General features: G+C 60.0%; 108 protein-coding genes, 1 tRNA gene and 2 pseudogenes (2 of these 111 running past the window's edge). 51 read left to right on the top strand and 60 right to left on the bottom strand.

Annotated features, from left to right (window positions below; translation table 11 throughout):
• The 6 genes from Q7V03_RS11665 to Q7V03_RS11640 form a co-directional block, all read right to left on the bottom strand.
• A protein-coding gene (locus Q7V03_RS11665) for a Mu-like prophage major head subunit gpT family protein (protein WP_304925767.1) crosses the window boundary here: on the bottom strand, window positions 1–861 show its 5' portion. The gene continues 648 nt to the left of window position 1, outside the view; the window shows 861 of its 1,509 coding nt (coding positions 1–861); the start codon lies at window positions 859–861; the stop codon falls past the left edge of the window.
• Window positions 858–1,478, bottom strand: coding sequence for a head maturation protease, ClpP-related (locus Q7V03_RS11660; RefSeq protein WP_304925766.1), 621 nt, complete (start codon window positions 1,476–1,478; stop codon window positions 858–860). Before Q7V03_RS11660 ends, Q7V03_RS11665 begins: the two co-directional genes overlap by 4 nt.
• Window positions 1,475–1,729 carry a hypothetical protein gene (locus Q7V03_RS11655; protein ID WP_304925765.1) on the bottom strand — a complete coding sequence of 85 codons (255 nt, stop codon included), beginning with the start codon at window positions 1,727–1,729 and terminating at the stop codon, window positions 1,475–1,477. The genes Q7V03_RS11660 and Q7V03_RS11655 overlap by 4 nt, the downstream gene beginning before the upstream one ends.
• A gap of 305 nt (window positions 1,730–2,034) precedes the next feature.
• Window positions 2,035–2,478, bottom strand: a complete 444-nt coding sequence (locus tag Q7V03_RS11650; RefSeq protein ID WP_304925764.1) for a hypothetical protein — start codon at window positions 2,476–2,478, stop codon at window positions 2,035–2,037.
• Window positions 2,479–2,828: 350 nt separating this feature from the next.
• Window positions 2,829–4,019 (bottom strand): helicase RepA family protein, encoded by a 1,191-nt coding sequence (locus tag Q7V03_RS11645; RefSeq protein WP_304925763.1) that lies wholly within the window; start codon window positions 4,017–4,019, stop codon window positions 2,829–2,831.
• A complete protein-coding gene (locus tag Q7V03_RS11640) occupies window positions 4,016–4,465 on the bottom strand; it encodes a hypothetical protein (protein ID WP_304925762.1) in 450 nt (149 codons plus the stop codon). The genes Q7V03_RS11645 and Q7V03_RS11640 overlap by 4 nt, the downstream gene beginning before the upstream one ends.
• Before the next feature lie 238 nt (window positions 4,466–4,703).
• Between Q7V03_RS11640 and Q7V03_RS11635 the strand changes: the two genes are divergently transcribed.
• From Q7V03_RS11635 to Q7V03_RS11625, 3 genes are all read left to right on the top strand, one after another.
• Window positions 4,704–5,696: a sugar phosphate isomerase/epimerase gene (locus Q7V03_RS11635; protein ID WP_304925761.1), complete on the top strand. Its 993-nt coding sequence runs from the start codon at window positions 4,704–4,706 to the stop codon at window positions 5,694–5,696.
• 103 nt (window positions 5,697–5,799) lie between these two features.
• Entirely contained in the window at window positions 5,800–6,654 is an 855-nt protein-coding gene (locus tag Q7V03_RS11630) for a MurR/RpiR family transcriptional regulator (RefSeq protein ID WP_304925760.1), read from the top strand.
• A gap of 7 nt (window positions 6,655–6,661) precedes the next feature.
• On the top strand, window positions 6,662–7,564 hold the full coding sequence (locus tag Q7V03_RS11625; protein WP_304925759.1) for a PfkB family carbohydrate kinase: 903 nt from the start codon (window positions 6,662–6,664) through the stop codon (window positions 7,562–7,564).
• Between the two features lie 111 nt (window positions 7,565–7,675).
• Here Q7V03_RS11625 and Q7V03_RS11620 read toward each other — a convergent pair whose 3' ends face one another.
• Genes Q7V03_RS11620 through Q7V03_RS11600 form a run of 5 tightly spaced genes read right to left on the bottom strand, consistent with a single transcriptional unit; the run spans window position 7,676 to window position 12,535 of the window.
• Entirely contained in the window at window positions 7,676–9,139 is a 1,464-nt protein-coding gene (locus Q7V03_RS11620; RefSeq protein WP_304925758.1) for an aldehyde dehydrogenase, read from the bottom strand.
• Window positions 9,140–9,179: 40 nt separating this feature from the next.
• Window positions 9,180–10,217, bottom strand: a complete 1,038-nt coding sequence (locus Q7V03_RS11615; RefSeq protein ID WP_304925757.1) for an LLM class flavin-dependent oxidoreductase — start codon at window positions 10,215–10,217, stop codon at window positions 9,180–9,182.
• Window positions 10,214–11,146 (bottom strand): flavin reductase family protein, encoded by a 933-nt coding sequence (locus tag Q7V03_RS11610; protein ID WP_304925756.1) that lies wholly within the window; start codon window positions 11,144–11,146, stop codon window positions 10,214–10,216. The genes Q7V03_RS11615 and Q7V03_RS11610 overlap by 4 nt, the downstream gene beginning before the upstream one ends.
• On the bottom strand, window positions 11,143–11,961 hold the full coding sequence (locus Q7V03_RS11605; protein WP_304925755.1) for an alpha/beta fold hydrolase: 819 nt from the start codon (window positions 11,959–11,961) through the stop codon (window positions 11,143–11,145). The genes Q7V03_RS11610 and Q7V03_RS11605 overlap by 4 nt, the downstream gene beginning before the upstream one ends.
• Entirely contained in the window at window positions 11,933–12,535 is a 603-nt protein-coding gene (locus Q7V03_RS11600; protein WP_304925754.1) for an amino acid synthesis family protein, read from the bottom strand. Before Q7V03_RS11600 ends, Q7V03_RS11605 begins: the two co-directional genes overlap by 29 nt.
• Window positions 12,536–12,641: 106 nt before the next feature.
• Here Q7V03_RS11600 and Q7V03_RS11595 point away from each other — a divergent pair, with 106 nt between their 5' ends.
• Both Q7V03_RS11595 and Q7V03_RS11590 read left to right on the top strand, forming a co-directional pair.
• Window positions 12,642–13,319 (top strand): GntR family transcriptional regulator, encoded by a 678-nt coding sequence (locus Q7V03_RS11595; protein ID WP_304925753.1) that lies wholly within the window; start codon window positions 12,642–12,644, stop codon window positions 13,317–13,319.
• Window positions 13,319–13,603: a DUF1330 domain-containing protein gene (locus tag Q7V03_RS11590; RefSeq protein WP_304925752.1), complete on the top strand. Its 285-nt coding sequence runs from the start codon at window positions 13,319–13,321 to the stop codon at window positions 13,601–13,603. Before Q7V03_RS11595 ends, Q7V03_RS11590 begins: the two co-directional genes overlap by 1 nt.
• Here Q7V03_RS11590 and speB read toward each other — a convergent pair.
• A complete protein-coding gene (gene speB / locus Q7V03_RS11585; protein WP_304925751.1) occupies window positions 13,600–14,559 on the bottom strand; it encodes an agmatinase in 960 nt (319 codons plus the stop codon). The genes Q7V03_RS11590 and speB overlap by 4 nt on opposite strands.
• 227 nt (window positions 14,560–14,786) lie before the next feature.
• Here speB and Q7V03_RS11580 point away from each other — a divergent pair, with 227 nt between their 5' ends.
• Entirely contained in the window at window positions 14,787–16,130 is a 1,344-nt protein-coding gene (locus Q7V03_RS11580) for an NAD(P)-binding domain-containing protein (protein WP_304925750.1), read from the top strand.
• Window positions 16,131–16,518: 388 nt separating this feature from the next.
• Here the strand turns inward: Q7V03_RS11580 and glnT are convergent, their stop codons facing one another.
• The 4 genes from glnT to Q7V03_RS11560 all read right to left on the bottom strand — a co-directional run bounded on the left by glnT (window position 16,519) and on the right by Q7V03_RS11560 (window position 20,810).
• Window positions 16,519–17,826, bottom strand: coding sequence for a type III glutamate--ammonia ligase (gene glnT, locus Q7V03_RS11575; RefSeq protein ID WP_304925749.1), 1,308 nt, complete (start codon window positions 17,824–17,826; stop codon window positions 16,519–16,521).
• Between the two features lie 62 nt (window positions 17,827–17,888).
• Window positions 17,889–19,214, bottom strand: a complete 1,326-nt coding sequence (locus tag Q7V03_RS11570) for an FMN-binding glutamate synthase family protein (RefSeq protein ID WP_304925748.1) — start codon at window positions 19,212–19,214, stop codon at window positions 17,889–17,891.
• Window positions 19,215–19,221: 7 nt separating this feature from the next.
• Entirely contained in the window at window positions 19,222–19,911 is a 690-nt protein-coding gene (locus Q7V03_RS11565; RefSeq protein WP_304925747.1) for a GXGXG domain-containing protein, read from the bottom strand.
• A gap of 2 nt (window positions 19,912–19,913) precedes the next feature.
• Entirely contained in the window at window positions 19,914–20,810 is an 897-nt protein-coding gene (locus Q7V03_RS11560) for a glutamine amidotransferase family protein (RefSeq protein WP_304925746.1), read from the bottom strand.
• Between the two features lie 266 nt (window positions 20,811–21,076).
• Here Q7V03_RS11560 and Q7V03_RS11555 point away from each other — a divergent pair, with 266 nt between their 5' ends.
• The 11 genes from Q7V03_RS11555 to Q7V03_RS11505 all read left to right on the top strand — a co-directional run bounded on the left by Q7V03_RS11555 (window position 21,077) and on the right by Q7V03_RS11505 (window position 30,397).
• Complete coding sequence (locus Q7V03_RS11555) at window positions 21,077–21,367, top strand: hypothetical protein (RefSeq protein ID WP_304925745.1); 291 nt, start codon at window positions 21,077–21,079, stop codon at window positions 21,365–21,367.
• A complete protein-coding gene (locus tag Q7V03_RS11550; RefSeq protein ID WP_304925744.1) occupies window positions 21,368–21,748 on the top strand; it encodes a hypothetical protein in 381 nt (126 codons plus the stop codon).
• A gap of 9 nt (window positions 21,749–21,757) precedes the next feature.
• Complete coding sequence (locus tag Q7V03_RS11545) at window positions 21,758–21,946, top strand: hypothetical protein (protein ID WP_304925743.1); 189 nt, start codon at window positions 21,758–21,760, stop codon at window positions 21,944–21,946.
• Window positions 21,933–23,360, top strand: coding sequence for an APC family permease (locus Q7V03_RS11540; RefSeq protein ID WP_304925742.1), 1,428 nt, complete (start codon window positions 21,933–21,935; stop codon window positions 23,358–23,360). Before Q7V03_RS11545 ends, Q7V03_RS11540 begins: the two co-directional genes overlap by 14 nt.
• 52 nt (window positions 23,361–23,412) lie before the next feature.
• Window positions 23,413–24,072, top strand: a complete 660-nt coding sequence (locus Q7V03_RS11535) for a hypothetical protein (protein WP_304925741.1) — start codon at window positions 23,413–23,415, stop codon at window positions 24,070–24,072.
• The gene (locus Q7V03_RS11530) at window positions 24,069–24,341 is read left to right on the top strand and encodes a hypothetical protein (RefSeq protein WP_304925740.1); all 273 of its coding nucleotides are present in this window, start codon (window positions 24,069–24,071) and stop codon (window positions 24,339–24,341) included. Before Q7V03_RS11535 ends, Q7V03_RS11530 begins: the two co-directional genes overlap by 4 nt.
• A gap of 195 nt (window positions 24,342–24,536) precedes the next feature.
• Complete coding sequence (locus tag Q7V03_RS11525) at window positions 24,537–26,309, top strand: APC family permease (protein WP_304925739.1); 1,773 nt, start codon at window positions 24,537–24,539, stop codon at window positions 26,307–26,309.
• A 194-nt stretch (window positions 26,310–26,503) separates the two neighbouring features.
• Complete coding sequence (locus tag Q7V03_RS11520) at window positions 26,504–27,643, top strand: aminomethyltransferase family protein (protein WP_304925738.1); 1,140 nt, start codon at window positions 26,504–26,506, stop codon at window positions 27,641–27,643.
• A gap of 126 nt (window positions 27,644–27,769) precedes the next feature.
• Complete coding sequence (locus Q7V03_RS11515) at window positions 27,770–28,384, top strand: dimethylamine monooxygenase subunit DmmA family protein (protein ID WP_304925737.1); 615 nt, start codon at window positions 27,770–27,772, stop codon at window positions 28,382–28,384.
• Entirely contained in the window at window positions 28,381–29,346 is a 966-nt protein-coding gene (locus tag Q7V03_RS11510; RefSeq protein WP_304925736.1) for a PDR/VanB family oxidoreductase, read from the top strand. Before Q7V03_RS11515 ends, Q7V03_RS11510 begins: the two co-directional genes overlap by 4 nt.
• A 10-nt stretch (window positions 29,347–29,356) precedes the next feature.
• Window positions 29,357–30,397 carry a DUF3445 domain-containing protein gene (locus tag Q7V03_RS11505; protein ID WP_304925735.1) on the top strand — a complete coding sequence of 347 codons (1,041 nt, stop codon included), beginning with the start codon at window positions 29,357–29,359 and terminating at the stop codon, window positions 30,395–30,397.
• Window positions 30,398–30,402: 5 nt separating this feature from the next.
• On the opposite strand, the gene Q7V03_RS11500 is transcribed toward Q7V03_RS11505, so the two are convergent.
• Window positions 30,403–31,062, bottom strand: a complete 660-nt coding sequence (locus tag Q7V03_RS11500) for a helix-turn-helix domain-containing protein (RefSeq protein ID WP_304925734.1) — start codon at window positions 31,060–31,062, stop codon at window positions 30,403–30,405.
• 81 nt (window positions 31,063–31,143) lie between these two features.
• Between Q7V03_RS11500 and Q7V03_RS11495 the strand changes: the two genes are divergently transcribed.
• Window positions 31,144–32,154 carry a GlxA family transcriptional regulator gene (locus Q7V03_RS11495; RefSeq protein ID WP_304925733.1) on the top strand — a complete coding sequence of 337 codons (1,011 nt, stop codon included), beginning with the start codon at window positions 31,144–31,146 and terminating at the stop codon, window positions 32,152–32,154.
• A 68-nt stretch (window positions 32,155–32,222) separates the two neighbouring features.
• Here Q7V03_RS11495 and Q7V03_RS11490 read toward each other — a convergent pair whose 3' ends face one another.
• The 5 genes from Q7V03_RS11490 to Q7V03_RS11470 form a co-directional block, all read right to left on the bottom strand.
• Window positions 32,223–32,786 (bottom strand): sarcosine oxidase subunit gamma, encoded by a 564-nt coding sequence (locus Q7V03_RS11490; RefSeq protein WP_304925732.1) that lies wholly within the window; start codon window positions 32,784–32,786, stop codon window positions 32,223–32,225.
• Window positions 32,779–35,676 (bottom strand): sarcosine oxidase subunit alpha family protein, encoded by a 2,898-nt coding sequence (locus Q7V03_RS11485; protein ID WP_304925731.1) that lies wholly within the window; start codon window positions 35,674–35,676, stop codon window positions 32,779–32,781. The genes Q7V03_RS11490 and Q7V03_RS11485 overlap by 8 nt, the downstream gene beginning before the upstream one ends.
• On the bottom strand, window positions 35,673–35,960 hold the full coding sequence (locus Q7V03_RS11480; protein ID WP_304925730.1) for a sarcosine oxidase subunit delta: 288 nt from the start codon (window positions 35,958–35,960) through the stop codon (window positions 35,673–35,675). The genes Q7V03_RS11485 and Q7V03_RS11480 overlap by 4 nt, the downstream gene beginning before the upstream one ends.
• 9 nt (window positions 35,961–35,969) lie before the next feature.
• Entirely contained in the window at window positions 35,970–37,220 is a 1,251-nt protein-coding gene (locus tag Q7V03_RS11475) for a sarcosine oxidase subunit beta family protein (RefSeq protein WP_304925729.1), read from the bottom strand.
• A gap of 85 nt (window positions 37,221–37,305) precedes the next feature.
• On the bottom strand, window positions 37,306–38,148 hold the full coding sequence (locus Q7V03_RS11470) for a DMT family transporter (RefSeq protein WP_304925728.1): 843 nt from the start codon (window positions 38,146–38,148) through the stop codon (window positions 37,306–37,308).
• Between the two features lie 112 nt (window positions 38,149–38,260).
• Between Q7V03_RS11470 and Q7V03_RS11465 the strand changes: the two genes are divergently transcribed.
• Both Q7V03_RS11465 and Q7V03_RS11460 read left to right on the top strand, forming a co-directional pair.
• Window positions 38,261–40,630, top strand: coding sequence for a DUF1989 domain-containing protein (locus Q7V03_RS11465; RefSeq protein ID WP_304925727.1), 2,370 nt, complete (start codon window positions 38,261–38,263; stop codon window positions 40,628–40,630).
• 9 nt (window positions 40,631–40,639) lie between these two features.
• On the top strand, window positions 40,640–41,041 hold the full coding sequence (locus Q7V03_RS11460; protein ID WP_304925726.1) for a group II truncated hemoglobin: 402 nt from the start codon (window positions 40,640–40,642) through the stop codon (window positions 41,039–41,041).
• 96 nt (window positions 41,042–41,137) lie between these two features.
• Here the strand turns inward: Q7V03_RS11460 and scpA are convergent, their stop codons facing one another.
• From scpA to Q7V03_RS11410, 10 genes are all read right to left on the bottom strand, one after another.
• Window positions 41,138–43,264 carry a methylmalonyl-CoA mutase gene (gene scpA, locus Q7V03_RS11455; RefSeq protein WP_304925725.1) on the bottom strand — a complete coding sequence of 709 codons (2,127 nt, stop codon included), beginning with the start codon at window positions 43,262–43,264 and terminating at the stop codon, window positions 41,138–41,140.
• Between the two features lie 46 nt (window positions 43,265–43,310).
• Window positions 43,311–44,546: a hypothetical protein gene (locus tag Q7V03_RS11450; RefSeq protein WP_304925724.1), complete on the bottom strand. Its 1,236-nt coding sequence runs from the start codon at window positions 44,544–44,546 to the stop codon at window positions 43,311–43,313.
• 100 nt (window positions 44,547–44,646) lie between these two features.
• Entirely contained in the window at window positions 44,647–46,650 is a 2,004-nt protein-coding gene (locus Q7V03_RS11445; protein ID WP_304925723.1) for an acetyl/propionyl/methylcrotonyl-CoA carboxylase subunit alpha, read from the bottom strand.
• A 105-nt stretch (window positions 46,651–46,755) separates the two neighbouring features.
• On the bottom strand, window positions 46,756–46,965 hold the full coding sequence (locus Q7V03_RS11440) for a hypothetical protein (protein WP_304925722.1): 210 nt from the start codon (window positions 46,963–46,965) through the stop codon (window positions 46,756–46,758).
• Window positions 46,966–47,296: 331 nt separating this feature from the next.
• Complete coding sequence (locus tag Q7V03_RS11435) at window positions 47,297–47,698, bottom strand: hypothetical protein (RefSeq protein WP_304925721.1); 402 nt, start codon at window positions 47,696–47,698, stop codon at window positions 47,297–47,299.
• Between the two features lie 72 nt (window positions 47,699–47,770).
• Entirely contained in the window at window positions 47,771–47,902 is a 132-nt protein-coding gene (locus Q7V03_RS11430; protein WP_304925720.1) for a hypothetical protein, read from the bottom strand.
• Between the two features lie 174 nt (window positions 47,903–48,076).
• Window positions 48,077–48,217 carry a hypothetical protein gene (locus Q7V03_RS11425; RefSeq protein ID WP_304925719.1) on the bottom strand — a complete coding sequence of 47 codons (141 nt, stop codon included), beginning with the start codon at window positions 48,215–48,217 and terminating at the stop codon, window positions 48,077–48,079.
• A 202-nt stretch (window positions 48,218–48,419) separates the two neighbouring features.
• Window positions 48,420–48,794, bottom strand: coding sequence for a DUF6497 family protein (locus Q7V03_RS11420; RefSeq protein ID WP_304925718.1), 375 nt, complete (start codon window positions 48,792–48,794; stop codon window positions 48,420–48,422).
• A gap of 63 nt (window positions 48,795–48,857) precedes the next feature.
• Window positions 48,858–50,384 carry an acyl-CoA carboxylase subunit beta gene (locus Q7V03_RS11415; RefSeq protein ID WP_304925717.1) on the bottom strand — a complete coding sequence of 509 codons (1,527 nt, stop codon included), beginning with the start codon at window positions 50,382–50,384 and terminating at the stop codon, window positions 48,858–48,860.
• A 123-nt stretch (window positions 50,385–50,507) separates the two neighbouring features.
• Window positions 50,508–50,999 carry a cell wall hydrolase gene (locus Q7V03_RS11410; protein WP_370651110.1) on the bottom strand — a complete coding sequence of 164 codons (492 nt, stop codon included), beginning with the start codon at window positions 50,997–50,999 and terminating at the stop codon, window positions 50,508–50,510.
• A 333-nt stretch (window positions 51,000–51,332) separates the two neighbouring features.
• Between Q7V03_RS11410 and Q7V03_RS11405 the strand changes: the two genes are divergently transcribed.
• The 3 genes from Q7V03_RS11405 (at window position 51,333) to Q7V03_RS11395 (ending at window position 54,448) form a co-directional block, all read left to right on the top strand.
• Window positions 51,333–51,686 (top strand): DMT family protein, encoded by a 354-nt coding sequence (locus Q7V03_RS11405; protein WP_304925716.1) that lies wholly within the window; start codon window positions 51,333–51,335, stop codon window positions 51,684–51,686.
• Between the two features lie 86 nt (window positions 51,687–51,772).
• Window positions 51,773–52,990: a multidrug effflux MFS transporter gene (locus tag Q7V03_RS11400; RefSeq protein WP_304925715.1), complete on the top strand. Its 1,218-nt coding sequence runs from the start codon at window positions 51,773–51,775 to the stop codon at window positions 52,988–52,990.
• A gap of 48 nt (window positions 52,991–53,038) precedes the next feature.
• A complete protein-coding gene (locus Q7V03_RS11395; protein WP_304925714.1) occupies window positions 53,039–54,448 on the top strand; it encodes a short-chain fatty acyl-CoA regulator family protein in 1,410 nt (469 codons plus the stop codon).
• 261 nt (window positions 54,449–54,709) lie between these two features.
• Here the strand turns inward: Q7V03_RS11395 and Q7V03_RS11390 are convergent, their stop codons facing one another.
• From Q7V03_RS11390 to betI, 4 genes are all read right to left on the bottom strand, one after another.
• Window positions 54,710–54,946, bottom strand: a complete 237-nt coding sequence (locus Q7V03_RS11390; protein ID WP_304925713.1) for a YdcH family protein — start codon at window positions 54,944–54,946, stop codon at window positions 54,710–54,712.
• A 151-nt stretch (window positions 54,947–55,097) separates the two neighbouring features.
• Window positions 55,098–56,762 (bottom strand): choline dehydrogenase, encoded by a 1,665-nt coding sequence (betA, locus tag Q7V03_RS11385; protein ID WP_304925712.1) that lies wholly within the window; start codon window positions 56,760–56,762, stop codon window positions 55,098–55,100.
• Window positions 56,763–56,848: 86 nt separating this feature from the next.
• Entirely contained in the window at window positions 56,849–58,300 is a 1,452-nt protein-coding gene (gene betB / locus Q7V03_RS11380) for a betaine-aldehyde dehydrogenase (RefSeq protein WP_304925711.1), read from the bottom strand.
• Window positions 58,297–58,881, bottom strand: a complete 585-nt coding sequence (gene betI, locus Q7V03_RS11375) for a transcriptional regulator BetI (protein WP_304925710.1) — start codon at window positions 58,879–58,881, stop codon at window positions 58,297–58,299. Before betI ends, betB begins: the two co-directional genes overlap by 4 nt.
• An 87-nt stretch (window positions 58,882–58,968) precedes the next feature.
• On the opposite strand from betI, the gene choX reads away from it, so the two are divergent.
• The 3 genes from choX to choV are packed head-to-tail and all read left to right on the top strand — an operon-like array spanning window position 58,969 to window position 61,821.
• Window positions 58,969–59,904, top strand: a complete 936-nt coding sequence (choX, locus tag Q7V03_RS11370) for a choline ABC transporter substrate-binding protein (RefSeq protein WP_304925709.1) — start codon at window positions 58,969–58,971, stop codon at window positions 59,902–59,904.
• A 60-nt stretch (window positions 59,905–59,964) separates the two neighbouring features.
• Window positions 59,965–60,795 carry a choline ABC transporter permease subunit gene (gene choW / locus Q7V03_RS11365; RefSeq protein ID WP_304925708.1) on the top strand — a complete coding sequence of 277 codons (831 nt, stop codon included), beginning with the start codon at window positions 59,965–59,967 and terminating at the stop codon, window positions 60,793–60,795.
• A 3-nt stretch (window positions 60,796–60,798) separates the two neighbouring features.
• The gene (gene choV, locus Q7V03_RS11360) at window positions 60,799–61,821 is read left to right on the top strand and encodes a choline ABC transporter ATP-binding protein (RefSeq protein ID WP_304925707.1); all 1,023 of its coding nucleotides are present in this window, start codon (window positions 60,799–60,801) and stop codon (window positions 61,819–61,821) included.
• A 2-nt stretch (window positions 61,822–61,823) separates the two neighbouring features.
• On the opposite strand, the gene topA is transcribed toward choV, so the two are convergent.
• Both topA and dprA read right to left on the bottom strand, forming a co-directional pair.
• Entirely contained in the window at window positions 61,824–64,589 is a 2,766-nt protein-coding gene (gene topA, locus Q7V03_RS11355) for a type I DNA topoisomerase (RefSeq protein WP_304925706.1), read from the bottom strand.
• A 244-nt stretch (window positions 64,590–64,833) separates the two neighbouring features.
• Window positions 64,834–65,997, bottom strand: coding sequence for a DNA-processing protein DprA (gene dprA, locus Q7V03_RS11350; protein WP_304925705.1), 1,164 nt, complete (start codon window positions 65,995–65,997; stop codon window positions 64,834–64,836).
• A gap of 248 nt (window positions 65,998–66,245) precedes the next feature.
• Between dprA and Q7V03_RS11345 the strand changes: the two genes are divergently transcribed.
• The gene (locus Q7V03_RS11345) at window positions 66,246–67,523 is read left to right on the top strand and encodes a 4-aminobutyrate--2-oxoglutarate transaminase (RefSeq protein WP_304925704.1); all 1,278 of its coding nucleotides are present in this window, start codon (window positions 66,246–66,248) and stop codon (window positions 67,521–67,523) included.
• Window positions 67,524–67,894: 371 nt separating this feature from the next.
• On the opposite strand, the pseudogene Q7V03_RS11340 reads toward Q7V03_RS11345, so the two are convergent.
• Window positions 67,895–68,185 (bottom strand): annotated as a pseudogene (locus tag Q7V03_RS11340) (GNAT family N-acetyltransferase); the annotation flags it as partial.
• Window positions 68,186–68,410: 225 nt separating this feature from the next.
• On the opposite strand from Q7V03_RS11340, the gene Q7V03_RS11335 reads away from it, so the two are divergent.
• From Q7V03_RS11335 to Q7V03_RS11325, 3 genes are all read left to right on the top strand, one after another.
• The gene (locus Q7V03_RS11335; protein ID WP_304925702.1) at window positions 68,411–69,136 is read left to right on the top strand and encodes an energy-coupling factor ABC transporter ATP-binding protein; all 726 of its coding nucleotides are present in this window, start codon (window positions 68,411–68,413) and stop codon (window positions 69,134–69,136) included.
• A complete protein-coding gene (locus Q7V03_RS11330; RefSeq protein ID WP_304925701.1) occupies window positions 69,111–69,695 on the top strand; it encodes an energy-coupling factor transporter transmembrane component T in 585 nt (194 codons plus the stop codon). Before Q7V03_RS11335 ends, Q7V03_RS11330 begins: the two co-directional genes overlap by 26 nt.
• Before the next feature lie 130 nt (window positions 69,696–69,825).
• A complete protein-coding gene (locus Q7V03_RS11325) occupies window positions 69,826–70,365 on the top strand; it encodes a biotin transporter BioY (RefSeq protein ID WP_304925700.1) in 540 nt (179 codons plus the stop codon).
• Between the two features lie 424 nt (window positions 70,366–70,789).
• Here Q7V03_RS11325 and Q7V03_RS11320 read toward each other — a convergent pair.
• Window positions 70,790–71,187, bottom strand: a pseudogene (locus tag Q7V03_RS11320) (transposase); the annotation flags it as partial.
• Between Q7V03_RS11320 and Q7V03_RS11315 the strand changes: the two are divergent.
• Both Q7V03_RS11315 and Q7V03_RS11310 read left to right on the top strand, forming a co-directional pair.
• Window positions 71,153–71,539 carry a hypothetical protein gene (locus Q7V03_RS11315; protein ID WP_304925893.1) on the top strand — a complete coding sequence of 129 codons (387 nt, stop codon included), beginning with the start codon at window positions 71,153–71,155 and terminating at the stop codon, window positions 71,537–71,539. The pseudogene Q7V03_RS11320 and the gene Q7V03_RS11315 overlap by 35 nt on opposite strands.
• Before the next feature lie 134 nt (window positions 71,540–71,673).
• Window positions 71,674–72,873: a UbiH/UbiF family hydroxylase gene (locus tag Q7V03_RS11310; protein WP_304925699.1), complete on the top strand. Its 1,200-nt coding sequence runs from the start codon at window positions 71,674–71,676 to the stop codon at window positions 72,871–72,873.
• Here Q7V03_RS11310 and Q7V03_RS11305 read toward each other — a convergent pair.
• Window positions 72,870–75,188 (bottom strand): Tex family protein, encoded by a 2,319-nt coding sequence (locus tag Q7V03_RS11305; RefSeq protein ID WP_304925698.1) that lies wholly within the window; start codon window positions 75,186–75,188, stop codon window positions 72,870–72,872. The genes Q7V03_RS11310 and Q7V03_RS11305 overlap by 4 nt on opposite strands.
• Window positions 75,189–75,292: 104 nt before the next feature.
• Window positions 75,293–75,369, bottom strand: a tRNA-His gene (locus tag Q7V03_RS11300).
• A 101-nt stretch (window positions 75,370–75,470) separates the two neighbouring features.
• Between Q7V03_RS11300 and Q7V03_RS11295 the strand changes: the two genes are divergently transcribed.
• The gene (locus Q7V03_RS11295) at window positions 75,471–75,686 is read left to right on the top strand and encodes a DUF6324 family protein (protein ID WP_304925697.1); all 216 of its coding nucleotides are present in this window, start codon (window positions 75,471–75,473) and stop codon (window positions 75,684–75,686) included.
• Here the strand turns inward: Q7V03_RS11295 and Q7V03_RS11290 are convergent.
• The 6 genes from Q7V03_RS11290 to Q7V03_RS11265 all read right to left on the bottom strand — a co-directional run bounded on the left by Q7V03_RS11290 (window position 75,664) and on the right by Q7V03_RS11265 (window position 80,442).
• On the bottom strand, window positions 75,664–76,125 hold the full coding sequence (locus tag Q7V03_RS11290) for an MmcB family DNA repair protein (RefSeq protein ID WP_304925887.1): 462 nt from the start codon (window positions 76,123–76,125) through the stop codon (window positions 75,664–75,666). The two genes, Q7V03_RS11295 and Q7V03_RS11290, sit on opposite strands and share 23 nt — an antisense overlap.
• Before the next feature lie 329 nt (window positions 76,126–76,454).
• Window positions 76,455–77,300 (bottom strand): YdiY family protein, encoded by an 846-nt coding sequence (locus Q7V03_RS11285; protein WP_304925696.1) that lies wholly within the window; start codon window positions 77,298–77,300, stop codon window positions 76,455–76,457.
• A gap of 374 nt (window positions 77,301–77,674) precedes the next feature.
• The gene (gene nusB / locus Q7V03_RS11280) at window positions 77,675–78,112 is read right to left on the bottom strand and encodes a transcription antitermination factor NusB (protein WP_304925695.1); all 438 of its coding nucleotides are present in this window, start codon (window positions 78,110–78,112) and stop codon (window positions 77,675–77,677) included.
• A gap of 32 nt (window positions 78,113–78,144) precedes the next feature.
• Window positions 78,145–78,645, bottom strand: a complete 501-nt coding sequence (locus Q7V03_RS11275) for a 6,7-dimethyl-8-ribityllumazine synthase (protein ID WP_304925694.1) — start codon at window positions 78,643–78,645, stop codon at window positions 78,145–78,147.
• Window positions 78,646–78,648: 3 nt separating this feature from the next.
• Window positions 78,649–79,743, bottom strand: coding sequence for a 3,4-dihydroxy-2-butanone-4-phosphate synthase (ribB, locus tag Q7V03_RS11270; RefSeq protein ID WP_304925693.1), 1,095 nt, complete (start codon window positions 79,741–79,743; stop codon window positions 78,649–78,651).
• Between the two features lie 102 nt (window positions 79,744–79,845).
• A complete protein-coding gene (locus Q7V03_RS11265) occupies window positions 79,846–80,442 on the bottom strand; it encodes a riboflavin synthase (RefSeq protein ID WP_304925692.1) in 597 nt (198 codons plus the stop codon).
• A gap of 158 nt (window positions 80,443–80,600) precedes the next feature.
• Here Q7V03_RS11265 and Q7V03_RS11260 point away from each other — a divergent pair, with 158 nt between their 5' ends.
• The 3 genes from Q7V03_RS11260 to Q7V03_RS11250 all read left to right on the top strand — a co-directional run bounded on the left by Q7V03_RS11260 (window position 80,601) and on the right by Q7V03_RS11250 (window position 85,184).
• Entirely contained in the window at window positions 80,601–81,890 is a 1,290-nt protein-coding gene (locus tag Q7V03_RS11260) for a capsule biosynthesis protein (RefSeq protein ID WP_304925691.1), read from the top strand.
• Window positions 81,891–81,979: 89 nt separating this feature from the next.
• Window positions 81,980–83,113, top strand: coding sequence for a polysaccharide biosynthesis/export family protein (locus Q7V03_RS11255; RefSeq protein WP_304925690.1), 1,134 nt, complete (start codon window positions 81,980–81,982; stop codon window positions 83,111–83,113).
• 7 nt (window positions 83,114–83,120) lie between these two features.
• Window positions 83,121–85,184, top strand: coding sequence for a capsular polysaccharide biosynthesis protein (locus tag Q7V03_RS11250; RefSeq protein ID WP_304925689.1), 2,064 nt, complete (start codon window positions 83,121–83,123; stop codon window positions 85,182–85,184).
• A gap of 14 nt (window positions 85,185–85,198) precedes the next feature.
• On the opposite strand, the gene Q7V03_RS11245 is transcribed toward Q7V03_RS11250, so the two are convergent.
• The 3 genes from Q7V03_RS11245 to Q7V03_RS11235 form a co-directional block, all read right to left on the bottom strand.
• On the bottom strand, window positions 85,199–85,696 hold the full coding sequence (locus Q7V03_RS11245) for a MarR family winged helix-turn-helix transcriptional regulator (protein ID WP_304925688.1): 498 nt from the start codon (window positions 85,694–85,696) through the stop codon (window positions 85,199–85,201).
• Window positions 85,697–85,783: 87 nt separating this feature from the next.
• The gene (locus tag Q7V03_RS11240; protein ID WP_304925687.1) at window positions 85,784–86,056 is read right to left on the bottom strand and encodes a succinate dehydrogenase assembly factor 2; all 273 of its coding nucleotides are present in this window, start codon (window positions 86,054–86,056) and stop codon (window positions 85,784–85,786) included.
• On the bottom strand, window positions 86,053–86,454 hold the full coding sequence (locus Q7V03_RS11235; RefSeq protein WP_304925686.1) for a helix-turn-helix domain-containing protein: 402 nt from the start codon (window positions 86,452–86,454) through the stop codon (window positions 86,053–86,055). Before Q7V03_RS11235 ends, Q7V03_RS11240 begins: the two co-directional genes overlap by 4 nt.
• A 97-nt stretch (window positions 86,455–86,551) precedes the next feature.
• On the opposite strand from Q7V03_RS11235, the gene Q7V03_RS11230 reads away from it, so the two are divergent.
• Genes Q7V03_RS11230 through Q7V03_RS11220 form a run of 3 tightly spaced genes read left to right on the top strand, consistent with a single transcriptional unit; the run spans window position 86,552 to window position 89,000 of the window.
• The gene (locus tag Q7V03_RS11230) at window positions 86,552–87,754 is read left to right on the top strand and encodes a pyridoxal phosphate-dependent aminotransferase (protein ID WP_304925685.1); all 1,203 of its coding nucleotides are present in this window, start codon (window positions 86,552–86,554) and stop codon (window positions 87,752–87,754) included.
• A gap of 8 nt (window positions 87,755–87,762) precedes the next feature.
• The gene (locus tag Q7V03_RS11225) at window positions 87,763–88,176 is read left to right on the top strand and encodes a hypothetical protein (protein ID WP_304925684.1); all 414 of its coding nucleotides are present in this window, start codon (window positions 87,763–87,765) and stop codon (window positions 88,174–88,176) included.
• Window positions 88,177–88,205: 29 nt separating this feature from the next.
• The gene (locus tag Q7V03_RS11220; protein WP_304925683.1) at window positions 88,206–89,000 is read left to right on the top strand and encodes a capsular polysaccharide synthesis protein; all 795 of its coding nucleotides are present in this window, start codon (window positions 88,206–88,208) and stop codon (window positions 88,998–89,000) included.
• A 45-nt stretch (window positions 89,001–89,045) separates the two neighbouring features.
• Here the strand turns inward: Q7V03_RS11220 and Q7V03_RS11215 are convergent, their stop codons facing one another.
• On the bottom strand, window positions 89,046–90,383 hold the full coding sequence (locus Q7V03_RS11215) for an MATE family efflux transporter (RefSeq protein WP_370651109.1): 1,338 nt from the start codon (window positions 90,381–90,383) through the stop codon (window positions 89,046–89,048).
• Between the two features lie 315 nt (window positions 90,384–90,698).
• Between Q7V03_RS11215 and Q7V03_RS11210 the strand changes: the two genes are divergently transcribed.
• Complete coding sequence (locus Q7V03_RS11210) at window positions 90,699–91,364, top strand: 5-formyltetrahydrofolate cyclo-ligase (RefSeq protein WP_304925681.1); 666 nt, start codon at window positions 90,699–90,701, stop codon at window positions 91,362–91,364.
• A 113-nt stretch (window positions 91,365–91,477) separates the two neighbouring features.
• Here the strand turns inward: Q7V03_RS11210 and Q7V03_RS11205 are convergent, their stop codons facing one another.
• A complete protein-coding gene (locus Q7V03_RS11205) occupies window positions 91,478–91,963 on the bottom strand; it encodes a diacylglycerol kinase (protein WP_304925680.1) in 486 nt (161 codons plus the stop codon).
• Between the two features lie 54 nt (window positions 91,964–92,017).
• On the bottom strand, window positions 92,018–92,377 hold the full coding sequence (locus Q7V03_RS11200; protein WP_304925679.1) for a YigZ family protein: 360 nt from the start codon (window positions 92,375–92,377) through the stop codon (window positions 92,018–92,020).
• A gap of 147 nt (window positions 92,378–92,524) precedes the next feature.
• Here Q7V03_RS11200 and aspS point away from each other — a divergent pair, with 147 nt between their 5' ends.
• The 3 genes from aspS (at window position 92,525) to Q7V03_RS11185 (ending at window position 97,111) form a co-directional block, all read left to right on the top strand.
• On the top strand, window positions 92,525–94,318 hold the full coding sequence (aspS, locus tag Q7V03_RS11195; RefSeq protein ID WP_304925678.1) for an aspartate--tRNA ligase: 1,794 nt from the start codon (window positions 92,525–92,527) through the stop codon (window positions 94,316–94,318).
• 205 nt (window positions 94,319–94,523) lie between these two features.
• Entirely contained in the window at window positions 94,524–95,879 is a 1,356-nt protein-coding gene (locus tag Q7V03_RS11190) for a DUF1800 family protein (RefSeq protein WP_304925677.1), read from the top strand.
• A gap of 8 nt (window positions 95,880–95,887) precedes the next feature.
• A complete protein-coding gene (locus tag Q7V03_RS11185) occupies window positions 95,888–97,111 on the top strand; it encodes a DUF1501 domain-containing protein (protein WP_304925676.1) in 1,224 nt (407 codons plus the stop codon).
• A gap of 273 nt (window positions 97,112–97,384) precedes the next feature.
• Here Q7V03_RS11185 and Q7V03_RS11180 read toward each other — a convergent pair whose 3' ends face one another.
• On the bottom strand, window positions 97,385–98,116 hold the full coding sequence (locus Q7V03_RS11180; protein ID WP_304925675.1) for a response regulator: 732 nt from the start codon (window positions 98,114–98,116) through the stop codon (window positions 97,385–97,387).
• 186 nt (window positions 98,117–98,302) lie between these two features.
• On the opposite strand from Q7V03_RS11180, the gene mce reads away from it, so the two are divergent.
• Window positions 98,303–98,707 (top strand): methylmalonyl-CoA epimerase, encoded by a 405-nt coding sequence (mce, locus tag Q7V03_RS11175; protein ID WP_054006910.1) that lies wholly within the window; start codon window positions 98,303–98,305, stop codon window positions 98,705–98,707.
• Window positions 98,704–98,979, top strand: a complete 276-nt coding sequence (locus Q7V03_RS11170) for a DUF1467 family protein (protein WP_304925674.1) — start codon at window positions 98,704–98,706, stop codon at window positions 98,977–98,979. The genes mce and Q7V03_RS11170 overlap by 4 nt, the downstream gene beginning before the upstream one ends.
• On the opposite strand, the gene Q7V03_RS11165 is transcribed toward Q7V03_RS11170, so the two are convergent.
• Window positions 98,973–99,662, bottom strand: a complete 690-nt coding sequence (locus Q7V03_RS11165; RefSeq protein WP_304925673.1) for an EI24 domain-containing protein — start codon at window positions 99,660–99,662, stop codon at window positions 98,973–98,975. The two genes, Q7V03_RS11170 and Q7V03_RS11165, sit on opposite strands and share 7 nt — an antisense overlap.
• A gap of 33 nt (window positions 99,663–99,695) precedes the next feature.
• A complete protein-coding gene (locus Q7V03_RS11160; protein ID WP_370651108.1) occupies window positions 99,696–100,280 on the bottom strand; it encodes a nitroreductase in 585 nt (194 codons plus the stop codon).
• 90 nt (window positions 100,281–100,370) lie between these two features.
• Here Q7V03_RS11160 and Q7V03_RS11155 point away from each other — a divergent pair, with 90 nt between their 5' ends.
• Complete coding sequence (locus tag Q7V03_RS11155; RefSeq protein ID WP_304925672.1) at window positions 100,371–100,625, top strand: DUF167 domain-containing protein; 255 nt, start codon at window positions 100,371–100,373, stop codon at window positions 100,623–100,625.
• Window positions 100,626–100,713: 88 nt separating this feature from the next.
• Here Q7V03_RS11155 and Q7V03_RS11150 read toward each other — a convergent pair whose 3' ends face one another.
• Window positions 100,714–100,959 (bottom strand): hypothetical protein, encoded by a 246-nt coding sequence (locus tag Q7V03_RS11150; protein ID WP_304925671.1) that lies wholly within the window; start codon window positions 100,957–100,959, stop codon window positions 100,714–100,716.
• 174 nt (window positions 100,960–101,133) lie between these two features.
• Between Q7V03_RS11150 and Q7V03_RS11145 the strand changes: the two genes are divergently transcribed.
• Entirely contained in the window at window positions 101,134–101,871 is a 738-nt protein-coding gene (locus Q7V03_RS11145; protein WP_304925670.1) for a M48 family metalloprotease, read from the top strand.
• Window positions 101,872–102,289: 418 nt separating this feature from the next.
• A complete protein-coding gene (locus tag Q7V03_RS11140) occupies window positions 102,290–103,555 on the top strand; it encodes a cyclopropane-fatty-acyl-phospholipid synthase family protein (protein WP_304925669.1) in 1,266 nt (421 codons plus the stop codon).
• Here the strand turns inward: Q7V03_RS11140 and Q7V03_RS11135 are convergent.
• A complete protein-coding gene (locus Q7V03_RS11135; RefSeq protein WP_370651107.1) occupies window positions 103,490–104,155 on the bottom strand; it encodes an aminotransferase class IV family protein in 666 nt (221 codons plus the stop codon). The genes Q7V03_RS11140 and Q7V03_RS11135 overlap by 66 nt on opposite strands.
• Complete coding sequence (locus Q7V03_RS11130; RefSeq protein WP_304925667.1) at window positions 104,113–105,270, bottom strand: aminodeoxychorismate synthase component I; 1,158 nt, start codon at window positions 105,268–105,270, stop codon at window positions 104,113–104,115. The genes Q7V03_RS11135 and Q7V03_RS11130 overlap by 43 nt, the downstream gene beginning before the upstream one ends.
• A 252-nt stretch (window positions 105,271–105,522) precedes the next feature.
• On the opposite strand from Q7V03_RS11130, the gene Q7V03_RS11125 reads away from it, so the two are divergent.
• The 3 genes from Q7V03_RS11125 to Q7V03_RS11115 all read left to right on the top strand — a co-directional run.
• Window positions 105,523–107,082 (top strand): amino acid permease, encoded by a 1,560-nt coding sequence (locus Q7V03_RS11125; RefSeq protein WP_304925666.1) that lies wholly within the window; start codon window positions 105,523–105,525, stop codon window positions 107,080–107,082.
• A gap of 168 nt (window positions 107,083–107,250) precedes the next feature.
• Window positions 107,251–110,592, top strand: coding sequence for a carbamoyl-phosphate synthase large subunit (gene carB / locus Q7V03_RS11120; protein ID WP_304925665.1), 3,342 nt, complete (start codon window positions 107,251–107,253; stop codon window positions 110,590–110,592).
• A gap of 862 nt (window positions 110,593–111,454) precedes the next feature.
• On the top strand, window positions 111,455–111,620 hold the start of the coding sequence (locus Q7V03_RS11115; protein ID WP_304925664.1) for a DEAD/DEAH box helicase. Its footprint extends 1,196 nt past the window's final position; 166 of the gene's 1,362 nt are visible here — the first part of the coding sequence; its start codon is at window positions 111,455–111,457; its stop codon lies off the right edge, out of view.

The raw sequence follows: 111,620 nt of genomic DNA, 5'->3' as shown, positions 1-111,620 counted from the left end.
CACCGCTTCGCCACTGGTGTCAATCGTGCGGAACTTCACCTCGCCGGCCTCGCCAACCTTTGTCAACGAGCTTGCAGCCGATGCGTTGGGCATCTTACGGGCGCGCCAATCGCTTGCCGTGATCTTGCTGGCACAAAGCGCCAGACCAACCGGAGTCTGCTCGAGGGCGCGGCCAATCAAGATCTGGACAGAACCACCCGCGATGGTGGGAAAGTCCGAAGTCGTATGCGATCCGGACATGTATGCAATCTTGCCGGTGACTCGGCCCGTGACGAATGCTTCCATCATATCGGCTTCGCTGCGCATCTGCGCGCCGCTTTGCTTTGCCCACTGGCGCGCATGGTCCAGCGTGTTGGGGCCAAGCTCCCGGCCCACGGTAGGCTCATGCTTGAGGCCCATCATCGGGGCAATGGCAGCAGCGCGGGCGTCTGCAATTTTGTGGGCCATTGCGGCGGGGCTGTCCCAAGACTGACCAACATGCGCCGTGTGATTTCGCGGAACCGGCTGTTTCGCATCTTCGGCGGCGAGGTATGCCATCAAGACTTCCCCTGCCAATGCGGTCGGCTCGACTGGCGTCTCGACCTTAGTGCCGGTCGTGTCGCCTTTGACCTTCGCAAGAAATTCATCGGTCAATTTGATCAGTGTGGCGTCGTCGACGTTCCGAGCAAGTGGGTTCGTTGCCATGAAAATGACACCGGCAATCGCCGCTTGAGCCTGCACGGCCGTCAAACCACGCGCCGCCGCGCCCTCGGCGAAAGCTTCCATCAGCGCCGGTTTCAGATCGGCCTTCGACGCCACCAGCCGCATTTGGGCCAAAGTTCGTGCCGGAACTTGCCCGGTAGTGTTGAGAATCGCGTTCATGCGTTCAATCCATTCTTGGGTTCGGGCGATACGGTCGCCCAGCCGTTTTTCAATGCCTGCGCAACTAGGTGTGGCGGCGCAGCTTTGAATTTCCGATAGTCGAAAGCCGCGGCTATAACCGCCACGTCTTTGCCTGCCGGTGCAATCGCATCGGCGAAGTTGAGCGCCACCGCTTCCTCGGCGGTAAGCCAGGTTTCTTCGGCCATCCAGGCCGCGACCCGCGCCACGGGATTGCCGGTCGCGCGGGAATAAATGGCGGCGTAAACCGCCGTCATCTTTTCCAGAGTTGCGGCCATCGCGCGCATGTCGACAGACGTGCCGAAGGCAAGCGCGCCGGGTTCGTGGATCATCACTAGGGCCGAGTCCGCGATCAGCACCTGCTTTGCGCCCAGCATCGCCAGAGAGGCCGCACTGGCCGCAACACCCTGCACAAGCGCCGTGGCGTTCCCGTGCCGCTCGAGCGCCGCAAATATCGCCGCGCCTTCGGTCGCGATGCCACCAAAGCTGTTTATGAAGACGTCGATCGGGCCTGGGTTCGCATCGCAGAACGCGCCGATCGAGGCACCGGTTGCGGCGTCGATGCCAATTTCGCCGGTAAGGTCAAAGCGCGGATTCACTGCATCACCGCGCCGCTGATATCTGCCGCGAAATCGGCCTTGGGCGGCATTTCAGCCACCCGCTTCGCAGCAGCTTCGCAACACTCCGCTGCAACGCGCCCGCCAAAGACCGATGTTATTTGCGTGACAATTTCCGCGTGCATGACGGAAAGTATTTCAGTCACCGACAAGCCGTTAACGCCCATCAGGTGCCGCATCGCATGGTGAAGTTCTGCCACTACCGTAGCGCACACTCTTTCGTCAGAGGTCATCCCAGGATCCATTGTTCTCTCCAATTTGTTGGGGGTCGGAAGGTAAGATTGATTAAATTCAGCGCCACGCCACCCACGGAGGCAAAGGCCGCGCTGTTTCGGGGTTTTCCCACTCACCGAATAACGGGGGTGATTTTGTGCCCGACACATGGCCCACCCAGCCAATTCGCTTGATTTTTCACCAATGATATCAAGGCCAACAACAGCAACATCGACAGTAAGGTGGTAAAATAATACCCCACTTCGATGTAACGGGGTGCGAATTACCCGTGTGCAGAGTTTGCCTAGGAAGGACCCGAGCGCCATTATCTGCGCCCCGCCGTTGTCCCGACAGGAAAGCCGGGAACATTTAGCTCGCGCGCCAGTTCGCCCAGCATGGCGACTTCGGCAATGTCACGCTCTTGCGCCTCTGTGCCGCCTGCGATCACCAGCCGCCGCATGGCGTAGGTTCCCCTGCCTGCGCGGTCGATGCCAACGGCAAGCCATGCTTTTGCCAGAGAGGCGAAAATCACATCAGGCACCGACTGGAAGGGAAAGGCGTTCGCCACCTCATTGCCGATCTGGATCACCACCGGCTCGCCCCCTTGGCGCAGCATCGAGGCGAAGGCACCCTCGAGCGCCTTGGTGGCAGCAGCGTCCTTGATCCGCCCCAATGCCCCGGCCTTGCTGTAGCCCAAGCACGATGCAGCCATCAGCACCGACAGAGCGTCGGCATTCGCGGCGAGTTTCCTTCGAGCACTTCTATTCATCGCTAGAACTCCCCAGCACCAGACAGACCAAACGGTTTCGGGCGTATCCCGGAGGTGGGAAGGGGAACCCCCCTAAGGGGGGTTTCCCCTTTCCCCCCAAGTGTCCGGAACACATAACGCCGTGTGCCTGTGTCCGGACATGGGATATCTGCCACATGTCCGGGGTGTTATTATTTGTTATCAATACGTTAGTTGCCGCCCGGACATGCCCGGACATTGCCGGACATGATGCAATGTCCGGACACCCGGACATGCCCGGACATGCCCGGACATGGCTGCATGTCCGGGTGCAGTCGGACGAAGCGAGGGTTGGCGATTTATTCAGCAATGCCAATTGGATAGAGGGCAAGCTATGCATGCTGCACCTTCCAGACCCGTTCGTCACGGATGAGGATAATGTGCGCTGCCTCGAGGTCTGACCTGACCCGAAGGAAGGTCTTTCCCCTTCCATCCCGGTCCTTAGCGGATGACACGGCACCTTCTAAAAGACAGGCCTCACGCCAGTCGGCTAATGGCACGCAAGGCGTGCCAGGGTAGCTGGGGTGGCGGATAACTTCGCCACCCTCAGCAACCATCTTGTCGAGGATGCCAACCGCCTTCTGCGCTGCATCCGACAATACCACCCGGCCCGCCTGTGCGGAATCCGTCGGCTCGACAAGACAGGTCGTCACCGGGTCGCCATCGCTATCCCGGCCAAGTTCAACTTGGCGAAGGCAATAGGCAAACCTGTAGCCGGTCGGCCCATCGCGTTGCTTTGTCACTTCCGCAGTGATGACCCCTGTTTCGTCATCCCGCGAAAGTTCAATTTCTGTGTCGATTGCGGCTCGCAGCGAGGAATGGCCCCGCGCGCCGCGTCCCGCATCCTTCCCAGTGTGATGCACGATCAAAACATGCGCGCCAGTGCCGCGCCGGATATGGTCGAGGTTGTGAACCAGATCGGCAATATCGGGCGCTGCGTTTTCGTCATTGCCGCCCATGACGCGGCTCAGAGTGTCGAGGATGATCAGATCAAATTTCCCGCCGCCCGTCGCGGCCAGGTGCTGCATCATTTCCGAAAGCGCCACCGCCGCGCTATCCTTGCCGGTCAAGGTCAAAGGGACCTGCAAAACCCAGAATGCAGGATCTTGCAGCGCCGCCACCCGGTTGGCAAAGGTCGTGCCACCTTCGGCCGCAAGATACAGGACCCGGCCCGCGTTGACGCGTCGGCCGCCCCATTGCAGCCCCTTGGCAATGTGGTGTGCCAGGTCGAGGGCAAGGAAGCTCTTGCCCACGTTTGACGGCCCGTAGATCACCGACACGGCGCCACGGTCGAGCCAACCTTTCACCAGATAGTCGCGATCAACCGAAGCCTCAAAGTCGCCAGACCATACCGCCGCTGCCAGCAACGCCTTGGCGCGCGGCCTCAGCTGGTCGCCACCAGCGCGCAAGGGGGTAACGCTCGCAGATGTTGCCTGGGGATTTGTGCGCTGCCGGTCCAGATCATCGGGCAAATTTACGTCCTGGGCGTGATGCAGCGCGGCCCTTACATCTTCCACACTCATGCCGCCCTCGACTGCTGGACGTAGGCGAGGAAAGCAGATTGATCGCTTGCAGGCAGGCGAGTGAAGCAGGCGAGGCAGTAGGCTTTCAACTCAGCGACTGTCGCCATGTCAGCCCAGAAATCGGCCTCATCCATCAAGCCAACAAGTGGCGCAATCGGCATCCCGATGGACAGATCAGCGTAGGCCACAGCCATGATTTCGCGGGCGTCGGCGGGGTCGCAGGCGAGGATTGCATGACACAAAGCAGTCGCAGTTTGAGTGCTGCGAAGCGCGCCTTTTTGGCACTCTTGGGAGGAGGTTTTTACATCAATGTCGCCCAAAACGGGTTTGACAAAATCCGCGTAAGGCTTTGATACTTGGGGGAAGGTTTGACGCGGTTTTGCATCGTAAGACTTTGATTTTGTGTCAATAGACCCGGCTTGAAAATCCGCGTGTCGGCGGTTCAATTCCGTCTCCGGGCACCACGATTTCCCCGTGAAACGTGTAGAGAAAATTTTCATATGGTTTGTGTTGCTTGTCGCAATGATTCCATCTGGGCTACAAACCGTCGCTGCGTCACAGTGTTCCATAATGCGGTAACGACAGCTGTGCTTGGAAATCCTAGGCAACCTGCGCGTATGTGGGCGAGGAATTTGCTTCGCACTTTACAAGAAGTATAGTATTTGTGAAGACAGGAGGAATCATATGCTCGGAAACCGTTTCGCAACCAGGATCAATTCCTTTGCCTCAGGGGCTTCGGATTACTGGCCAGATCTGGCCGAAAAGCCCTCACTGACGCAAATAATTCAACGGGCCGCGACGGTTGACGGACTGACAGAATTGGACCTCAACTACCCCGATCACATCGGCGCAGAGCCTTCGGAAATCGCAAAAGTGGTGGCGGATTGCGGGCTTTCGGTCAGTGGTCTGGCGATGCGCTATTACTCAAATCCGGCTTTCAAACGCGGCGCATTCACCAACCCCGACCGCACGGTGCGGCGCGAGGCGATTGACCTGACCAAGCGCGGCATTGATGCCGCCCGCGCCATTGGTGCGCCAATGATGACGCTGTGGTTGGGGCAGGATGGCTTTGATTATACCTTCCAGTGCGACTATGCGGCGCTGTGGCAGGATGAGATTGCAGGCATTGCCGAAGTTGCCGCACATGATGATGATTGCCTGATCTCTATCGAGTATAAGCCCAACGAACCAAGAGCTTATAGCGTTCTTCCGAATGCTGCGACCACGTTATTGGCGATCAAAGAAGTCGGCGCTGCCAACCTTGGCGTCACCATCGACTTTGCCCATGCGCTTTATGCCGACGAACAGCCTGCCTTTGCCGCAGCCCTGATCCAGCGCCACAGCCGCCTATTGGGCCTGCATCTGAACGACGGTTACGCCAAGCGCGATGATGGGCTGATGGTGGCCGCAGTACACGAACAAGCGACACTGGAACTGCTGCGCGAGGTTAAGCGCGGCGGCTTTGCGGGCGCGATCTATTTTGACACTTTCCCAGATGCCTCGGGCCTTGATCCGGTGGCGGAATGTGCCGCTAACATTCGCACCGTGCGGCGGATGCTGGCAGCGGTGGATGTGATGGCAGGCGACAATCGCTTCGCCGATGCCCAAAGCCGTCAAGACCCGATTGCAGCACAAGAAATCGCGCGGCTTGCGCTGGCGGGTAAGACAGTGGTCTAATTTCTTTACAAGTATACGTGGAATTTTGCTGAAATGTGTCGGCTTGAATACAGCCCTAGGCACGATAAGCGGATGAAACGCGTCTTGGAAATCCGAGGGAAACATGGGCGATCCAAAAGCCGTGGCGGCACAGATCCGCATGAAGCTGCCCAGCCTGACGCCGTTGGAAGGCAAGGTCGCCAGCGATATTCTGGCACGCAAGGATATTGATGCAGCAACGCCGTTGCGGGAGGTGGCCGAGAAATCCGACGTTTCCGATGCGATGGTGGTGAAGGTCGCCAAAAAACTGGGCTTTGCCGGCTTTCGTGAGTTTCGTCAGGGTCTTGTCGATTACTACAATTCCGACACCGCCGCCCTGCATTCTGAAATTTCAGAACAAGACGGCTCTGGTGAGATCGTGCAAAAGGTGTTCCGCACCGCGATGCAAGCGCTGGAGGAAACCTTTGCCATCCTTGATCTGGCGGCGTTTGATCGCGCAGTAGATTACCTGCACCGCGCCAAGCAGCGCGATTTCTATGGCCTTGGCGGCTCGGCCCAAATTGCCCGCGATGTGGCGCATAAGTTTCTGCGCATCGGCATCCGGGCGAGCGTATTTGATGACGCGCATATGATGATGATGTCGGCGGCTTTGCTGGGCCCCGATGATGTGGTGGTGGCGTTTTCGCATTCTGGCACCACGGCATCGGTGCTGGATGCGGTGGACCTGGCGCGGCGCAATGGCGCGCGGATCATCGCGGTGACGAACTATGCCGAAAGCCCGCTGGCCGGCTTGGTCGATGTGGTGTTGTGCTCGACCGCGCAGAACTCGCCGCTGCTGGGGGAGAATGCCACGGCGCGGATTGCGCAGTTGAACCTGTTGGATGCGCTGTTTGTGGCGACAGCCCAGCGCGACCGCGCCACCGCCGATCAAAATCTGGATCGCACCATGCGCGCCGTACAGTCAAAACGCAGACAATGAGGCCAAGATGACCAAGCCCGCCCGCCTGACCGGAAGCACCGTCCTTGTGGTCGGCAGCCTGCATTACGACATCGTGGTCGAGGCCGATCATTTGCCGCGCCGCGATGAGACGGCGGTGGGCAGCCGCTGGTATCCGAAATTCGGCGGTAAGGGCGGCAATCAGGCGGTCTCGGCGCAGGCGCACGGTGCAGCCGCGCGGATGCTGGGCGCGGTGGGGGCGGATGATTTCGGCGCCTTTATGCGGGCACGGTTGCAGAGTTCGGGCGTCGATCACCGCTTTGTTGCCACCTGCGACGCTGTGGCATCGGGCATGAGTGTCGCGATCATGGACGCCAGTGGCGATTATGCGGCGACGATTGTGTCGGGCGCAAACCTGCATATTGCCCCTGAGATGCTGCAAAATCCTGAGGTTTGGCAGGATGTCGGCCTGCTGGTTCTGCAAAATGAAGTGCCTGAGGCGATCAATCTGGCCGCCGCGAAAGCCGCCCGCGCGCGTGGCATCCGCACTTTGTTGAACGCCGCCCCCAGCCGCCCGCTGTCAGCGGAATTCGCCCGTTTGGTCGATGTGCTGGTGGTCAACGCGGTGGAAGCCGAGATGATGGGCACAAGCCCCATCGCCAGCCTGAAAGCCGCTTCTGCTGCTGCAAAAAAGCTGGCGGATCGCTTTGAAAGCGTGATCGTCACCGCTGGCAGCTTGGGACTGGCGGCGTGGAGCGCCGAGGATGAGCATTTCTCGATCCGCGCTGAAAAGATCGCCGTTGTCAGCTCCCACGGTGCAGGCGATGCGTTTATCGGCGCGCTGGCGGCTTGCATCGTGGGCGGTGCCAAGTTCAAACAGGCCTGTACTGCGGCCTCGCATGCCGCAGCCGCGCATGTGGCCGGGCGGCCTGCGGTAGCGATTGCAGGCTGATGGCGAGAGCTTCAGTTCTTCCCCGCGGGGATTGACTTGTGTTTTTTGGCCGAATTTTGACGGGAATCTACCATATGTGGTAGGTTTTTCACCATCGCAAAGGCCTCAGTTTTAGCGCATCACAAACGGGTCGGGAATTGGATCATCCGAGGTGCGCAGCCACACCGTCTTGACCGTGGTATAATCCAACGCCGCCGCCAAGCCGCCCTCACGGCCATGCCCTGACATGCCGTGCCCGCCAAACGGTGCAATCGGCGACACCGCGCGGTAGGTATTCACCCAAACCACCCCGGCGCGGATGCCCCGGATCATCCGATGCGCCCGGGTCAGACTGCGGGTGAACACGCCCGAGGCGAGGCCATAAACCGTGTCATTCGCCAGCGCCAAAGCCTGTGCTTCGGTCTCAAAGCTGATCACCGACAGCACCGGGCCGAAAAACTCCTGCCGCAAACCCGCCGCATCGGGCAAGCCCGAGCAATCAAGAATGGTCGGCGGATAGTAGAAACCGGGACCCTCCGGCACCACGCCGCCCGTCACCAGTTGCGCCCCCTGCCCTATGGATTGCGCCACCAGACCCGCGATCCGCACGCGTTGGCGCTGGGTGCACAGCGGGCCAACTTCGGTGGTCATCAGATCAGGCGCGGCAATCCGGATGGCTTCCGCCTTGGCCTTCAGCTTGGCGAGGAAAGCGTCTTTCACCGAAGCCTGAATGATCAGCCGAGACCCCGCCACACAGCTTTGCCCGGTCGCCGCGAAAATCCCCGATATCTGCGCATTCACTGCCGAATCGAGATCGGCATCCTCAAACACGATGAACGGCGATTTGCCGCCAAGTTCCAGCGAGGTTGAGGCGAGATTTTCCGCCGAGCCGCGCACGACATGCCGCGCGGTTTCCGGGCCGCCGGTGAAGGCGATATGGGCGACCTTGGGATGGGTGGTAAGGGCTGCGCCCGCCGCAGGGCCGCCGGTCAGGATATTGACCACGCCCGCAGGAAAGCCCGCCTCATGCACAAGGCGCGCAAATTCCATCATCGGCGCGGGACCGTCCTCGGACGCCTTCAACACCACCGTACAGCCCGCAGCCAAGGCAGGGCCAAGCTTGACCGCCGACAAAAACAACTGACTGTTCCACGGCACGATGGCCGCCACCACGCCGAGGGGTTCGCGGCGCAACCAAACCTCCATATCCGGCTTGTCTATGGGGAGATGCGCGCCTTCAATCTTATCAGCAAGGCCCGCATAATAGCGATAATATTCCGCAACATAGGCGATTTGTGCCGAGGTTTCGCGGATGATTTTTCCGGTATCGCGCGTCTCTAAAGCCGCCAGCTTAGCCGCCGCCGCCTGCACCAGATCGGCCAACTTATACAGCAACTTCCCCCGCGCCGAAGCCGTCAAACCCGCCCAAGCGGGGCTGCAAAACGCATCCCACGCGGCATCAACTGCGCGGCCCACATCGGCAGCCGAGGCCTCTGGCATCACCGCCCAAGGCTGACCCGTCGCCGGATCAAGGCTTTCAAAGCTGGCCGCGCCATCCTCAAAAACCCCACCGATATAGTGTTGGAACCGCTGCATAGAGCCTCCTTAGGCGAAATTTGGGGGCGGGAAATTTGGCTTAAGCGAACGCCGGCATTACATCCTGCACAAAGCGCGTCAGTGACGCCTTTTTGCGCGCAAAACTCATGCCAGAGTCGATCCAGAGGCTAAACTCGTCATAGCCCAAATCCTGATAGCTTTTGATCCGCGCGATCACCTCGGCGGGTTGGCCGACGATGTTGTTCTTGCGCATCGCGGCCGCTGAATAGAACGGATGGGAAGCCACGTCTTCGGGTGTCAGTGTCTCTATCAGACCCTGCGAGATCGGGCGCTTGTTCAGGAACCACGCGCCGAAGTAGTTGTAAAACAAATTTAATTCTTCCGCGCCAAGATCGGCGTCGGCCTCGCTATCCGCGACATAGGTGTGGCGCAGCACCATGATTTTCGGGCGTGGCATTTCGGGATGCGCGGCGCAGGCGGCGTTAAACCGCTCCATCAGGCTGACCACTTCTTCATCACCCATATGCAGCGGCGTCACCTGCACGTTGCAACCATTGGCCACCGCGAAATCGTGGCTGTTCGGATCGCGCGCCGCCACCCAGATCGGCGGAAACGGCTGCTGCACCGGTTTCGGGGCCGAGGTGGTTTTCGGGAACTGCCAATGTTCGCCGTTGTGCGCGTAATCGCCGGCCCACAGGCCCTTGATCGCCGGAATAAGTTCGCGCATTTTCTGCCCGGCTGTCCAGGCATCCAAACCGGGGCTCATCCGGTCATATTCAAAGCTGTAGGCCCCGCGCGCGATGCCCAGATCAAGGCGGCCGTCCATGATCAGATCAGCCATCGCGGCCTCACCCGCCAGTTTGACCGGATGCCAGAACGGGGCGACCACATTGCCGGTGCCAAGCCGCACATTCTTGGTGCGGCGGGCGAGGTCTACCAAATTCAGGAACGGGTTCGGCGCGATGGTAAAATCCATGCCGTGATGCTCGCCCGTCCAGATCGCATGCATGCCGTTTTCATCAGCAATTTGGCAAAGTTCCAGCATTTCCTGATACAATCGTTGCTGCGGCTCATCGGCACTGACCCGCTCCATATGCACGAACAACGAAAATTTCATGGCGTGTTTCCTTCGGTTTTGGTCGCCACCGAGGCGACCCGACCCACATTCTGATTGCCGAAATAGATGCCATAATCGCCGACGCGGGCCTCGTCGGCCAGCCGCTCCAGCATGATCCGCATGGCGGGGTCGGTCACGTCATCAAAGCCCTTGGGGCTAAGCTCAACAAAGCCGCCCTTGCTGGGGGTGCCGCCCGTGCTGGGACAAAGAAACGCGATATGCTGCTGGCCCGCCGCGACATCTTCATAGACCGAATAGATGAAACCCGGCACCGCCTGCACGCCCGCAGCCGCAATCAGCGCCTGCAAGGCCGCGGTGGCGCCGTGCGCCCCGACCCGCGCCGTAGGAAGGCTTAGCCCACCGCGCCCGTCGTCTTGCAACAGCACATGACCGTCCTGCTCGATCAAAGCCGAGACCACCACCGCAGGGCCGCTCGCCAATGCTGCCCCTGCCTGTGCAGGCGTAAAATAAGACCCGCGATAGTAGCCCAAACCAGCCTGCCCAGAGGCCTCAAACGCCTCTACATGACCGATCAGAATGGCGTGGTCGCCCGCATCGACCACTTGATGGGTAGAGCAATCGAACCAAGCCGAAACCCCGTGCAGAATAGGCGCGCCATGCGGGCCAAGCTGCCATTGCACGCTGGCAAAACGATCTTCCACCGGCTTGGCGAAGGTGTTGGAGACAGCCTTCTGCCCCTCAGACAAAACATTGATCGCAAAGCCTTTTGCGGCGATAAATCGGGCATAATTCCCAGAGGTTTTCGCGATGGAAACCAACAGCAGGGCGGGGTCCAGTGACACCGAGGAAAACGAATTGGCGGTGAAGCCAATCGGCGCGCCCGCCTCATCCAGCGTGGTTACAACGGTCACGCCCGTCATGAATGTGCCGAAGGCATCGCGCAGCAGACGGCGGTTTTCCAATGTCATGCGCGTATCCCCTTTTGAGCAGACAGCAGCGGCACCGCCAGCCAAGCCGCAAGTGCCGCATTGACCTGCGCCGGAGCCGTCAGATTGACCATGTGGCGGTGGCCCTCGATCACCACAGCCTGCCCCATCGGTGCTGCCTTCGCCATTGCTTTTGCCATCGCCGGGGTAGAGTTCGCATCCCCCGAAGCCGTCAAGACCAAGGTGGGGCTATGGATTTTCGGCCAAGCTTCGGCATAGGCCATATCGCCATTGGCAAAGGCGCGGTAAGCCGCTGCATAGCCTTGCAGATTGACCGTTTTCAGCCAGCCCGCCACTTGCGCCCGCACGATCTGATCGGATGTGCTATCGGAAAACCAGCGCGTCAGCGGTACGTCGATGTCATTCGCGCCATTGGCCAAAGCTGCCGCCCGCGCCTGCACCGCCGTCCGCGCCTCGGGCGTGCGGCAGTAAACGCCGTTCAAAACCGCGAGCCGCAACACCAGATCGGGATGGTCCACCGCCAACCCCGACGCAATCAGCGCCCCCATCGAATGGCCCGCAACATTGACAAAACTGCAACTCAGCTGCCGCAGGGTTTTCGCCGCCCAAGCGACATAATCGGTTAATGCAGGCTGCCCCGGCAGCAAATCCGACAGCCCGTGCCCCGGCATATCGAGTGCGATCACTCGGTTGGTTTTGGCAAAATGCGCGATCTGCGGCCCCCAAGCATCCGCGCACATGCCGACGCCGTGCAGCAGAACCAAAGGCTCGCCCTGGCCAAATTCCAGATAGCTGATCTGCTGTCCGTCAGACAGCCGCAGGGTTTGCAGCGTCATGTCCCAGATCCTTAAGGTCTTGATAGCGATCCCCAATCCGGTGGTGTGGCCGCCCACCGATGGAGGCCCCCAGTGCCACCACAATCTCATCCGCCGCTGGCGCATCCGGGATGGCAAAATGGATGGTCAGGTAATGCGAGCGGCGGCCTTCATCGTTTTTGTCCATCAGCGGGATCATCACCGGGGTATTCGCACCACCCCGGATATTGGTGAACGCCAGATAAGATTTCGCCCCGACCGCGGTGCGATAATGATTGCCAAACCGCAAGGTGTGGATCAGCGCCGAAGCGTGTTCCACCTCGCCATCCAGACCCACAATCGCCGCTTTGCCGTAGGCCTCAATCGCCTCGCCCGAGCCCGCAGCCTCTAGGATCATCGCGGTCAGCAACGCGCCCAGTTCGGGGGCAACATCGTGGATGGCGGGTTTCAGGTTCTCAACAAACCCCATCCCCGCCCATGGGTTTTTCACCACCGCCGCCGCCGCGATCAGCTTCAACGGCACCGGGGCCGCCTTACCGCCCTCGATCAGCGTGGTTTCAACGTGGAGCAGGGTTTTGCGGATAACGGCTGGCATTGGGGCCTCAGAATCGCTGGGTTTCTTTGATGGTATGTTGGTATACCATAAGACCGCATGTCAAGAACCAGTTGCGGTAATGTGGTGCTTTCGATACAGTCTGGACATGAACCCGCTTGATGACCTGAAAATCACCCATCCGCCGCAAACCCTGCGGGAAATTGTGCTGGAACGGATGCGCAGCGCGATCCTGTCGGGCCGCTTTGCCTCGGGCGAACGTTTGGTCGAACGCACGCTTTGTGATCAGCTTGGCGTCAGCAGGTCCGTGGTGCGCGAGGCGATCCGCTATCTTGAGGCCGAAGGTCTCGTCGAAATCATGCCAAACAAAGGCCCGATGGTGGCCCGGATGGATTGGGCGCAGGCCGCGCAAATCTATGAAATCAGGCTCCTTTTAGAACAAAACGCCGCCGCCGCCTGCGCGCAAACCGCTGACGCCACGGTGAAAGCCAAACTGCAAGCGGCTACCCATGCGATTGAGACCACCTCTGCAGCCAACGATAACCCAGCCTTGATTGCGGCCACGACAGGATTTTACGAGATCATCTTCACCGCCGCAGGCCATCAGATCGCATGGGAGGTTGTGCAGCGCCTGAACGGCAGGATCAGCCGCCTGCGCGCGATGACTTTGGCCACCACCGACCGCCGCGTTTCTGGCCCGGTGCGGATGGCGCGGATTTGTGCGGCGATCTGCGCCAATGACCCTGATGCGGCCGCGCAAGCCGTCTGCGATCACCTCGATGAAGCCGCCAAAATCGCCCACCGTCTGCTGAAAGAGGCCAAGTAATGCCCGCCTATTGGATCGCCCACGTCACCGTCACCGACGCCGCGCGGTACAAGGGCTACCAAGCCCTCGCCCCACAGGCTTTTGCGAAGTTTGGCGGGAAATTTTTGGCGCGCGGCGGGGTGTCTGACAACCCCGAAGGCGCGGGATTTGAACGCCATGTTGTGATCGAATTTCCCGACCTGGCAACCGCCCGTGCCTGCTACGCCTCGCCCGAATACAGCGCCGCTAAAGCCGAGCGAGACGGTGCGGCCCGCGTGATGATCACCATGGTCGAAGGGCTTTAGCCAATGTGTTTGCCCTGCGGCACACCCGGCAAAACACAGAGCATTTCATAGAGCAAATTCGCCCCGATCAGCGCGGTATTGCCCGACGGATCATAGGGCGGTGACACTTCTACCAGATCGCCGCCAATGATGTTCAAACCCGCACATCCGCGCACGATTTCAAGGCCTTGCCAGATCGTCAGCCCGCCCGGTTCAACCGTGCCAGTGCCCGGTGCGAAGGCGGGATCAAGGCTGTCAATATCATAGGACAGATAGACCGGCGCGTCGCCGATTTTGGCACGAATTTCCGCCATTAGCGGCTTTAGCGACTTATACCAACATTCCTCGGCCTGCACCACGGTCCAGCCGTTTTTGCGGCCCCAGTCGAAGTCTTCAAGGCTGTAGCCGGTGCCGCGCAAACCGATCTGAAAAACCTTATCATTTTGCAAGCAGCCGTCTTCCCAAGCCCGCCGAAACGGGCAACCGTGGGCGACTTTCTCGCCAAACATCGTGTCATTCACATCGGCATGGGCATCGACATGGATCAGCGCCACTGGGCCATGTTTGGCTTTGATCGCCCGCAAAATCGGCCAAGTCAGGGTGTGATCGCCGCCCAAAGTCAGCGGCAAAGCGCCATGCGCCAGCACGCCGTTGTAATAGTCAGTGATGATATCGACCGATTTTTTCAGATCAAAGGTGTTGATCGGCACATCGCCGATATCAGCGACTTGCAGATGCTCAAACGGCGCCGCCCCGGTCGCCATATTGAAGGGGCGCAGCATGCGGGATTCGTCGCGGATTTGCCGCGGCCCGTGCCTTGTGCCCGAACGGTTCGAGGTGCCAATATCCATCGGAATGCCGATAAAGGCGACATCCAGCCCCGCCGCTGTGTCTTGTGTCGGCAGCCGCATCATCGTGGCTGGCCCGCCAAAGCGCGCCATCTCATTGCCGCCAAGCGGTTGATTGAATTTGGACATTTCTACGATCTCTCCCAAAGCTTGCACCCAGCTTAGCCGCAAGCCGCGATCCGTGGAAAGGGCTTTGTCGGCGATGGCTTTGCCAATTTTTGAGGCAGGCCGAAAGATTCACCCCCTTCATCTTTTTCCCAACAGGAAAATAATTTGACAGTAGCGCGCCTGTATCGCTAGCCTGTTTTCCAACAGGAATGCAGCCCGAACCGGGCGCGGACAACTCGGAGGAAGACATGGCAAAACGTGTGGCAGTGATCGGCGCAGGGCCGTCTGGTCTGGCGCAACTGCGGGCTTTTCAATCGGCCAAGATGAAGGGTGCGGAAATCCCCGAGGTGGTGTGCTTTGAAAAGCAGTCCAACTGGGGTGGCTTGTGGAATTACACTTGGCGCACGGGTCTGGACGAGAATGGCGAGCCGGTTCACAGCTCGATGTACCGCTATTTGTGGTCGAACGGCCCGAAGGAAGGTCTTGAGTTTGCGGATTATTCCTTTGAGGAACATTTCGGCAAACAAATCGCATCCTATCCGCCCCGCGCCGTGTTGTTCGACTATATCCAAGGCCGGGTGCTGAAGGCGGGCGTGCGCGATTGGATCCGGTTTTCGACCCCGGTGCGGTTTGTGAAATACAATGAAGACAAGGGTAATTTCACCGTCACCGCGCATGATATGAAAACCGACCGGATGTATGAGGAGGAATTTGACAACGTCATCGTCGCCTCTGGCCATTTCTCAACCCCCAACGTGCCGGAATATCCGGGGTTTGACAAATTCGGCGGACGGGTGCTGCACGCGCATGATTTCCGTGATGCGATGGAGTTCAATGGCAAGGATATTCTGCTGCTGGGGTCAAGCTATTCGGCGGAAGATATCGGCTCGCAATGCTGGAAATATGGCGCGAAGTCGATCACCGTGGCCTATCGGAATGCGCCGTTGGGCTATGATTGGCCGGAGAATTTCGTTGAGGTGCCGGCACTGGTGCGGGTGGATGAGACCACCGCCTATTTCAAGGATGGCACCAGCAAGCGGGTGGATGCGATCATTCTGTGCACCGGGTATAAGCATCACTTCCCGTTCCTGCCCGATGATCTGCGGCTGAAAACGGCGAACCGCTTGGCGGCTGCGGATCTGTATAAAGGTGTGGTTTGGGTGAATAACCCGAAGCTGTTCTATGTGGGGATGCAAGATCAGTGGTTCACCTTCAACATGTTTGACGCCCAAGCCTGGTGGGTGCGCGATGTGATCTTGGGGCGGATTGCGGTGCCGGGCGATAAGGCGGTGCTGCTGGCCGATGTGGTGGACCGGGTGGCGCGCGAGGATGCGGGGCAGGACGCGCATGATGCGATCCATTATCAGGGCGACTATGTGAAGGAATTGAACGCCGAGACCGACTATCCCAGCTTTGACGTCGATGGGGCCTGTGAAGCGTTCTTTGAGTGGAAGGAACACAAGAAAGCCGGGATCATGACCTTCCGCAACCATGCCTATAAATCGGTGATCACCGGGACGATGGCGCCGGTGCATCACACGCCGTGGAAGGACGCGTTGGAAGACAGTTTGGAAGCTTACCTGCGGAACTGAATTTGAGAAGGCCTCGGACATTTTCCGGGGCCTTTTTGTTGGTCCCAACGCGGGACCTTTTTAATTTCATTTATACTCAGTATGTTACGCGGCCAAGTTTAGAAAAAATTAACGAACCTGCACTTCTGGCCATTCGCTGCGCTTAACTATCCCCGCCGGTGGCACTTGTTTTCAACCACCGCGCCGCCTGATGTTTAGCCGGCCAGCGCTGATGCGTCGCTGCCTTGGCTTCGGGACCGGGGCGGCGCGCGTTATGACGCTTGACGCTGTTCATTTACGACAAGCGCCTGTGCTGTATCCGGCCGAGCAAGCCTCCGGCGGGAGTATTTTTGCCAATGTGAAACGGATTAGGGAGCGCCGGGATTAATGGCGCTCCCTAAGGTTCAGCTTAGATGTCGAGGGTGTTTTCGTGTTCCCATTTCGAGAAATGGCTGACGTAGCTGTCCCACTCTTTGGCCTTGAGCTTCAGGTAGGCGGCGGAGAATTCTTGGCCCATCGCGGCCTTCAAGGTGGTGTCTTTGTCGTAGTCGCGCAAAGCATCCAGCAGGTTCAGCGGCAACTTGGGTGCACCCGTCACCGTCTGACCTTGGGTATACATATCAATGTCATAGCGCGGGCCGGGGTCGGCTTTGGTGCGCACGCCGTCAAGGCCTGCCGCAAGGATCACGGCTTGCATGAGGTAAGGGTTCGCCGCGCCATCGGGCAGGCGCAACTCGAACCGACCGGGGCCGGGAACGCGGACCATATGGGTGCGGTTGTTGCCTGTCCACGTCACAGTGTTGGGGGCCCAAGTCGCCCCCGACGAGGTACGCGGCGCGTTGATGCGTTTGTAGCTGTTGACGGTCGGGTTGCAGATCGCGGCCAAAGCAGAGGCGTGTTTCATGATGCCGCCGAGAAAGTTACGGCCGCGGTCGGAGAGGCCCAACTCTTTGCTATCATCAGAGAATACGTTGTTTTTGCCTGCCAGATCCCAGACCGAGATATGGGCGTGGCAACCGGAACCCGTCAGGCCCTTGAACGGTTTGGGCATGAAAGTGGCGCGCAGCCCGTGCTTTTCGGCCACGGATTTCATCATGAATTTGAAGAAGCTGTGCTTGTCGGCAGTTTGCAGCACGTCGTCGTACTTCCAGTTCATCTCATACTGGCCAGTCGCGTCTTCGTGGTCGTTTTGGTAGGCTTCCCAACCCAGTTCAAGCATGTAATCGCAAACCTCGGCGATCACGTCGTATTGCCGCATCATGGCTTGCTGGTCGTAGCAGGGCTTTTCAGCGTTGTCATAGGGATCGGCGATTTTGTCGCCTTCGGGAGTCAGCAGGAAGAATTCCGGCTCCACCCCGGTTTTGACGCGCAGGCCCTCTTTCGCGGCCTCATCGACCAGTTTGCGCAGCACGTTGCGCGGGGCTTGGGCGACGGGTTTGCCCTCCATCACGCAGTTGGAGGCGAGCCATGCCACCTCTTTTTTCCACGGCAGTTGAGTGACAGACGAGGCATCTGGGACGGCCATCATGTCGGGGTGGGCGGCGGTGAGATCAAGCCAAGTGGCAAAGCCTGCAAAGCCCGCACCATCGACGGCCATATCGTTGATTGCCTGCGCTGGCACCAGTTTGGCGCGCTGTGCGCCGAACAGATCGGTGTAGCTGATCATAAAGTACTTAACGCCTTTTTCTTTGGCGTAGGCGGCTAGATCTTGGACCATTTGGTCTCTCCCTGTCGTCTTTAATTATGGTGCTGGCCTGATTGTTCAGGCCAGCCAATTCGTTAGAAGCCGTTCTTGCCGGGAATCCAGTTGGTGCCCGCCAAAGGAACGCCCGCCATGGCGGCACCTTCGATCGTGAGCGCGCAAAGGTCTTCGGGTTCCAGATTGTGCAGATGGTTCTTGCCACAGGCCCGCGCGATGGTTTGCGCCTCCAGCGTCATCACCTTGAGGTAGTTTTTCAGGCGACGGCCACCGAGGATCGGATCAAAACGGTTGAAAAGCTCGGGGTCTTGGGTGGTGATGCCTGCGGGGTCTTTGCCCTCGTGCCAGTCGTCATACGCGCCTGCGGTGGTGCCGAGTTTGTTGTATTCGGATTCCCATTTCGGATCGTTATCGCCCAAAGCGATCAGGGCAGCGGTGCCGATGGCAACGGCATCCGCACCCAAAGCCATCGCCTTTGCCACATCCGCGCCGGTGCGGATGCCGCCCGAGACGATCAGTTGCACTTTGCGGTGCATGCCAAGGTCTTGCAGCGCCTTCACCGCGAGGGGGATGCAAGCAAGGATTGGCATGCCGACGTTTTCGATGAACACGTCTTGGGTGGCCGCGGTGCCGCCTTGCATCCCGTCGAGCACCACCACGTCAGCGCCGGCTTTGACGGCGAGGGCGGTGTCGTAATAGGGGCGCGCGCCGCCGATCTTGACGTAGATCGGCTTTTCCCAATCGGTGATCTCGCGGATCTCCATGATCTTGATTTCAAGATCATCTGGGCCGGTCCAATCGGGGTGGCGGCAGGCAGAGCGTTGGTCGATACCTTTGGGAAGGTTGCGCATTTTGGCGACGCGGTCAGAGATTTTCTGGCCCAGCAGCATGCCACCGCCGCCGGGTTTGGCGCCTTGGCCGACGACGACTTCGATGGCGTCAGCGCGGCGGAGGTCATCGGGGTTCATGCCGTAGCGCGAGGGCAGGTATTGGTAAACGAGGGTGTTGGAATGGCCGCGTTCTTCTTCGGTCATGCCGCCATCGCCTGTGGTGGTCGATGTGCCTGCGGCGGATGCACCCCGGCCCAAGGCTTCTTTGGCGGGGCCAGAGAGGGCGCCAAACGACATGCCTGCGATGGTTACGGGAATGTCGAGGTGGATCGGTTTTTTGGCAAAGCGGGTGCCGAGCCAAACGTCAGTGGCGCATTTCTCGCGGTAGCCTTCGAGGGGATAGCGCGAGATTGACGCACCAAGAAACAGCAGGTCATCGAAATGCGGCAGTTTGCGTTTGGAACCACCGCCACGAATGTCGTAAATCCCGGTGGCTGCGGCGCGGCGGATTTCGGCGTTCACATCGTTGGAAAAGGTCCAGCTTTGCTTCGGCGGGGTATGGGGAAAATCGCTCATATATGCCTCAGTACGACGACGCGTTGTCGATGTTGAATGTGTAGAGTTTGCGGGCGGAGCCGTAGCGTTTGAAATCCGAAGGCTTGGCGAGGTGTTCGGCTTCGCCGCGCTTCAAGAGGTCAGCGATGATGGCAAGGTGTTCAGGGCGCATTTCTTTCTCGATACAGTCGGTGCCGAGGGATTTCACAGAACCGCGCACGAACAGGTGGGCTTCATACAGACTGTCGCCCAGCGCGTCGCCTGCATCCCCCAGCACAAGGATGTTGCCGGATTGCGCCATGAAGCACGACATGTGGCCGATGTTGCCATGCACGACGATGTCGATGCCTTTCATCGAGATGCCGCAGCGCGACGAGGCATTGCCTTTGATCACCAAGAGGCCGCCGCGCCCGGTAGCACCTGCATATTGGCTGGCATCGCCATCGATGATCACGGTGCCGCTCATCATGTTTTCGGCGACGCCGGGGCCAGCCGAGCCTTTGACGCGGATCGTCGCTTGCTTGTTCATCCCGGCGCAGTAATAGCCGGTCGATCCGCGCACGGTGATGTCGATGGGGGCATCTACGCCGACGGCAATCGCGTGGCTGCCTTTGGGGTTCACCACCTCCCATGCGGTTTGATTGGTCTGGCCTTTGAGGTTGTGGAGCGCTTGGTTCAGCGCGCGCAGGCCCTGCGCTTCAAGGTCGAAAGTCTGCATGTTCAGCGTTCCCAGAAGTAAACGGTGGCGGGCTCTGGCTCCCAGACGCGGGCGGATTCGATGCCCGGCAGGTTGACGAGGGCGCGGTATTCAGAGCCAAAGGCGACGTATTGGTCGGTTTCGGCCATCACGGCGGGCTTGCAGGCGATCGGATCACGCACCACGCCGAAGCCGTCTTTGGTCCCCACCACGAAGGTGAAGAAACCGTCAAGATCGGTGAGGGTGGCTTCCAAAGCTTGGCCCAAGGTTTCACCCTGTTGCAGTTTGTGGCTGACGAAGGCCGCGCCGACTTCGGTGTCGTTTTCAGTCTCGAACGTCATGCCAAGGCGTTTCAGCTCGCGCCGCACGCCGTTGTGGTTCGAAAGCGAGCCGTTGTGGACCAAGCACTGATCCGGGCCGGTCGAAAACGGATGCGCGCCCATCGTGGTCACCGCGGATTCTGTGGCCATGCGGGTGTGGCCGATGCCATGGGTGCCGTGCATTTTGGCGATTTCAAAACGGGCCGCCACGTCTTTCGGCAGACCAACTTCTTTATAAATCTCAATGCCTTCGCCCGAGGACATGATCTTCATGCCGGGGCGTATTTTTGCCAAGGCCGAACGCGCCGCATCCAGCTGATCTGCGGGGACTTCCAGCACCGCATGGGTGGATTTCACCAGCATCAGCACCGGGGTGCCCAGCGCATCTTTCAGATCAGCGTCGAGGTTTTTGAAATCAATTTCAGGCGTGGCCGACTGCACGGTCAGCTTGCCATGGCCAACCTTGCCTTGGGAATAGATCGCGATTCCGGCGCTGTCGGGGCCGCGGTCGGTCATGGTGATCAGCATATCAGTCAGCATCGCGCCCAACTGAGGCTGTAATTTGGGGTCTTTCAAGAAAAGCCCGACGATTCCGCACATGGCGACGACTCCTTGTCGTGTGGATATGGCGATACGCTATCACGGCAAAATATTCCGTCAACTGTGAAGAAACTTTTTTTCACCGTGGGTAATGATTTTCATTTTGCCTAATTTCTCATCAAACCCTTTGACAGAATGTCGCAGGCAGTGTTTCCTCTCAGAAAATAAAATTCACACAGAGAAATCATGTGGGGAGCAAACCCCGCTGCGACTGCCGCGCTATGGCCCTAAGCGCGGTCAGGTGGAGGGGGCCTAGGGAGGAAATCTTGTCTGATCTGAACACACGGATCGAGGCGATGCATCGAAGCGACACGCGGATTGCGTGGGCTTTTGTCATCGGCCTTTGGCTGGCGATTGGTTTTGTGGCCTACGGCACTTGGGATCTGGCGCCCTCGGGGGGGGCGCGGGTGATGCTGCTGATCGGCGGCGCGTTGGTGCTGATTTATAACACTGCGGCGATCATGGCGATGTTGCGGCATTACCGCGAAGACCGCGATTTCATGTATGGGCTCGACATCCAGTTCATGGATGCCGCCCGCGCGGCGAAGGGGAAATAGATGGCACGCTATATCCCCCCCGTTCAAAGTAAGCTTGGTCAGGTGATTGACGTGATCGTGCTGGTGGTGCTGTCGGTTGGCGCGCTGTTCGTGCCGCTGTGGCTGGGGCTGGCGGGTTCGGCCAAGCTGCCGGTGCCGGTGGAAAACCCAACTTGGGAGAGTTTGGGGCAAAACCCGGTGATGGTGGCGCAATGGAACAAGCTGGGCTTTCCCGACGCGGCCTCGGCGCATGATATGATCACGGCGCGGTATGATTACAGTTTCAGCTGGATCAGTCTGGCGGTGATGGTGATCGTGATCGTTGGCTATTTCGTGATGATGATCCGGTTTTCCGACATCGAATACCGCGAAGTGATCGCTGAGAAATTCGGTGAGAAATAGGGGGCGATGATGGATACCTGGAATTACATCGAATACGGCGCTTGGGGGTTGTCGGCGCTGTTCGGGCTGTTGATCGTGATCGACTGGATCAAGATCGACACCACTTATTCAGAGGAAATGCTGACCTCGTCGCGCGAAGGCGTGTTGGAAGCGATGACCGAGAAACATAAGCTGGAGGGCGGAGATGGCACATTCTGATATGGACGTGGACCATACCGCGCATGGCCAGTCGATGGGGCTGTTGCGGGTGCTTGGCCCGGCGCATGTCTGGGCGCTTGGCGTCGGCATCGTGTTGGTCGGCGAGTATATGGGCTGGAACTTTGCGGTGGGTAAGGGTGGGGCCTATGCAGCCCTGATCGCCTGCTGGTTCGCCGGGGTGTTGTATTCCTGCGTCGCGATGATTGACAGTGAGGTGACCTCGACGGTGGCCGCCGCGGGCGGGCAGTATACGCAGGCCAAGCATATCATCGGGCCGCTGATGGCGTTCAACGTCGGGCTTTATCTGGTGTTCGCCTATACGATGCTGGAGGCTGGCAACGCGATCACTTTGGGGTTCTTGGTGGATACCGTGGCGGGGATGACGGGGCATGAGGGTGGCTTGGATCAACGGCCGTTCATCGTGCTTGCGATCATGTTTCTGGCCTGGCTGAACTATCGCGGCGTGCTGGCGACGCTGACGTTTAACCTTGTGATCACCGCGATTGCCTTTGTGGCGATCATCACGATTTTCCTCGCCACCTCGCCTTTGCTTGGGGCCGGAGAGATGCTGCACAAGGATCTGATGAGCGGTCAGGCATCATTGCCGTATGGCTGGTTGGGGATCTTGGCGGCGATGCACTTCGGGCTGTGGTATTATCTCGGCATTGAGGGGACGACGCAGGCGGCAGAGGAAGTGCGCTCGCCCGCGCGGTCGCTGCCGTTTGGCACTTTGGCCGGGATCATGACGCTGCTGATTGCGGCGACGCTGACGTGGTATGTCTGTGCGGGGCTGATGCCGTGGGAATACTTGGGGGACGGGGTGAATGGGGCTGTGGCACCGTTGTTCTCGGCTGCGCAGATCACGGGGTCTTCGGCACTGGTGTGGTTGCTGGGGATTGGCACGCTGTTTGCGACGTTGGCAAGCGCGAATGGCTGTATCAATGATGCGTCGCGTGCGTGGTTCTCGATGGGGCGCGATCATTACCTGCCCGCGTGGTTTGGCGCGGTGCATCCGGTGTATCGCACGCCCTACCGCGCGATCATCTTTCTGGTGCCGATTGCGCTGATCTTCGCACTGGGCGCGCCTTTGGATCAGGTGATCACGTTCTCGATCCTGTCGGGGCTTTTGGGCTATACGTTCATGCCGATCAACATGATCATGTTCCGCAAGAAATGGCCGTTGGATACGATCAAACGCGGCTATGAGCATCCGCTGCACCCGCTGCCGGCGATCTCGCTGATGGCTTTGTGTTCGGTGACGTATTTCGCGGTGTTTCTGGGCTATGGCACCCAGCTGATTGCGATGATTGGGTTCTATATCGTGGTCAGCCTGTGGTTCCACTTCTGGCGCTACCGCTTTGTGAAGCGCGCCGATCAGTTCACCATGCCGTGGCCGCGTCCGCGCGGGTATTGAGATCGCTTCCCGGCCCGCGTTGTTCGCGGGCCGGTTTGTTTTGGGATAGAGCATGAAATTTCTGATCTGGGCTTTGGTGATTGCAATCGGCTGCGGCATCGCTGTGCGGTTGCGCGGGCAGAGCGCCAAGCGGTTTGCCGTGCGCGGGCGGTATTTCGCAGCGGTTGAGACGCTGTTTGAGGCACCGATTGTTGCGCTTGCGCCGACCGGGTTTCCGCGGATTTCCGGGCGCTATCAGGGCGCGCTGTTTGATCTGCAGGTGGTGCCGGATACGCTGACCTACCGCAAACTGCCAGCGCTGTGGTTGCTGGTGACGCTGGCGGAACCGACCCCGGCCCGCGCGACGTTGGATGTGATGTTGCGCCCGCGCGGGGTGGAGCCGTTCAGCAACTTCCGCGATTTGGCGGTGCAGATTGCGACGCCAGCCGGATTTCCCGAGGATTGCGCCATTCGCAGCGATGCGCCCGAGGCTGCTGTGCCTGCCGCATTCGTGCTGAAGCATCTGGAGGGTCTGGATGCGGATTTGCTGAAAGAGTTGGTGATCTCGCCCAAGGGCTTGCGGCTGGTCTGGCTGGCCGAGGAAGCCGACCGCACCCGCTATCTGGCGTTTCGCGATGCAGAGATGGGGAAAGCGCCGTTGGCCGCTGCCCGGCTGGAACCGCTGCTGAACGCCCTGCTGGCTTTGCGCGATGATTTGAAGGACTTGCCATGAGCCAACCGTTAAATCCCCGTCTGGTCTTGCTGGCCGCGACGATCCTGCCGGGGTCTGGTCAAGTGCTGAACCGTCAGCCGATCCGGGGGCTGACCTTTGTGTTTTTCATCATCCTGCTTGGCGCGTTCACCCTGAAAACGGCCGCCCACGAGGTGTCATTGGTGGGCAAGCTGGCGGGTGGTTTGTTCGTTTGGGCGCTGGCGATGATGGATGCGTACAAAACCGCGCGGGTGCGATTCGAGGTTTGGCGGCACGGCAAAGGCCGTTGATCGCCCGATTTTGCGGCAGAACCTGGGTGGGAGACTCGGAAAATCAAATCCACATCGGAACAAAAGTTAAAAATTATTCCTCGCAGGTGAAAAATCGCTTTGAGCTTGGCCTGCTCCGCTTCAATATGTCGCAATCTCAACCAAACGATCCGGCCACAGCAAGGCCGGACAGCAACAGGGACAAAGGAACACTTGATGTCTACAGAAAGTAAAGCGGGCGATCTGCATCGCACGCTGAATTGGAAAGGCGCCTTCTGGGTCGCCGCAGGGGTGCCGCCCCTTGTGCTGTTTTCCATCGGCGGTATCGCGGGGGTGGCTGGGCAAGCTGCCTTCGTGGTGTGGATGCTGTCGATGATCATGGGCTTTTCGCAAAGCTTCACCTATGCCGAAATGGCGGGCATGTTCGGCAACAAGTCGGGCGGAACATCGGTCTATGGTGCGACCGCATGGCTGCGCTATTCCAAGCTGATCGCGCCTTTGTCGGTGTGGTGCAACTGGTTCGCATGGTCGCCCGTGCTGTCGCTGGGTTGTGCCATCGCGGCGGGCTATATCCTGAATGCCTTGTTCCCGATCCCGTTGGACACTGCCCCGCAAGTGGTGGCATGGGTCACAGCCAACATCGCCAACTACAGCGAAACCACGGCGAGCGTGGCGGCCTATATTGCCGCCAATGCGGGCACCACGCCTGCGGATGCGATCACCGCCGTGGCAAGTGCGGATGGCGTGGCAGCCCTGACCCCGGCGTTCCGGGTGTGGGAGGCTTATGCGCTGAACGTCCCCGGTCTGGGCACGCTGCATTTCAACTCGACCTTCGTGATTGGCGTTGTGCTGATGCTGATCATGCTGGCGATCCAGCATCGCGGCATCGCCACCACGGCATCTGCGCAAAAGGTGCTGGCGGTGGTGGTGCTGGTGCCGCTGCTGTTGGTGGGTTTGATCCCGATCCTGACCGGCGAGATCAACACGATGAACGTCACCGGCATTGTGCCGCCAACCTCTAGCTATTCCGGTGTGAATGGTGAGTGGAATGTCGGCGGTTGGACGCTGTTCTTGGGCGGCATGTATATCGCCGCTTGGTCGACCTACGGGTTCGAGACTGCGGTTTGCTATACGGCCGAGTTGAAAGACCCCAAGCGCGATACGTTCCGCGCGATCTTCTATTCGGGCCTTCTGTGCATCGTGTTCTTCTTTCTGATCCCGTTCTCGTTCCAAGGCGTTTACGGCCTGAGCGGCATGTTGACCCCCGGCGTGATCGACGGCACCGGGGTGGCCGAGGCTTTGGGCGCGATGGTGGGGTCCAACCCGATCTTCATCCAGATCTTCGTGATCCTGATGATCCTCGCGCTGTTCCTGGCGATTATGACGGCAATGGCGGGGTCTTCGCGGACCCTGTATCAAGGCTCGCGTGATGGCTGGCTGCCGAAGTACCTGAGCAAAACCAACAGCCACGGTGCGCCTGTCGGAGCGATGTGGACGGATTTCGGCTTTAACGTCATTCTGCTGGCTTTGGCTTCGGATATCGGCGGCTATTTCTATGTGCTGGCGATTTCCAACGTTGGCTACATCATCTTCAACTTCCTCAACCTGAATGCAGGTTGGATTCATCGGATTGACTCGGGCCATTTGAACCGTCCGTGGAAAGCGCCGAACTGGCTGATCGGGGTCAACACCGTGCTGGCCTTTGTAAACGCGCTGTTTCTTGGGGCTGGGGCGAAGGTCTGGGGCTATGAGAACGCGTTGTGGTCGGGGTTGGTGTTTGCCGCCTTCATCCTGCCGGTGTTCTGGTTCCGGCATTATGTGCAGGACAAGGGCCATTTCCCAAAGGAGGCGATGGAGGATCTGGGTCTGACCGATCACGGCGATCTGGGGCCAAGGAAGGCCGGGATGCTGCCCTACCTTGCGCTGGTCGCAGGCGCTGCGGTGGTGCTGTGGTCGAACTGGTTCTTCGTGCTGCCCGTAGCCGCCTGAACTGTGGCCGCCTAAACTGCTGGTAAATTGTGCAAACGGGCGGTCTTCGGGCCGCCCGTTTGTATTTCTGGCCCCTGCGCAAGAAAAGGTCGAAAACCTCCCTGACAGGAAATAATTTTGCACAAGAAGGTTGATTTTGCTTTGGGCTAATCGCAGACTGTTGCCAGAAAAACTAACCGCTCTTGGGGGGCTATATGACAAATTCCTGGCGATTCTCGACGCTCGCTGACCGTCACCGCGCTTTGGGGTCAAATCTGGAAGACTGGTCGGGCATGGGCACGGCTTGGTCTTACGAGAAGGGCGACCCGGATGCCGAATATATGGCGATCCGCACCAAGGCCGGGCTGATGGACGTGTCGGGGCTGAAGAAGGTGCATATCGTAGGGCATGGTGCCAGCCATGTGATTGAACGCGCGACGACGCGGAATATGGAAAAGCTGATGCCGGGGCGCTCGGTTTATGCAGCCATGCTGAACGACGCGGGCAAGTTCGTCGATGATTGCGTGATTTACCGCACCGGGCCGAATGCGTTCATGGTGGTGCATGGCTCGGGGGCTGGCTTTGAGCAACTGACGATGGCGGCGGCGGGGCGCGATGTCTCGGTACGGTTTGACGACAACCTGCATGATCTGTCGCTGCAAGGGCCGCTGGCGGTGGATTATCTGGCGCAGCATGTGCCGGGGATCCGGGATCTGGCGTATTTCAGCCAGATGCAGACCAGCCTGTTCGGCAAGCCGGTGATGATCTCGCGCACCGGCTATACCGGCGAGCGGGGGTATGAGATTTTCTGCCGGGGCCAAGACGCGCCGGTGATCTGGGACCGGATTCTGGAGGAAGGGGCGGCGATGGGGATCATTCCCTGCCGTTTCACCACCTTGGATATGCTGCGCACTGAGTCGTATCTGCTGTTCTTCCCATTCGATAACTCGGAAATGTACCCGTTCGACACCGAAGGCCCCGGCGATACGCTGTGGGAATTGGGTCTGGATTTCACCGTGTCGCCCGGCAAAACCGGGTTCCGGGGTGCAGAGGAGCATTACCGCCTAAAGGGGCGCGAGCGCTTCAAAATCTGGGGGCTGAAGCTGGAAGGCAAGAATGCGCCCGGCAATGGTGCCCCGGTGTTCAAGGGCGGCGAACAGGTTGGCCTGGTGACGCAGGCGATGTATTCGCCGCTGAACGACTGGACCATCGCCATCGCCCGCCTGCCCGTCGATTGCGCCAACAATGGCACCAAACTGGTGGTGAACTGCGCCACGCATGGCGAAATCGCGGCAACCACCCACGCGATGCCGTTTTTTGACGTGGATAAAAAGCGCCGGACGGCGAAGGGTTAGAGCTTTCAGACTGGCTTAAGTATTCCCGCCGGAGGCATCCGAAGCTGGCCGAAGGAGCCTTCGGCGGGGATGTTTAGACCAATGTGAGATTGCGCAGAGGCAGATCGTTCAGGGATTGACGGAACTATGACGAAGACGATGTTCGAGCCTTCCATCACCAGCCGCCCGGTTTACGGCGTGCTTTCGCCCGGCGTGGGATCGGCGCATTTATTTGTCGCTGATGGTGAGGGGGCAGATGCGGTGTGCGATCTGTTTGCCAAGGCTGAGGCAGCCGAGATGAAAGCGGCCAGCCACATCATCTATATGCCGGGGGCGAATGGCTGTGACAAGACCGCCGACCTGCAGGCCTTGGGCGTGGCGCAATTTTATCGTGCGCCGAGTTTTGCCTCCGCCCAATCACGATTGGCCAAAGTGTTGGCGGATGCGCATATGGGATTACAGATTTATGCGGCAGGCACCGAAGGGTTGATGGCGCAGGTGGCAGCCCTCGCGCAGGCGGCAGGTTTGCCCTATGAGGCGGTGCAGATGGAGCATCGCGGCAGCCTAGCGCGCCGGGTGCAGTGCGTGCATTGCAAGGGTGTGACCGAAAATGTCCGTCTTGATCCGTTCCATTGCAGCCATTGCGGCTTGAGCCTGTTCGTGCGTGACCATTTCTCGCGCCGTCTGGCGGCGTTTCAGGGCGTGAATATTGATGCGGAAGATCCCGGGCAGGTTCCGGCATCGGTGGAGCGGTTCAAATGAGTGTGGGTGCGCCGAAAATTCCGGTTGTTGTGGCCGAGGTGGTTGAAGTCAACGCACTGATCAAACGCTTCCGCTTTCAACGCCGCGATGGCGCTGCGATGCCGGTGTTCTCGGGTGGCTCGCATGTGGTCGTCGAGATGGACGATCACGGCACCCGCCGGATGAACCCCTATTCGCTGATGAGCCATCCGGCCGACACGCTGGGCTATGAGATCTCGGTGCGCCGGGATGAGGTGGGGCGTGGCGGCTCGCTGTATATGCACACGCACGTCCGCCCCGGCATGGAGATGGTGCTGAGCCAGCCCGTCAATCTGTTCCCGTTGGATGCGCGGGCCAAGAAGCATCTGATGATCGCGGGCGGCATTGGCATCACGCCGTTCCTTGCGCAAATGGCGCAGGTCGAGGCGATGGGCGGGCGGTTCGAGCTGCATTATTCGGTGCGCTCACCCGCCTTGGGGGCCTATGTCGAGCATCTGCAAGAGCAGTACGGCAGCCGCGTGCACGTCTATTATGACGAGCTTAAACAGCAGATTGATCTGAAAACTCTGCTGAAATCGCAACCGCTTGGCACCCATATCTATGTCTGCGGTCCGAAGGGGATGATTGCCTGGGTCAAAGCCACGGCGGCGGCGATGGGTTGGCCTGCGCTGGCGGTTCATTCCGAGGAATTCTTGGCACCCCCTGTGGGTCTGGCGTTTGAGGTGCAACTGGCGGCCTCGGGCAAATCATTCACCGTGCAGCCGAACCAATCGCTGCTGGAAGCGATTGAGGCGGCGGGGGTCGAGGCACCTTATCTTTGCCGCGGCGGTGCGTGCGGGCAGTGTGAGACCGACGTTTTGCGCTGTGACGGCCATATTGAACATAACGACCACTGGCTGACCGACGCGCAAAAAGCCAGCCATACCAAGATCATGCCATGCGTGTCGCGGTTTCGGGGCGCGGCCCTGATCCTCGACCGATAGGGGGGAGCCTATGTCACTGGATTTCAATGTTGAGACCTTTCGGGGCGACTATACGTTCAAGAACTCGGCAAAGGCGATCAAGCGCTTTCCGTTCCCGTTCCCCGAAGACAGCTATATGTATTCGGTGAATATGGAGCCGCATGTGCCGGGGGCGGTGGGCTCGGTGTTCGAGCATTTGTTCGACGTGGACGAGCATTATGTGGCCGAGATGCGAGATCGTGCGCAGGTGCTGGCGGAAGATCCTTTGCGTTGCCAGACGCTGCCGCATATGGAACTGGCGGGCTGGGACTTGCTGGAACTGATCATGGAGAGCAAGGCGCGGGACTATCCGCAGTGGTTTGAGTTGCACAAGGACGGCGACAACTGGCACTGGATCAACAAGCCGTTGCAGATTGAGCAAAAGTTCACCTTCATGGATGCCTCCACCCTGCCCTACGGGCCGATGGAGTATATCACCCGGCAGACACAGGGCGATTTTACTCTGCAAGATCAGCGCGATGATGATCTGTGGATCGAGGCTGGCATGGTGACAACACAGGCTGACTGGTCGCTGGATTTCGATATCGGCATGAGTTTCAAGCAATGGCACGCCCCGGTGCCGCTGGCGCATCAGATGAATATCTTTGACCGCGCGTTGAAATTTTTGCTGAAGCTGCAACATGGCGCGCCAGTGCGGCGGTTCAACTGGACGATGACGGTTGATGCCCTGCTGGATACCTCGCCGGAGAATTATCCAAAATGGGGGCCGTCGAAGACTACGATGACGCCGGAGACCATTGGCCACCGCCAGCACCTGCGAGTCGAGTTGCAGACGCTGCACCGCTTGCCGAGATCGAACGCCATCGTCTTCCCGATCCGTTGCTATCTGATCCGGTTTGAGGAATTGGTGACGGTGCCGAAATGGGCGCGCCGCTTGCACCGGGTGGTGCGGGATATCCCGGATGAATTGGCGACCTATAAGGGGTTTTTGCGCAACAAGCCGCTGATGCTGGACTATCTGGCGCAGTTTGACGACGGCCAGCCCACCTCGCCGGGGTTTGGCGCAGACTAGCCTGCCTACGCCTGTTTGTAAGAAATCACCGACAGATAGCGGGCCGGAAGTTTTACCAGAACCTCTGGCCCGTGCTGGGCGTCTGCGTCAAAGAACAGGCTATCGCCCGGTTTCAAATGGAAAAGCTGATCACCATGACGGTATTCGACCTCTCCCTCCAGCATATACAAAAGCTCGATACCATCGTGCTGGAAGGCCGGGAACACGTCGGATTCGGTGGTGAGGGTGATCATGTAGGGTTCGACCAGCACGCCGGAATCGTTCGATCCGATATGGCCGAGCAGGTGGTATTGGTGGCCCGCCCGGGTGCCGCGCCGCTCGATTTCAATGTGATCGCCAGCCTTGACGTGCTGCACCTCTCGGCGTTCCTCGAAGCCGCGAAAGAACGAGGTGACCGGGGTGGAAAACGCATGTGACAGGATTTGCAGCGTGGTCAGCGAGGGTGAAGTGATGCCGTTTTCGATCTTGGACAGCATGCCGATGGAAAGACCAGTGACGCCTGCCAAATCGGCCACGGTCATGCCTTGGGCGCGGCGGAAGGCGCGGACAGAGCGGCCAATCGCCATTTCGAGATTGCGCTCGGATAGTTCGCGCACCCGGTGCGGGTCTTGGTCGAAGGCTGGCTTCGCGCGTGGCAGGTTGTGTTCTTCAGCGTCAATGTCCATGAAACCGGCTCTGTCTGAGGTCACTGTTACTCTTGTTTACTACCGTGAAACACAATCCCACTCAACAGAAAATCCCCGAGGATGAACATCCACCGCGATACCGCTGCGACTTTGGGGTTTTTGCTGTTCCCCGGCTTTCCGATGGCCTGTTTAACCTCGGCGATCGAACCTTTACGGGCCGCCAATGAGATCACTGGGCGGAAAGAATTCGCCTGGAAGCTGATCGGAGAGGCGGCAAGCCCGATCCGGTCATCGGCCGAGGTGCGGTTTGATCCGGATGTGTGTTTGGGCGATGCGGTGGGGTTGGATTATCTGTTTTTCCTCTCGGCCCCGACATCGCAATTTCAAAACCCCAAGCGCGGCAATGCACAGGTGCGTTGGCTGGATCGCTCTGGCGTGGTCTTAGGCGGGTTTTCCGGCGGGGTTTTTCCACTGGTGCGCTCGGGCGTGATGGAGCGGCATACCGTATCGGTGCATTGGTGCTATGAGGCCGCGTTCAAGACCGAGTTCCCCGAGATGCAGGCGTCACAGGCGGTGATTTTGCGGGATCGGCGGCGCTATACCGCCTCGGGTGCGGGGGCGGTGTTCGATCTGATGCTGCGGTTGATCGAGGAACGCTTGGGGCGCGATACGATGACCGAAGTGGCCTGCTGGTTTCAGCACCCGTTCGTGCGCACCGAGGATGCGGCGCAGAAGGTGCCGGTGCAAAAGCAGGGTGGCACCGATGATCTGCTGCCCGACACCGTGCGCGCGGCGATTGCGATTTTTGGCGAGAACATCGAAGACCCATTGCAGATCGCCGACGTGGCCGAGGCTTTGGCTATGTCAGAGCGGCATCTGGAGCGTTGTTTCAAACAGGCAACCGGGCAAAGCCCGCTGAAATACTATCGCCTGATGCGGCTGCGCAAGGCGCGGCAGCGGGTGCTGTATTCAACGCAAAGCATCCGCGAGATCGCGCAATCGGTGGGCTATGCCAGCTCCACCCCGATGACCAAGCATTACGCCGAGGCGTTTGGGGTCAACCCGAACGACGAGCGGCGTAGGTTGGTGGGGCTGCGGGGGCTGGCGGGGGCGATGCCGCCGAACGATTAGGCTTGGGACGAAGGCCGGGGGTTTCACACCCCCGGACCCCCGTGGAGTATTTAAGCCAATGTGAAAGCCTAAAACGTCGCTTTGGCGGCCGTGGTCAGCGCGTGGTGCAGGCTGTGAGCAGATGAGCGCGGGCCGAGGATGGAGACTTCGGTTTCCGTGCGTGCGATGACGTAGCAGCCAAGATGGTCGATCACCGTGCGGGTGGCGGCCCCTGCCCCAGCTTTGCGCAGATCATAACTGCACAAGCGTTCGAACAGCGCTGGCAAGTCGCTCGCGGTGACATCAAAGCGCACCCAGGCATCGGTTTGCTCGGTGATCGAAGCGGTCTCGCCAAAGATCGGTTTGAGGACGGAGGCGATGTCTTCATGCGTGGCGAAGGGGGCCTCGACCATCCATTGCTCGGGGCCAAGCCAGATGGCGCCGTAAGTGGTAGCGGACTCTGCGCAGCCGGGTCCGGGCAGCGGGATGCTGGCGGTTTTTGCAGCACTTGCCACTTCGGCTTCCCGGCCAAGCCGTGAGGCGAGCGAGGCGAGGGCTGTGCCAATATTCTCGGCAATGGTGACTGCGCCGATGGTTTCGGTGATCGGCGCATCATGGCCCAACGGGGTGAGGGATTTCAACGGATTAGCCACGAAGACGCTCCCCCTCAGGATCAAAGAAATGCGGGCTGACGATTTCAACCTCGACATCGGTTTTCGCCAACAGATTAACGCTGCGCATGCGTTCGCCTTTGCGACTATCGCCGGATTTCAGATAGCCGAGGCCGATGGAATGGCCCAGATGCGGTGAATAGACCACCGAGGTCAGCCAGCCGCCATCATTCGCCGCCACGGCTTCTGCCCCTTTGGCGAGAAAATGCGCGCCTGCGGTGAGGGGTTGCGCAGGGTCTACGGGTTTAACCCCGACGAGGCGGTAGCCGTTCGGCGCAGTCATGCCTTCGCGTTGGCTGAGAACCATGCCGATGCTGTCTTTCTTGCGCGACACCATTTTGCCAAGGCCCATATTGAGGGCAGAGGATTGGCCGTTCAACTCGTTGCCCGCGACATGGCCCTTTTCAACCCGCATCACGCCCAGCGCCTCGGTGCCGTAAACCACCGCGTCAAATTCACGCCCAGCCTCGATCAGCCCCCGGATCATCGCATCGCCGTAGCGAGTCGGTACCGCGATTTCATAGGCGCGTTCACCCGAGAAACTGATGCGGAACAGTCGCGCGCGGGTGCCTTGCACGGTGATATTGCCGCAAGCCATATAGGGGAAAGCCGCGTCAGAGATATCTTGGTCAACCAGTTTTTCCAGCAATTTCCGTGCATTGGGACCTGCGACCGAATATTGCGCCCATGCCTCGGTGGTCGAGATCAGTTGCACATCGAGGTCAGGCCACAAAACCTGACGGCAGTACTCTAGATGGCGGAACACCGGAACCGCATTGGCGGTGGTGGTGGTCATCACATATTCATTTTGCCCCATCCGCGCGGTGGTGCCATCGTCCATCACCATGCCATCTTCGCGCAGCATCAACCCGTAGCGAACCTTGCCGACGGCCAGAGTGCCAAAGGTGTTGGCATAGACGCGATCCAGAAACAGGCCCGCGTCGGTGCCTTGAATATCGATTTTGCCAAGCGTGGTCACATCGCAAATCCCCGCGGATTTGCGGGTTTGCAAGACTTCGCGGTCGACCGACTGCCGCCATGTGGTCTCACCCGCGCGGGGCAGCCATTGCGTGCGCAGCCAATAGCCGACTTCGACAAAAATCGCCCCCTGCTCGGTGGCCCATTTGTGGCTGGGGGTCTGGCGGGTGGGTTTGAAATCGTGGCCGCGCGCACGGCCTCCCAGTGCGCCCATCGCAACAGGCGTGTAGGGTGGGCGGTAGATCGTGGTGCCGGTTTGCGGGATGGTTTTTCCGGTCAGTTCGGCCATCACCGCAAGGCCCAATACGTTGCCAGTTTTGCCTTGGTCGGTGGCCATTCCCAGCGTGGTGTAGCGTTTCAGATGTTCGACCGAGACGAAGCCTTCCTGCTTTGCCAGTTTCACATCCTTGACCGTGACGTCGTTCTGCTGATCGACCCAAGCGCGGCCTTTGCCGGAATGAACATACCACGCGGGGGTCAGGTTCAGCGGGGCGTCTTCGGCCTTTGGCACGTCGGCGGTGGCCGCGATGCCAAGCTCGGCGAGGGCGGCAATCGCATGTGTGGCCCCCGTCGTCAGGGCGGCATGGGTGGACATTGCACCTGCGGCAGCGCCGACGCAGGTCATGCCCGCGATGCTTTCTGGCGCGGGAAGGAAAGCGCACATCTGATCATCCCAGATCGGACGGCCGCGGTGGTTTGAGGCGATGTTGAGATTCGGGTTCCAGCCGCCCGAGACGCCGAGGGCGCTGACTTGCAGGGTTTCGGTTTGGCCGTTGCCACGCCGGACCGTGATAGATTTCAGACCCAGACGGCCTGCGGAATCAATGACTTCGTCGCCTTTACGCGCGTCGATCAAGGTGACGTTCAGGCCCTTGGCTTTCAGATCAGAAACCGTGCGCAAGCCATCATCGTTGTTGGTAAACACAGCAATCTTTTCGCCCACCGCCACGCCCCAACGGTTGGCATAAGCGCGCAGGGCTCCGGCCAGCATGATGCCGGGACGGTCGTTGTTTTCAAACGCAATCGGACGCTCTGTGGCCCCCGCGGCGAGGATGGTGCGCTTGGTGTAGATGCGCCACAGAATTTGCCGGGGTTTGCCGGGAAGCGGCGTTGCGAGGTGATCCGAGACACGCTCTACGGCGCTATAGATGCCGTGATCGAAAGCACCGAGCACGGTGGTACGGGGCATCAGGCGGACATTTTGCATTGTGCTGAGTTCCAGCACCACGTTCATCGCCCAATCCGCCCCCGCAGCGCCGCCCACGTCCAGCGTTTCGGCATTCAGACGCCCGCCCATGCGGAAATCTTCGTCCGCCAAGATCACTCGCGCGCCTGCCCTGCCAGCGGTCAAGGCGGCGGACAGGCCAGCGGGGCCCGCGCCGATGATCAGCAGATCGCAGTGCAGAAAGCCTTTGTCGTAGTCGTCGGGGTCGTCTTGTTTCGACAAGCTGCCAAGCCCTGCGGCGCGGCGGATGATGGGTTCGTAAATCTTTTCCCAGAACGCGGCGGGCCACATGAAGGTTTTGTAGTAAAAGCCCGCCGCAAAAAACGGCGACAGGCGGTCATTGATCGCCATCGCGTCGAATTTCAGGCTGGGCCAGCGGTTTTGGCTTTGGGCTTGCAAGCCGTCGAACAACTCGATCACCGTCGCCCGCGTGTTGGGTTCCTGACGCGCGCCGGTGCGCAACTCGACAATCGCGTTGGGTTCTTCCGAGCCTGCCGAGATCACCCCGCGCGGGCGGTGGTATTTGAAGCTGCGCCCCATCAGGCGGACGTTGTTGGCAAGCAGTGCCGAGGCCAAAGTGTCACCGGGATGGCCGGTATAATTTACGCCGTCAAAGCTGAAGCGCAGGGTTTTGCTGCGGTCGATCTGACCGCCAGAAATACGGCTCATTTGCTGCGGCCTTCTGTGCGGGCCACGTCGCGGGCCAAATCTACAGCGGTGATTTCATGACTGACAGTGTTGCGGGTGACGACCAGCCAAGACCGGTCGCCTTGTTCGTGATACCATAATTCGCGGTGCACCCCGGCGGGGTTGTCGCGCAAGTAGGTGTAATCAATGAACTTATCCAGCGCACCTTCAGCCATGCCATCGGGGCGGTGGATCAGGGCCGCATCGCCGAGGTAGACAAACTCTTGTGAATCGCGCGGGCCAAGCAGAGGGTGATTGATGATCATGGTCTGCTCCTAGTGCAAATTCGGCTGGGCGCCCTGGCCCTTTTCGTCGATCATCAGGCCCTTGGCAAAACGATCAAAGCGGTAGGCGGTGGCGGTGCTGTGCGGGGTATCCTTTGCCAGCAGATGCGCAAAGACAAAGCCGCTGGCGGGCGTGGCCTTGAAGCCGCCATAGCACCACCCCCCGTTGAAATAGAGGCCCTCGATATGGGTCTTGTCGATGATCGGAGAGCCGTCCATCGACATATCCATAATGCCGCCCCACATCCGCAGCAGACGCGCGCGCCCAATCATCGGCATCAGCGACATGCCCCCTTCGGCGACATCCTCGACCACCGGCAGGTTGCCGCGTTGCGCGTAGGAATTATAGCCATCAATGTCGCCGCCAAACACCAGACCGCCCTTGTCGGATTGGCTGACATAGAAATGCCCGGCACCATAGGTGATCACGCCGTCGATCAGCGGCTTTAGCCCTTCGGATACAAAGGCTTGCAGCACATGGCTTTCCATCGGCAGGCGCATGCCCGCACCCGCCATCACCTTTGACGAAGACCCTGCCACCGCCACGCCGATCTTTTTCGCGCCAATGAACCCACGCGAGGTTTCCACCCCCAGCACGCGGCCGTTTTCGATCTTCATCCCCAAAACCTCACAGTTCTGGATGATATCGACGCCCCGCTGGTCCGCGCCGCGCGCATAGCCCCAAGCCACCGCGTCATGCCGCACCGTGCCGCCACGCCGCTGCATCAACGCACCCTTGATCGGAAAGCGGGCGTTTTCAAAGTTCAGGAACGGATACATTTTGCGAACCTGATCTTTGTTTAGCAATTCGGCATCTGCGCCGTGCATGATCATCGCATTGCCGCGCCGGGTCGCCGCATCGCGCTGAGCATCTGTATGAAATAGATTGATAATGCCGCGCTGGCTGACCATGGCGTTATAGTTGAAGTCCTGCTCCAACCCCTCCCACAGCTTCATCGAGAATTCGTAAAACGGCTCGTTGCCATCGAGCAGATAGTTCGAGCGCACAATCGTGGTGTTGCGCCCGACATTGCCGCCGCCGATCCAACCCTTTTCCAGTACCGCAATCCGTGCCTGTTTAAACTCTTTCGCCAGATAATAGGCAGTCGCCAAACCATGCCCACCGCCACCGACGATGATATAGTCATAAGACGCTTGCGGAGCCGGATCGCGCCACGCCGGTTTCCAGCCTTTATGCCCGGTCAAAGCCTCGGCAATCACCCTAAAACCCGAATAGCGCATGTGGTGTTCCTATGTCTTCCTTGCCTCCAATATGGTGCAGTCGGCGTCAGTTTGTGCTTTCATTCCCGACAAGCAACCTTTCATTTCAGACAAGCCCCAACACGGCGATGCCCGCAAACACCACCCCAGCACCCAAGGCTTGCAGCCTCGTCAGCGGTTCACGCAAAAACCGCCACGCCAGCAGAATTGTCACCAATCCAAAGCAAGACGAGGCCACCGACGCAAACTCGGGGCGCGCAAAACCGCCTGCCATGGTGACCGCCACCATACCACCGACATCCAAAGCCCCCATCATCAAAAGTGTCGGCCAGATTGCCAAAGCAGGTTTTAGATCAATGCGTTGCAAGATCACCCACAGCAAGACGCCGATGAAGCCCGCACAGCGGGCAATCAGCGTAACCGGCAAATCAGCCGCCATCTCGGCGGCCTGATGCAGCAATTCAAAACTGACAGCAAAGCCAAGCGCCGCGATGATCGACCATAGGATCGCCGCACGGGCAGTGCCCTTGGTCTCGCTGTTTTCGCCCTGCGCCACCACGGCAATCCCCGCCAAAACCGCGAAAGACGCCAGCCAAACCACCGGGCCCGCCGCTTGGCCGCGCGCCACGGCGAACCCAACCGACAGCAGCGGAAAAGCCCCGCAAATCGGTGCCACCAACCGCACGGGTCCGATGATGAAAGCGCGATACAGCGCATAGACGCCCAAAGCGTAGATCAGGCCCGTGAAGGCACAAAACGCCAGCAGCGCAGGTGTGAAATCGCGCCATCCGCCCGATGAAGCGGCCAGAGGTGCCAACAAAACCGCGCCAAACCCCAGCACAACCAGATAGAGCGCTGCCGCGTCAGTGCGTGCCGCCACACGGCGGATGGTGAAATCATGCAAGCCCCACAGAACTGCCGCCAAAAGCCCCAACATCAGTGATTGCACTTTTCCCTCCGGTTTTGTGGCATGCTAGCCGTGTAAATCACTTGCGCAAATCCCGCGCAGCGATATTCTTCAAAAGAAACAAATTTGCCGTGTATGCAAAAGTGAGGCTCTGATGCTCGACACGTACCCGTTAGTTCGCCCCGGTCCACCGCGCCCCAGCCAGATTGTGACGCCAGAACCCTTGGGCACGCGCGCAGGGCTGGAAAAGTTTGAGGTGCCGGGTGGTGGCGCTTGGCTGATCGCCTTGGGCGCGGGCGACCGGGTGACAGTGGTGAACCATGAGGGCGGCCAGCGCGTTGAGTTGGTGGTTGCCGATGATCAGGGTCGGACCGATCCGGGTATTTTGGGGGTCAGCGGCAATTCCGACGCGGCGGGTCTGAAAGCCTTGCTGGCACAGGGCAAAGCGCCGGGCATGGCGGGCTTGCGGCTGGGGATCGAACGGCGCGGTATCAATCTGGCCACCGCCCAAGCCATTGCCTGTTTTGGTAAAACCTCGCCCGCAGGGGCAGAGAAGAACTTCACCGCGAGCCGTGACGGCGTGCTGATCATCGCGGCCCCCGGTGCGGCGATGCAGCCCGAAGCGCAGGACACTTTGACGCCGATTGGGGTGCGGGTGCAACGATCGACCCTGCTCGGGATCAAGAAGTTTGAACTGCCCGACCCGCTGGCCACCCCGGTGCTGGATTTGCGGGTGAAGTCGGCGACGGCGGAAAGCTATTTCGTCAAAGCGGGTGACTACATCCAGATCATCGACGTTGATGGCCGTCAATGCACGGATTTTCAATGCTTTTCTGCCCGCAAGCTGGACAAGGGGCTAGAGCATCCGCTGGACGTGACCACCTCGCGCACCCTGATGGGCCATGCCTATTCGATGCCCGGCCTGCATGCGAAATACTATGATCAGGACTGGCTGCCACTGGTTGAAGTCATTCAGGACACCGTGGGCCGCCATGATGCGTTCGCGATGGCCTGTGCGTCGAAATACTATGACGAGATCGGCTATCCCGGCCATGTGAACTGCTCGGACAATTTCAACGCGGTGCTCGCCCCGCATGGCGTTACCGCCCGCCCCGGCTGGATGGCGGTGAACCTGTTCTTCAACACCGCTATCGACGCGCATGGCGTGCTGATCACGGACGAGCCGTGGTCGCGCCCCGGCGATTACGTTCTGTTGCGCGCGCTGACCGATCTGGTTTGCGTCAATTCCGCCTGCCCAGACGACACGTCGCCCGCGAATGGCTGGTATCTGTCCGACATCCACGTGCGCACCTATGACGGTGCCGAACCCTTCCAGCGGTCCATCGCCCACCGCCCCACCCCGACATCGGAGCCTGTGATGACCAAAGAGACCGCCTTCCATGCGCGCATCGTGGAAAAAACCCGCAATCTGGTGGAATATAAGGGCTATTGGCTGCCGCAGACCTATGCCTCAAACGGGGCCATCGAAGAATACTGGGCCTGCCGCGAGAAAGCCGTGGTGCTGGATCTGTCGCCGCTGCGGAAGTTTGAGGTGACGGGGCCGGATGCCGAAGCTTTGCTGCACTATTGCCTGACGCGGGATGTGAAGAAGCTGTCGGTGGGTCAGGTGGTTTATTCGGCGATGTGCTACGAACACGGCGGGATGATCGACGACGGCACTTTGTTCCGGCTTGGCAAGGATCAGTTCCGCTGGATTGGTGGCGATGATTACTCTGGCATCTGGCTGCGCGAGCAGGCAGAAAAACTTGGGCTGAAAGTGATGGTGCGAAGTTCCACCGATCAATTGCACAACCTCGCGGTACAGGGGCCGAACTCGCGCGAAATTATGCAGCGGATGATCTGGACGGCCCCACATCAGCCGACAATTGCCGAACTTGGGTGGTTCCGCTTCACGGTGGGCCGTTTGGGCGGGCCGGAGGGCGCACCGGTGGTGGTGTCGCGCACAGGGTATACCGGCGAGTTGGGGTTTGAGGTGTTCTGTCACCCCAAGCACGGCACTGCGGTTTGGGATGCGGTTTGGGAAAACGGGGCGGATCTGGGGTTGCGGCCGATGGGGCTGGCAGCGCTGGATATGGTGCGGATTGAGGCGGGGTTGATCTTTGCGGGATATGACTTTTCCGACCAGACCGACCCGTTTGAAGCCGGGATCGGGTTTACGGTGCCGTTGAAATCGAAGGTGGATGATTTCATCGGGCGCGAGGCTTTGATCCGTCGCAAGGAAAACCCGCGCGACAAGTTTGTCGGGCTTGAGATTGATGCGGCGGTGGATGTCGGCCACGGCGATGGCGTCCATGTGGGCCGCGCGCAAGTGGGGGTGGTGACCTCGGCGGTGCGCTCGCCCTGCTTAGGCAAAAATATCGCTCTCGCCCGCGTTGATCTGGCCCATGCAGGACTGGGGACGGCGGTGGAGATTGGCAAGCTGGATGGCCAACAGAAACGGCTGCCTGCGGTTGTCACGGCAACCTCAGCCTACGATCCGAAGAAAACCCGACCGCAATCATAGGGGGCGGGCATGGCTGCGGTGATTGATCGTATCGGCGGCGAGACCACGGTGCGGGCGCTGGTCGAGCGGTTCTATGATCTGATCGAGACGGTACCCGAGGGGCGGCAGATTTTGCACCTGCATTTCCGGGGGCACGGGATTTCCCACGTTCGGGCGGCACAGTTTGAGTTTTTATGCGGCTTTCTGGGCGGGCGGCGGGATTATATGGAGCGGGTGGGGGCGCTGAGTTTGAAAGAAATGCACGCCCACGTTCCGATCCGGCCCGAGGATGCCGAGGATTGGCTGACCTGTATGGGGCGGGCTTTGCAGGACGCGGGGGTGGCCGAGCCGGTGCGGGGGCAGGTTTTTGGGGCGTTCCAGCGCGCCGCCCGGGCGCTGATCAACCGGGAGGCAGGCTCGGCTGCAGAGTAGTCTCCGGGTTTGGCCAGCGGGGTGATATTGGCGTAGCCGCCCAGATCACTGCCGCCGCGATGCCCGCCAAAACGCCGCGCGGGCTGACGCCAAATCTTATCTCCGCGCCTTGCGGATCAGATCAAGAATATCCTTCGCCGCCTCGGGGATATTCGTGCCCGGCCCGAAGATCGCCTTCACCCCAGCATCATAAAGGAACTGATAATCCTGCTGCGGAATGACCCCGCCGCAGATCACCAGAATCTCGCCCGCGCCTGCATCGCGCAACGCCTGTACCAATTTCGGCGCAAGCGTCTTATGCCCCGCCGCCTGTGACGAAATCCCCACCACATGCACATCATTGTCGATGGCATCTTGGGCGGCTTCGGCAGGCGTCTGGAACAGTGGCCCGACATCGACGTCAAAGCCAATGTCCGCAAACGCCGTGGCGATCACCTTGGCACCGCGATCATGGCCATCCTGCCCCATTTTCACCACCAACATGCGGGGGCGGCGGCCCTCTTCTTCGGCAAATGCCTCGACATCTGCCTGAATCGCGGCAAAACCCGCATCGCCCGCATAGGCCGCACCATAAACCCCGGCGAGGGTTTTCACCTCGGCGCGGTGCCGCCCGAACACCTTCTCCATCGCCATGCTGATTTCCCCCACCGTTGCCCGCGCCCGCGCCGCCTCAATCGCTGCCGCCAGCAGATTGCCGTCATGGCCCGCGATCCGGGTCAATTCGTCCAGCGCCGCCTGACACGCCGCTTCATCCCGCGCCGCCCGCGTGGCGTGCAGCCGTTCGATCTGGCTGAGCCGCACCGCGACGTTATCAATGTCGAGAATGTCGATCGCATCCTGCTTGGCGAGGCGATATTTGTTCACCCCGACCACAACCTCGTCACCGCGATCAATCGCCGCTTGCCGCCGCGCCGCCGATTCCTCGATGCGCAACTTTGGCATCCCAGAGGCCACCGCCTTGGTCATCCCGCCCATCGCCTCGACTTCCTCGATCAGCTTCCAGGCTTCTTCCGCCAAAGAATGCGTCAGGCTTTCAACGTAATAAGACCCCGCCAGCGGATCGACGACATGGGTGACACCCGTTTCTTCCTGCAAGATCAACTGGGTGTTGCGTGCGATCCGGGCGGAAAATTCCGTGGGCAATGCAATGGCTTCATCCAAAGCATTGGTGTGCAGACTTTGCGTGCCACCCAAAACCGCCGACATCGCCTCGTACGCCGTGCGGATGACGTTGTTATAGGGGTCGGCCTCTTGCAGACTGACGCCAGAGGTTTGGCAATGCGTCCGCAGCATCGAGGAGCCCAGCTTTTTTGGCGCAAACTCCGCCATAATCCGGTGCCACAACAACCGCGCCGCCCGCAGCTTGGCGGCTTCCATGAAGAAATTCATCCCGATGGCGAAGAAGAAACTCAGCCTTCCTGCGAAATCATCGACATTCATCCCGCGCGCAATCGCGGCGCGAACATATTCGCGGCCATCGGCCAAAGTATAGGCCAATTCCTGCACCAAGTTCGCCCCGGCTTCCTGCATGTGGTAGCCCGAGATCGAGATCGAATTGAATTTCGGCATATGCGCTGAAGTATACTCAATAATATCCGCGATGATCCGCATCGAAGGTTCCGGCGGATACACATAGGTATTCCGCACCATGAATTCCTTCAGAATATCGTTCTGAATGGTGCCCGACAGCAGCGAGCGATCCACGCCCTGCTCCTCGCCCGCCACGATGAAAGACGCCAAAATCGGGATCACCGCGCCATTCATCGTCATCGACACGCTGACCTTATCCAGCGGGATGCCGTCGAACAGGATTTTCATATCCTCGACGCTATCAATCGCCACCCCGGCCTTGCCGACATCGCCCTCAACGCGCGGATGGTCGGAATCGTAGCCGCGATGCGTCGCCAGATCGAAGGCCACCGAGACCCCCTGCTGCCCCGCCGCCAAATTTTTCCGGTAAAACGCGTTGCTGGCCTCAGCCGTCGAGAACCCGGCATATTGCCGAATGGTCCAAGGCCGCCCGGCATACATCGTCGCCTTCACCCCGCGGGTGAACGGCGCAAAGCCCGGCATCTCGCCCATCTGCGGCAGGCCTTCGACATCGGCGGCGGTATACAGCGGCTTCACCGCGATGCCTTCCAGCGTATCCCATACCAGGCTTTCCGGGTCGCCGCCCTTCATTTCCTTGGTGGCCAAAGCCTTCCACGCGTTCAAATCGGTCATCGTCTCTCTCCCTTGCAGCCAACGCGGGCCAGCGCGGGCAATGCGGTTATTCCAGAAAATCCTCGGCCACCGGAATGCGGCCAAAGGCGATTTTCGCGCCGGTATAGGCGACATACTGCGGCGGCAATTCGCCAAAACGCACGGTGTTCTGACCGTAGCGCAGGTTCAACCTGTCGATGGCGCGGCACAGACCCACAGGCCCGTCCTCTGGCGCAACCAAAGCATCGAACAAATCGCCCGTCGCTTGCCCCAACGGCAACAACCCGCCCAAGCTGACATTCACCGCTTTGATTCGCACCTGCGGCAGCTTTGCCCAGTAACGATCCAGCGTTTCCAGCAAGAAAAACGTGTTCTGCGTCGCACGAATTTGGCCATCCGCACCCGGATTTCCGCCATCGCGCAACCGCAGCGACAGATGCAGACTGCGCGCCACAAACCCCTCGCGCCGCAGCCGTGCCGCCGCTTTCACCAGCAACCGCCGCGCCACCAGCCGTGCGCCCTCGGGCGTGGCATTGCTGCCCGCCAACACCTGACCATGCCCGATCATGCTGCGCTGCGTCTCGGGCCAGATCACCACCTCGCCGCGCAATTCGCGCAAAAAACGCTCGCCGGTGACAGAGCCCCAGATCGCCCGCGCCCGCTTTGGGTCTAAGCCATAAAGTGCGCGCACATCCGGCACCCCCGCCGCCAGCAAACGGTCGCGCATCCGCGAGGAGATCCCCGGCAGATCGTCTAGGCCCAGATGCGCAATCCGCTGCGGTAAAATTTCCGGCATCAACCAATGCAGGCCCCCCGGTTTTTCCAGCCCGGCCGCCAGTTTCGCCAGCAACCGCGTTGGCCCCAAACCGACCGAGCAGCGCAACGCCGGGTTCACCTGTGCCAGCACCGCCGCTTGCAAGGCCCGCCCAATTTCCACAGCCTTCGGCAATTCCTGCTGCGATCCCATCAACAGACAGGAACATTCGTCGATCGAGAACACCCGATGCACCGGCAATACCGTGTCCACCGCCCGCAAAATCGCATGGTGATAGCGCACGCAGATGTCGTGCTTCACCGGGCGAAACACGATGCCGGGGCAAAGCGCGCGCGCCTCGTCCTGCCGCGTCCCCATGCCGACACCGCAGCGCTTCGCCTCGATGCTGGCGGCAATGCAGGCGGTATTCGGCCCCTCGCCCGTCAGCACCCCCACCGGCCTGCCCATCAAGGCAGGCTCCTCGGCTTGGGCGACCGAGGCGTAAAAGCTGTTCATATCGAAGAACAGGGTGGAGACGCGCGCAGACATCTGGCCTCGAGTCGGGGGTGCGGAAACAAGCCCTCAGACTAGAACAAATTGGGAACATTTGTCGAGTCTCGCCTGCCACTGATCGCCCCCGACCTGCCACCTATTCAAACTCCATGATGACTTCGTCGACCTTCAGGCTGGCCCCGGCCACGGCTTTCACCGCTTTGACCACGCCCTTGCGCTCGGCTTTCAGGATGTTTTCCATCTTCATCGCTTCAACCGTCGCCAAAGCTTGGCCTTCCTGCACCTCATCACCAACCGCGACCATGATTTTGGCGATCAGGCCGGGCATCGGGCAGAGCAGGAATTTCGACGTATCCGGCGGCAGTTTCTCGATCATCAGTTTCGCCAGTTCGGCCTGACGCGGGGTGCGGACATGCGCTTTCAGATCAGCGCCGCGCAGTCGCAACCGAAAGCCGCCGCTGATCTTGCCGACCTTCATCACCAAAGCCGCGCCATCGACCATGATGCTAGCCAAGGCCTGCCCCGGCACCCAATCCGAACTCACCCGCAAGCTGCGGCCATCTTCAAACGTCACCGTCGATCCTGCCGGATCGGCTGCGATTTTCATCACATGTTCAACGCCTTGCAGCGTCACCACCCAATCATCGCCGACCCGGCGCTCGTGGTTGTCCATCGTGCCACTGATGCGTGTCCGCCGAATTTCCGCCACCCGGTTCATCGCGGCGGCAGAGGCCGCCACCCGCGCCAAAGTATCCGCATCCAGCGTCGCGCCCTGAAAACCCTCGGGATATTCCTCGGCAATAAATGCCGTGGTGATGTTGCCCGATTGAAAGCGCGGATGCGCCATCACAGCGCCGACGAAGGGCAGATTGTGGCCGATGCCTTCAACTTCAAACGTATCCAAAGCCTGCTGCATTTCCTCGATCGCAGCCCCCCGATTCGACCCCCAAGTGCAGAGCTTGGCGATCATCGGGTCATAGAACATCGAAATCTCGCCGCCCTCAAACACCCCGGTATCGTTGCGCACGATGCCACCGCGCGGAGTCACCCCTTCAACGGGCGGGCGATAACGGGTCAGACGGCCGATGGAGGGCAAGAAATTGCGATAGGGGTCTTCGGCATACAAACGGCTTTCCATCGCCCAGCCGTTGATCTTCAGATCTTCCTGCTTGAACGGCAAAGCCTCGCCGTAAGCCACCCGGATCATCTGTTCGACCAGATCGACCCCGGTGATCAGCTCCGTCACAGGATGCTCGACCTGCAAGCGGGTGTTCATCTCAAGGAAGTAGAAGTTCCGCGCGCCGTCGACGATGAATTCCACCGTCCCCGCCGAAGTATAGCCCACCGCGCGCGCCAAGGCGCAGGCCTGTTCGCCCATCGCTTTGCGCGTGGCCTCATCCAGAAATGGCGAGGGCGCTTCCTCGATCACCTTCTGATTGCGGCGCTGGATCGAACATTCGCGCTCGTGCAGATAGACGATATTGCCATGCTTATCGCCCAGCACCTGAATCTCGATGTGGCGCGGCTGGGTGACGAATTTCTCAATGAAAATCCGGTCGTCGCCAAAGCTCGCCGCCGCTTCGTTCTTCGACGATTGAAAGCCTTCGCGCGCTTCCGCATCATCCCAAGCGATCCGCATGCCCTTGCCGCCGCCGCCCGCAGAGGCCTTGATCATCACCGGATAGCCGATCTGCCCGGCAATCGTTACCGCATGTTCGGCATCATCAATCAGCCCCATATGCCCCGGCACGGTCGAAACCCCCGCCGCCATCGCCAGTTTTTTAGAGGTGATCTTATCGCCCATCGCCTCAATCGCCGGAGACGGTGGCCCGATGAACACCACGCCTGCTGCCTCCAGCGCCGCCGCGAAATTCATGTTTTCAGACAGAAACCCATAGCCCGGATGCACCGCCTCGGCGCCCGAAGCCTTCACCGCCGCCATGATCTTTTCAATCACGATATAAGACTGCGCCGCAGGCGAGGCGCCGATATGGATCGCCTCATCCGCCATCTTCACATGCAACGCGCCGCGGTCGGCATCGGAATACACCGCCACCGTCTTGATCCCCATCCTACGGGCGGTCTTGATCACACGACAGGCGATCTCGCCCCGATTGGCGATCAGGATTTTCTTAAACATCAGCTCTCTCCCCAAGTCTGTCCGGGCCGGGACAAAATAAAACGGCCAGCCGAGGGATCACCTCGACTGGCCGTCATAGCACTTGCCGCGTAAGCGGCGATTAGATCAGTAGCAGGGCGGCAGGCCGATGTTGACGCCGCAGGTTGCAGCGCCCGCCAGGCCGCCGATGACGGCGCCGGTGACGGCGTTGTTGCCGGTAAGGTCAGCGATAGCAGCCCCCCCCGCAGCGCCAGCCAGACCGCGCGAAGCGGGGTCCTGCAAGCAGCCAGCCAGCGGCATGGTGAGAATGGCGATAAGAAGGAGAGATTTCCGCATTTTGAACTGCCTCTTTTGTTTGTTGTTCTATACGCAGATTCTACTGAATCCTGCAGCGATGCAAACTGAAAAAAGCCCGCCCGCGCGCCACTGGCAACAAGTCGCCAAAGCGATGCTGCAACTGATAGAAAAAAAGGCCTGACCCCGTCGGAGTCAGGCCAGAGGGTAGGGAAAGGGTAACAGCCTTGCCCGAGGCATTGCGGTGCAAGCAACGCCCCAAGCACACAGTGATCATCGCGCAAGCCGGCACGCGGCGCAAAGCCTACTTCGCCCCGCCCGACGGCGTGCGCGAATTGCTGCCAAGATGCCAAAGGCTTGCGCGGATTCATGCCTAATCCTGATCCTCGTCGTCATCCCAATCGCCGAAATCCATCGGTTCGGCATCGGCGGCGAAAATCTCGGGGAACGAGACCTGTGCGACTTTCAGGTTGATCTTGAGCAGCGCATCATAAGACGCAGGATCAAACGGGTCTTCAGCCGCCACCACCTCGCGGCCAAACAGCCACGACAAGCGCCCCGCATCCAAATTGCCGCGCTCGAAAACGTCTTCGCCGAACTGCGCCCACAGGGCCGCCATAAAGCCCTTGTCGGCCATCCGGTCAGCGTTTTTGCGATCTGCGAAACGTTCGCGTTTGATAATCTTGGCCGCACCCACCTTCATATTGGCGCGGCGGATCACAAACTGAAAATCAGTGCCGGTCAGGCGGCCAGGAAAACCGCGATGCTTCAGCATGATACCACCTCTTGCGCTGACTTGCAGACAAAGGTGGGGGTGAGAGCGGGGCCGAAACCCCGCCCCGAAAGATTATTTGTATTTGCCGGTCTCGGTCGGCTCAACCGAAATTGGGGCTGGCATCGGCTCGATAGGAGCTTCTTTTTTAGCACAAGCCGCGAAAGCGGAAACTGCGATGAAGGCGAGGATGGTTGCGGAACGCATGGGATACTCCAGATTGCATCATTGACGACGCCCGCACGATAGGTGCTGGCCGGATCAAGTGCAAAGCTGTTCCGAAGCGCTAGGACAGTTGTTGCCGATAGCCGTTCAGCCCTTGCAACAGATAGAAAAAGGGCGGGCCGGGCCGTCAGGCCCACAAGCGCCCGCCCCTTAGTCTTACTTGTATTTGCCGGTGTAGACAGGCTCGGTGGTGACAGCCGGTTGGTCCACGTAAACCACGTCTTCGGCTTTCTTAGCGCAACCTGCCACGAAAGCGGCCAGACACAGCGCCAGTACGGTAAACTTAGTGCTCGACATCCTCGACTCCATTTTTGTACCGGAGGCGTGCTTTGTGCCGCCCCCTTCTGCGAAGGTAAGACCGCTTGGGTTCGGTCTGCATGAACAATAGCCGATAAACTGCGGAATTGACACGCAAATTGGTCAAATGCACCAAGCTGTGGCAAGGCTACATCAGCCATCGGTTGCAGAGCGGCCGTAGCCGCTAGATTTTGTGCTTTCATCAAAAAGCCTCCCATATACAGGCGTCGCCGTCGACACGATACGCCTCAAAGAATTGAGTGGCCTCCGGAGCAGCTTCGCCAAACGGCACGTCGCGGTCGGAAAGTGAGATCACGATCTGGCTGGGTTTCGGCCCCGTTGACGCAATCCGCGGCAAAGCGAAGCTCTTGCACAGATGTTCCATATCCGCTGCCGCCAGCTCGAAATCCACCGATCCGGTTTGTTTCGCAATCGCAGGCGCTACAAAGCGAAACCGCGCGGTCAAGCCATCTGGCCCCGGCGCGTTCATCACAACATCGACAAAGCGCACCCATTGCCCCGAAGGCACCGGCACCACAACCGCCTCTGCACTTTCCGTTACATTCGGATCGGTCATCGCCGCCCCACCCTGTAACTGCCCGCTTTTCCGCTGCCCGCACGCATTGCTGTTCTCCTTAGGTCACAGCGGTATGTTATCGTGCTTTTTCCACGGGTTCGCCAGCTTCTTACCGCGCAAGCTTGCAAATGCCCGCGCGATGCGGCGGCGGGTCGAATGCGGCATGATCACTTCGTCGATAAAGCCCTTTTCGGCGGCCACGAACGGGTTGGCGAAACGGTCTTCATATTCCTTGGTCAACCGCGCGATTTCCTCGGGGGCTTTGCCGCGATGAATGATCTCGGTGGCACCTTTTGCCCCCATCACCGCAATCTCTGCCGTCGGCCAAGCGTAGTTGAAATCGCCGCGCAAATGCTTGGACGACATCACGTCGTAAGCCCCGCCGTAAGCTTTGCGGGTGATCACGGTGACTTTCGGTACCGTCGCTTCGCCATACGCAAACAACAGCTTCGCGCCATGCTTGATCACGCCACCCAATTCCTGCGCCACCCCCGGCAAGAACCCCGGCACATCGACCAGCGTCAGGATCGGAATTTCAAACGCATCGCAGAACCGCACGAACCGCGCCGCCTTGCGCGAGCTGTCAATATCCAGACACCCCGCCAGCACCATCGGCTGATTGGCCACCACCCCCACCGATTGCCCCTCCAACCGGATGAATCCCGTGATGATATTGGCGGCAAAATCGCGCTGAATTTCAAAGAAATCGCCCTCATCGGCCAGCTTTTCGATCAGCTCTTTCATATCATAGGGCTGATTGGGGTTTTCCGGGATCAGCGTATCAAGGCTGGCCTCTAACCGTGCCGGATCGTCAAAGAACGGCCGCACCGGAGCCTTCTGGCGGTTGTTCAGCGGCAGGAAATCTATCAGGCGGCGTACTTCGGCCAAAGCCTCGACATCATTCTCAAACGCACCATCGGCGACGGATGATTTCTTGGTATGGGTCGACGCCCCGCCAAGTTCCTCCGCCGTCACCACCTCATTGGTCACGGTTTTCACCACATCCGGCCCGGTGACGAACATATAGCTCGAATCCCGCACCATAAAGATAAAGTCCGTCATCGCCGGGGAATACACAGCGCCCCCCGCACACGGCCCCATGATCACCGAAATCTGTGGCACCACGCCAGAGGCCATCACATTGCGCTGAAACACCTCGGCATAGCCCGCGAGCGAGGCCACACCTTCCTGAATCCGCGCGCCGCCAGAATCGTTCAGCCCAATGACAGGCGCACCATTCTGCATCGCCATATCCATGATCTTGCAAATTTTCTGCGCATGGGTCTCTGACAAAGATCCGCCAAACACCGTGAAATCTTGGCTAAACACATAGACCATCCGCCCGTTCACCGTGCCCCAGCCGGTGACCACGCCATCCCCCGCCGGACGATCCGCCTCCATGCCGAAATCGGTGCAGCGGTGGGCGACGAACATGTCGAATTCTTCGAAACTTCCCTCGTCCAGCAACAGCTCAATGCGTTCGCGCGCGGTCAGCTTGCCCTTGGCGTGCTGCGCGTCAATCCGGCGCTGCCCTCCGCCCAAACGCGCCACATTTCGGCGGTCTTCCAACTGTTGCAGGATGTCTTTCATGGCCAGGCTCCCCCTCAAATCGTGGCCACCATAGCGCCGCAAAATGCGCCCGCCTAGCGCAACATCGAAAATATGCAAACCAAACCCTGCATCACAATTGCAAATTGCAAAGTTGCAAATTCGTCACCTCCCGGTAACGCCTTCAATCGGCGGCAGTGGCACAGGCTGCGTGACCAACGCCGGATCGATCCGTTCGTAAAACGCATTGCCACCTGTGGTCAGCACATACTGCATGTTGTTGTAGCCAGCGTGATAGGTTGCCGTGTGGAAGAACTGGGCACGGCCAACCAGCGGATGGCGCTCGCCCTGCAACACCGACTGCGCCGTGTCGTGCAACTGCGGTGCCGTGCGCGTGTTCATCCGCTTGCTCAGCACCCCCGGCGCGAATTGCTTGCGCTGCCCCACCACGCCACAGACATTGCGCGGATATTGCCCCGACTCGACGCGGTTCATCACCACGCTGCCCACCGCAACCATGCCATCCCGGCTAGAGCGGTTGGATTCGAAATACATCGCTCGCTCCATACATTCGAGGTCGCTAGGCCCGCAGCTTGCCAGCAGCACGAGTGCTAAACCGGCACCGGAAAGGCGCCGCGCGGTTCGGATCAGGGTCATTTTGTCAGTCCTGCTCGTTTTGTTTTTTTTCAATCCTAGCGCAAAACGCGGTGGAATGCAGCGATTTCCTTGCATCCGCCCCCGGCCCAGCGGCGCTTTGCGCAAGTGCAGGCAGTTTTTCGCCGCCGGATGGTCTTGCCAAAGCCCGCCTCAGCCTTGGCGCCGCACACCAGCAATAGGGTTAAAGCGGATATGCGCAGGCACCCTGGGCCCACGACCTGCATCTTAAAAACGGCTGTGGCGACCCGCTGGCTCAAATACCGTCATTGATGGCAAACTCGGTTTTTGTTCTATATACGTCCCCGACTGCCAGAATTTGCATCCGAGAACCCCATGCCCACCCTTCCCGTCCCGCTCGTCACCATCGGCCTGCTCACTTTGTCGAACGTGTTCATGACTTTCGCGTGGTATGGCCACCTCAAACACAAATCCACCGCGCTGGTCACGGTGATTTTCATCGCTTGGGGCATTGCGTTTTTTGAGTATTGCCTGATGGTCCCCGCCAACCGCATCGGCTCGAGTATCTACAACGGAGCGCAACTCAAGACGATCCAAGAGGTCATCACCCTCTCGGTTTTCGCAGTCTTCTCTGTGTTCTACCTGAAAGAGCCGCTGACCTGGAACCACGCCCTCGGCTTTGCATTCATCGCCTTGGGAGCCTTCTTCATCTTCCACAAATGGTCCTGACCGCCGCTTAAGGTCATCCTCTCTGCTCAAATATCCCCGCCGCAGGCTTCCCCTCAAAGCCTGCGCGCCGCATCAAGGCGATCTGAATGCCCCATCCCAAGGCGATCTTCCTCAACCGCCAAACCCCACCGAAAATTGTCACCCTGACCCTGCTTGCGGGCCTCTCGGCGCTGACGATGAACATCTTCCTGCCCTCGCTGCCCGGCATGGCCGCCTATTTCGACGCCCCCTACGCGCTGATGCAACTCTCGGTGGCACTTTACCTCGCGCTGTCCGCCGTGCTGCAAATCCTGATCGGCCCAATTTCCGACCGCTACGGCCGCCGCAACACCATCCTGATCGCATTGGTGCTGTTCCTGATCGCCACCGTCGGCACGCTCACCGCTGCCGATGCCACCACCTTCCTGATCTTCCGCATGGCGCAAGCCGTGATCGCCGCAGGCATGGTGCTCAGCCGCGCGGTCGTGCGTGACATGGTGTCAGACGCCGAGGCCGCCTCGATGATCGGCTATGTCACCATGGGGATGTCTCTGGTGCCGATGATTGGCCCGGTTGTCGGCGGTATCCTCGACGAGGCTTTCGGCTGGCAAGCCAACTTCGGCCTGCTGCTCGGCCTCGGCCTGATCGTCTTGGCGCTCTGCTGGGCCGATCTAGGCGAAACCGCCACCCTGCAACGCCTCTCCTTCAAAGACCAAATGCGCAGCTACCCCGCCCTGCTGAAATCCCGCCGCTTCTGGGGCTACTGTGGTGCCGCTGCGTTCTCTTCAGGCTGCTTTTATGCCTTCCTCGGCGGCGCACCTTATGTCGGAACCGAGGTCTACCACCTCACCTCGTCCCGTATCGGCCTGCTGTTTGCCATCACCGCCGTCGGCTACATGGCCGGAAACTTCTTCGCAGGCCGCTATTCGGTGCGGCTTGGCATGAACAAAATGGTGCTGATCGGCACCACCATCACCACATTGGGCATGGCGATGCTGGCCTTGGTTGCAGCGCTGAACCTGTCCAGCGCCGTGGTTTTCTTCAGCATGACCATCACCATGGGGATCGGGAATGGCGTGGCGCTGCCTTCTGCCAACGCAGGCATCCTCTCGGTGCGCCCCGACCTTGCAGGCACCGCCTCGGGCCTTGGCGGCGCGATCATGGTGGGCGGCGGTGCCGCCCTTGCCGCCTTGGCCGGCGCGGCACTCCCCCCCGGCTCTACCGAGATGCCGCTGATTCTGTTGATGCTGGCCTCCTCGCTGCTCTCCACCCTGTGCATCCTTGCGGTCATTCGCCGCGCCCGCAGCTTAGGCATTGCCGCTTGACCGCCTGACTTTGCAAAGTCTACCTTGGGCTTTGCAAAGGAGTGCGCAATGGCCATCCAAAAACTCTACGCAGGTGCCAAACTCCGCGAACTCCGTGGCCGCCTCAGCCTGACCCAACGCGCCTTCTCGGATAAACTCGGCGTCTCGCTGCCCTACCTCAACCAGATGGAGAACAACCACCGCCCGGTCTCTGCCACCGTGGTGCTGGCGCTGGCACAAGAATTCGGCCTCGATGTCACCGAGCTCAACGCAGGCGAAGGCGAACGCCTTGTCTCCGACATGCGCGAGGCCCTCGCCGACCCGGTTTTCGCCAAAACCGCCCCGCCCTTGGCCGACCTGCGCCTCGCCGCCTCCAACGCCCCCGCCTTCGCCCGCGCCTTTCTCGACCTGCACCGCGCCTACCGCCAAAGCCACGAGCGCCTCGCCTCCTTGGATGAGGCTTTGGGCCGCGAAGACACCGCCCTGCGCGCGTCGCCGTGGGAGGAAGTCCGCGACTTCTTTCACTATTGCGACAATTACGTCGATGCCGTTGATCGCGCCGCCGAACATTTTATGACGGGTGCAGGTACCCGATCTGAAACACAAAAAGATGCCCTTATCATTGCCACAGATGCCCTCAATAAACGCGGCATCAATGTTCAATTTTCCAATACTGGCCCTTTGCGGCAGTTCGACCCCGCCACCCGTACCCTAGCGCTCTCCGCTCGCGCCGCAAGCCCCACCCAACGCTTCCAACTGCTGTATCAAGTCGCCCTGCAAACCCAGAACGAGTTGATCGAAGCCACCCTCGATCTCGCGCAATTTCAAACCCCCGAGGCCCGCGACATCGCCAAAATCGGCATGGCGAACTATTTCGCCGGCGCCGCCCTGATGCCCTACCGCGCATTTCTGGAGGCCGCCCAAACCACCCGCCACGACCTTGAACGCCTCGCCGATCTGTTCGGTGCCAGCATCGAACAAGTCGCCCATCGTCTGTCGACCCTGCAACGCCCCGGTGCCAAAGGTGTGCCGTTCTTCTTTGTTCGCGTCGATCAGGCCGGAACCATCACCAAACGCCATTCCGCCACCCGGCTGCAATTCGCCCGCTTCGGCGGCGCCTGCCCGCTCTGGAATGTCCACCGCGCCTTCGAGACCCCCGGCCATTTCCTGCGCCAACTGGCCGAAACCCCCGACGGTGTGCGCTACCTCTGCCTCGCGCGCGATGTCTCCAAACCCGGTGGGGCCTTCCTCGCCCCCGTGCGCCGCTATGCCATTGGTCTGGGATGTGAGATCAGCCACGCCTCCAGCCTCGTCTACTCTGACGGTTTAGATCTGAAAGGCCACTTCGAGCCGATCGGCATCTCCTGCCGGATCTGCGAGCGTCAGAATTGCCACCAGCGCTCGGTCCCCCCTTTGGAACGCCGTCTGAAGGTCGATCCCGATAAACGCGGCTTACTGCCCTACGACATCGCCGACTAACGCCAAACCGCAGCGCGGCCAGAGATGTTGAACGCTCCGCAGGGAGTATTTTGGCCAAGATGAAACTCCAACAATTTCACATTGGCTCAAATACTCCCGCCGGAGGCTTCAACACGTCAACGCAAGCGCCAGGTCAAACCCACCCCGCGGCAGCAGCGGTCGCGTGCCGCCTCGATGGTGGCCAAGACCGCCCCGCCGTATCTGGGGGGCCCAAACGAAAAGACGGGCCAAAGCCCGCCTTTGCTAAACCTAAAAGCCCGCTCACCGCTTCAGATGCATCCAGACATGATCTTTCAGCGCCGCCCTTTGCTTGCGCAGCACTTCTTCCTCCGCTTCGGTCAACAGATCAAGCCGCGTCTCCGCACGATGCACCTTGCCATTCACTGCGTCGTATTCGGCCACCAGATTGGCAAAATGCGCGTCTTTTTCCTTCATCGCGGAAATCTTCACAGCGAAGTCCGGGAACTCGGCAGCCAAGCCATGCGGGGTATGCGTCATCGGGTCTCTCCTGTTATTGCTGGCCCCAGCTTAGGCTTAACGCAACGCCACAGCTTTGACCTTGATCAAGCCCGAACAGTTAAGAAAGGCTTAAGCCAAAAATCTAACCCTTTGATAAATAAACACCGTCAAGTCGGTCCGCGCGGGGACCTCAGCGCTGAGACACCCGCCAGTTCTCATTGATCACCGGCTGCAAATTCGACCGCGCCAGACGCTTACCCAAGATATGATCCGCCGCCTTTTCGCCCGTCATGATCGACGGCCCATTCAAATTCCCATTCGTCACCTGTGGGAAGATCGAGCTGTCCGCCACCCGCAATCCCTCGACCCCAATCACCCGACATTCCTCATCGACCACAGCAAGCGGATCATCCCGCCGCCCCATCCGACAGGTGCCGCAAGGATGATAGGCGCTCTCGACATGTTCTTTCAGGAAGGCGTCCAGTTCCGCGTCCGTCTGCACCCCCGCCCCCGGCTTAATTTCGGCCTTCACATGCTCGGCCATCGCAGGCTGCTCGAAAATCTCACGGGTCAGACGCACACAAGCCCGGAAATCCTCCCAATCCGATGGGTCCGACATATAGTTGAACAGGATCTTCGGCGCATCCTTCGGATCGCCTGACCGCAACGTCACCACCCCGCGCGATTTCGACCGCATCGGCCCGACATGCACCTGAAAGCCATGCCCCTCGGCAGCGGCTTTGCCATCATAGCGCACCGCAATCGGCAGGAAATGATACTCGATATCCGGGTAATCCACCCCGGCTTTCGAGCGGATAAACGCGCAGGATTCAAACTGATTCGACGCGCCCAGCCCCTTGCCGGTGAACAACCACTGCGCCCCGATCAGCGCCTTGCCCCATAGGTTCCAGTATTTATACAGCGTGATCGGCTTGGCCGCCTGAAACTGCATGTAAATTTCCAAATGATCCTGCAAATTCGCCCCCACACCGGGCCGATCCGCCACCACATCGATGCCGTGCCCGCGCAGCGCTGCCGCATCGCCGATCCCCGACAGCATCAATAACTTCGGGCTGTTGATCGACGAGGCCGAGACGATCACCTCAGCCGAAGCGCGAATAACCTCCACTACACCGCCACGCTCAATCTCGACCCCAACCGCGCGGCCATCTTCGATCACCACGCGGCGCGCAAAGCCGCGCACCAGCTTGACGAGGCCGGTTTTCAGGGCGGGCCGCAGGTAAGCATTCGCCGACGACCAGCGCACACCCTTAAAGATCGTCGCCTCCATCGCGCCGAAACCTTCCTGCGCCTGACCGTTGTAATCTTGCGTCACCGGATATCCCGCCTGCCGCCCCGCCTCGATAAAGGCGTTGAACAACGGGTTCTTACGCGGCCCCCGAGAGATATGCAGTGGCCCCGAAGTGCCACGATAGGCCGGATCACCCGAGGCCGATCCATCCGCCTCGCCGTGCCACGTCTCCATCCGCTGAAAATATGGCAGCACATCGGCATAAGACCAGCCCTGCGCGCCCATCTCCTCCCAAGTGTCATAATCCCGCGCATGGCCACGCACATAGACCATGCCGTTGATTGAAGATGAGCCGCCAATCACCTTGCCGCGCGGTGTCGCCAGCCGCCGACCGTCGAGGTATGGCTCGGGTTCCGACTGAAACCCCCAGTCGTAAATCCCCATATTCATTGGATAAGACAAAGCTGCAGGCATCTGGATGAACGGCCCGATATCACTGCCGCCCTGCTCGATCACCACCACGGTTTTGCCTGCTTCGGCCAAACGATACGCAATCGCCGCCCCCGCCGACCCCGACCCAATGATCACATATTCCGCCGTCATATCTCTCTCCTACCCGACCGAACCGGGCGCATCTTTCATTTCAACCCGCACCGCCGACGCGCCGGGATGGCCGCGTCGGGGAAGGCTTAGTACGGCGCGTCTACCGGCCCCATGCCGACGTAAACGCTTTTGACTTGGCTATAATGCTCCACCGCTGCATGGCCGTTTTCACGCCCCACGCCCGACAGCTTCGATCCGCCAAATGGCATCTCTACCGGCGTTAAATTGTAAGCGTTGATCCAGCAGGTGCCCGCTTGCAACGCGGCAATCACCCGATGCGCGCGCGTGATATCGGCGGTAAACACCCCCGCCGCGAGGCCGAATTCGGTCGCATTCGCCCGCGCCACGGCCTCATCTTCACTGTCGAAATCCAGCACCGCCATCACCGGACCAAAGACTTCTTCCCGCGCAATCGTCATAGCGTCGGTCACATCCGCGAACACCGTGGGCTGCACAAACGCCCCCTCGGTCCCCGCCTGCCCGCCGCCACACACCAGCGTGGCACCCTCGGCCTTCGCCGTCTCGATATAGCCGAGCACCTTTGCCAACTGCGCCCCAGACACCAGCGGGCCCATCTGCGTCGCCTCATCCAGCGGATCGCCCAACCGGATCGCCGCCGTGCGTTCGGCCAAGCGCTTCAAGAACTTAGCCTTGATGCCCTTTTGCACAAACACCCGCGTGCCATTGCTGCACACTTGGCCTGCGGAATAGAAATTCCCCAGCATCGCCGCCCCAACCGCATCTTCCACCGAAGCATCGTCGAACACCAGAATCGGCGATTTGCCACCCAATTCCATCGTCACGTGCCGCACACCCGCCGCTGCCAACGCATAAACCTTCTGCCCCGTCGGCACTGAACCCGTCAGCGACACTTTCGCCACGCGGGCATCCGACACCAAAGCCGAGCCCACCGCGCCGCGCCCTTGCACCACGTTGAACAGGCCCGCAGGCAACCCGGCCTCGATAAATATTTCCGCCAGCTTCAGCGCCCCCAAGGGGGTTACTTCCGATGGCTTGAAAATCATCGCATTGCCCAAAGCCAAGGCAGGCGCCGATTTCCAACAGGCAATCTGGCTTGGGTAATTCCACGCGCCGATGCCGACGCAAACCCCCAAAGCCTCGCGGATCGTATAGGCAAAATCGCGGCCCAGAGGGATCGTCTCGCCGCCCACCGTCGGGGCCAAGCCCGCAAAATACTCCAACGCATCGGCCCCCGAGGGCCAATCTGCGACCAAAGTTTCCTGTATCGGCTTGCCGGTATCCAACGTCTCCAATCGCGCGAGTTCGGGGTTGCGTTCCCGGATCAAATCCGCCGCTTTCCGTAAAATCCGCGCGCGGTCTATGGGCCGCATCGCAGCCCACGCACCTTGCGCCCGCGCCGCACTCGCCAAAGCCGCCTCGATCACCGCCGCAGTGGCCTCATGCAGCACCGCGATCACCGCCCCGGTGGCCGGATAGATCACCTCAATCACCGCACCGGCTTTGTCTTCGATATACTGGCCGTCAACGAAATGACTGGCCTTTGGCTGCGCCATCATGGCCTTGCCCCTTCCAACTGAGAATTTAAGTAATTCAACGCGGTAGCAATCGCCGCCGCCCCGTCCGGTGGCCCCGATTTCAACACTTCGCGCAAGTATAGCCCGTCGATCAGCGCGCCCAGACCGTCCGCCAAAGCCTCGGCCCGATCCCCCGCCAAAGGCCGCAGCCCTGCCAAAAGGTTCGAGCGCAGCCGCCCCTGATACACCTTCAGCAACCGCTTCGCTTCCGGCACCGTCTGCGCCAGCACCCAGAAGTTCAGCCAAGCCCCCACCGCCTCGCGCCGGAAATTCGCGGCACTGAACGAGGCCGCCAACACCGCCCGCAACCGACTTTCCGGCCCTTCCACCAGCACCAAAGCCCCGCGCACCTCGGCACCATACAGCGTCAGAATGTGCCGCATCGCCGCCAGAAACATCTCCTCTTTCGATCCGAAATAATGATGCGCCAGCGCCGAGGACATCCCCGCGCGTTTGGCGATCTGACTGACCGTCACGTCCAAAGACCCCACCCGCCCGATCTCAACAATCGTGGCTTTGACGAGCGCCGCCTTTCGGATAGGCTCCATTCCAAGCTTCGGCATGTTGCAGCCCTTGATAATAATGCTTGCCAAGGGCAGCTAGCTTGAAGTTTATTGACTCGTCAATCAACAAAAAAACGGGAGCCCAACATGACCCTCAAATCGACGCTGCTCGCGTCCGCCGTCACCTTCGCCTTTGCCGGGTCCGCTTTTGCAGCGGGCTGCGACAAAGTCACCTTCTCGGATGTCGGCTGGACCGACATCACCGCCACCACTGCCGCGACATCGCTGGTGCTAGAGGCTTTGGGATATGAAACTGAAACCAAAGTGCTGTCGGTTCCGGTAACCTACGAAGGCCTCGCCTCTGGCGACGTTGACGTTTTCCTCGGCAACTGGATGCCGACGATGGAGAGCAACATCGCCCCCTACCGCGATGCCAAAACCGTCGACACCGTGCGCAGCAACCTTGAAGGCGCAAAATACACGCTTGCCACCAACGCCAAAGGTGCCGAGCTTGGCATCAAGGATTTCAAAGACATCGCCGCCCATGCCGCTGATCTCGATGGCAAAATCTACGGCATTGAGGCCGGCAATGACGGCAACAAGCTGATCCTTGATATGATCGACAAGGATGCTTTCGGTCTGAAAGCCGCCGGGATCGACATCGTTGAAAGCTCGGAACAAGGCATGTTGGCGCAAGTCGCCCGCGCCGACAACGAAGGCAAAGCGGTGATCTTCCTCGGTTGGGAACCCCATCCGATGAACGCCAATTTTAAGATGACGTACCTGACGGGGGGCGATGATTTCTTCGGCCCGAACCTTGGCGGTGCCATTGTCGCCACCAACACCCGCGCCGGCTATGTCGCCGAATGCCCGAACACCGGAAAATTGCTGTCGAATCTGTCGTTCAGCTTGGCGATGGAGAACGAAATCATGGGCGCGATCCTGAATGATGGCACCGACCCGCGTGAAGCCGCCAAAACCTGGCTTGCTGCCCATCCCGATGTGATCGGCCCTTGGCTCGATGGCGTCACCACCAAAGACGGTGGCGATGCGCAAGCGGCCGTCACGGCAGCACTGCAATAACACCAACCAAGGCCCCGGCGAAAGATCGGGGCCTTTTTCTATCCAACGCGGGGACATTGAATGGACTGGTTGACGGCATATAAGATCCCGATCGGGGCATGGGCGAACACAATCTTCGTCTGGATGAAGACAAACCTCAGCGCGGTGTTCAACGTGATCGCCGATGCGCTGGAAGGCATGATCGACGGCTTTCTGTGGCTGTTGCAAGCGCCTAACCCTCTGGTGATCATCGCGATTTTTGTGGCCCTCGCATGGATCTTGCAGCGCAACTGGAAAATCTGTGTTGGTGTCGCCCTTGGCTTTATCTTCGTCGTCAACCAAGGCTATTGGAAAGAAACCACCGAAAGCCTGACGCTGATCCTGTCGTCCTGCGCCGTCTGCATGGCCATCGGCGTGCCCATCGGCATCGCCTGCGCGCACAACGCCAAACTGAACGCCGCTTTGTCGCCGATCATGGACCTGATGCAGACGCTGCCAACCTTTGTCTACCTGATCCCCGCGATCATTTTCTTCGGCATCGGAATGGTCCCCGGCCTGATCGCCACCGTCATTTTCGTCCTGCCGGCCCCAATCCGGCTGACTCAACTCGGCGTCGCCTCCACCCCCACCGCTTTGCTAGAGGCCGCAACCGCCTTCGGTGCCACCCCCAGCCAGCGGTTGTGGAAGGTCGAACTTCCTTGGGCGCTGCCGCAAATCATGGTCGGGCTTAATCAAACCATCATGCTGTCGCTGTCGATGGTGGTGATCGCCTCGATGGTCGGCGCGAATGGTTTGGGCGTGCCGGTGATGCGCGCCTTGGCTTCGGTCAATGCCGCCAAGGGCTTTGAGTCCGGTTTCGTCATCGTCGTGGTCGCCATCGCTTTGCGCGCCACCTTCCAGCGCAAGGTGTAAACCATGGTAAATGCAGTAGAATTTGATCGCGTCTCGATCGTGTTCGGCGACCACCCCGACCGCGCTTTGCCCTTGATGGATCAAGGTATGTCGCGCAGTGATATTCAGACCAAGACCGGACAAATCTTGGGCGTGCATGACTGCTCGCTAACCGTGGCAGAGGGCGAAATCCTTGTTTTGATGGGCCTGTCCGGTTCGGGCAAATCCACCCTGCTGCGGGGCGTCAATGCCCTGAACCCCGTGGTGCGTGGCGAAATCCGGGTCTGGGACGGCGCGAAAATGGTCTCGGTCACCAAGGCCAAAGGCGAATCCCTGCGCGGCTTACGGCTGTCGAAAATCGCCATGGTGTTCCAGCAATTCGGCCTGCTGCCGTGGCGCTCGGTGCACGATAATGTCGGCTTAGGCCTTGAACTCGCAGGACAATCTGTTGAGAAGCGCCGCGCAAAGGTGGATCAACAACTGGCGCTGGTGAACCTGTCGCAATGGGCCGAGCGTAAAGTCGGCGAACTTTCCGGCGGCATGCAGCAGCGCGTCGGCTTGGCGCGCGCCTTCGCCACCGAAGCCCCGATTCTTTTGATGGACGAGCCCTTCTCAGCCCTCGACCCGCTGATCCGCGCCCGCCTGCAAGACGAACTCCTTGATCTGCAAGCCAAGCTGAAACGCACCATCATCTTCGTCTCCCACGATCTGGACGAAGCCTTCAAACTCGGCAACCGCATCGCCTTGATGGATGGCGGCCGCATCGTGCAAATTGGCACCGCGCGTGAGATTATTGCCAATCCGGTCAGCGACTATGTGGCTGATTTTGTGGCCCATATGAATCCGCTTGGCGTGCTGACCGCGCGCGATGTCATGCAAGCTGGCTCGTGTGACGGCGCGTCGATTGACTGCGAAATGCCCGTCAAAACCGTTATGACCCGGCTCTGCAATAACGAGCCGGAACTCAACGTCACCGAAAACGGTGCCCATATCGGCGTGATCCGCGCCGCCGGGTTGATGGCCAAACTCATCAACCCGCGCGCCTGAAATCAATCGTCCAGCACGTCCTCAGAAACGGCGGCTTTTGCCGCCGTTTTCTTAGCCACAGGCTTTTTAGCAGCAGTCGCTTTCGCCGGGGCCTTCGCCGCAGCATTCTTCACCGCAGGCTTTTTAGCAGCCGCAGCCTTCGCCGGAGCCTTCGCAGCCGCCTTCTTCGCAGGGGTTTTCTTGCCCGACTTCCCAGCCTTTTCTGCAATCAAAGCAAGCGCTTCCTCCAGCGTCACCGCCTCGGGGGTCAATTCCTTCGGCAAGGTCGCGTTGACCTTGGCCCATTTGACGTAAGGGCCATATTTCCCCGGCATCACCTGCACCGGTCCGCCATCAGGATGCTCGCCCAAAGCCCGCAATGGCTCCGCCACCGCAGCCCCGCGCCGTCCCGCCGCCTTCAAAGCCAGCACTTCCACCGCGCGGTTCATCCCGATGGTAAAGACTTCCTCAACATCCGGGATATTGGCGTAAACCGTGCCATGTTTGACATAAGGCCCAAACCGCCCAATCGCCGATTCGACCATCACGCCATCTTCCGGGTGCGGCCCGATCTGGCGCGGCAGCGACAGCAATTCAATCGCCCGCTCCAGCGTCAAGCTGGCCGATTCCCAACCCTTCGGCAGACTAGACCGCGGTGGTTTCGGCGCTTCCTCGGTCGCCTCGCCCTTCTGCACATAGGGGCCAAATCGCCCCGCGCGCAGGCTGATTTCCACGCCATCGGGATCCAGCCCCAGCACCCGGCCATCGACCGAGCCGCCCTCCTCGCCCGAGATCGGACGGGTATAACGACACTCCGGATAATTGCCGCAACCGATAAATGCCCCGCCAGAGCGCGAGGTTTTCAGATGCAGACGCCCGGTGCCGCAACTGGTACAAATCCGCGGGTCCGATCCATCCTCGCGCAAAGGATACAGATGCGGGCTGAGGAAATCATCAATCTTATCCAGCACTTCACCGATGCGCAGATCCGCTGTCTCGGCAATCGCTGCCGAGAAGTCCCGCCAGAACCGCGCCAGCACTTCCTTATAATCCCGCTCGCCCGCCGAGACGTCATCCAGTTGCGACTCAAGATCTGCGGTGAAATCATACTCGACATAGCGGCGGAAAAAGTTGGTCAGAAACGCCGTCACCAAGCGCCCCTTATCCTCAGGGAACAGTCGGTTCTTATCCTTGCGGACATATTCGCGATCCACAATCGTGGTCAGCACAGATGCATAGGTCGAGGGCCGCCCGATCCCCAACTCCTCCATCCGCTTCACCAAAGTTGCCTCGGTATAGCGCGGCGGCGGCTGGGTGTGGCTTTGGCTGGCGAGAATCGCGCCATCCGGGCTGATCACCGCCGAAGGCACGCGACGCAAAGCGGATTTCGCCTCAATCAGATCAAAGTCATCCTTACCCGCCGCGTCGGCCTGCTTTTTGAATGCGGTCTCAAAACCACCCTTCTTAGGGGCGGCGGCCTCGCCTTGCATAATCTGCGGCAGACGGCCTTCGTCTTCATCCTCGTCGTCACGGCCTTCTTCATAGACCTTCAAAAACCCATCAAACAGAACCACTTGACCATTGGCGCGCAGGCCCACCTGACCATCGGCGCTACCAATCTCAACAACAGTACGCTCCATCCGCGCCCCGGCCATTTGGCTGGCAATCGTGCGCTTCCAGATCAGTTCATACAGATTCTGCTGATCGCGTTCCGATAATCGCAACTCCACCGGAGCCACCGCCATATCGGTCGGACGGATACATTCATGCGCTTCCTGCGCGTTTTTCGCTTTGTTTTTATAAATACGTGGCGCGTCTGGCACATAAGCCGCGCCAAAGCGTTTGCCAATTTCCGCGCGCGCTGCGGTCACCGCTTCCGGCGCCATATCAATACCGTCGGTCCGCATATAGGTGATGTGGCCCGCCTCATACAGCCGTTGCGCCGCCGACATACAGGCCTTCGCGCCCATGCCATATTTTCGGCTGGCTTCCTGTTGTAGGGTCGAGGTCATGAACGGCGGATAGGGGTTGCGCGAGGCAGGCTTGGCTTCCACCGACAAAACGCTCAATGTTCGAGAAGTAACAGCCTGCACCGCCAGCTCTGCCGCTTCCACCGTCGGAATGTCGAATTTGTCCAGTTTTCGGCCACCCAAAACCGTCAGCCGCGCTTCAAATTCCTGCCCTCGCGGCGTGTTCAACACCGCCGATACCGACCAGAACTCTCGCGCCCGAAACGCCTCAACCTCCATCTCACGCTCAACGATCAGGCGCAGGCATACCGATTGCACCCGGCCGGCCGAACGCGCCCCCGGCAGCTTGCGCCACAGCACGGGCGACAGCGTGAAGCCCACCAGATAATCCAACGCCCGCCGCGCCAGATACGCATCAACCAACGGCTGGTCGACCTGACGCGGATGCTTCATCGCCTCAGTCACGGCCTCTTTGGTGATGGCGTTAAACGTCACCCGAGACACCTTCTTGCCCTTCTTCAGCGTGCTTGCCAAAGCCTCCTGCAAATGCCAGGAAATCGCCTCGCCCTCGCGGTCAGGGTCGGTCGCAAGGATTAGCGTGTCGTCGGTCTTCAGCGCTTCAACAATCGCACGAATGTGCTTTTTGCTATCCGCCGCCACCTCCCACAGCATGTCGAATCCGTTCTCGGTATCGACAGAACCATCCTTGGCGGGCAGGTCCCGCACATGCCCGTAAGAGGCCAGAACCACATAGTCCGAACCAAGATATTTGTTAATTGTCTTGGCCTTAGCAGGCGATTCTACAACGACAACGGGCATGAAATTCCCTTGAAAACAGGCATATGTGCGGCGTAGCACCATGTGGGGGTTTGTGCGGGGATGTCAACCGGGCCGATTGGGAAAGCCCGCGCGCGTTGCTTCCTGCCGGCAGTGATCGCTTTCACATTGGCTTAAAATACTCCCGCCGGAGGCATCCGGCGCAGACGAAGCAAGCCTCCGGCGGGAGTATTTGTGCCAAGATGAAATCCGCAGCGCAAAGCGACCACGAGGGGGCGATAAGCGATCAGTCCACCCGGCTCAGCAGTCCACCCGATTGCCGTAAAATCCGCCCTTCTAACTCCAGCAAGATCAGCGCGGGCGACAGCATCCCTGGCGGCAGGGCCAGATCGCGGATCAGTTGATCTTCGGCCAAGGGGCTGGGGCCGAGCCGTGCCAGAATTTGACTGTGGACGGCGGCGATATCAGCCAGCGCCCGCCGCTGCGGCACCGGGCCGGGCAAAGGATCGGGCATGTCAACCGCTTCAACGGGCAGCGGCGCCTGCGCCACAAAATGCCCCTGCACCCCAATCGCTTCCAGCACATCCTGCGCCGATCGCACCAACACAGCGCCATCGCGCAGCAGCATATTGCAGCCCGCAGCCCTTGCGTCAAACGGATGGCCGGGCACCGCCAACACCTCACGCCCCTGATCTAGCGCGTTTTTCGCGGTGATCAGGCTGCCAGAACGTGCCGCCGCCTCAACCACCACCACAGCGCGCGCCAGCCCCGACACGATGCGATTGCGCTGCGGGAAATGCCGGGCTTGCGGCACAAGCCCCATGGGCTGTTCGGAAATCCGGCAGCCTAGCGCCGCAATCTGCGCGGCAAGTTCTGTATTCTCGACCGGATAAATCACATCCACCCCGCCCGCCTGCACCGCCACTGTGCCGGTCGCCAGCGCCGCCTGATGCGCCTCGGCGTCGATGCCGCGTGCAAGGCCCGAGACCACCACCTGCCCCGCCTGCGCCAACCCTTCGACCAACCGCCGCGTCATCCTTAGCCCCAAGCTTGACGCATTCCGCGCGCCCACCAGCGCCACCATCGGCCGCGCCAATAGGCCACTTTCGCCCTGCGCCCAGAGCACCGGCGGTGCGTCGGGCAAATCCATCAGCGCCTGTGGATAGCCATCCTGCCCCCATAACAAAAGCCGCGCCCGCGCCAACCGCGCCTGCGCCATCTCACCCCGCACCACCTCCAGCGGACATAGGCTATAGTCCTCTACCCCCGCCGCCCGGGCGATCCCCGGCAAAGCCGCCAGCGCGCCCGCGACACCGCCATGATCCGCCACCAGTCGATGAAACGTCACGGCGCCAACCCTGCGCGAGCGAATGAGGCGAAGCCAAAGCACCGGGTCCGCGTCCGGGGATGCGGAACTGGGGATCTGGGGTATCTGCAAACCCGTTGCCATCTGCGCCTCGCCTCACTCACGATTCGCAGTCTGCAACGGGATCGGTTAACAACTGATGAATCCTGTTCAACCGCTGCCCCTGCCTTGGTGTCGACCCACTCTTAGACTGGACTGACCCACCCCCAAATCTGGACTTATCGAATCCCCCTCTGGGTCGATTGCCCGCCGCCCATTCTTTGATCAAACATGTGTCAACAACAGTCGCCCCAAATCGTCGCAATCGGGCGACCCCACCCAAGGAAAACGCCATGAAAAATGCCGCAATCGCCCGCCGCCGCACCGACAGCATCTCGCGTGGGGTGGGGGTGCAAACCGAGATCTACGTCGATCGCGCGTTGAACTCCGAGGTTTGGGATATCGAGGGCAACCGCTATATCGACTTCGCCGCTGGCATCGCCGTGGTCAACACCGGGCATTGCCACCCAAAAGTTATGGCCGCGGTCACCGCTCAGCTCACGAAATTCACCCATACCTGCCACCAAGTTTTGCCCTATGAAAACTATGTCCGTCTGGCAGAACGCTTGAACGCCCTTGTCCCAGGTGATTTCCCGAAGAAAACCGTCTTCGTGACCACTGGCGCAGAAGCCGTTGAAAACGCCGTAAAAGTCGCCCGCATCGCCACAGGGCGCAACGCCGTCATCGCCTTTGGTGGTGCCTTCCACGGTCGCACCCTGCTCGGCATGTCGCTGACCGGCAAGGTCGATCCCTACAAAAAAGGCTTCGGTGCGATGATGCCCGATGTCTATCATGTGCCCTTCCCGCAAGAGGTTCACAACATCACCACCGATGACGCGATGGCCGGCATCACCAAGCTGTTCAAAGCCGATCTTGACCCCACCCGCGTTGCTGCGATCATTCTGGAACCTGTGCAAGGCGAAGGCGGCTTCTACCCCGCGCCGAAAGAGCTGCTCCGCGCCGTGCGCAAACTCTGTGATGACAACGGCATCGTGATGATCGCCGATGAAGTGCAAACTGGCTTCGCCCGCACCGGCACCATGTTCGCGATGGAGCAATCCGGTGTGGCCGCCGACATCACCACCATGGCTAAGGGCCTCGCTGGCGGTCTGCCTTTGGCCGCGCTGACGGGAAAAGCCAGCCTGATGGACGCCGCCCACCCCGGCGGTCTGGGCGGCACCTATGGCGGCAACCCGCTTGGTATTGCCGCGGCCAATGCCGTGCTGGATGTGATCGAGGAAGAACAACTTTGTGCGCGCGCCAATGAACTTGGGGGCCGCCTGAAGCAACGCTTAGAGGCCATCCGCTCCGTCACGCCCGAAATCGTCGACATCCGCGGCCCCGGCTTCATGGTCGCCATCGAATTCGCCAACCCCGCCAACCACGAACCCGACGCAGGCTTCACCACCCGCGTCCGCGTCGAGGCGCAAAAACGTGGCCTGATCCTGCTGACCTGCGGCGTCTACGGCAACGTCGTGCGGTTCTTGGCCCCGATCACCATCCCGGATGCACATTTCGCCGAGGCGATGGATATTCTGGAAGCAGCGGTGGCTGCGGCACGGTTGGGGTGAATTTTAGCTTTGGTTTGAGATTGTAGGCCGGAGCGCGCAAGCGTTTCGGCCTGTTCATTTGATACAATACCCTTACCTCATGTTCACTGTGCCAGACAGGTCTGGAAACACGGCAAGCGCTTGCAAGGGTGCCCATCAGCGAGTTACCGTAGTAGTTGTGTGACATTGAACTGTTGATGAAGGTGTATGGTGTTTATGCTCGCGAAAAAAAGAAGTTCTCCGGGTTTCGTCCTGCGTTGATCCCGTTTAAATTGTCAGGGCTGCGATAACATGATCGCACTCAGATGGCTTTCCTCAACTTTACGACACATCTCGGATGCTTGGATGCAATAGGTCCCTAAAGTCGCGAATTGTGCTCCCCCTCACCACCCCTAGCACACAAACCGCTGTTCCAGAGCCCCCTTCCCCCATTGCCGCCCAGGTCGTTCCTCAACCAGCACGAACCCGTGCGTCTCGTACAAATGCCGCGCAGCCGACAGCCGGCTAAAGGTCCACAGATGCGTCGCCTCGAACCCACCCGCGTCGACAAAGCCCAGCGCCGCCGGCAGCAGCAGGCGGCCCGCCCCGCTGCCCTGAACCGCCACATCGGTGATGAACCAGCGCAGATGCGCAAGGTTTCCGCCCACATCTTCCCCGTCAATCACGATAGAGCCGACAATCTCACCGCCCGACTGCGCTCAAAGCCAAGTTTTTGACGCGGCCATTCCCGGCGGATTGTTCCACCACACCGCCGCCTGCGACCAATTTGCGCAGCATCCCGCTGACGCTGAATTTCTCCAGATGCAGCATCAGCCCCAGAGTGCGGGCCGTCCCCCCCCGTTCAAGCCCTCACCCCCTTCCCCCCTCTCCCGCCCCGCGCTATCACCCTCCCGAAGCAGGGAGCATCCATGACCACCACCCAAGGCATCACCCTCACCCAAGCCGCCGTTACCCTCGGCGGCAAACCGATCCTGTCCAACCTCTCCCTGACCCTGACGGAAGCACGCATCGGCATCATCGGCCGCAACGGCTCCGGCAAAACCACCCTCTTGCGCCTGATCGCAGGCCTGATCCCCCCCACCACCGGCAGCGTCCGCATCGACGGCTTCGATCCCAGTGACCGCAAAGCCATCCTGCCCCGCCTCGGCATCCTGTTTCAAAACCCCGACCACCAAATTCTTTTCCCCACCGTGGCCGAAGAGCTCGCCTTCGGCTTGCGCCAACAAGGCCAAACCGAACCCCAAGCCGCCGCCGCCGTCATCGACCTGCTGCAACAAGAGTCCCGCGCCCATTGGGTCAAAGCCCTCACCCACACCCTCAGCCAAGGCCAGCGCCACTACCTGTGCCTGCTCTCGATCCTGCTTATGCAGCCCAGCACGATCCTGCTGGATGAGCCCTTCGCGGGCCTTGATCTGCCCACCCAAATCCGCCTCGCCCGCCGCTTGGCTGCCCTGCCGCAACGCCTGATCACCATCACCCACGACCCCGCTGCCGTGGCCCTTTGCGACCGCGTGCTTTGGCTTGATGCCGGAGAAATCCGCGCCGACGGCCCGCCCACCGACACCCTGCAAGCCTTCACCGTCGAGATGGCCCAACTCGGAGAGCAAGATGCTGACACTGACCTCGCCGATTGAAACCTACGCCCACCGCATCCGGGCAAGCGTCAAAATGGCCATCTTCGTGGCGCTCACCGTGCTGCTGTTCGCCACCCCACAACCATGGCTGCTCGCCCCGCCCATCGCCGCCCTTATCCTGTCCTGCGGCAGCAAATTCGCCCTGCAAAGCCTGAGAAACCTCCGGCCCCTGATCCCCCTGATCCTCATCTTAGCACTCTGGCACCTCTGGCTGCGCGACCCCGCAGGCATCACCCTGATCACCCGGATGATCGTCGGGGTGGCCGCCGCCAATTTCGTCACTATGACCAGCAAACTGACCGAGATGACCCGCACCATCGAAACCCTCGCCTGCCCGCTCAGCCCGATCATCGCCCCGAAAACCCTCGCCCTTGCGATCGGCCTCACCATCCGCTTCATTCCCACCATGCTGATGCGCGCCGAGCAGATCACGGAAAGCTGGCGGGCGCGATCGCACAAACGCCCCGGCTGGCGGATCTTCCTGCCCACCACCCTCGCCGCCCTTGATGATGCGACCCACGTAGCCGAAGCCCTGCGCGCCCGTGGTGGCCTCGGCTGAACCCCAGCCTGCAGCACCCCAAACTCTACCCCCTATGTCAGACAACCCCCGAACCCGCCTGTCCAAAAATAGCAGTTGCCCTTTGCCAGACCCCCGGCCTAACTGCCGCGACGCAAGCAGGAGAGCCCGAATGGAAAAGAACCTCACCCACATCGCCCTTTTCGCCGCCTTGATCGCGGTGCTGGGGCTGGTGCCAAAAATTGATCTGGCCGCGGGTGTGCCCATCACCGCGCAAAGCATGGGCATCATGCTGTGCGGCACCATGCTCGGCGCGAAACGCGGCGCGCTGGCGGTGATTTTATTCCTTGTGGTGGGGCTGATCGTGCCGGTGTTCCCCGGCTTTATGACGACATGGCAGAAAATCCAGTCGCCCAGCATCGGCTATATCATCGGCTTCCCGATTGCCGCCTTTGTCGCGGGCCTGATCACCCAAAACACCAGACTCGCGCTGTTTCCTGCGGCCTTCGCAGGCGCGATCCTCGGCGGCATCGTCGTGATGTATGCCTTCGGCATCCCCGGCATGGCGATCATGCTTGGCAAACCCCTGCCCGAGATGGCGCTCGCCGCCGTGGCCTTCCTGCCCGGCGATCTGATCAAAACCACCCTCGCCGCCCTGATTACCAAATCCATCGCCCAAATGCGCCCCGAAGCCCTGTTGTCGCGCGGGTAAGGCAAAATGACTATGCCAGAGCGGCGGGTATAGCCCGCCGCTTGCCGCTACATAAAGAATACATGATCCACAGGCCCGCGCCGCGGTCCCTGCGATACTCATACAACTGCAGCCAATAATAGAGTTTATCTGCGACATTGCAGGTCCCGTCGCCTTCTCGTTTTTTCTTCTGTTGGCAGCCGCGCGCTCTTCAATGCCCCCCCTTATCGCGCCCATTGGGATATGCGTTGCGGTCCTTGAAGGCGCAGTCCTCCTCACCGCTCGTTTCAAAACCGTCTGATCCGCCCGCCAGCAGCGCGAACCTGTATGCATCGCGCACCCTACAAACCTCAGACAGGGCTCAGGCCCCAACCCACGCCATCGACATTCAGCCTTGGGAGGAAAAGCCGCTTGGCCTTCGAACGTCAAGTGACCTAGATGAGATTTAAGAGCGGCACGAATCCGCGACAGGATCAGGTTCGCCGGATTTGATCGCGGCGTGACTGGGGCGCACCATCTTGGCTGCGATGGCGGTATCGGGCTTGCGCAGAGGATCCGGGTTATGCCGGTTCTGCGCGATCTAGCGCTCGAATTTGTCGCGGAAGCTGTTGGCTTTCTTCAGGACTGCTGTCTGCCCTGCCAACCACAATGTCGCCGAAGGCTGGCATTGCCATATTTAGAGAAATTGCTGTGGTCATATAACATGCCCGATTGGACGATGGCCATATCCATTCCGCAGAACTTCAGGAACTGGCGGCGATGATGGAAGCATCGCAGGTCGCCCGTCTCGACCAAAAGGGTCAGTGCGTTGATCGGTTCGATCCCTGGAATGGTGCGCAGCAACAGCCGCCAGCTTCAGATCGAACCAAGCTATGCCGAGGGGATACATCAGCACACGGTCATAGTGGCTAATGGCCTCAAAGCCGATCCGGACCGGCAATCTATAGTCCCGCAAGATCACAATCAAGCGCATGAAGTCTTCGGCCGTGTTGGTAAGGGTTATGTGCCGACTGCGCGTCTTGCGGGGGGCGGCAATCAGCACCTCGTGCCTGACAGCACCGCACCCGGGCCGCTTGGCCAACCCGAAACCGACGACTATCACCAAGCCAGAATCTCGCTATCTCTGAGGGACGATCGGGGGCAGGTCAAAACTCATCATCGTCGCAATCGCACGAAAGCTGATCACAATCGCTAACGCCATCATCAAAACCTGCACACCTTGGCAGGTTCAGCCCAACGAATGGACACAGTTGCTAGACAGAACCGAGACGCTTTGTCACCTCGCTTTCCGCCGAGATCTCACTAACTTAGTCGCCAAAAGGGGCCGCCATGACACGTATTTCCACCGATATTCTGATCTCTGGCGGGGGCGTCGCGGGCCTTGCCGCCGCCGCAGCCTTTGGCAGCGCCGGTTTTTCGGTGATTTGCGCCGACCCCAGCCCCCCGGTCACAGATGCCGAGGCCGATGGCGCAGATCTGCGCACCACGGCGTTTTTGCAGCCGTCGATTCCTGTGCTGCAAGCCGCAGGTCTGTGGACGCGGCTGGCACCCAACGCCGCCGCCCTGCAGATCATGCGCATCATCGACGCGGGCGGTGTGATAGCGAATCCGCGCGTTATCAAAGACTTCAACGCCGCTGATCTTTCCGATGCCCCTTTCGGCTGGAACCTGCCAAACTGGCTGCTGCGGCGCGAGATGGTCGCCCGGTTGGTCGAGCTGCCCAATGTCAGCTTCCTGCCCGGCATCGCCACGACTGCCCTGCTGACCCGCGAATCCGAGGCTTTGGTGACTCTCTCTGATACCCGCAAAGTCAGCGCAAGACTGGTGATTGCCGCGGATGGCCGAGCCTCTACCATGCGCGAAGCGCTTGGTATTCCGGTTAAAACCACCCGTTATGGCCAAAAAGCACTGACCTTTGCCGTCACCCACCCCATCCCGCATGATAACGTTTCTACCGAAATTCACCGCTCTGGCGGCCCCTTCACCTTAGTGCCACTTCCCGACCGCAAGGGCTTGCCCTGCTCTGCCGTGGTCTGGATGGAAACCGGACCAGAAGTGCAGCGCCTCGTTGCCCTGCCCACGCCCGAATTTGAGGCCGCAATCAATGCCCGGTCGTGCCAAATTCTCGGCCCACTGACCCTCGCTTCGCGGCGTTCGGTCTGGCCGATCATCAGTCAAATCGCCGCTAGGATGGCGGGTGAGCGGGTTGCCCTGCTGGCCGAAGCCGCACATGTTGTGCCCCCTATTGGGGCGCAAGGGCTGAACATGAGCCTCGCCGATCTGGCCACCCTGCTGGAACTGGCGCAGGCCGATCCTGCCAATCTCGGCAGCGCCAAGATGCTCGTTGCCTACCACCGCCGCCGTCATTTTGACGTGCGAGCGCGGGTGACCGGCATAGACGCGTTGAACCGTGCCGCGATGATCGAAGGCCAATTCCTGCGCGATCTGCGCGCAGGCGCGCTGAATGCATTTTACTCCATAGCCCCGGTGCGCAAAACGCTGATGAAAGCCGGATTGGGCCTGCGTTAACGGCTGTTAAACTTGCCTTTGAGCGCATCGGCGAAAGCACTGCTGCCGCCCGATGACCCTGCCGACGTTGGCAGCGGCTTGCCGCGCTGCGGCTGCGGCGCGCGGTCTTGCTGACGCTCGCGCACCTGCTCGCGCGCCTCGCCGCTGTCGGATTTCATCGTCAAAGCGATACGTTTACGCGGCACGTCAACCTCGACCACCCGCACCTTCACCACATCGCCCGCCTTAACCACTTCATGCGGGTCTTTGACGAATTTATCCGCCAGTTGGCTGACATGCACCAACCCATCCTGATGCACACCAATATCCACAAAGGCACCAAAAGCCGCAACATTGGTCACGGTGCCTTCCAGCATCATGCCGGGCTTGAGGTCTTTGATATCCTCAATGCCATCGGCAAAAGTCGCGGTTTTGAAACTGGGGCGGGGATCTCGACCAGGTTTTTCCAACTCGGCCAGAATGTCTTTCACCGTTGGCAGACCGAACTTTGCATCGACAAAGCTGCGCGGATCGAGGCCCTTCAACGCCGAACCATCTGCCATCAGCGCGCGAATATCCCGGCCACAAGCCGCAATGATTTTCCGAGCTACATCATAGGCTTCCGGGTGAACTGAACTTGCGTCCAGCGGCTCTTTGCCGCCCGAGATTCGCAAAAATCCCGCCGCTTGTTCAAACGCCTTTGGTCCCAACCGTGCCACTTTCAGCAATTCGCGCCGGGTTGCGAACGGTCCATTGGCGTCACGGTGGCTGACAATCGCCTCTGCCAGCCCCGGCCCGACACCCGACACCCGTGCCAGCAACGGCGCAGATGCTGTGTTCAGATCAACGCCAACCGCGTTCACCGCGTCTTCCACCACCGCCTCTAGACTGCGGCCCAAGCGGTGCTGATCGACATCGTGCTGGTATTGGCCGACGCCAATGGCTTTGGGCTCAATTTTAACCAATTCCGCCAAGGGGTCTTGTAAACGGCGCGCGATAGAAACCGCCCCGCGCAAAGACACATCCAACCCCGGAAATTCTTTCGCCGCCAGTTCAGAAGCCGAGTAGACCGATGCCCCCGCCTCGGACACGATCACCTTCACTGGCTTTTCCGCGCCCGGCAGCAGTGCCAACAGGTCAGCCACCATTTTTTCGGTCTCGCGGCTCGCCGTGCCGTTGCCGATGGAAATCAGCTTGACCCCATGTTTGACAATCGCCTGCGCAATCGCCGCCTGCGCGCCGCGCAGATCGTTTTTCGGCTGAAACGGATAGACGGTATCGGTGGCCAAGACCTTGCCGGTGCCATCCACCACCGCGACCTTCACCCCGGTGCGGATGCCAGGATCAAGCCCCATCGTGGCCTTGCCGCCCGCAGGGGCCGCCAGCAGCAAGTCTTTCAGATTGCGGGCAAAAACGGCAATCGCTTCGGCCTCCGCCCGCTCACGCAGCTCAGACATCAAATCCAACGTCAGTGAGGTTTTCAGTTTTATCCGCCAACCCCAAGCCGCAGCCTCGCGCAGCCAAGCATCGCCCGCGCCCCGGCCCGAGGCGTTCAATGCTGCCGCACAGGCGCGCTCTGCCGGGCTGTCGCCCTTCGGCGCATCGGGGTCAATCTCTAGGTCTACGGTCAGGAAGCCTTCGTTCTGCCCGCGCAGCATCGCCAGTACGCGGTGGCTTGGCGCGCCAGCCCATGCCTCGTTATGCGCGAAGTAATCCGAAAACTTCGCGCCCGCCAGTTCTTTGCCCGCCACGCCTTTGGCAGCCAAACGCCCGACCTGCTTCATATGACCGCGCAACCGACCCAAAAGCGCTGCATCCTCGGACAGGCCTTCGGCGACAATATCCCGCACGCCCTCCAAGGCAGCTTTGACATCCGGGACTGCTTCGGTCACGAACCCCTTCGCCAAAACCGCAGGGTCCGCCGCCCGATCCGCCAGAATAACCTCGGCCAGCGGAGCCAGCCCATTTTCCCGCGCAATCATCGCCCGCGTGCGGCGTTTCGGCTTATAGGGCAGGTAGATATCTTCCAACTCGGCCTTCGTCACAGCCTTTGCCAACGCCCCCGATAGTGCATCGGTCAACTTACCCTGATCGGAAATCGAGCCCAGAATCGCCGCCCGACGCGCTTCAAACTCGCGCAGATAGACCAGCCGCTCAGCCAGATTACGCAGTTGTGTGTCGTCCAAGCCCCCCGTTACCTCTTTGCGATAGCGTGCGATGAAGGGCACCGTCGATCCTTCGTCCAGCAGCTTGATGGCAGAGGCCACCTGCGCCGCAGTCGCGCCAATTTCTGCTGCAATAACAAGGGGGATACGGCGGGCTGCTTCGGGGGTCATGGCGTGGTCCTTCACTTGGAAGGCCGACCATACAGCCGCAATGCGCTGGGGCCAAGAGCCGCAATTAGGGACAAGCGGGCTTTAACCAAGACTGAAAGGAAGGATGGTACCACGTCCCCGGCTCGAACGGGGGACCTCTAGATCCACAATCTAGCGCTCTAACCAACTGAGCTAACGCGGCACGCAAGCGGGGATTTAACGCCACGCTTGCGGGATTGCAAGGGTAGGATTGCCAAAGTTTGCCCCAGTTGCTACCCCAATGCAAAGATAAAGGAACAGCAAATGGGCATCGACAAGCAAAGCGATATCGCCGCCAATATCCAGATCGGCCCGACCGAACTGGGCATGGTGCGGATTTACATCGAAGCGGATGGTGGCGTTGAGTTGCCGCTCGATTTTGACGCCGATGAGGCCGAGGAAATCGCTGAAGAACTGATGGCAGCAGCCGAAGCGGCGCGGGCGATTGCCGGTGGCGCTAAACCGAAGAAAAAACGCTGACACCGGGGTCGCGATAGGCTTGCAACCGCAAAGCGGCATGGCGGGCGAATTTTTGCAGCATTACTTTGCGGCGTGCAGCGGGCAGCGGCGTGTCCGGCCCCATCCGCACAATCGCAGCGTCATAGGCATCGGCGATGATCAGACCTGATGCCTCGGGCAGCAACTGGGTTGGAAAATCGCCATCCACCGCCCAGAAAAACCTATCGCACCATTCCAGATAGCCCTGCCATTTCTGATCCGCCCTATAATCAGCGCGGCTGGACTTGCATTCGATGATCCAGATTTCGCCCTTGGGGCCCAATGCCATCACATCCACCCGCAAGCCAGGGGTCGGCACCAATTCCTCGACCGTCACGAAATCAAACTGCCGCATGGCACGGCACACTCCGCGCGCAAGGCGCTGGCCGGGCATCGGCGGTAAGAGGTTTTCCATATCCATCGGCAAAATATGAACCAAAGGTGAACACCCTGCAAGGCCTGTCAGGCCTTATGAACAGGCCCCTTGCCATCATCCCCCTCCAAGCCTACATTCAGCGTTGGCGGGTTCTGCTCTTCTCGTGTATGGCCCTTTTCCAGTGGCCGATAAGCATCTCCGAGGGAGCTGGCTCTGGCAAGATCTTGGTCTTGCTACCTGGCGACCAACCTGAACACTCAGGCTCTCGGGAAATTCACGCCGTCACGGCCGCTGCGGGCCCGCCACTTCGACCCAGCGCACGAAAAAGGGGACAGCACGCTGTCCCCTTTTCCGCATCTTAGACCTTGATCAGTTCAAAAGCCGTAGACCAGCGAAACGCCCAGTTTGTTGTCGGCGCGGATCGCACGGCTGTCGTTGTAATCGGTCAGATAGCTGACGCGGGTCGAGAACGCATCCGTCACCTTAAAGCTGACGCCCAAGTCGTTGCCGATGCGCAAAGCCGTGTCTGATTTCAGGACATCGGTATCCATGCTGGCAAAAACGTTTTCGTTGAACTTATAGAAGAAGCGCGACGACACGATGCCCGCAGATTCAGTTGTGCTGCGGTCGTCACCGAATTCCAGATAGCTGATACCCACACCCGCCTGCACACGCCAAGCGATGTTCTCGTTGCTCACGATGCGGTAACCCGGACCAAAGCCCAAGAACGCATCTTTCGACAAAGAGGTAGATGGGTCGACCGCGTCTTGCGCCAAACCGTCAGAATTGATTCGGCCCAAGACAAAGCCGTAAATCTTGTCGGTAAAATAGTAGTTGGCGTCATAGACCGCCAACACATCTTCTTTCGATTTCACATTATCGGCGTCGGCGTAGTCAACCACAAAGCTCAGGGTCTGCACGAAGCGATCTTGGTTGAAACGCAACCGCGCGCCAGCAGAAAATTCCTGCGATTCATTGTTGCCAGTTTTACCGCTGTAGCCCAGCGAGGCCGACCCCGACATACCTTGGCGCATCTCTTGGTTGCCAAAGCGCATCTCATCATTGCCGCGCGCCATGTCACGGTTGGCTTTGATCGCCAAATCGTCAACCTGATCGTCAACCGCAGACGACCCCAGCAGCGTTGTCTGTGCCACGACGGGCAGCGACCCCATAGCCAGAGCGAATGCGGATACTGCCGCGATACGCGTTACGTTTTTCATGATTCGTCCTTTCAACATCTATCCCTGACGCCGAAGCTTTCCGGCGTATAAAGTTTAGATGTTTCATCAGGCGGCTGTGTTCAAGACACGAAGCCAACCCTGTGATTTTACGTCAACTTTTCGCCTATTTCAGAAAAGTAACGGCAAAAATCTGCGCAAAATCTGTAACAATTCCAATCTCGCCAAAGCGTGATGGAACCGATGTTGTCGCGAGGGGTTTGCCCTTTATGCGGTCAAAACCGGGCTTTCTCGCCATATTAAAGTGAAAACCTTTGGCACCGCAATCGCGCAGCGCGTCCCCGCAATCGGTTGCGGGATCAAGCCAAAACCCGGCGCATGCCTAAGTGCTATACCCGGACCTTAAAACTGGGACATTAGAACGCCTCGGGCTTCGCCTCGCGCGCCATATGATCCAGCACCGCGTTGACGAATTTCGATTCCTTCCCCTCAGGGAAGAACGCCTTGGCGACATCGACATATTCGTTGATCGTGACTTTCGGCGGCGTTACCATCTGGGTCAGTTCCGCCCCAGCGGCACGGAACAATGCGCGGATCACCGGATCAATCCGGTCAATCGGCCATTTAACCACCAATGCCCGGTCGGTCATCTGGTCAATCAGCGCCTGAAAGTTCACCGCATGATCAACCACAGCGCGGAAGTGATCGACATTGCCCTCGGCCATCTCGTCGCCATCATAAATCGCCCCGAAGCGATGGGTTTCAAACTCGCGGCGGATCGACTCGACGGTCTGCCCCGAGGCTTCCATCTGAAACAGCGCTTGCACGGCATAAAGCCTAGCTGCTGATTTCATCTGCTTCTTGTCAGGCTTGGTGGTGCTGGAAGTCATGGTCGAAAACCGATCCCTTTGGTGTCGGTCGCCCATTTGCGCGATAAGGCGATCAGGTGCAAGGCCGCAGCGGCAGCACCGCCACCTTTGTTTTGCCCAAGGGCCTCGGCGCGCACTTCTGCCTGCTTGCGATTTTCCACCGTCAGGATGCCATTGCCAATCGCAGCCCCCTGCAATCCAAGCATGGTGATCGCGCGGCTAGAGTCATTGCAGACCGTGTCATAATGCGTCGTCTCCCCGCGAATAACGCAGCCCAGCGCGACATAGCCGTCAAACGTCGCCATCCGCTCGGCCAAAGCAATCGCAGTCGGCACTTCCAGCGCCCCCGGCACTTCGATGACCTCGGCAGTCGCCCCACAAGCCACAGCCACCGCCTGCGCGCCCGCCACCAGTTGATCGGTGATATCTTTATAGTAGGGGGCCACCACGATCAGCAGCTTCACCGGAGCCACAAATTCCGGCAGAGGCAGGGTGTAATGAGTTTCATTCACAGCCATGATCTACTCCGCAATCGCGCGGGTGCCGACAATCGACAGCCCATAAGCATCAAGCCCAACAACTTTTGGCGCTTTGGAATTTGTCACCAACGTGATCGCGCTTAGTCCCAGCGCCGACAAAATCTGCGCGCCCAAACCATACTGCCGCAAGGTGTGGGGGCTGGCCTCACCCGCCTCCACCTTCATCGACGTATCGCGCAGCAACACAATAGCACCGCGCCCTTCGGCAGCAATCACCCGCATCGCGCCCTGCAAATCGCCGACATGATCGTCGCCGATGCCCAGCACATCTTCCAACGCGTTCAGAGTATGCACCCGCGCCAGCACCGGAGTATCGCCCGACAAATCGCCCTTAGTCAGCACCACATGTTCATCGCCATGCGTTTCATCGGCAAAGATCCGCATCAGCCAGTCGCCGCCATGCAAAGAATGCACCCGCTTGACCGAGCATTCCTTGATCAGATTGTCATGCCGCCGCCGATAGGCGATCAGATCGGAAATCGTGCCAATCTTCAGATTGTGCTTTTGCGCAAACGCCACCAGATCAGGCAACCGCGCCATCGTGCCGTCGTCCTTCATGATCTCACAGATCACGCCTGACGGGTTCAAGCCCGCCAACCGCGAAATATCTGTCGCAGCTTCGGTGTGCCCTGCCCGCACCAACACCCCGCCATCACGGGCACGCAGCGGGAAAACATGCCCCGGCGTCGCCAGATCACTTGGTGCAGATTTCGGATCAATCGCCACCGCAATGGTGATCGCGCGATCTTGGGCGGAAATCCCGGTCTCGACCCCCTCGCGTGCCTCAATCGAGACCGTAAACGCAGTCTCATGACGGCTGGAGTTTTTTGAGGCCATCAGCGGCAACCCCAAAGCATCAATCCGCGCTCCGGTCAGCGTCAGGCAAATCAGCCCACGCCCGTGTGTGGCCATGAAATTGACCGCCTCAGCCGTGGCCATTTCCGCCGGAATCACCAGATCGCCTTCGTTTTCGCGATCTTCGTGGTCAACCAGAATGAACATCCGGCCATTGCGGGCGTCTGCGATGATTTCTTCAACGGACGATATTGCGTCCGAGTATTCTGTGCGTGTGGTCATGATCTGGTTTCCTGCAACTCTCCCTTTGCCAATAGCGCCAAAGGGCCCAGAAAGCCAGAGCCGCGCCGCCTGCTCAACCGAACAAAGCCTGTGCGGCGCAGCCTATTCCCACTCGCGCAGTCGCGCCACATATCGCGCCATGGTATCAACCTCTAGGTTGACCTTGTCACCCAGTTTGACCTCGCCCCAAGTCGTCACCGTTTGGGTATGCGGGATGAAATTGACACCAAAATCGCAGCCATCGACCTCATTCACTGTCAAAGATGTGCCATTCAGCGCAACCGAGCCTTTTGAAGCAATAAATTTCGCCAAAGCCTCAGGCGTGCGAAATGTCACCCGCACAGATTCACCCTCAGACACGATCCGCACCACCTCGGCCACACCATCAATATGCCCCGAGACAATATGCCCCCCCAACTCATCGCCAACCTTCAGCGCCCGCTCTAGGTTCAACCTCTTGCCGATCTTCCAACCCGCCAGATTGGTTTTCGACACAGATTCCGCCGAAATCTGCACATCAAACCAGTTACGCGGAGAAGTCCCCAGCGCCACCACCGTCAAACAAACCCCCTCGCAGGCAATCGACGCGCCAATATCCACACGGGCAACATCATAGACCGTGCCGATCCGCGCCCGCAGATCGCCGCGCTGCTCCAACTCCAGCACTTCGCCCATATCGGTGACAATTCCGGTAAACATCGTTTGGCCCCCATGATTTGCGCCAAAACTATCCCCTACACCCGCCCGGTGCAATCGCCTCAAATTCGCCGTGCTTCTTGTGTTAGATTTAAAAAGTCGAAGTTTTCCTCTTCTATTCTAGCCATCATCGGCGCATTCAGACTAAAAATGCGAGTAACATGTCAGGTTCAGGTCAAGATCGCCGTTTTCTGTTTCTTCAGGGTCCGCACGGCCCCTATTTCCATCGCCTTGGTAAAATGCTGACCGCCGCAGGTGCGCAGGTTTGGCGGGTAGGGTTTAACCGCGGCGACCGCGCGTTTTGGACCTCGGAAGCCAATTACATCGCCTATAAAGGCACGCCGCAAGACTGGCCGTTGGCGTTCCGCAGCGTGCTAGAGCAGAAACAGATCACCGACATTGTGCTTTACGGTGACACCCGGCCCATTCACGCCACCGCCGTTGCAGCCGCCCGCGCCGCTGGCATCACCGTGCATGTCTTCGAGGAAGGCTACCTGCGGCCCTATTGGATCAGCTATGAAAGGGGGGGCTCGAACGGCAATTCGCGGCTGATGCAGATGTCCGTGCCGCAAATGCAAAAGGCGCTAGAGGCGCTGGACATGGATCTCCCCGACGCCCCCGCCCGGTGGGGTGACATGCGCCAGCATATGTTCTGGGGCGCTTTGTATCATTGGTTCGTGATGACCGGATTCTGGGATTATCGCAATTTTCGCCCGCATCGCGCCCTCAGTGTAGGGCAAGAGTTCTGGCTTTATGTCAAACGCCTTGTGCTACTGCCCCTGCATCGGTGGGAGCGGATTGCCGCCACCTTCCGCATCAAACACGGCGGCTTCCCCTATCATCTGGTGCTGCTGCAACTGGAACATGACGCCAGCTTCCAAATGCATTCGCCGTTCAAAACCATGACCGAATTTCTGGCTGTGGTGATCGAAGGCTTCGCCATAGGCGCCGCCCCGCATCACCACATCGTCTTCAAAGCGCATCCACTGGAAGATGGTCGTGTCCCGGTTTCTCATGAAATCAAACGCTTGGCAGCGTTGCATGGGGTCACCACTCGCGTGCATTTCGTGCGCGGGGGGAAGTTGGCCGGTCTCTTGAACCATGCCCGCAGCGCCGTGACGGTGAATTCGACCGCTGCCCAGCAAGTTCTGTGGCGCGGATTGCCGCTGAAAACCTTTGGTGCTGCGGTCTATGCCAAGCCAGAATTCGTCTCTACCCAAAGCCTGAAAGACTTCTTTACCCTGCCAACCCGCCCCGACAGCCGCGCTTACCGCGATTATCGCCACTATTTGTTGGAAACCAGCCAAGTGCCGGGCGGCTTTTACAGTGCGCGCGGTCGGCGTGAATTGCTACGACAGGTGGTAGATATGATGCTGCAGGCTGAAGATCCCTATGATGCGCTCACCTCGGGCAAAGCGGCACCACGGCAACAGTTGCACCTCGTTAAGTGAACACAGAAAGCAAGACTGGCATTTTGTTTCGCCTTTCTGTAGCCTTACAGGCAAAACTTGAGGCAAATCCAGTTAAAGGAGCCCGGGCAGTGAAAATTACCGGAACGAGGGGGGCGAAAGCCCTTGCCCTTGTGGCGCTTGTCAGTGCGGTTGCGGCCTGTGGCCTGCCGCGCTCTGGCCCCAACAAGGCAGAAATTTACAAAGGCTCGGTCCTGAAACAGGGCGATGCCTTTATTGTCACTGTCAACTCTCGGGTGACCCGCGCCACGGCGGTGACGCCCGCGTTGGGGTTCAGTTCGGCCTTCCGCAATGCGGGGGTGGTTGGATCAGACGTGATCTCGCCAGGCGATGTGCTGGGCCTGACAATCTATGAAAACGTCAAGGATGACCCGCTGCTCGGCAACACTGGCCAGCGGGTATCAGCGCTGACCGAGATTCAGGTCGATGGCGCGGGTTACATCTTCGTGCCTTACGCCGGCAAAATCAAAGCGGCGGGCCAGTCGCCGGACGGTTTGCGCAACATCATCACCAAAAAGCTCGACACCCAGACGCCTGATCCGCAAATCTCGGTGCAACGCTTGGCTGGCGATGGCTCGACCGTCTCGGTTTCCGGTTTTGCCGGGGCAAACGGCGTGTTCCCGATCGAGCGCCCCACCCGCACCTTGTCGGCAATGCTGTCGAAAGCTGGTGGCGTGACGATTGAACCCGCCGTCGCCATCGTGCGCGTCACGCGCGGCACTCAATCCGGCAAGGTCTGGCTGGAAGACCTGTTTTCCAACCCCGGCCTTGATATCGCCTTGCGTCCCGGTGACAAAATCACCGTCGAGAAAGACACCCGCTCTTTCGTGGCGATGGGCGCCACTGGCTCGCAAAGCAAGATCCCGTTTGAAACCCAAACCCTTTCGGCGATTGAGGCTTTGGCCACTGTGGGCGGCCTGAACACCGGCACCGCCGACCCGACTGGCGTCTTCGTGTTCCGCAATGAACCCGCCGAGATTGCCAATTCGGTGCTGGGCCGTCGGGATCTGAAAGGCGATCAGCGCATGGTCTATGTGCTTGATCTTACTCAACCAACGGGCATGTTTGAAGCGCGTGATTTCCTGATCCGCGACGGCGACACCGTCTATGTCACCGAAGCACCGTTTGTACAGTGGACCAAAACCCTGTCGGCGATTTCGGGCTCCACCGCTGCCGCCAACAATATCGCCACCGCGGGGCCGTGAGCGTGTCTTGACCGTCGCCCTACCCAACACCCAAGCCGCCGGGATCATTCCCCGGCGGCTTTTCTATTACAACGCGGGCTTCCTGCGCCACCCCCACCTGCGCCGGATACTCGCGCTTGCCGGGCATGATTTGCGTCTCGGTCTGCCCGGCCCCGAAGATGGCGTTGTGGTCTGGGGCCGTTCGCCCTACGCGCGGCGCGGTCAGGCGATTGCCGCCCGCTATGACGTGCCCCTGATCCGCATCGAGGATGCGTTCCTGCGTTCCATCCGCCCCGGTCGCCTGGGCGATCTTCCCCTCGGCCTCCTGATCGACGGCCTCGGCGTGCATTTCGACAGCGCCACGCCATCGACGCTAGAGATGATCCTCGCGAAACACCCCTTAGACGATTCGAACCTTTTGACCCGTGCGCGGGACGGTATTGCAAGAATTCGAACCCTAGACTTGTCAAAATACAATCTTCACCTCTCAGACGCCCCCTTGCCCGCTCCTGGCTATGTGCTTGTGGTGGATCAAATCGCAGGCGATGCCTCGATCCGCCATTCCGGGGCCAATTCCACCCGCTTTGCCGAAATGCTGGCCACCGCGCAAAGCGAACACCCCACTGCCCGCATCGTGATCAAGACCCATCCCGAGACGCAACTCGGCCTGCGCCGCGGCCATTTCACCGCAGCCGACCAAACCGACCGCATCCAGTTGTTGACCACCGCCGTCTCGCCTTGGGCCCTGCTGGAAGGCGCTATCGCGGTCTACACCGTATCATCGCAACTGGGGTTTGAGGCGATCCTTGCAGGCCACCGACCCCACGTCTTTGGCCAGCCGTTCTACGCCGGATGGGGCCTGACTTCGGACGTTTTCCCAATAGATCGCCGCAGACGCAGCCTGACCAAAACCCAGCTTTTCGCCGCAGCGATGATCCTTGCCCCGACATGGGTCGATCCCTGCCGTAACCGGTTGTGCAGCTTTGAAGAGGCTGTCGATCAGCTGGAGGCCGAAGCCCGCGCCCACCGCGAAGACCGTTTCGGTCATGTGGCGCTGGGAATGCGTGTGTGGAAGCGCGGTCGGTTGCAAGCCGTATTCGGTCGCGAAAAGTCGTTGATTTTTCAGGATAACCCTGCGAAAGCCATCGCCAAAGCCCGCGCAACAGGTCGGGGTCTGCTCGTCTGGGCAGGTAAAGAGCCCGCTGATCTGCCCAAAACCTTGACCATCCACCGTGTCGAAGATGGCTTTCTACGCTCGCGGGGCTTGGGGGCCGAACTTGTGCCTCCCCTGTCCCTCGTCAGCGACGATCGCGGCATTTACTACGATGCCACCCGCGCAAGCCGCCTTGAACAGCTGATCCAAACGCCACTGCCCCCAAATGCCGCCCGCCGCACCGAAAAGCTGATCACCGATCTGATTGCCGTGCGCTTGTCAAAATACAACCTCTCGGGCAGCCTGCCCGATCTGCCCGAAGGCATGCGCGTGCTTGTGCCCGGCCAGGTCGAGAACGACGCCTCGATCCGCCTCGGCGCGGGCGACATCCGCACCAACCTAGCCCTGCTGCAAGCTGCCCGTTCCGCCCATCCCAACGCCACGATCATCTACAAACCCCACCCCGATGTTGAGGCTGGCCTGCGCCCCGGCGCGATACCAGACGTCATCCTGCGCGGCCTTGCCGATGTAATCGCCCACCACGCCGACCCAATTCAACTGATCGAAGCCTGCGATGAGGTTGTCACCATGACTTCGCTGCTCGGTTTCGAGGCCCTGCTGCGTGGCAAACGCGTCACCTGCCTTGGTGCACCGTTCTACGCCGGATGGGGCCTGACCCAAGACTTGGGCCCAATCCCAGCCCGGCGCAAACAAGCCAAAGACGGCCATCCTCTGCCCCGCCCCAGCCTGCTCGCCCTCGCTCATGCCGCGCTGATTGCCTATCCGCGTTATTACGATCCGGTCAGCCGCAAGCCCTGCCCGCCCGAAGTGGTGATCCACCGCTTGGCCACAGGCACCGATACCCCAACCGGGCTGGGACTCCGCCTTCTGGCAAAGCTACAGGGGCGTTTTGCCACCTATTCCCGATTCTGGCGCTAACAAAGGCCTGCGGGTCAGTAAATATACCTGATCTGCTCGGTCCAATACCGCTCCATCCGCTTCAGCGATTGGTTCATGTTTTCCATGTTATTGGCATCGACCAGACCCCGCTTCGCCAGCCCTTCCGCATGGCGCTGGAACAAATCGGTGAGCATCCCACGCACACGACGGCCCTTTTCCGACAGCCGCACCCGCACCGAACGGCGGTCAATCTCCGACCGCTGATGGTGCATATAGCCCAATTCCACCAGCTTTTTCAGGTTATACGACACATTCGAGCCTTGATAGTAACCGCGCGATTTCAACTCTCCCGCCGTCACCTCGTTCTCGCCAATGTTGAACAACAACAAAGCCTGAACCGAGTTGATCTCAAGCACCGCCATCCGTTCAAATTCATCTTTGATAACGTCTAAAAGCAGCCGATGCAGCCGTTCCAGCAACGCCAAATTATCCAGATAGCCCGCCATCAACAGCTTTTGCGAACCGTCCAGCAGGGGGTCATGTAAACTCATTTATTCACTCCGCGAGCGATGGCATCTGCGGATAGAATCAGCTTAAAACAAAAACATATCGTAAACTCGCCACGATTTTGGCGCAAATTACCGCATGGCCAGCCGCCCCCGCGCGTAGATCCCAATTTCTGAAATCAATTCAGTCAGATAGCCGGGTGCAGGGTTCTGCCCCAACACCCATGGCAGCAGGTCCTGATCATTTTCCTCTAAAAGTTGATCGAAAACAACCAGCCGATCTTCGGCCATTGCCGCCAAATGCGCATCGGCATAAGGGCCCAAGATCAAGTCCATCTCTTTCATGCCGCGCCGCCAGCTGCGCATCGCCATCCGCTTCAGCCGCGCTTCTTGAGTCTCGCTCATTGTGCCATCCCACGCAATTCGACTGCCAGTTTCTGCTCGGCCTGCATCAGCTCTACACCCAGCGCCTGCATTTGCCGACGCAGACGGGTGATATCGGCCAACACGCTGCTCACAGGCAAAGCGAGCAGCTCGCGCGCATTGGGTGCGGCCACGCCTTCGCCCCGCCCCGACAGCAGCCACATCAGCGAGACATTCAGCATCCCGGCCAACATCTGCAAGCGGTTGCCGCGCGGCTCCCACGCGTCAGCCTCCCAGCTTTTGATCGTGGTGTCGCGCACGCCAAGCCGCTGCGCCAATTCGGTCTGGCTCATCCCACAGGATTCGCGCGCGGCCTCCAGCCTGTCGCCGAAGGTAGCAGCGACTTCACTATACCAAGTCTCGTTGTTGATTTCTGCCATCTTGCTTCTCCAAAAGGTGATATCGCTTGATTGCCTAGGGGGCTCAACCTATGGCAAGAGTGCGGAACTTGCAAATCAGCCCTACGGAGCCCGCCGAATGGCCTTCCTGTCCGACACCCTAGCCCGCGTCAAACCCTCGCCCACCATCGCTGTCACCACCAAGGCGGCAGAATTGAAAGCCGCAGGCCGCGATGTCATTGGTCTGGGCGCAGGCGAGCCGGATTTTGACACGCCGGAAAATATCCGCGACGCCGCGAAACGCGCGATTGATGCTGGCAAAACCCGCTACACCGCAGTCGATGGCATCCCAGAGCTGAAAAAGGCGATCTGCGAGAAATTCGCGCGTGAGAACGGTCTGGCCTACGCCCCGAACCAGATCACGGTCGGCGCGGGCGGTAAACAAACCTTGTATAACGCCTTGATGGCCACCTGTAATCCGGGTGATGAGGTGATCATCCCCGCGCCGTATTGGGTGTCCTACCCCGATATGGTGCTGCTGGCAGGGGGCACCCCGGTTCCGGTGGTGGCCACCATTGACACCGATTTCAAACTGACCCCGGCACAACTGGATGCGGCGATCACGCCGAAGACCAAGTGGTTCATTTTCAACTCGCCCTCGAACCCGACAGGCGCAGGCTATACCCGCCTCGAGTTGCGCGCCCTGTGTGACGTGCTGCTCAAGCACCCGCATGTCTGGATCATGTCCGATGATATGTATGAACACCTCGTGTTCGACGATTTTGAATTCACCAGCCCCGCGCAGATCGAACCGAAACTCTACGACCGCACCCTGACCTGCAACGGTGTGTCAAAGTCCTACGCTATGACCGGCTGGCGCATCGGCTATGCCGCAGGCCCCGTCCATCTGATCAAGGCGATGGGCACCATCCAATCGCAATCCACCTCGAACCCCTGCTCGGTCAGCCAATATGCGGCGCTTGAGGCCCTGACGGGTCCGCAAGATTTCCTCGCCCCGAACCGCAAAATCTTCCAACGCCGCCGCGATCTGGTGGTCTCGATGCTGAACGACGCCAAAGGCATCAAATGCCCGACACCCGAAGGCGCGTTCTACGTCTACCCCGACATTTCCGGCTGCATCGGCAAAACCAGCCCCGCTGGCACCAAAATCAGCAATGACGAAGTCTTTGCCACCGCCCTTCTGGAAGAAACCGGGGTCGCGGTAGTGTTCGGCGCGGCCTTCGGGCTTTCGCCAAACTTCCGCGTCAGCTACGCTACAGCAGACGAGACTCTGCGCGAGGCCTGCACCCGTATCCAGAATTTCTGCGCCATGCTGACCTGAAGGACCCTATGTCATCCGATCTGCCCGAGTTCTACTTCCGCATCCGTGACAACGGCGCTGCCGTGTTCCGGGTCGATACCGAGAACCGCCAACGCCGCATCGACCTGGAAGAAATCGCTCTGGTCAACGTCAAGAATGGCAATATCAAGCCACATGGCGATCATAAGCTGACGCCGGATGAAGTCACGGCGATCGGCCAGTGGGTGGCCAAACGCCAAGCCACACTGGCCGCGCGTGATGTCGATGACATCCTGCGCGCCGTCGACCACATGAACCTGACCACCCAATGGGTGCAATCCAAAGCCTCTGACGCGCAGCTAGAGGAAGTCACCGACCTGCTGCTGCTGGCGATGCACGATTTGCGAAGCGTGCTGGTGCGCAAGAAGGCCGAAAGCCTGATGAAGGGCGAAGCGGCGCAGTAGCCTTGCGATATTAACACAGTGAAAATTCCATGCAAAACGAGATATCAGTGCCAGATACGTTCAAAAAGTCGCAACAAGCATCGAAGAACGTCGTTCCACGGATCATCTGGATGCTATGGTTGCAAGGCTTCACCAATGCCCCAGAGTTGGTAAAAGCCTGCGTCCAGAGTTGGTGTCGGCTTAATCCAGACCATGTTGTGCATTTGCTTGATACGCAATCCCTGCAAAAGTTCATCCCTGCTGCGGATCTGGCTCGGATTTTTGCTACCGAAAAACAGCCGGAGGCCATAAGCAACGAAATTAGGCTCGAACTTTTGGCCCGCCACGGCGGAGTTTGGGTCGATGCAACCACAATCTGCGCCCGCCCGCTGGACGATTGGCTGCCGGCGCATGCACCGCTTGGTTTTTTCGGCTTTGCCCGACCTGGTCCGGATCGGATGCTCTCGACGTGGTTTCTGGCAGCTTCGCCCGCAAATCTCATTATTGAAACTTGGCGGCAGGCGACCATCGCTTATTGGCATGGGCGATCCGAGCGTCATATCTATTTTTGGGTGCATGCGCTTTTCGAAAAGTGTTACGCGGAAAACTCGGCATTTCGTAATATCTGGGACTCAACGCCGAAAATATCCGCTATGCATCGATTCCACTTCAGCCCAGATTCGACGCAACTACACGACCCGGTCAGTGACGACGACCGCCGCAGCATGCAAAACCCGCAGATACCGGTGTTCAAGCTGACCAACAAGATTGAGGTTTCGCAAGATAGTGGCTCTCTTATGCAGACGCTTCTGTCGTTTGCGAAAGGTGAAAATCTATCAGCGTGACCAACGGCACACTGCGTCGGCTTACGCCCACGTATTGCGCCGATTTCACGCCCGCACCCGATGCCAAAACCGCCACATCATCGTGACCGCCGCAAACACCAGCCCAATCACCAAGCCCGCCCACAGCCCAATCCCGCCCATTCCGGCATGGAACGCCAGAAAATACCCACATGGAATCCCGATCCCCCAATAGCTGACCGCGGCCGCAATCATCGGCACCCTTGTGTCCTTGATCGCCCGCAGCAAGCCCAGCGCCATCACCTGCATCGCATCCGCCATCTGAAACAGTGCCGCCATCGCCAATAGCGTGACGCCAAACGCAATGATTTCAGCGCTTTGCGGTTTGCTCTCATCCAGAAACAGCGAAATAATCGCCACAGGAAAGCTGAGAAACAGCCCCACCATCACCGCACCAAAGCAAATCGACAACGCAATCGCCACTTTGGCTGCATCGCGAAGACCTTGCCTGTCTCCCGCGCCATCCGCCCGCCCGGCCCGCACCGTCGCCGCATTCGACAACCCCAGATGCACCATGAACGACAGTGCCGCAACCTCCATGGTGATGCCATGCGCCGCCAGTTCAACGGTGCCAATCCAGCCCATCATCAGCGCCGTCGCCTGAAACAACCCGCTCTCGGCCAGCGAAGTCACCCCAATCGGCCAGCCCAGCCGGAAAACCTGATGCAAAGCCTGCCAGTCCGGTCGCCAAAAGCGCTGGAACAGATGGAAATACCGCAATTCCGGCAGCCATCCGGCGTAAATCGCCAGGGCCAGGGCCGTCAAAGACTGCACCAGAACCGAGGCTATCGCCGCCCCGCGCACGCCCAATTCCGGCGCCCCCCAATGGCCAAAGATCAGCGCATAGGCCAGCACAAGGTTAACCCCCACCGCCGCCAGCGTCACCCACAGCACCACCTGCGTCCGCTCTAACGCCGCGAGGTAATTCTTCAACACCATCACCAACAGCGCCGGGATCATCCCGAGCCCCGCGGTGCGCAGAAAATCTTGTCCCAAAATCGATACTTCAGGCCGCTGCCCCAAAACCAGCAGCAATGCCTCAGACCACCAGAAAACCGGATAAGTCAGCACGCCAAATGCAATCGACAGCCACATCCCCATGCGCGTATCGCGCCGCACCTGCGCCTCATCGCCACGCCCGATGGCTGTCGCCACCATCGGCAAAACCGCCTGCGCAAACCCGGCGCCAAGGATGAAAATCACAAAAAACGTCGATGTCGCCAGCACCACCGCCGCAAGTTCATTCACCCCATACCAGCCCAAAAGCACGGTATCGGTGACATGCAGTGCCATCTGCGCCAGATGCGAGCCCACCAGCGGCAGCCCCAAAGCCAACGTCGCGCGGGCGTGTGAGATGTAGGACATTCTTTTGATCATATCGCTTCCTACAAGCGCCACATCACCGCTGCAAGACGTAGCCTCCGCCGCAGTGCAGCGCATCGGGTCAAGACCCTCGCCCGAAAACCAATGTCGGATTTCACCAAACCGCGTCGATAACGCGGCATTTACATTCCCTGCCCGGCGCGCCTAGCGTAAGTCCTGTCATAGAGTGACCACGATGCCGCCCAACTCCACCTCCCATAGCCATCCGCCCCAGATCCAGCTCTGCCGCGCCCGTGCCATCGGGGCTGGCACCGCAGCCCTCGAAGCCCGCCTGCTGGTCGCCCGGCTGACATCCCCATGACCCAATCCCCCCGCCCCTACGCCTCCCCCGCTTGTCTTGCGCAGGAAATCGACCCCAATCCTATCGACCCGCAACAAGCCAGCGACGTCGCGCGCTGGCGCAAAGCCGAACGCTTGCGCCTGCTGGCCGAGCGCGCCGCCCTCGCCGTCGCCACCCGCCAAGCTGCTGCCCAATCCATCGGCCGCCACCTCGACCACCTGCTCGCCCAGCGCTTTTCCAGCCTGAACGGCCTGATCATCTCGGCTTGGTGGCCGATCAAAGCCGAACTTGACCTGCGCTTCTGGCTCGCCAGCCTCGCAGGCCGGGGGGCCACCGCCGCCCTGCCGCTTATCCTCACCCCGAAGGCCCCGCTCGCCTTTCGCACCTGGACGCCGCAGAGCCAAATGGAGCGCGGTTTCTGGAACATCCCCACCCCCGCGACAGGCCCCGAGATCACCCCCCATGTCACCCTCTCGCCTCTCGTCGGCTGGGACAGCGCGGGCTTCCGCTTGGGCTACGGCGGCGGCTATTTCGACCGCACACTTGCGACGCTCACCCCGTCACCCATCGCCATCGGCATAGGTCTGGACGCAGCCCACCTGCCAACAATCTTTCCACAACCGCATGATATTCCAATGGATTACATCCTGACCGAATCCGGCCCGCAGCCGCTGCACGCCTAAGACGCAACGCCACATCTCAACCACCACAAAATCCGCTGTACGCACGCAATGTCCGATGAAACCCGAGTCCTCTACAACGAAACCTGCCCGGTTTGCCGCTTTGAAATCGGCCATTACCGCAAGGCGGCCCGCGCAGAAAATCTGCCCATACGCTTCGATGACCTAACCCAAGCAAGCGCTTGGGGCGTCACCCCCGAGGCTGCGATCAGCGTGAATGACCTGCGCGCTCTCGTGCTGAACCGTGATTTCGATGCCACAGATGCCGCCCTGATCGCCGCCCACACCGAATACACCGCCGCGCAGCCGCAATCCTTCGCCTTCTTGGCGCGCGGATCATCGGCCTTTGAGATGTAATCGACGACTGCCTCCAGCCCGGGGTTCATCAACTCCGCAGCCAGCACCAGCAGCCCCGGCGCCAAAATCAGACCGCGCTCACCAGCCGACAAATCCAACGAAAATGCTAAAGCTGCTGACAGCAGGTTCACCACTGTCCATTGCCGCAGCGTCTTTTCCGTCGCCCAAGCCGCAACCCAACCGTCCCAAGACCAGATCACCGTTTTGGCAAACCGCCGTGCCTCAGCGCGCAAAATATCCCGCATGGCTCCCCCAATTCAAGGAAACGATCCAAGCGCAAGCCCCCGATTTAAGCAGGCTTACGCCTTGGCAAGCGCGTCCAGATAAGCGCGCACAGACGTCACCACATGCGCAAAGCGGTCGCCGCCCAAATGCACGCCACCGTACCAACGCGTCACCACCACGATATGGTTCCGCAACTCCGCCCGCTCCAGCATTTTCAAAATCACCGCCCCCGCGCCCGCCTCGCCATCATCACCCTTGACCGCGCCTTCTTCCGACAAAAGGCAGGCCCAAGTGTTATGCGTTGCCTTGGCGAATTTCTTGGCGCGCTTCAACTCTACCAGAAACGCCTCAATCTCGGCACGCCCCTGCACAGGCCCACCCGACACCGCATAGCGCGAGCCACGATCCCGCAAAACTTCGACGATCTGCAACATGCGGTCCTCTTATCCTTTGGAGAAGCCTCCGGCGGGAATATTTGAGCCCGTCTGAAATAGCAAAGCGCAATGCCTTGGGCTTGACTTCGCCTTATGGGCAGAGTGTATCGGCCCGGAACCGATTTAGCCTCCGTGAAGGGGAAGTCCATGCACGCCTATCGCAGCCACACTTGCGCCGATCTGAACAAATCTCATGTGGGCAATGATGTCCGCCTTTCTGGCTGGGTGCATCGGGTGCGCGATCATGGCGGGGTGTTGTTCATCGACCTGCGCGACCATTACGGCATCACTCAAGTCATCGCCGACAGCGACAGTCCCGCCTTTGCCGACATCAACAAAGTGCGCGCCGAATGGGTGGTGCGGATTGATGGCCGGGTGAAAGGCCGCGACGCGTCGCTGATCAACGCCAAACTGCCAACGGGTGAGATTGAGGTCTACGCCACCGGCCTGACCGTGTTGGGAGCCGCCGAGGAACTGCCGCTGCCGGTGTTCGGCGATGTCGATTACCCCGAGGAAACCCGGCTGACCTACCGCTTCCTCGACCTGCGCCGCGAAAAGCTGCACCGCAACATGATGCTGCGCTCGAACGTGGTGCGCTCGATGCGCAACCGGATGTGGGATCAGGGTTTTACCGAGTTTCAAACCCCGATCATCACCGCATCTTCGCCCGAAGGTGCGCGCGACTTTCTGGTGCCGTCGCGCCTGCATCCAGGCAAATTCTACGCCCTGCCGCAAGCACCGCAGCAGTTCAAACAGCTGATCATGGTGGCCGGCTTTGATCGGTATTTCCAGATCGCCCCCTGCTTCCGCGATGAAGACCCGCGTGCAGACCGCTCGCCGACCGACTTCTATCAGCTTGATATTGAAATGTCTTTTGTCGAGCAAGAAGACGTCTTCGCCGCAGTGCAACCCGTCGTTCAGGGCATTTTCGAAGAATTTGCACCGGGCAAGAAAACCTATTCCGACTGGACCAAGATCGCCTACCGCGACAGCCTGAAATGGTATGGCAGCGACAAACCCGACCTGCGCAACCCGATCAAGATGCAGGACGTGTCCGAACATTTCGCAGGTTCCGGCTTTGCGATCTTCGCCAAATTGCTGGAGCAACCCGGCAATGAAGTGCGCGCCATTCCGGCTCCTAAAGGCCCAAGCGGCGAACCTGTGGGTCGCAAATTCTGCGACCGTATGAACGCCTTTGCCCAGAAGGAAGGCCTGCCGGGCATGGGCTATATCTTCTGGCGCGAAGCCGAAGACGGCTCTGGCATGGAAGCCGCCGGCCCCCTCGCCAAGAACATCGGCGCCGAGCGTACCGAGGCAATTCGTGTGCAACTCGGCCTGACCAAAGGCGACGCCGCTTTCTTCCTTGGCGGCAAGCCTGACACGTTCGAGGCGATCTCCGGCCGTGCCCGCAACGAAATTGGCCGCGAACTTGGCCTGACCGAGCAGAACTGCTTCAAATTCGCTTGGATCGTCGATTTCCCGATGTATGAGAAAACCGACGACGGCAAGATCGACTTCAGCCACAACCCGTTCTCGATGCCGCAAGGCGGGCTAGAGGCGCTGAACGGCGATCCGCTGAATGTCTATGCCTATCAATATGATCTGGCCTGCAACGGCTACGAATTGATCTCGGGCGGCATCCGCAACCACAAACCGGAAATCATGTTCAAGGCGTTTGAACTGGCAGGCTATCCAAATTCCGAAGTCGAAAAACGCTTCGGTGGCATGGTCAAAGCCTTCAAATACGGCGCCCCACCGCACGGCGGTTGCGCCGCTGGCATCGACCGCATCGTCATGCTGCTGGCCGATGAGCCGAACATCCGTGAGGTCATCATGTTCCCGATGAACCAGCGCGCCGAAGACATGCTGATGGGGGCTCCGTCCGAGCCGACCAACGCCCAAATGCGCGAACTGTCCCTGCGGGTTACGCCGAAAGAATAACGCCTTGGCCATGATCTGGATGGCCTGCCCGAGCAGGCCATCCGACACGCAGGCCCACAGGCGACTTTCCGCTCTGTGCGGCGCAGACCTAGGCTATGCCGTGCTCATGGCGCATTTTTGATACCGAAACGGTGGTATTCTACCCATCCATGCTTATGTTTTCACAAAGGCAGGCTGTGGCCGCGTGAACCGGAGTTTGAAAACGATGTCAAAGCTAAGTACCCTGGCTGCGATACGTTTTGGTTATGGCTTGCCGCAACCCAAAGGCGCGCCCGAGTCCGCCGAAGCCATGCTGGCAATGCTTGCCGGGTCGGACGAGGCGATGCGCACATTGCCGATCCGCAACTCTGCAGAGTTGATCCCAAACCTGCAAGAACTGCGTCAAATCCAGAAAGCCGGCAAAAAAGCCACCGCCAAAAACCCCAAACGCAATGCGCTGCTGCAAGATTTCAGCAATGCCGCCGAAGCCGCCGCCGTGGTCACCTTCGCCCGCGCGCTTGACAGCGCCGATGGCTTTCGCGAACGGCTGACCACGTTTTGGGCCGACCATTTTTCGGTCATCGCCAAGCGGCAACTCGAAGCGCTTTTCCCCTATGCTTTGGTCGATGATGCCATCCGCCCGCATCTGACCGGAAATTTCGCCGATATGCTGACGGCGGCCACGCTGCATCCGGCGATGCTCAGCTATCTCGATCAATCCAGTTCGGTCGGCCCAAATTCGCATTTTGGCAAGAACCAGAACAAAGGCCTGAACGAAAACCTCGCCCGCGAGGTGATCGAGTTGCACAGCATGGGCGTTGGCGCGCATTACAGCCAAACCGATGTCACCGAAATGGCGAAAATCCTTGCTGGTCTGACGCTGAACGCCGATCTGCTGATGCAATTTGTGCCGCGTCGGGCCGAGCCCGGTCCACGCGCACTGCTGGGCAAAACCTATGATGCAGTTGGGCTGGACAACATCCACGCAGCCCTGCGCGATCTGGCGCTGCAGCCCGCCACCGGCCAGCATTTGGCGCGCAAATTGGCGGTGCATTTTGTCTCCGACACCCCCGATGCCGACCTCGTCAAAGCGATTGCTGCGGCTTACAACGGCTCGGGTGGCGATCTGATGGCAACCTATGCGGCCATGCTCAATCACCCCGCAGCATGGGTGGAAGCCACTGAAAAAGCACGGCAACCGTTTGATTTCATGGTCGCGTCTCTGCGTGCCTTGGGCGTCACTGGCGAACAACTTCAACAAATGCCCTATAAGCAATTCCGCGGCCAAGTCTTGACGCCGATGGCTGGCATGGGCCAAACCTTCAAGCGCCCGTCCGGCCCGAATGGCTTTGACGAGGCCGCCGAGGAATGGATCACGCCGCAGGGGCTTGCCCGCCGCATCACTTGGGCGATGCGGGTGCCGATGCGATTGGTCCAGCCGTTGCCCGATCCCATCGCTTTGGCGCAATATTGCCTCGCCGACCGCGCCAGCGAGGCGCTGCTTTGGGGGGCGGCCCGCGCCGAAGATATCACACAAGGCGTCGGGCTGGTGCTGGCTTCCGCCGAATTCAACCGCAGATGAGGGCCGCCATGACAGCTTCGATGGACAGACGGGATTTTCTGCGCGGGCTTGGCGGTGTGCTGGGCTGCTCGATCGCGGCGCATCCGCTGATGACCACAGTGACGATGGCGGGTGCCAATGGTGGGCGCGCGCTTGGCGATCATCGGCTGATCGTGATCATTCTGCGCGGCGCGATGGACGGGCTGGATGTGGTGCAGCCGCAAGGCGACGCCGACTACGCCGTGCTGCGCCCCACGCTTTTGAACCCACAAGCCGCTGATCTTGATGGCTTCTTCCGCTTGCACCCAGCGTTTGGCGATCTGATGCCACTTTGGGGTGCGGGCCAGTTGGGCTTTGTCCACGCCACATCGACGCCCTACCGTGACAAGCGCAGCCATTTTGTCGGCCAAGACATGCTCGAGGCCGGCACCGGCATGGATGTGCCGCTCAATCAGGTCAAGGATGGCTGGTTGAACAGGCTGTTGCAGACCCAAAAGGGCCTAACCTCGGAAACCGCCTATTCCATCGGTCAAGTCGCGATGCCGCTGCTGGAAGGCACAGCCGAGGTGCGCAACTGGTCACCCGAAACCACCTTGCTGCTGACACCACAGGCGCGTTTGCTGTTCGACCGCGTGTACGAAGCCGATCCTTTGTTCCACGCGGCCTCGCAAGAAGCGATGGAACTGGCCGATGCGGGCAACGGCGATATGGAAATGATGGCGGCAGATCCGTCGCAAATGGCAGGGCTGAAGGTACAGGATGTCGAGCAACTGGTGGATTACGCGGCCGGAAAGCTACGGCAGGACGCCCGCATCGCCGCGTTTTCGATGACCGGATGGGATACCCACAGGGGTCAAGCGGGCGGGCTTTCCAAGTCGCTTGCCCGGTTGCAATACGCGATCCTGCGGCTGCAAACTGGATTAGGAGAGAACGTCTGGGGCAAAACCGTGCTGCTGGCGATGACCGAATTTGGCCGCACTGCGCGCGAAAACGGCACGAAGGGCACCGATCACGGCACCGGTGGGGTTATGGTGATGGCGGGTGGCGCGCTGAACGGCGGCAAGGTCTATGGCGATTGGCCGGGGCTGTCCGAGGCCAATCTTTACGAGCGCCGCGATCTGATGCCCACGTCCGATGTGCGGGCTTGGGCGGCCCATGCAATCCAAGGACTGTATGGCATTGACCAAAACGTGTTAGAAAACACCGTGTTTCCAGGCCTGAAAATGGGCAAAGATCCCCGAATTTTGCTGTAATCAAACGCCAGACATCCCCAACACTGCGCGGTTGTCAGCCAAATCCGCCGCACCGCGCCAAGCCGCGATCGCGACCAGACCCAACGTCACCACAACGGCGGTGATCACCGCCCCTAGCGCAAAAACCGCCCCCGATTCGTCACACAGAGATCGTTGTTTGGCGGACAGGGACGGCACTTTCCCTAGGGGCTGATAAGATGGTTTTGCCGCCGAGTAAGGCGAAACCGTGCTGCAAATCAGGCAAAGCCATGGTCATCGCGGGGCTGCATCGCGTCACACAGCCTTGGGCTTGGCGGCGAAAGCTGCGGCCCTGTTGGCAACAGTCAACCGCTTATCAATCAAACCGCGCAACTGATCCAGATCGCCGCTATTCGGCACCCCGGCGGCACTTGCCGCCTTTGCCAAGGCGCTGTCATGGGCGTGATGCGCCACCCCCAGCACAAACCTGGCCAGATAGCGCCGCCCCGTCGCATCCGGCTCTGCCGAAAGCGCCGCCGCCGCGCGCGCAAGATCATCCTGCAACGCCAAGGGATCGGGATAAATCGCCGCATCTTCGACCAGCGACGGCGCAAGCCCCGGCAGAAACCGGCGCAAAACCATGCAGAACTCTGCGAAACTTTCTAAAGGCTTATCGAGAAATCCCTCTGCGCCCGCAGCCAAAGCCGCGCCCCGCCCGTCTGGATTTCCCGAACTGCCAAGCACCGCCAGCGGCCGCTGTCGCGCCAGCGCTAACTCGCGGATCAACCCCTCGCCCCGGCCATCCGGCAAACCAAGGTCAATAATCACCACATCGGGGCGATACACCCGCAAATGCGCCCGCGCGCCCGCCAATGTATCCGCCCGACGCAACCGCGCCCCAGCGCGCTGGCTCATCAACCGCAAAGCTTCGCAGGCATAGCGACTGTCCTCCACCGCCAGAATGGTGACACCCTGCAGCGGCAACTCGGACCCCGTCATAAGGTTCGGCAAGGCAAAACCGGGCGGCAGCGGAGGATGATAGGGCATTTGATTTGGCATGGCGGACCGAGCGCTGAAGGGAGCCCCACCATTCATCCATGGCTTTGGTTCATAAATCGTGAACGCCACCGCCGCTGGCAAAATTTTTCAACCCAACCTGCGACCGCGCGCCCCCTTGCCGGAACGCCTGGCTGCAGCCATAAGGCCAGCATCAGCTTGCAAGGAGCCTTGCCGATGATTGGCCGCCTGAACCATGTCGCGATTGCCGTGCCGGATTTGACCGCGGCGGCAGATCAATACCGCAACACCTTGGGCGCGAAAGTCGGGCCGCCCCAAGATGAGCCCAACCACGGCGTCACGGTGATCTTCATCGAACTGCCAAACACCAAGATCGAACTGCTGTATCCCTTGGGTGACAACAGCCCGATCAAAGCTTTCCTTGAGAAAAACCCCGCAGGCGGCATCCATCATATTTGCTACGAAGTGGATGACATTTTGGCCGCAAGGGACCATCTTCAAGCCAGTGGCGCGCGGGTGCTCGGCTCGGGAGAGCCGAAAATCGGCGCGCATGGCAAGCCGGTGCTGTTCCTGCATCCCAAGGATTTCAACGGCTGTTTGGTAGAATTGGAGCAAACATGACAATCACCGCCGCATTGGTGCTGTTTTCGGTTACTTGGTTCATGGTGTTTTTCTGCGTGCTGCCGCTGCGCTTCAAAAGCCAAGCCCAGATGGGTAAGGTCGAACCCGGCACGCCACGCTCGGCCCCCGCTGAAGCCATGATCAAACCGAAAGTCAAACTAACCACGCTGATCACGATTGTGATCAGCGTCGTGCTTTATCTGCTGATCACCTCGGGCCGCTGGGGCATCGCCGATGTGGACGTGTTCGGGCTGTGGGCCAACCGCTACTGACGCCTCAATCGGTGGAACATATGGGTGAAAGTGGCGATTCCTAACACAGGGATCACTAGGTTTATCAGCGGGATAGACAAGGGTGCTGCCATCAACACCCCTGCCGCCCAAATCCGCAGACTATAGGCTTTGCGCATGGCGCGCGCACCATCCCGCCCCAAACGCCGGGTGGCAACCAGCGTGAAATACTCCCGCCCCAGCAGGTAGCCGTTCATCCCCCAAAACAGCAGCGGGCTGAACGGCCCGACAAACGGATACAGCAGCAGCGCCCCGGTATTCAGCGCCAACAGCAGGCCAATGAAATTGGCGGTCTCAATCAGCGTATCGCCAAAACTTGGCCGCACCACCGGCGGCAGCCCCGGATAATGCCGATCCTCCACTGCCTGCGCTACATCCTCCAGAAACAACCCCGAAAAGGCCGAGGCGACCGGGATCATCAAAAACACCGACAGTACGATCATCAACAAGATCGAGCCCCAGCTGAGCAGCGTATCCAAGCCGCCAACCGGACCGACGAAAGGGATGTCGATGCTGCCCGGCGTGAAGGTCTCAATCAGCCACAGCAACGCCGCATAAGCCCCGGTCAGCAGCGCCGCCGCAAGCGCCACACCCAGCAGCATCACCCGCAGAAACCGGCCATCGCCAAGCTGACCCAACGACTTGGCAAAATCACTGAAGATCATGCGCTGACCCTCCGGCGCTCACGCGGCCATCCATCAGGCCCATGTGATCAGCTTCGACAAATCGGGGCGCGGGCGGTCCAAAATCGGCGTCACAACGGTGCCGATATGCACAATGCCCGCAACCGTTTCATCCCCCACACAACCAAAGGCTTGCGCAGCGAATACCGGATCATGCGAAGGCCAGCCCGACAGCCAATTCGCCCCCCAGCCCTTCGCCAAAGCCGTATTGAGCACGCCAAAGCACAGGGCCCCCGCCGACAGGATCTGCTCAGACAGCGGGATCTTGTCGCTGGCTTTCGGTGAGGAAATCACCGCCACCGCCAACTGCCCAAGATCAAACTGCCCTCGGCCCTTTGCGATTTTTTCGTCGTCCGCCCCGATCACCCGCGCCCGCGCTTCGGCCAAATCGGCCAGCCGCAGCATCGCCGCGCGGTCCACCACCACCAACCGCCACGGCTCCAGCTTGCCATGATCGGGCACGCGGGTGGCTGCGGTCAAAATCTCCAGCAGTTCGGCACGCGCGGGCACCGGGCCTTTGAACAGCTTGGCCGGGTGCGATTGCCGGGTTTTTAGAAAATCGAAGGCATCTTGGGCCAAAACAGAAGCGTCGTGCATCATATAGGGACTCCTTTGCGCCACAGGTGGCGGTGTGGGCGGCCTTCGTCAAGTGGGCTTGCCCTTCCACGCTTGCTTCTGCACTCTGCCCCCATGCAAAAAGGCGCGTGGGCAGAGCTGGCGGTTCCGGGGGCAGAGTTTTCCTGCAAGGTCACGCCGCGCGCCCGCCGCCGCAGCATCACCCGCGACGGCAGCATGATAAAAATCAGCGTCACCACCCCAGCCGAGGACGGAAAAGCCACCGCCGCCGTCACCGAGGCGCTGGCCCATGCCCTAGGCGTTGCGAAATCCCGGCTAACTCTGCTGCGCGGTGCAATCTCTCGCGATAAGGTGTTCCGGCTGGACTAAAGCGGTTTGCGTTTTGCCCGGCGCAAGAAGCAGTACACTTTGCGCAGGTCTGCGCGCGGATTGTGATTCACGACAACCGCAAACCGCGCTAGGGCTGCTTCGGCTCAATTCGGTAACTGCCCTCGGGCAGATCCAGCGCCGCCGCAAGGTCACGCAACTGCCCGATGGAAAACGTGATCACGACCACTTTATCGGTCATTTGATCCATCTGCCGCAGCACCACACATTCGGCGAAGGCATCAATGGTGATGTCTTCTTGCAACGGGGTGTCAGGCTCGCCCTCATCCACCAATGTGATCACTGTGGCGTCGAATTCATGCTCGATGGTGAACATCGCAAGGCTCCTGTGCCGGATCAATCACAGGCAGATGAGCCCGCATTGTGGTCAGGGTCAAGCATCCGAGCCGCGTTCAAGCGAAAGTGCAGCAAGATCGGGCCCAGATGGGGCTATGAAACCGCAACGGGTTTGATATGGGCTGTCTTCAGGGCAGTGGTGAAGGCGAGTGTGATGCAGCGGCAAGCAGGATGGGTTATGGTGGCGGCGCTGCTGGCGGGTTGCGTGCAGCCGGGCATCCCCACGATCAGCCAAACCGACAACGCGGCGCAGGTGCTGACCCAGCCCTCGCAAACCGGTGGCGCGCTGGAATCCCGTGCGGCCGCGGTGAATTTCCTGACCGTGGTGCAGCGGGTGGAACCAGTGGCCGAGGCATACTGCCGCGCGCAGCGTGTGGCGCATCGCTGCGATTTTCAGATCGTGATCGACGACCGCCCCGGCCAACCCCCCAACGCGTTCCAAACCGTCGATCGGGCAGGCAGGCCGATCATCGCGTTCTCGCTGGCTTTGATCGCCGACGCCCGCAACGCCGATGAGATCGCTTTCGTGTTGGGCCACGAGGCCGGGCATCACATTCTGGGTCACATCCCCAAGCAAGAGCAAACCGCGCTGTCGGGGGCGATGATGGCGGGGATTTTGGCCGCCGCTTCCGGGGCGGGGCGGGACGAGGTCGCGCAAGCGCAGGAAATGGGGGCCGGGTTAGCCACGCGGCAGTTCTCGAAGGAATATGAGCTGCAGGCCGATGCTATGGGTGCCGAGATTGCGTTTCATGCCGGCTATGATCCCGTCAAGGGCACGGGCTTTTTTGATCGCCTGCCCGATTCCGGCGATCAGTTTCTGGGCACCCATCCGGGCAATCGGCAGCGCAAGGCTTTGGTCGCCGCTGTGGTCGCCAAACTGCGCGGCGCGTAGGCTGTCCACGCGTGACGCGTGATCCCCGTCATGCAATATCAAGAAATGAACAGGTATCGGTTCAGATTTGATGAACCAACATCAAACCCCACAGGTCAAACGCCGCCCGACCCGGATCACGCTGACCGCTGCACCGCCCCCTGCCCTCCCGAGGGTTTCGGGCGAAGTCCCGCAAACCCGAGACAAAGACAGTGCGCGCAAAGCGCTCGGCCGGGTTGCCGTCAGGGATCGTTTTGGATGCCGCTAAGTCAATGGCCTGTGATATACTGAAAACCGGATTGGGCTTGGTTCGTTGAAAAAAGCTACATTTCAATCTTTGCCGATGGAAAGTATGGGCCATTCCGCCTGCGTGTCTGTTCCAAAAGCTGCGACCATTGAAGTACCAAAGCCATGCTTTTCATTGCAAAAGGGTATGACCATGTGGACGATCATTTTGAATAGAATGTTAGCTCAGTTGATCCGGCAAGGCACGCTGATCCTGTATTTTCCAGACGGCAAAATCCAAAGCCACGGCAACGGCAAAGCGCCATCGGTGACGGTGCGGGTGCTGGACGCTGACCTTGTCGGGCGACTGGTGCGCAACCCCGATCTGACTTTGGGCGAGGCCTATGTCGAGGGCAGCCTGACCATCGACGGGGATGATCTGCGCGGCTTATTGGCGCTGGTGATTGCCAACACCAAAGGCGGCGAAGCCCTAGTCTGGTGGCGGCGGATACAGGATGCGGTGCGGGTGATGTTGCGCGGGGCCGCGCAATTCAACAGCACCCGGCGATCTGCCGCCAACGTCGAGCATCACTATGATCTTTCGGGCGCGCTGTATGATTTGTTTCTGGATGCCGACAGGCAGTATTCTTGCGGCTACTTCATCCTTCCCGATGACACGCTGGAACAGGCGCAACATCAAAAGAAGGCGCATATTGCCGCAAAACTGTGCCTGCAACCGGGGATGAGTGTGTTGGACATCGGCTCGGGTTGGGGCGGTATGGCTTTGACTCTGGCGAAGGATTACGGCGCGACGGTGTTGGGCGTGACGCTGTCGCAAGAGCAATACAAACGATCAGTGGAGCGCGCAGCCGAAGCCGGTCTGTCGGATCGGGTGTCGTTTCAGCTGATGGATTATCGCCACCTGACCGGCAGATTTGACCGCATCGTTTCGGTTGGCATGTTCGAGCATGTCGGGGTGCCGCATTATCCCGAATACTTCGCCCAAGTGAAAAACCTGCTTGCCCCCGATGGTATCGCGCTGATCCACAGCATTGGCCGCGCCGCGCCGCCAAGTGCGACCAACCCGTGGATCACAAAATACATCTTCCCCGGCGGCTATGTGCCCGCGCTGTCTGAAATGTCAGCGGCGATGGAGAAATCCGGGCTGTGGCCAACGGATATCGAGGTCTGGCGGCTGCATTACGCCATGACGCTGGCGCATTGGCTGCAACGCTTTGAGGCCAATATGGATAAAATCCGCGCGCTTTATGATGAGCGGTTCTGTCGGATGTGGCGGTATTATCTGGTAGCCTCTGAAATGACCTTCCGGCAGGGCCGGCAATGCGTGTTCCAGATGCAGCTTGCCAACCGACAGGATGCGGTGCCGCTGACGCGCGATTACATCACCGGGGTGTCACGCCCCGATCTTATGCACCGCGCCAGTTTGCACAAAGACCGCTGGGATCAGGCCGCGCAGTGAGTTGCCCACCCAGAGCCGCACGTCCGCCAGATCGGTGGCCGGCAACACCGTTTCACGAATGGTCCCCGCCGCCAGCATCTCGGCGCGCAACACCCCCGGCAGCAGTCCGCAACTAAGGGGCGGCGTACAAAGCCCATCGCCTTGATCGAAAAACACTGTGGTGATCGAGCCGTCGCAGACCTCGCCGCGCTGATTGCGGAAAACCACCTCATCCAAGCCGTCTGGCAGGCAGGCCCGCGCCGCATCGTAAGCCGCGCGGTTTGTCGATTTCACCGTAAGCCAAGGATCGTCCGAGGTCAGCTGCTGGGCGGCCAGCCCAACCCGCCATTCCGGCTTCCCAGCTGGGAGAGAATATGTCTCAACCCCCAGTGCACCCCCTACATCTAGTGTCAGACGCAGCCGCGCGGGCTCTACAGGCACCCTCGCCCGCAAGGCGGCCTCCACCGCCGCCAGATCGCAGCCCCAGCCCAAAGCCCGCGCCGAAGCGGCCAGCCGCGCCAGATGCAGCGGCAACCGCACCAGCCGCTGCCCGTCCCAACCCAGCGTCTCGATCAGCTTCAGGCCGGGCGCACCAGCCCCTGCAGATAACGCGCTTTCCACAACGCCTCCTCCCATTCGCCATCGGCTGTGCTGTCTTGCACCACGCCGCCGCCGACGTTCAATTCTATCGCGCCATCCGCAAACACTGACAACGTGCGGATCGCGACGCTGAACGACGACGCGCCATCCGGCGCCATCCAGCCAATCGCACCACAATAGACGCCGCGCGGGAAGGGTTCGACCTCGTGGATGATCTGCATCGCGCGGATTTTCGGCGCGCCGGTGATGGATCCGCAGGGGAACAGGGCTGGCATCAGCGCGGTCATGCTGGGGGCCTCGATCAGTTGCCCGACCACGCGGCTGACCATCTGATGCACCGTTGCGTAATGTTCCACCGCGAACAGTTCCGGCACCTTGACCGAGCCTATTTGCGCCACCCGGCTGATATCATTACGCAAGAGGTCAACGATCATCAGGTTTTCGGCCTGATCCTTGGTCGAGCCGCGCAAAGCCTCGGCCAGTTCGCCATCGCGCACCGGATCAGCATCGCGCGGCGCGGTGCCCTTCATCGGCCGCGCCTCAATCCGCCCCGCAGCCGTGGTGCGCAAGAACAGCTCGGGGCTGCGCGACACCAGCACCCGACCGCCAAATTCCTCTGGCCCAAAATCGACAAACGCGCCATGCCCCACCGGCTGCCGCGCCCGAAGCGCGCCATAAAGCCCAAGGGCCGAGCCGTGCAGCAACTGCGACCGCAACGGAAAGGTCAGGTTGATCTGATAGCAATCGCCCGCCGCGATATAGCCCATCACCCGATCCATCGCCAAACCATAGTCAGCCCGGTTGATCACGGGTTCCAGCGCCGCCACCGCCACCCCGCGCGCCTGCGATGCCGCCTCTGCCAGCGCCAGCGCCGGATCAGAAGGCCCCGCGAACACCCCAAACGCCAGCAAGGGCCGCGTGGGGTCCGCCGCAGGCATCAGCGCCGCCAGCTTCGGCTCGAATGCATAGCCCGCCTCATAGCCGATGTAGCCCGCGACCCATTTGCCCTGCGCGCGCGCCACATCCAGACGCGCCAAAGCCGGGGCCAGATCCTGCGCATCCTGCGCCACGATCAGCGCCTCTGCGCCGTCAAACAGCGCAAAACCGCCGCCCGGTCCGTCTTCGATCAGGATCACGCCCGCGCCCCTTTTTGCCCTGCCTTACCACCTAGGTCAGTGCCCCGCGCAAATCCACCCCCGAGCCGCCCGTCTTTTGCACATTTGCGACGCGAAAATGTCCGTCGCTGACTCTGGCTTTCGCTGATTCCTGAAAATATCTATTCAATGCTTGCCAGACTGTAAAATCCGCGCTTCCCTACGCTTAGGGACGGCAAAACGCCGCACCTCGCACAATAATAACGACCCATCAACGGTTCGGAGGGAAATGCAATGGCAGCCGACGACTATTCGGACAATCACAAAAGTGAGGATGTAAAAATCCTGCACGGCATGGGCTATGCCCAAGAGCTTTCGCGCTCGATGTCGAAATTCTCTAACTTCGCGATCTCGTTCTCGATCATCTGTATCTTGTCGGGCGGGATCAACTCGTTCGCGCAAGCGATCAGTTCGGTCGGCGGTGCTGGTGCTGGCATCGGCTGGATCGTCGGGTGCATCCTGTCGGGCATGTTCGCGTTGGCAATGGCGCAAATCGCATCAGCCTTCCCGACAGCGGGCGGGCTGTATCACTGGGCCTCGATCTTAGGCGGCCGGTTCTGGGGCTGGCTGACGGCTTGGCTGAACCTTTTGGGCCTTATCACCGTGCTGGGTGCCATCAACATCGGCACCGCCTATTTCTTCGCCGGCACCTTTGGGTCGATGTTCGGCTTTACCGGCACCGACGGCCAAGTTGTGGTTTTCGTCGCGGCGATCACCATCATTCAGGCGTTGTTCAACCACCTTGGCATCAAAGTCACCACGCTGCTGACCGATGTGTCGGGCTACATCATCTTTGCGACCACCGCCGTGCTGGTGCTGGCTTGCCTGTTCTACGCCCCCGCCATCGACATCTCGCGGTTGTGGACGTTTACCAACTACTCTGGCGAAGCGGGTGGCAATGTGTTCCCAGCGTCAGACAACATGGGCTATCTGTTCCTGCTGTGTCTGTTGCTGCCGGTCTATACGATCACCGGCTATGACGCCTCGGCGCATACCTCGGAAGAAACCAAAAACGCCGCGCAATCGGTGCCAGAGGGCATCATCAAAGCGGTGTTCTGGTCATCGCTGATCGGCTGGATCATGATCTGCGCCATCACTTTGGCGATCCCGGATCTGAGCGTGGCTGCGGGCCAAGGCTGGACGATGTTCTACGCCACGATGGATACGATCCTGCCATCGGGCCTGAAAAACATCCTGTATCTTGGGATTCTGATCACCCAACTGCTGTGTGGTCTGGCGACGGTGACTTCGGCCAGCCGGATGCTGTTTGCGTTCTCGCGCGATGACGGCATGCCGATCGGCTCCAAGGCGCTGGCTTCGGTTTCGCCGAAATACCGCACCCCGGTCAACGCGATCTGGACCGCGACCGTGCTGTGTATCCTGTATGTGATCTTGGCGATGTCGATCAAAATCGCGGGCACTTCGATCTATGTGATCGTGGTGAACTCGACGCTGGTGTTCTTGTTCTTGTCGTTCACCGTGCCGCTGGTGGCGGGTCTGTTTGCCTATGGCACCGCCAAATGGCCAAACCCCGGCCCTTGGGCAATGTCTGCGGGCGTCTATAAACTGGTCACGGTTCTGGCCGTGGTTGGCATGGGCGTCATTTTGTTCATCGCCGTCGCCCCGCCGAACGAGCGGGTGCTTTGGGTGGTGCTTGGCTTTATCGCGCTGGCGCTGGTGCTGTGGTTTACGGTTGAAAACCGCCGCTTTGAAGGCCCCCCGACGGGCGAGCGCATCGCCGCCCGCAAAGCCGTGATCGCTGCCGCCGAAAAGGCTGTTGGCGAAAAGGGCTAACACCCCAAACCACATGAAAGGGCGGCCAGCCAGTCTTGGCCGCCCTTTTGCAAATGTGAGGGGTTTCATCTTCGCAGCCCCTTGCGCCCCGGCGTGTGCTGGCTATAACCCGCAAAGTTTTGCGCTCAGGGTCCTGAAGAACGGGGCGCTGAAAGACAGGGGGCCACTATGCCGAAAAGAACCGACATCAAATCCATTATGATCATCGGTGCGGGCCCCATCGTCATCGGTCAGGCCTGCGAGTTCGACTATTCCGGCGCGCAAGCCTGCAAAGCTTTGCGCGAAGAAGGCTATCGGGTGATCTTGGTCAACTCGAACCCCGCCACCATCATGACCGACCCGGGCCTTGCGGATGCGACGTATATCGAGCCGATCACCCCCGAAGTCGTCGCCAAAATTATCGAAAAAGAACGCCCCGATGCTTTGCTGCCCACCATGGGCGGCCAAACCGGCCTGAACACCGCGCTCGCCCTTGCCGACCTTGGTGTGCTTGAGAAATTCGGCGTCGAGTTGATCGGGGCCAAGCGCCCCGCCATTGAGATGGCCGAAGATCGCAAACTGTTCCGCGAGGCGATGGACCGGATCGGGTTGGAAAACCCCAAAGCCACCATCATCGCAGCACCCAAACTGCCCAGCGGCAAATACGACATTTCGGCAGGTGTCGCCGAATGTATGGGTGCCATTGAATACGTGGGCCTGCCCGCCATCATTCGCCCCGCCTTCACTTTGGGCGGCACCGGCGGCGGTGTGGCCTATAACCGCGACGACTACGAGGCGATCTGCCGCTCGGGGTTGGAAGCCAGCCCAATGGCGCAAATCCTGATCGACGAATCGCTTCTAGGTTGGAAAGAATTTGAGATGGAGGTGGTGCGCGACACCGCCGACAACGCCATCATCATCTGCGCGATTGAAAACATCGACCCGATGGGGGTGCATACCGGGGATTCCATCACCGTCGCCCCTGCCCTGACCCTGACCGATAAAGAATACCAGATCATGCGAAACGGCTCGATCGCCGTGCTGCGCGAAATTGGCGTCGAAACTGGCGGATCGAACGTGCAATGGGCGATCAACCCCGCCGATGGCCGCATGGTGGTGATCGAGATGAACCCGCGCGTCTCGCGGTCCTCGGCGCTGGCCTCAAAAGCCACCGGTTTTCCGATTGCGAAAGTCGCGGCCAAACTGGCGGTCGGCTACACGCTGGACGAGCTGGACAACGACATCACCAAAGTCACCCCGGCGTCGTTCGAGCCTTCCATCGACTATGTCGTCACCAAAATCCCGCGCTTTGCGTTTGAGAAATTTCCAGGATCAGAGCCGAACCTCACCACCGCGATGAAATCGGTTGGCGAAGTGATGGCGATTGGCCGCACCATCCACGAGTCGATGCAAAAGGCGCTGGCGTCTTTGGAAACCGGGCTCTCGGGGTTTGACGAAATCGACATCCCCGGCGCACCGGACAAAGTCGCGATCACCTTGGCACTGTCGAAAGCCACCCCCGACCGTATCCGCGTCATCGCCCAAGCCATGCGCCACGGCTTGTCGGATGACGAAATCAACGCGATCACCTCTTTCGATCCGTGGTTCCTTGCCCGCATCCGCGAGATCATCGAGGCCGAAGCCGTCGTTCGCGCCAAAGGCTTGCCGCTCGATGCCACCGGTATCCGCAAGTTGAAAATGATGGGCTTCACCGACGCCCGCCTTGCGATGCTCACCGGCCGGGATGAAGCGCAGATCCGCCGCGCCCGCCGCAACCTTGGCGTCAACGCGGTGTTCAAACGCATCGACACCTGCGCGGCGGAGTTTGAGGCGCAAACCCCCTATATGTATTCCACCTACGAAGCCCCCGCGATGGGCGATGTCGAATGTGAAGCCCGGCCTTCCAATGCCAAAAAAGTCGTCATCCTTGGCGGTGGCCCGAACCGCATCGGCCAAGGCATCGAGTTTGACTATTGCTGCTGCCACGCCTGCTATGCCCTGACCGCGGCGGGCTATGAAACCATCATGATCAACTGCAACCCAGAAACCGTTTCCACCGACTATGACACCTCGGATCGCCTGTATTTTGAACCGCTCACGCTGGAACATGTGTTAGAAATCCTGCGGGTTGAGCAAGAAAACGGCACCCTGCATGGCGTCATCGTGCAATTCGGCGGCCAAACCCCGCTGAAACTGGCCAATGCGCTGCACGCCGAAGGCATCCCGATCTTGGGCACCACGCCAGACGCGATTGATCTCGCCGAAGATCGCGAGCGTTTCCAACAGCTTCTGCACAAGCTGAACCTGAAACAACCGCACAACGGCACCGCGCGTTCGCGCGATGAGGCTTTCGCAGTGGCGAAAGACGTAGGCTATCCGTTGGTCATCCGGCCCTCCTTCGTTTTGGGTGGCCGCGCGATGGAAATCATCCGCGACGACGCCCAGCTTGAACGCTATATCCGCACCGCCGTGCAGGTGTCGGGTGACAGCCCGGTTCTGCTCGACAGCTACCTCTCTGGTGCCATTGAGGTTGACGTAGATGCGTTAAGCGACGGTAAAGACGTGCATGTCGCTGGAATCATGGAACATATTGAGGAAGCCGGCGTGCATTCGGGTGATTCGGCCTGCTGCCTGCCACCGCATTCGCTGACGCCCGAAACAATCGCCGAACTGAAAGCCCAAACCGTGCAGATGGCGCTTGCCCTGAATGTCGTGGGCCTGATGAACGTGCAATTTGCCATCAAAGACGGCGATATCTACGTGCTGGAAGTCAACCCGCGCGCCAGCCGCACCGTGCCTTTCGTCGCCAAAGCCACCGACAGCGCCATCGCCGCGATCGCCGCCCGCCTGATGGCAGGCGAGCCGATGTCAAACTTCCCGATGCGCGCGCCTTACCCCGCAGGCGTTGGCCCCGACACGCCCTTGCCCTTGGCCGATGCCTTCACCCTGGCCGATCCGATAACCCCTTGGTTTAGCGTGAAAGAAGCCGTGCTGCCTTTTGCGCGCTTCCCCGGCGTCGATCCGGTTCTGGGGCCAGAAATGCGCTCCACCGGCGAAGTCATGGGCTGGGACCGCACCTTCGCCTTGGCCTTCCTGAAAGCGCAAATGGGCGCGGGCGTCACCCTGCCAGAATCTGGGCCCGACGCAGGCCGCGTATTTGTGTCGATCAAAGACATGGACAAAACCGCCGCCTTCGCCACCGCGATGCGCGATCTGGTGGCGCTTGGCTTTGAGATCGTCGCCACCCGTGGCACGGCGGCTTGGCTGACCGCGCAAGGCATCAAAACCACGCTGGTCAACAAGGTCTATGAGGGCCGCCCGAACATCGTTGATCGGTTGAAAAACGACGACATCAGCATGGTGATGAACACCACCGAAGGCACCCAAGCCGTCACCGACAGCCGCGATATCCGCCGCGTGGCGCTGATGGACAAGATCCCCTATTTCACCACCGCTGCGGCGAGTATTGCCGTGGTCGAGGCGATGAAGGCTCGGGGTGAGGGCTATGGGGTGCGGACGTTGCAGGGGTAGGGTGGGGTTTCACCCCACCACGCTTAAGCAAATGCCGGGGGCGGTGGGGTGAAACCCCACCCTACTCTGCCATCTTCCTGTCTCTATGGAACGAGGAATACGGCCAATCTTCTGGACGCTCAACCAACCCATGCTTGACTGGATTGATCCAGCAATAATTTACATGCGCATGATAATCCCCGTCACCTCTGATGTGATGTTCCCAAAATCTGCGCTGCCACAGGCCCGCATCCCCCTTCGATACCTTTGAAGCGGATCGTAGGGTGGGGTTCCACCCCACCGCACTTGCAGGATCGGTGGGGTGGAACCCCACCCTACGCAAACTGCGCGTGAAGCGCGATTTGATTGCCCCCCATCGGATCGCGAAATCCCGATCACCCTCCGGCAATGTCCACACGCAATGCAAATGGTCTGGCAATACCACCCAAGCGTCAACCTTGAATGGCCGTTCGTGGCAAGTCGCCCGGACCGACTACCGCAACCGCTCAACCTCGCGGATTAAAAGATCACTGTTTCGGTCAACCAAAGCCACCGTGAAAAACACGGTCGCACCTTTTACTTTGGGTCGGACATAATTCGGCATCCTCAGTGTCTGGCGCCATAAGATTAACAAACCCTTACGCCTTCCCGATACCCCACCAAACGCCCCTCTTGACAAATCCCCCCCAATCCGTCATTTCCGCCACATCCATAGTGCCCGTGCCGCGTGAGCATGTGTAAGGCCATGGATACTGGTTCCCACCGCACGCAGGGGTTCCGCGATGGCCACGGTATTGGGCAAGCGCCTGATGCGAGGGGGTGTCGCTTCCCACTGCCGCCCCTCGGGGTGGACGGGCGGCTATGGGCCGCCGGAAAGACTGTTATGACCACCACTTTCGCAGACCTTGGGCTTTCGGAAACCATCCTGAAAGCACTGGAAAAAACCACCCTCAAGATGCCGTCACCGATTCAGGTGCAGGCGATCCCGCATATCATGGCGGGCAAAGACCTGATGGGTCTGGCGCAGACTGGCACCGGCAAAACCGCCG

The organism is Cypionkella sp., assembly GCF_030652235.1.
Classification (GTDB): domain Bacteria; phylum Pseudomonadota; class Alphaproteobacteria; order Rhodobacterales; family Rhodobacteraceae; genus Cypionkella.
The sequence above is the reverse complement of the archived record's forward strand: the minus strand, read 5'-3'. Positions and strand labels throughout refer to the sequence as shown.

Bases quoted from the DNA above. Each gene is read 5' to 3' on its own strand.
- Q7V03_RS11655 (WP_304925765.1), bottom strand. From the start codon at position 1,729: ATGACCTCTGACGAAAGAGTGTGCGCTACGGTAGTGGCAGAACTTCAC.
- Q7V03_RS11650 (WP_304925764.1), bottom strand. From the start codon at position 2,478: ATGAATAGAAGTGCTCGAAGGAAACTCGCCGCGAATGCCGACGCTCTG.
- Q7V03_RS11645 (WP_304925763.1), bottom strand. From the start codon at position 4,019: ATGAGTGTGGAAGATGTAAGGGCCGCGCTGCATCACGCCCAGGACGTA.
- Q7V03_RS11635 (WP_304925761.1), top strand. From the start codon at position 4,704: ATGCTCGGAAACCGTTTCGCAACCAGGATCAATTCCTTTGCCTCAGGG.
- Q7V03_RS11630 (WP_304925760.1), top strand. From the start codon at position 5,800: ATGGGCGATCCAAAAGCCGTGGCGGCACAGATCCGCATGAAGCTGCCC.
- Q7V03_RS11625 (WP_304925759.1), top strand. From the start codon at position 6,662: ATGACCAAGCCCGCCCGCCTGACCGGAAGCACCGTCCTTGTGGTCGGC.
- Q7V03_RS11620 (WP_304925758.1), bottom strand. From the start codon at position 9,139: ATGCAGCGGTTCCAACACTATATCGGTGGGGTTTTTGAGGATGGCGCG.
- Q7V03_RS11615 (WP_304925757.1), bottom strand. From the start codon at position 10,217: ATGAAATTTTCGTTGTTCGTGCATATGGAGCGGGTCAGTGCCGATGAG.
- Q7V03_RS11610 (WP_304925756.1), bottom strand. From the start codon at position 11,146: ATGACATTGGAAAACCGCCGTCTGCTGCGCGATGCCTTCGGCACATTC.
- Q7V03_RS11605 (WP_304925755.1), bottom strand. From the start codon at position 11,961: ATGACGCTGCAAACCCTGCGGCTGTCTGACGGACAGCAGATCAGCTAT.
- Q7V03_RS11600 (WP_304925754.1), bottom strand. From the start codon at position 12,535: ATGCCAGCCGTTATCCGCAAAACCCTGCTCCACGTTGAAACCACGCTG.
- Q7V03_RS11595 (WP_304925753.1), top strand. From the start codon at position 12,642: ATGAACCCGCTTGATGACCTGAAAATCACCCATCCGCCGCAAACCCTG.
- Q7V03_RS11590 (WP_304925752.1), top strand. From the start codon at position 13,319: ATGCCCGCCTATTGGATCGCCCACGTCACCGTCACCGACGCCGCGCGG.
- speB (WP_304925751.1), bottom strand. From the start codon at position 14,559: ATGTCCAAATTCAATCAACCGCTTGGCGGCAATGAGATGGCGCGCTTT.
- Q7V03_RS11580 (WP_304925750.1), top strand. From the start codon at position 14,787: ATGGCAAAACGTGTGGCAGTGATCGGCGCAGGGCCGTCTGGTCTGGCG.
- glnT (WP_304925749.1), bottom strand. From the start codon at position 17,826: ATGGTCCAAGATCTAGCCGCCTACGCCAAAGAAAAAGGCGTTAAGTAC.
- Q7V03_RS11570 (WP_304925748.1), bottom strand. From the start codon at position 19,214: ATGAGCGATTTTCCCCATACCCCGCCGAAGCAAAGCTGGACCTTTTCC.
- Q7V03_RS11565 (WP_304925747.1), bottom strand. From the start codon at position 19,911: ATGCAGACTTTCGACCTTGAAGCGCAGGGCCTGCGCGCGCTGAACCAA.
- Q7V03_RS11560 (WP_304925746.1), bottom strand. From the start codon at position 20,810: ATGTGCGGAATCGTCGGGCTTTTCTTGAAAGACCCCAAATTACAGCCT.
- Q7V03_RS11550 (WP_304925744.1), top strand. From the start codon at position 21,368: ATGGCACGCTATATCCCCCCCGTTCAAAGTAAGCTTGGTCAGGTGATT.
- Q7V03_RS11545 (WP_304925743.1), top strand. From the start codon at position 21,758: ATGGATACCTGGAATTACATCGAATACGGCGCTTGGGGGTTGTCGGCG.
- Q7V03_RS11540 (WP_304925742.1), top strand. From the start codon at position 21,933: ATGGCACATTCTGATATGGACGTGGACCATACCGCGCATGGCCAGTCG.
- Q7V03_RS11535 (WP_304925741.1), top strand. From the start codon at position 23,413: ATGAAATTTCTGATCTGGGCTTTGGTGATTGCAATCGGCTGCGGCATC.
- Q7V03_RS11530 (WP_304925740.1), top strand. From the start codon at position 24,069: ATGAGCCAACCGTTAAATCCCCGTCTGGTCTTGCTGGCCGCGACGATC.
- Q7V03_RS11525 (WP_304925739.1), top strand. From the start codon at position 24,537: ATGTCTACAGAAAGTAAAGCGGGCGATCTGCATCGCACGCTGAATTGG.
- Q7V03_RS11520 (WP_304925738.1), top strand. From the start codon at position 26,504: ATGACAAATTCCTGGCGATTCTCGACGCTCGCTGACCGTCACCGCGCT.
- Q7V03_RS11515 (WP_304925737.1), top strand. From the start codon at position 27,770: ATGACGAAGACGATGTTCGAGCCTTCCATCACCAGCCGCCCGGTTTAC.
- Q7V03_RS11510 (WP_304925736.1), top strand. From the start codon at position 28,381: ATGAGTGTGGGTGCGCCGAAAATTCCGGTTGTTGTGGCCGAGGTGGTT.
- Q7V03_RS11505 (WP_304925735.1), top strand. From the start codon at position 29,357: ATGTCACTGGATTTCAATGTTGAGACCTTTCGGGGCGACTATACGTTC.
- Q7V03_RS11500 (WP_304925734.1), bottom strand. From the start codon at position 31,062: ATGGACATTGACGCTGAAGAACACAACCTGCCACGCGCGAAGCCAGCC.
- Q7V03_RS11495 (WP_304925733.1), top strand. From the start codon at position 31,144: ATGAACATCCACCGCGATACCGCTGCGACTTTGGGGTTTTTGCTGTTC.
- Q7V03_RS11485 (WP_304925731.1), bottom strand. From the start codon at position 35,676: ATGAGCCGTATTTCTGGCGGTCAGATCGACCGCAGCAAAACCCTGCGC.
- Q7V03_RS11480 (WP_304925730.1), bottom strand. From the start codon at position 35,960: ATGATCATCAATCACCCTCTGCTTGGCCCGCGCGATTCACAAGAGTTT.
- Q7V03_RS11475 (WP_304925729.1), bottom strand. From the start codon at position 37,220: ATGCGCTATTCGGGTTTTAGGGTGATTGCCGAGGCTTTGACCGGGCAT.
- Q7V03_RS11465 (WP_304925727.1), top strand. From the start codon at position 38,261: ATGCTCGACACGTACCCGTTAGTTCGCCCCGGTCCACCGCGCCCCAGC.
- Q7V03_RS11460 (WP_304925726.1), top strand. From the start codon at position 40,640: ATGGCTGCGGTGATTGATCGTATCGGCGGCGAGACCACGGTGCGGGCG.
- scpA (WP_304925725.1), bottom strand. From the start codon at position 43,264: ATGACCGATTTGAACGCGTGGAAGGCTTTGGCCACCAAGGAAATGAAG.
- Q7V03_RS11450 (WP_304925724.1), bottom strand. From the start codon at position 44,546: ATGTCTGCGCGCGTCTCCACCCTGTTCTTCGATATGAACAGCTTTTAC.
- Q7V03_RS11445 (WP_304925723.1), bottom strand. From the start codon at position 46,650: ATGTTTAAGAAAATCCTGATCGCCAATCGGGGCGAGATCGCCTGTCGT.
- Q7V03_RS11440 (WP_304925722.1), bottom strand. From the start codon at position 46,965: ATGCGGAAATCTCTCCTTCTTATCGCCATTCTCACCATGCCGCTGGCT.
- Q7V03_RS11435 (WP_304925721.1), bottom strand. From the start codon at position 47,698: ATGCTGAAGCATCGCGGTTTTCCTGGCCGCCTGACCGGCACTGATTTT.
- Q7V03_RS11430 (WP_304925720.1), bottom strand. From the start codon at position 47,902: ATGCGTTCCGCAACCATCCTCGCCTTCATCGCAGTTTCCGCTTTCGCG.
- Q7V03_RS11425 (WP_304925719.1), bottom strand. From the start codon at position 48,217: ATGTCGAGCACTAAGTTTACCGTACTGGCGCTGTGTCTGGCCGCTTTC.
- Q7V03_RS11420 (WP_304925718.1), bottom strand. From the start codon at position 48,794: ATGACCGATCCGAATGTAACGGAAAGTGCAGAGGCGGTTGTGGTGCCG.
- Q7V03_RS11415 (WP_304925717.1), bottom strand. From the start codon at position 50,384: ATGAAAGACATCCTGCAACAGTTGGAAGACCGCCGAAATGTGGCGCGT.
- Q7V03_RS11410 (WP_370651110.1), bottom strand. From the start codon at position 50,999: ATGACCCTGATCCGAACCGCGCGGCGCCTTTCCGGTGCCGGTTTAGCA.
- Q7V03_RS11405 (WP_304925716.1), top strand. From the start codon at position 51,333: ATGCCCACCCTTCCCGTCCCGCTCGTCACCATCGGCCTGCTCACTTTG.
- Q7V03_RS11400 (WP_304925715.1), top strand. From the start codon at position 51,773: ATGCCCCATCCCAAGGCGATCTTCCTCAACCGCCAAACCCCACCGAAA.
- Q7V03_RS11395 (WP_304925714.1), top strand. From the start codon at position 53,039: ATGGCCATCCAAAAACTCTACGCAGGTGCCAAACTCCGCGAACTCCGT.
- Q7V03_RS11390 (WP_304925713.1), bottom strand. From the start codon at position 54,946: ATGACGCATACCCCGCATGGCTTGGCTGCCGAGTTCCCGGACTTCGCT.
- betA (WP_304925712.1), bottom strand. From the start codon at position 56,762: ATGACGGCGGAATATGTGATCATTGGGTCGGGGTCGGCGGGGGCGGCG.
- betB (WP_304925711.1), bottom strand. From the start codon at position 58,300: ATGATGGCGCAGCCAAAGGCCAGTCATTTCGTTGACGGCCAGTATATC.
- betI (WP_304925710.1), bottom strand. From the start codon at position 58,881: ATGCCGAAGCTTGGAATGGAGCCTATCCGAAAGGCGGCGCTCGTCAAA.
- choX (WP_304925709.1), top strand. From the start codon at position 58,969: ATGACCCTCAAATCGACGCTGCTCGCGTCCGCCGTCACCTTCGCCTTT.
- choW (WP_304925708.1), top strand. From the start codon at position 59,965: ATGGACTGGTTGACGGCATATAAGATCCCGATCGGGGCATGGGCGAAC.
- choV (WP_304925707.1), top strand. From the start codon at position 60,799: ATGGTAAATGCAGTAGAATTTGATCGCGTCTCGATCGTGTTCGGCGAC.
- topA (WP_304925706.1), bottom strand. From the start codon at position 64,589: ATGCCCGTTGTCGTTGTAGAATCGCCTGCTAAGGCCAAGACAATTAAC.
- dprA (WP_304925705.1), bottom strand. From the start codon at position 65,997: ATGGCAACGGGTTTGCAGATACCCCAGATCCCCAGTTCCGCATCCCCG.
- Q7V03_RS11345 (WP_304925704.1), top strand. From the start codon at position 66,246: ATGAAAAATGCCGCAATCGCCCGCCGCCGCACCGACAGCATCTCGCGT.
- Q7V03_RS11335 (WP_304925702.1), top strand. From the start codon at position 68,411: ATGACCACCACCCAAGGCATCACCCTCACCCAAGCCGCCGTTACCCTC.
- Q7V03_RS11330 (WP_304925701.1), top strand. From the start codon at position 69,111: ATGCTGACACTGACCTCGCCGATTGAAACCTACGCCCACCGCATCCGG.
- Q7V03_RS11325 (WP_304925700.1), top strand. From the start codon at position 69,826: ATGGAAAAGAACCTCACCCACATCGCCCTTTTCGCCGCCTTGATCGCG.
- Q7V03_RS11310 (WP_304925699.1), top strand. From the start codon at position 71,674: ATGACACGTATTTCCACCGATATTCTGATCTCTGGCGGGGGCGTCGCG.
- Q7V03_RS11305 (WP_304925698.1), bottom strand. From the start codon at position 75,188: ATGACCCCCGAAGCAGCCCGCCGTATCCCCCTTGTTATTGCAGCAGAA.
- Q7V03_RS11295 (WP_304925697.1), top strand. From the start codon at position 75,471: ATGGGCATCGACAAGCAAAGCGATATCGCCGCCAATATCCAGATCGGC.
- Q7V03_RS11290 (WP_304925887.1), bottom strand. From the start codon at position 76,125: ATGGATATGGAAAACCTCTTACCGCCGATGCCCGGCCAGCGCCTTGCG.
- Q7V03_RS11285 (WP_304925696.1), bottom strand. From the start codon at position 77,300: ATGAAAAACGTAACGCGTATCGCGGCAGTATCCGCATTCGCTCTGGCT.
- nusB (WP_304925695.1), bottom strand. From the start codon at position 78,112: ATGAAATCAGCAGCTAGGCTTTATGCCGTGCAAGCGCTGTTTCAGATG.
- Q7V03_RS11275 (WP_304925694.1), bottom strand. From the start codon at position 78,645: ATGGCTGTGAATGAAACTCATTACACCCTGCCTCTGCCGGAATTTGTG.
- ribB (WP_304925693.1), bottom strand. From the start codon at position 79,743: ATGACCACACGCACAGAATACTCGGACGCAATATCGTCCGTTGAAGAA.
- Q7V03_RS11265 (WP_304925692.1), bottom strand. From the start codon at position 80,442: ATGTTTACCGGAATTGTCACCGATATGGGCGAAGTGCTGGAGTTGGAG.
- Q7V03_RS11260 (WP_304925691.1), top strand. From the start codon at position 80,601: ATGTCAGGTTCAGGTCAAGATCGCCGTTTTCTGTTTCTTCAGGGTCCG.
- Q7V03_RS11245 (WP_304925688.1), bottom strand. From the start codon at position 85,696: ATGAGTTTACATGACCCCCTGCTGGACGGTTCGCAAAAGCTGTTGATG.
- Q7V03_RS11240 (WP_304925687.1), bottom strand. From the start codon at position 86,056: ATGAGCGAGACTCAAGAAGCGCGGCTGAAGCGGATGGCGATGCGCAGC.
- Q7V03_RS11235 (WP_304925686.1), bottom strand. From the start codon at position 86,454: ATGGCAGAAATCAACAACGAGACTTGGTATAGTGAAGTCGCTGCTACC.
- Q7V03_RS11230 (WP_304925685.1), top strand. From the start codon at position 86,552: ATGGCCTTCCTGTCCGACACCCTAGCCCGCGTCAAACCCTCGCCCACC.
- Q7V03_RS11225 (WP_304925684.1), top strand. From the start codon at position 87,763: ATGTCATCCGATCTGCCCGAGTTCTACTTCCGCATCCGTGACAACGGC.
- Q7V03_RS11220 (WP_304925683.1), top strand. From the start codon at position 88,206: ATGCAAAACGAGATATCAGTGCCAGATACGTTCAAAAAGTCGCAACAA.
- Q7V03_RS11215 (WP_370651109.1), bottom strand. From the start codon at position 90,383: ATGTCCTACATCTCACACGCCCGCGCGACGTTGGCTTTGGGGCTGCCG.
- Q7V03_RS11210 (WP_304925681.1), top strand. From the start codon at position 90,699: ATGACCCAATCCCCCCGCCCCTACGCCTCCCCCGCTTGTCTTGCGCAG.
- Q7V03_RS11205 (WP_304925680.1), bottom strand. From the start codon at position 91,963: ATGCGGGATATTTTGCGCGCTGAGGCACGGCGGTTTGCCAAAACGGTG.
- Q7V03_RS11200 (WP_304925679.1), bottom strand. From the start codon at position 92,377: ATGTTGCAGATCGTCGAAGTTTTGCGGGATCGTGGCTCGCGCTATGCG.
- aspS (WP_304925678.1), top strand. From the start codon at position 92,525: ATGCACGCCTATCGCAGCCACACTTGCGCCGATCTGAACAAATCTCAT.
- Q7V03_RS11190 (WP_304925677.1), top strand. From the start codon at position 94,524: ATGTCAAAGCTAAGTACCCTGGCTGCGATACGTTTTGGTTATGGCTTG.
- Q7V03_RS11185 (WP_304925676.1), top strand. From the start codon at position 95,888: ATGACAGCTTCGATGGACAGACGGGATTTTCTGCGCGGGCTTGGCGGT.
- Q7V03_RS11180 (WP_304925675.1), bottom strand. From the start codon at position 98,116: ATGCCCTATCATCCTCCGCTGCCGCCCGGTTTTGCCTTGCCGAACCTT.
- mce (WP_054006910.1), top strand. From the start codon at position 98,303: ATGATTGGCCGCCTGAACCATGTCGCGATTGCCGTGCCGGATTTGACC.
- Q7V03_RS11170 (WP_304925674.1), top strand. From the start codon at position 98,704: ATGACAATCACCGCCGCATTGGTGCTGTTTTCGGTTACTTGGTTCATG.
- Q7V03_RS11165 (WP_304925673.1), bottom strand. From the start codon at position 99,662: ATGATCTTCAGTGATTTTGCCAAGTCGTTGGGTCAGCTTGGCGATGGC.
- Q7V03_RS11160 (WP_370651108.1), bottom strand. From the start codon at position 100,280: ATGATGCACGACGCTTCTGTTTTGGCCCAAGATGCCTTCGATTTTCTA.
- Q7V03_RS11155 (WP_304925672.1), top strand. From the start codon at position 100,371: ATGCAAAAAGGCGCGTGGGCAGAGCTGGCGGTTCCGGGGGCAGAGTTT.
- Q7V03_RS11150 (WP_304925671.1), bottom strand. From the start codon at position 100,959: ATGTTCACCATCGAGCATGAATTCGACGCCACAGTGATCACATTGGTG.
- Q7V03_RS11145 (WP_304925670.1), top strand. From the start codon at position 101,134: ATGCAGCGGCAAGCAGGATGGGTTATGGTGGCGGCGCTGCTGGCGGGT.
- Q7V03_RS11140 (WP_304925669.1), top strand. From the start codon at position 102,290: ATGTGGACGATCATTTTGAATAGAATGTTAGCTCAGTTGATCCGGCAA.
- Q7V03_RS11125 (WP_304925666.1), top strand. From the start codon at position 105,523: ATGGCAGCCGACGACTATTCGGACAATCACAAAAGTGAGGATGTAAAA.
- carB (WP_304925665.1), top strand. From the start codon at position 107,251: ATGCCGAAAAGAACCGACATCAAATCCATTATGATCATCGGTGCGGGC.